The sequence below is a fragment of the Christensenella hongkongensis genome, from assembly GCF_000981035.1.
Classification (GTDB): domain Bacteria; phylum Bacillota; class Clostridia; order Christensenellales; family Christensenellaceae; genus Christensenella; species Christensenella hongkongensis.
In genome coordinates this window covers 57,672-173,014 of the sequence record NZ_LAYJ01000112.1, presented here as the reverse complement: position 1 = coordinate 173,014, position 115,343 = coordinate 57,672, and the positions used below count along the sequence as shown (strand labels likewise).

The following is a 115,343-nucleotide window of genomic DNA, read 5'->3' as shown; positions in this document are numbered from 1 at the left end:
AGTTGGGATCACTCCCGCAACGACGGCCTCCGCTCCCGCCGAGCAAACGCCCGCCACAAGCGCGCTTTCCAGCATGTCCCCTGAAATCCGCGTATCCCTGCCGATCAATATCTTTGCCTTATGCACCGCGTTTGTAAGGCAGTATGCACCTGCCCTGCCCATTTGATACGCGAGGTCTGCATTCAATTTCCCGTTTGCGATGCCGCGCACGCCGTCCGTGCCAAATAACCTTGCCATATGCGCTCCCTATTTGCAGCGCGCGGTAATCTGGCGTATCAGGTTTTCTTTGTCATACGCACAGCCAGCGCGCTCCATGGCCCATGCTACCGCGCCCACTACCGGGGGATGCTCCAGCTTGATGAATGTAAAGCCGCCTTCCGCTTTCTCTCCGCACAGATTGCGGGTAAGGGACTCGATAATGCGTCCGTTTTTTCCTTTGGTGTAAAGGGAGCCGAGCATAACCACCGGAATCGGCCTGTCCTGCGGGAAATCGAGCTCGTCTACAATCGCGCAGATATCCTTTGCATTCTGCTTGCCGCAGTTTTCCAGGATTTCCAGCGCAACCTCGTCGTCCATACACGCCGCTTCAAATAATATCGGCGCAAAAGATTTTGGCTCCAGCGTATGCTCGCTCACGCCGCATATAATTTTCTCCATCAGCGCGTCGCGGTCCGATACGCCCATACATGCAAAAAGCAGCTGCGCCATGCACGTTTTTCTGCCGTTCCGGAACAGCATATCGTACACATAATGCACCACCTCCGAGCCAAGCACCTTCCCTCCCGCATAATCGCCTGTCAGTTCGAAAAGCGCGCCGCGGTTACATTGCCGTCCCTGCGGATCGATCCCGCACGCGCCGGTTCCCGAGCCGTTTAGCGTGCAGATTCCCCACTGTTCCGGCGAACCCGCCTTGATTCCCAGAAAGGAATCGTTGCATAAATGAAAATGCGTAAGTCCGCATTCCTCGATAAATCCCGCTATCTTTTGCTGCTGGGCCTTACAATCTACGCCCGCCATGCCAAACACAGCTTCCGTCTCTTCCCAGCTGATTCCGTTTTGAGTGCGTATCCGGTCCAATAACGTTTGGAGTTCCTGCCGAAGCTGCCCGTAGCCGCCCGGCATAAACTCGTGGCTCGTGGTTCCCCACTGCAAATATTCAATCAATGTCCCGTCCGCGCGGAACAGCGCACAGTCTGTCTTTGTACCGCCGCCGTCTATACCCAGTATGTATTTACGCATTTTGCACGTTTCCCCGTTTTCTCAAAGAATATATTTCGCCGCTTCCCGGTCCACGATTATCGTTACGTCCCTGTGCAGCCGCAGGAAGGACGCCGGAAATTCCGGATAGATCGTATTTTCCTCATACAGCTTGCGAATCCCGTTCGCTTTCTTTTCGCCGTTGGCGATCAATGCGATCTTCTTCGCTTTGAGGATCGTCGCCATACCAAGCGTAATCGCCTGTGTGGGCACATCGTCGATATGATCAAAAAACCGCGAATTCGCTTCAATCGTATCCGGATCAAGTTCCACAAGATGTGTCTTTTCATAATAATACGGAGCGGGCTCGTTGAAACCGATGTGACCGTCGTTGCCAATGCCCAGTAAAATAAAATCAAGGTTCCCCGCATCCTCGATCTTTTGTTCAAATTCCGCGCAGGCCGTATCGATATCCTTGGTTATATCCGGCACAAAGGTGTTGTCATAGTTGATATTTACCCTGCTGTAAAGATATTTGTTCAGGAAATAATAATATCCCTGCGGATTGTCCTTTGCGAGCGGAATATACTCGTCTATGTTAAAGGATTTCATCTTACTGAAATCGAGGTTTTCCTCCTGATGCTTTTGTGCAAACAGCTCCAGCGGGCGTTCAGGCGTTCCTCCCGTAGGCAGCGCCGCCACAAGCTTTGGGTTCTCCTTCAAAAGCTGCGCCATCATGTCCGCAGCTTCCCTGCTCATTTCCTCATAATTATCTTTGATGATAAACTTCACGTGTTACCTCCCCAGTACATATGCCCGGCGGACAAGCCATCCGCCGGGCATCTTTTTGTCACTCTATTACTTTTTTCCTTTTATTTTCCTAAAACAACCGTCTTTCCATTGTCGCTGGCTTCATAGCACGCCAAAACAATTTCCACGGCCTTTTTACCGTCCTGCGCGCCCGGATTGGTGGGCGTATCGTTTTTGATCGCATCCTGAAGCGCTTCGATTTCGGCTGCAAACAGGTTCTTTGGCTCATATTCGTATTCCTGTTCTCCGCCGATGTTGACCACACACTGCCCGTCCGGGTTGCGGAATACCGTACCTACGCCGTACGCAGAGCCCTTCGATCCGTATACCTCACACATATAACGGCAGTTTTCCGTAACAACCGTCGCGTCTACAACGGCCTGCGCTCCGTTTTCGAATTTCAATACTGCCGTGCAGATGTCTTCTACAGAATACTTATCGCTCAGCTCATTGCCAATGGTATCCGCAAACGCAATCACCTCTTTTACATCGCCTAGCCAGTACCGCATCAAATCCACGCAATGTATGCCCATATCGAGCATCGAGCCTCCGCCTGAAAGTTCCTTGCGCGCCAGCCAAAGCGGCTCGCCGTCCGGACCGTATTCGCCGCGGTAATAAGACATCTGCGAATGCGCCGTACCGATTTTTCCAAGATCGCCATTATCGATCAGCTCTTTGATGTGCTGATGCGCCTTATGGAAACGCAGCATATGCCCGATCTGGATTTTTACGCCGTTGGCTTTTACCGCTTCTTCTATTTTCTCGCATTCTTCCACGTTCATCGCCATCGGTTTTTCCAGCAAAATGTTCTTTTTCGCATTTGCCGCCTTTACCGCCAGCTCGCAGTGTGCAAACACCGGCGTTGCAATATAAACGATTTCAACCTCCGGATCGGCAAGCAATTCCTCAATCGTATCATAAGCCTTAGGAATGTTGTGCGTTTTTGCAAACTCCTGAGCCTTTTCCGGAAATTTATCCGCAACCGCGATCATTTCGCAATCCTCTGCCTGGCGAAAACCCGGCATAAACGCGCAATCCGCGATGTCGCCTGTTCCAATGATGCCCCATTTCATAGCTATATCCTCCTGATTTTTTACCGTTTTAAATCCACTGGTTTACGCCGCGTACCGAAAGGAAGTTCCCCGATACCTGATCGTTGTCGTTATCCGCAAAATACATAACCGCTTTTGCGATATCAATGGGTTTCTGCCATCCGGATTTATCCATGTTGTCTACATCCACGCCATCCGCACGAAGTGCATCCACATTGAGGGGCGTATCCAGATCGCCCGGCAGTACTGTGTTGACTCTCACGCCAAAAGGCTGGAAATCGAGCGCGTGCGCTTTTGTCAGCATGACAACCGCGCCCTTTGCCGCACAGTATGCAGCCAGATTCGGCTCTGCGTGGATCGAGCAGTCGGAGCCTGTATTTACAATATTACCCTTGCTCTGCTTCAGGTATTTTGCACAAGCCTTTGTCATATAGAACATGGAGTTTAAGCATACTGCGATCACCTTATCCCACTGCTCTGCGGACATGGTATCCACATTTCCGCGCGGCGCGATTCCCGCGTTGTTAAAGAGAATATCAATGTGACCGAAATCCGCCGCAATCTGCTCTACGGTCTTAACGACCATATCGTAGTTGGCAACGTCGCAGCCGTAGGCCTTTGCTTCCCTGCCCAGCGCGCGGATTTCCTCGCAGGCTTTTTCCGCAGCCTCTTTGTTGAGGTCTACAACCGCTACGTCAGCTCCGTTTTCTGCAAGCAACAACGCCGTTGCTTTTCCAATCCCCGATGCGCCGCCGGTTACAACCAGTAATTTCCCATCAAATTTCTTCATGTTTATTTCCTCCGTTGTTTAGATTTATTATACGTGATACCAAAACTTATTTCTGTTAAAATATGGCTACTTGATGATCTGCTCCTTGCGGGAACGGTCTGCCGTGAGGCATACCGCCGCAATAACGAGCGAACCGAATACCACCTGTTGCATCGTCATGTCTACGCCGACCATGTTCATGCCGTTGTTGATCACCACTACGATTGCGCAGCCAAGCAGTGCAAACAGGATATTTCCCTTGCCGCCCGCAAGCGCCGTTCCGCCGAGCGCGCACGCCGCGATTACCTGCAGCGTAACTGCGTCGCCTACGGTTGGAATACCGCTCTTGAGCTTCGCTGTAATCATAATTCCCGCGATCGCAGCGCAAAGGCCCGCAAATAGCATCGTCGTAATCTTCACCTTGTCCACATTCACCCCTGCAAGCCGTGCGGAGCGTTCGTTTGCCCCCACTGCAAAGGTGTACCTTCCAAACTTTGTGTATTTCTGGATCAGGTAAGCGACTACGAATACCGCAAGCGCGATCACAAACAGCAGCGGGATCACTCCCAGGTTGATCTTTGCAAAATCGATCATCCAGTAGTTATCCGGCTTGACCTGCAAAGGTACCGATCCGGAAACGAGCAGTGCAAAGCTCTGCCAGATATTCATCGTGCCAAGCGTCGTAATAAACGACGGAATCCGAAGCTTCGTGTACAGTATTCCATTGAGCGCGCCCGCGCCGATTCCAAACAGTATTGCCAATACGAACGAGAAGGCTCCCATACCGTCGCTCATCATCAGCGTAAGGAGTACCGAGCAGGACGCGTAAATCGCGCCGATCGAAAGGTCGATTGCCCCGGTGAGCAGTACAAACGTCATACCGCAGCCGAGCACCAAAAGCGTGCTCAGGCTTACCAGCATATCGGTAATATTCTGCGGGAGAAAAAACCTGTTATTGATAACCCCAATGACTACAATCAATATGACAAGCGCAGACAGGCCGATGAAATTTGCAACTGAAAACTTCTGGTTTGTTTTAATAGATGGTGCTTTCATTTTCTTCATCCCCTTTACATCATGTATTTGACAATTTCAACCTGATCCGGCTTATTGTCTTTGCCCGCTCCCACTTCGCCCGTCACAAAGCCATCCTTCATGATGATGACGCGGTTGGAAAGCCCGATACATTCGTCAAGCGTGTCGCCGAGCAGTACCACCGATATGCCGCGCTCCGTAACGTCGCGGATCAGGGAATAAATTTCCTCTTTTGCACCGATGTCCACACCTCTTGTCGGATGGTTCAAGACAAGGATATGCGAGCCGCTCAGGATAAGCCTTGCAAACAAAACCTTTTGCGCGTTGCCGCCGGAAAGGCTTTCCACCAGCTCTTCCCTGTCCCTGCACTTGATGTTAAGCCTCTTAATGAGGTCGTCAACTGCTTTATCCTGCAACTTCTTGGACAAAATTCCTTTTTGCTTTACAACATCGTAATTGGAAACGCATACGTTTTCACTGATGCTTAGGATACCGATGATCCCTTCGTCGCGGCGTTCCTTGGGGATTCCGAGTATCCCGTTTTTGAGCGCCTGGTTGGGGGCGGTGAACCTGCAAGGCTTCCCGCCTACTGTAATCGTACCTTCGGTCGGTTTGTCGTCGCCGACAATTACAGAACACAGGCTTTCCTTCCCGGAGCCTTCCACACCGCAAATTCCCAGGACCTCGCCCTTATGCAGGTCAAAGGACACGTCCTTAAATTCCCCGTACATCGAAAGACCTTTTACGCTCATCACCACGTTTTCGCCGGGAGTGGTCTGCCGAGCGATCCTATAGTATTCGCCCGATGTGGCGCGGCCCACCATCATTTCATACAGCTTATTTTCGTCCGCATCCTTTGTCTGCACCTCGCCGGTATTTTCACCGTCGCGGAAAACAACGATACGGTCTGTGATCCTCAGCACCTCGTCCAGCCTGTGGGATACGAATACGACTCCGTGCCCTTCCGCCTTGATATGCTCGATCAGGTCGAAAAGCTTGCCAACCTCTTCGTCGTTCAGGATCGAGGTCGGCTCGTCCAGAAGGATGATTGCCTTTTCGTCCTTGCTCCTGCCGCAGTTTTCGCCCATTGCCAGGTTGAAAACCTTTGCAATCTCAACCATCTGCCTGGTAGAGAACTGCAGGTCACCAACCTTTGTCTTTGGATTGATGTGGGAAAGGTCTACGATTTCCAGAGCCTTTTCCGCCTCCTGATACATATGCTTCCAGTTGATAAATCCATTTTTACGAAATCTTTTTTCCTGCCCGAAGAAAATATTCTGTCCAACCGTCAGGTTTGTAATCAGAGACTGTTCCTGAAAAACCATTCCGATTCCCGCACAGTGTGCGTCATCCGCATTTTTCGGCGTGAAGGCGGTTCCCCTCATTTTCATTTCGCCGGAGGTTTGCGGCTGCACACCGTTTATGATCTTGAACAGCGTGGATTTACCGGCGCCGTTCTCTCCTATGAGTCCCAATACTTCGCCTGAGCGTATTTCAAATGATATGTCGCGAAGCGCATAATGGGCACCAAATTTTTTTGATATTTTTTCTGCTTCAAATAGAATTTCATGTGTCATAATTGCTACCTGCCCTCTTCATATCACTTGTTGATGATCTTCTTTCCTCTTGCTACCGACGCTGCGACTGCAATCAGTATGATGACACCCTGCACGCCCACCAGCAAATACTGGTTAACGCCGAACATAATCAATCCGCTTCGCAGTACTGTCATAATCAGTGCGCCGATCAGCGTGTTCACAACGCCGCCTCGGCCGCCGCTCATTGCCGTACCGCCGACAACGACCGCAGTAAGCGCCGGGAACAGCTGCCCCTTGCCCATCGTCACGTCGCCGCGCCCTAAAAGCGCGAGCATCAGAACGCCTGCAATGCCGATGCAGATACCCGACCAGATGAACGCCTGTATCTTGACCTTATTTACGTTGATTCCAGCCATCTTCGGAACCTGTTCGTTATCGCCGATTGCATATACGTATCTGCCAAACGGCGTATATTTTTGCAATATGAGCGCAACCACAAACACTGCGATTGCGATATATGTGATGACCGGCGCCGGACCGACATTTACGAGGGCCAGATTCCGGAACGCTTCGTCCGTTACGCTTGCGGGCTCCAGATTATAGGTGATGACCGCAAGTCCCGCACCTACGTTTGTAAGACCAAACGTTACCATAAAGGATGGTATGCGCAGCTTCACATACAGGAAGCCTGCCAGAAAACCAAACGCTGCGCCCGTGGCGATTGCGATCACCACGCCCCATATCCCAAGATTCATCGTGTTTTTCGTGTTCGCGATCAGCACGCTCGCGACGCATCCGCAAAACGCCATCATACCGTCTACGGATAAGTCGATGCTGCCCATAATGATGACAAATGTCGCGCCGATCGACAGTACCAGCGGAATTGCCAGCTGAGTCAGGATTGCCGTCAGGTTGTCAGCCGTGAAAAAGCCGTTTGCCGATATTGAAAAAACCACTACCAGCGCTACCAGAATGAGAATCGGCGCATACTGTACGATCTTTCCTTTTTTCTGTTCCTTCTGGACTTTGGCTGCAAATTCCTGCGCAATCGTATTCGTGGTATTCATGTGATTTGTTTCCATTTGCGTTACCCCACTTGTGTGATGCACTGCGCGGGAGCGGATAGCCGCTCCCACACGCGCACCGGTTATATTATTCGCCTATTTCCATCGGGCGGGCAATAATATCATACATTTTGCTTCTGTCGAATTCTTCAGCTAATTTTTCCTTGGTGAAGTTCGCTTCGTATTCTTCTACATTGTCCGGCGTCAGCAGATATCCTTCTGTGTAGAACATTCTCTGTCCGGGATCCATCTCGCTCGGCTTGATTTCGCCGGTGTATGCCGCATACGGGAATGCGAGGCCATAGAAGCCCTGCAGCCAGCCGTTGCTCGCGTAGGAAGCGACCATATCGCCGTTTTTGATCGCGGATATCGCATCCGGGATCCCGTCTACGCCGCACGCAAGTACTTTACCGTTGAGTCCTTTTGCTTTGAGCGCTTCCACAGCCGCCAGGCATGTCGCGTCGTCCGCCGCCCACAGGCCGTTTGCTTCGTCGCCATATTTTGCTGTCCACGTCTGCGTTACGGACAATGCCTGGGACGCTACGTAGTTGCTGGATTGTTCGTCGAGGATTTCCACACCGGGTGTTTCCTCAACCGCCTTGTGCACGCCCTTCTGCCTTGCAAGCGGCGAGCTGTTTGCAAGCAGGCCGTTCAGAACCAGTACTTTTCCCTCGTTGGGCGTGGGGAAATGCTTAAACATTTCGATAGCGATGTCGTAACCTGCCTGTTCGTCGTCCGGCGTCTGGTGCATTACATAGTATTCGTAATCCGTGGGATATACGCCGTCAGCCATGCTCCATACGCTTGACCAGTATACGCCCGCTTCTTCGCACAGGTCCGCTACAACCGCAGCAACCGGCGCATTGTTCGGATCTACATAGAGAATCGTATTTTTGCCGCCTTTTGCAATCAGGCTCTTGATGTCGTTGACCTGCTTTTCATCCTGCCCCTGGCATTCCAGAATCTGCAGCTCCGCGTCCACGCCTTCTGCATTCAGCTTTTCTACGAAGATCTCTGCGCCTTCCTTAACCTGTACATAGTACTGGTCCTCGAGCCCGCGGATCGATACGCCTACCAAAAGCTTCTCACCGGTAGCTGCGCCGCCGTCTGCTGACTCCTCCGATGCCGGCGAAGCCTGTGCGCTGCTGCCGCTGTCCGCCGATGCTTCCGCTGACGGAGCTGTTTCCGCAGGCGCACAAGCCCCAAGCGTCAGTGCAAAAAGCACAAGTAAGACCATAGCCACAATCCTAAATTTTTTCATCCATATTTCCTCCCTTGGTTTTTTAATTAAAGTCATTACGACTAAAATTCAGTAAAAGTTACCATGCGCTTCGCTTAATATCACAAGCCTTACCCTTTAGTACTTGGAAAATTAAAACGAATCCTGTAGAATGATTTCATTACGTCCGTTTCCAAAACGCTTTTTATTTTGTTTTTACTTTTCTTCTTTGAAATAGTACTTCGATTTTTTCAGATTGGATTTTGATTTTTCACGGAGAGCTTAACGCCCTCTCTTTTGTTTTTTTCATCGTAACATATCGCACATAACTTGTCAATACTTAATGTTTTATTTTGTTCTTTCTTCTTTTTTCATGAAAATTATCCGATGAAAAAATAATTTTCCTGTTTGTTTTTGTTCATTACGATTCAATGACAGCAGGCAGCCCAAGCTCCTTCGCACGCTTTAGAATGTGCTGCATTGTTTCATCCGGACAGGGCAGCGTATCTGCAAGCCCATAGGGCATTCCAAGGCTTTTATATTTTCCTTCTCCAAGATTGTGATAATTCAGGATATCCACTTTTATGACGCTTTGTCCAAGCGCTTTGATAAACGAAAGCCTGTTTTCAATTTCCTCAGGCGAATCGTTGATCCCATTCACCACAATCATGCGGATAATCATATCCTTACCCATCTCTGCGATTTTTTTGGCATTCTCAAGGATCAACCCATTGGCAACGCCCGTATACCGCTCGTGGACCTGAGTATCGATCGCTTTGATGTCGTACAGAACCAAATCCACCGCCTGTACAACCGGCATAAGCTTTTCCCACGCAAGATGCCCGGCCGTATCAAGCGCAGTGGCAATCCCCCTGTCTCGCAGCAATTTTGACGTTTCAATAATAAACTCTCCCTGCAGGGCCGCTTCTCCGCCGGAAAACGTAACGCCTCCGCCGGAATGATCGTAAAAATCCTTGTCGCGTACGAGCTTTTCGCACAGTTCCTCCGGCGTAACCTGCGTGCCCAGCATCTCGTAGGCGTCATAAGGGCAAACCTCTACGCACGTACCGCAAACTACGCATTTTTCGCGGTCGATTACCGCAGCTTTCCCGCCCATCGTAATTGCGTGCTCCGGGCAGGCCCGGGTGCAGGCGCCGCAGCGCCTGCATTTGTTTTCGAAGCTCAAAATCTTTTTTTCACTGCTTAGCAGCTCAGGATTCGCGCACCATTTGCAAATAAGATTGCACCCCCTGAAAAACACCGTTGACCTGATTCCCGGGCCATCCTTTGTCGCATAACGCTGGATGACGGAAATTTCTCCAATTGCTTTACCCATTCTCCCATGTACCCCTTCTCAGTTATTTGCACCATATTCCGTACGCGCGATGATCGCATCCTGCGCCTCTGGCATGAGAGAGGTGAACAGCGCGCAATAGCCCGCAACCCTTACCATAAGGTTCCCATGCTCCTCCGGGCGTTCCTTTGCGGCCCGCAGCGTTTGTGAATCAATGATATTAAACTGGTTGTGGAAAATATTTTTTCCCTTTGTCGTCTCCAAAAACGCTACAAATTTATCCAGATTTTCCTCGCCCTCCAAAAGGCCCGGGCTAAACCTCATATTCAGCAGCTGGCCGCCCGCCATACGTTTATTGGGAAGCTTTGAAACAGAGTTGATGACCGAGGTCGGCCCGTTAAGGTCCGCGCCAAGACAGGGCGACGCGCCTTCGTTGAGCGGCGAACCCGCAAGTCTGCCATCCGGCGTCGCGCCTACGTCCATCCCGTTTGGCACATAGGATGAAATATTCGAGGTAGACATCGTATATCCGCAGCCAATCGGCCCTCTCCCCGCACGGTCTGTCTTATAATCCGGCAGCAGGTCGAGATAGGAATTGAACACATCAACCACCAGCTCATCTACGTAATCGTCGTCATTTCCAAATTTTGGAACATTCCTGCACAGCTTACGCAGCCGCAGGCCCGTTTCTCCCTGCCAGTTGCTGTCAAGCGCATTCCGCAGCTCCTGCATTGTAACGGTTTTCTCCTCAAATACCAGTTTTTTAATGACTGCAAGCGAATCGCCTACAACCGACATCCCAATGTTGGACTGGCTGACATAATCGTATTTTGCGCCGCCGTTTTTGAGCGTCTTGCCGCGCTCGAGGCAGCAATCTACAAGCGATGACGCAAAGGAGTCGGAATCGTAATATTTCAGCGACCTGTCGCACACAAGATCGCATTCCACCGCAAGGTCCGTATAAAATTTCAGCAGCTTTTTCCATGCGGCCCATACTTCGTCGTAACTCTTGTAGTCAATATCCCGGCCCTGTTTGCCTGTAATGCTTACGATTTGTACGCCGCTTTCCGGATCGTAGCCGTTGTTCATCACAAGCTCCATAATTTTTCCAAAGTTGATGTAGGTCATACCCGTCGCCCTGTGGCCCCACTTGCCGGGAATCGCCACCTCGACGCACCCCATGGAAGCGTAATCCCGCGCTGTTTCAAGGTCGATATCCAGCGTTTGCATCGCAGGGATTACGACGTCGTCCGCAAACATGGACGGCTGCCCAAAGCCCGTTCGGATGAGCTTTGCAGCGTCTACAATCAGGCTGCGCGGCGTACCGTCGTGATAGCGTACGCTGAGGTTCGGCTCCGGCAGGCGGTTCAGGTTCATTGCTTCAAGACACAAATACGACAAGTCGTTCGTGCCGTCTGTTCCGTCCGGCTTCAACCCGCCCAGTATCAGGTTAGAGTACAGCGGATATCCCGCTGAATACTGCGTGTGATCCCACGGGCGCACTTTATTGATGCTGTTCGTCTGGATGAAGAAGTGCGTAATGATCTCAAGCGCCCTGTCTTTATTGATTACGCCCGCCTTCATATCCTTTTCGTAATACGGATAAATATATTGGTCGAATCGTCCAAACGAGAAGGAATGTCCGTTGCTTTCGATCATCATCAGCAGATGCGTAAGGTAAATCGTCTCTACCGCCTCATAAAAGCTGCGCGCTCCGCCCTCCATAAGGTTTTTGCACATTTCTGAAATTTCAAGCAGTTCGCTTTTGCGTTTTTCATCGGTTTCCACCTGCGCCATTTCAGCGGCCAGCACGCTGTACCGTTTGATGTATTTGAGCACCGCTCCCAGTGAAATCACCGCAGCCTCGTAAAATTCCTTTTGTTCCTGCGTGAGTCCCTCTTTTTTGAGATTTTCCTCCGCAATTTTCTTCAGTCCGCCATAGCCTTTTTCGAGTAGCATCTCATGGTTTGGAATAATATGTCCGTCGCCCGACATACTGATACCGCCGCAGTGGATCACATTTTGCTTTTGCGCCTGTTTCACATCGTGCGGCAGGTTTTCCTGTACCTCGTCCGCATGAGTTTTTCCCTTCCAATAGGGCGCGATTGCTTTCAGGCGTTCCTTCGTTTCCTCTGTAATGTAAAACATATCGCCCGTACGTTTTTCAAATTCGTCAAGCTCTTCGATCACCCAGTCATAGGAATACTCCGGGAATACAGGCGCCGCGAAATTTTTGCTGGCCTGGTTTCCGACGATCAGCGTATCGTCGTCAATATAGATCGTCATTTTTTCCAGAATACGGTCAAGTGCCTTCGCGCGGCGCACAATCATCGGTTCGCCCTCTGTTTCACGGAAAACCTCCGTGATGATCTCCGCACGTTCCGGGCAAATACTTGCCTTGCGGTCAGTCATTTTCTTTTGCATTCTTTCAATTCGGCTGAAATCAACCGTTTTATCCTTTGGTTCATAGCTTAAAAAATTCATTGTAAACCCTCCTGTTCTTATAGCGAAGTCAATAAAGAAGGTGAATCGTTCGTATCGTTAGAACCTTTTATTGACAGAGCATGCAGCCTGCATGATTTTGGTATTTTTCATGGCCGGGCTGTAAAAGCGTTTTTGACGTATATGAAGGACAACATAGGATGTGCTCCTACATTTCTCACATTTTTTATACTGTTATCTCTTCGGTAACTTCATCCTACCACATCGATCATATTATGTCAACTATTTTTGTTCTTTTATGTTCTTTTAATTATAATAAGCTGTTTTCGGCACTTCAAACCTGTTCTTTTATGTTATTTCATGAAATATTTTCTGCCCATTTGTTAAAAGGGTACAAAAAAAGCGGGAATCGATGATTCCCGCTTTGGTTTTCTCTGTCAGTCAGCGATAATGACCTCTACGCCGCAGGCACGGGCACGCTCGACCTGCTGCGGATCAGTGCCGCTGTCTGTAATAATCTCGTCAAAATTCCTTACATCGGCATATTTGATCAGGTAATTATCTCCCCATTTTTCATTGTTGAGCAACAACACCCGTTTTTTGCCTGCTTCCAGAAGCGCGCTTTTTACACCCGCATCTTCAATATCCGGCACAGTCGCGCCCTTTTCCACATCAAAGCCCTGCGTGCCCATAAATACGGTGTCCACGTTAAACTTGTTATAAAAATCAATCGTCATATTGGAAAGCACGCCCGCAGACGTTTCGCTGTATTCGCCCGGGGCCAGAATCAGTTTGATCTTATTGTTTGACTGGAGGTAATTCACGATTGCCCATGAATTTGTAATTACCGTAATGCGTTTGTCCTGGATATAATTGGCAAGCTGCAGCGTTGTGGTTCCGCAGTCGATGATAATCGAATCCCCGTTTTTCACCATTTCCGCAGCCACACGCGCAACATTTTTTTTATTCTGCTGCATCTGCCCGGCCTTCAGCGAAAAGCTCGGCTCAATAGCCGTCCCCTGGTTGATATACGCTCCGCCGTAATTTGTTGTCACCAGCCCCTGCCGCTCGAAAAGCGCAAGATCGCGTCGAATCGTCATTGCAGACACGTCAAATTTTTTCGCAAGCTCGTTTACTTCCACCGTTTTTTCGGCCTGCATGATTTCAAAGATCTGCATCCGCCTTTGTGTTGACGTCATAGATAAGCCTCCTTCGCGATGAGAATATCCGTTTTTTCAACTATAACACCTGCAGCTTGATTTGTAAACGCACATCATTGAACTATTTTTGAAATACATTTTTGTTTGTTCTATTCTTTTTCACATTTTTATCAACACCATCGTGTGAATTCGTGCTTTTACGGCTGAACTCATATTTTTTCTTCTTTAAAATAAAGACATATCAACAAAACATATGATATGTAGATCAATCTCAAAAAAATGACAAAGGAGGAGAATTATGAAACTGACACTGGAGCAGCTGAAAACGGGGATCTCGGATTATCTCGAAGAGTTGCGTACAAAAGGTCTCGCTAAGTCGACATTTCATGTTTATGCGCGAAATCTTCTTTATATGACGGACTATTTCGAAAATGAAATGAAACGGCAGGAAATTTCGCAGTCAGACATTGCACGCTTTAAATTCCATGTGGAATCCAGATACAAAAATGCCACTGCTGTAAATATTATCGGCATCACAAACCGTTTGCTCCGTTTTATGCACTATGACAGCTTTTGTATCAAGAACATCAAAAAGGAGCATCCCGATCATCTCCCGGACGTACTGACGCGCGAGGAATACAAAAAATTACTCGCCGTTGCTTCCAGGGAAGACAGTAAACTTTACTATATCATCCGCACCATCGCGGGTACAGGAATCAATTACAGCGACCTTGAGTTTATCACCGTAGAGGCTGTTACAAAGGGTTATGCCCAGGCATGCCGCAACGATAAAACGTGGGATATCGTTATCTCGCGCAATCTTCAGGAGGTGTTGCTGGGTTACTGCGCCGAAAACGGTATGAGCAGCGGCATCATTTTCTACGGCAAGGGCAACAACAAAATCATAGACCGCGCCTACATCTGCCGCCAGCTTAAAATTCTGGGCAACATGGTGAAAATTTCCGACAATAAGCTCACAATGAGGGCATTGCGCCTGTTCTTCTCATACATTTACCTGCAGAGCGAAAACAATATTTTTGAACTGAACGAATTGCTGGGAAACAAAATGTATGCCGATAAACAAATACTTCCGTCAAGGAGCATCGCGGAAAAAAGCCGTGTGCTGGCAAGCCTGAAGCTGTAACAAAAAACGGGGATACATACCCCCGTTTTTTTATTTCTGAATTTATTGTATCCGGTTGTCGCCCGCATATTGCGGAAAGGCCGGCGCTGCAAGAATAAACGCATGTTATTCGTGTGCTGATTTCCCGCGCATTTCCAAAGCTGCGGCGACCATATTGGCCAGGCTGGCCTTTACTTCCTTTTCTGCACGCGTCTTCAATCCGCAATCAGGATTTACCCAAACCTTGTACGGTGACGCGTTTTCCAATATCCGTTTCAATACGGATACTATTTCCGCTATCTCAGGCACCCGCGGCGAATGGATATCATAAACGCCGGGGCCGACATCTGTCCTAAAACCATTTGCGGCAAGGGCGTCAAGTATCGTCAGATCCGAGCGCGACGCCTCAAATGTAATCACGTCCGCATCCATTGCGTCTATCTGCTTAATAATATCATTAAATTCACTGTAGCACATATGTGTATGTATCTGTGTCTCCGGCTTTACGCCACTATGCACAAGCCGGAATGCCGGGATCGCCCAGTCAAGATATCGGCTGTCCCAATCTGTTTTACGCAAAGGCAGCTTCTCGCGCAGCGCAGCTTCGTCTATCTGTATGATCCTGATTCCGTTCCGCTCCAAATCAAGCACTTCTTCGCGGATGGCCAGCGCAATTTGCAGAGTCGACTCCCTTAAAGAGATATCCTCACGCGGGAAGGACCAGTTGAGGATCGTAACAGGCCCGGTCAGCATTCCTTTTACCGGTTTTTGTGTCAAGCTCTGGGCATAAACGGATTCACGAACCGTCATCGCTCCCCGGAACGACACATCTGCCCATATGATCGGCGGCTTTACACACCGCGTGCCATACGATTGCACCCATCCCTTTTGCGTGAATAGAAAACCATCCAGCTTCTCGCCAAAATATTCTACCATATCGTTCCGTTCAAATTCGCCATGTACCAGAACGTCGAGGCCAATTTCTTCCTGCAGCGCGATACACTCCGCGATCTTTTTCTGGATAAATGCGTGGTACTGCTCATCCGTCACAGCGCCGCTTTTCCATCCGGCACGGTTTGCACGCACTTCTGCCGTCTGCGGAAAAGAACCGATTGTAGTTGTTGGCAGCAACGGCAGCCCAAAAACCTCTTTTTGCAGTTTTTTTCGCTCGTCAAAATCCGGCAGTCTTACAAAATCCGCATCGCGCAAAGCTTTTATCTTTTCACGAACCGCGTCGTTCCCGCATTCCCTTGGCTTATCAAACAAACGAATATTTTCCTGAAACGCAGCATTCCCTTCCGTGTGTGCCGCAGACAAAATATCCTTGAGCTCTTCAAGTTCCGCCAGCTTTTCCTGCGCGAACGCCAGATATCGTTTTTGATGGCCTGAAAGCATTTCTTCGCTATCCAGCGTATATGGAACATGCAGAAGCGAGCACGAGGTTCCAATCACAGTTTCCGGGCATACGGCCTGCAAACTCCGAACCAGCTCAACCGTTTTATTGTAATTATTTCTCCAGATATTTTTTCCGTTGACTACCCCGGCAAACAATAATTTGCCGGATGGAAATCCCTGTTTTAAAACCAGTTCAAGGCTTTTTTCGCCTTCTACAAAATCCAGTCCTATGCCGTCAAACGCAAGCTCCATCACCTGTGTATAGCAATCCCTGATATCTCCAAAATAGGTTTGCAGAAGACATTTCGCGGCCTTTTTGGACGCCAGTATCTGTTTGTATAATTTTTGGAATAGAGAAATATCCTTTGCTGTCATGTCCATTACAAGGGCAGGTTCGTCAAATTGTATCCACTCCACGCCATTTTCTTCAAGCGAAGCCACCAGTTCTCCATATACGGCGGCTACCGCTTCAGCGACCTCTTCTGCGGTCCTGTTCCCAGTAAAACGCGCCAGCTTCAGAAAGGTAAACGCACCGGGAATAACAGGCTTTGTCATAATTCCAAGCCCTTTCGCTTCCAAAAACTCGCGCAAAACCTTATTATTCGTCAAACGGATTTCCGTTTCATCGTCGATTTCCGGAACCATATAATGATAATTCGTATTGAACCACTTTTTCATGGCCAGCGCCTTAACGTCGCCATGATTTCCCTGATATCCGCGCGCCATGGCAAAATAAGTTTCAAGCCTGTTGAGTCCAAGCGCCTGATATCTCTGTGGAACAATCCCAAGCATGTTCGCCGTATCTAAAATCGTATCATAGAAAGAAAAATCATTGGACGGTATCAAATCAACCCCGTGCATTTTCTGGGTTTCCCAATGCAGCCTGCGCAGCTCGCGCGCCTGCATTTCCAATTTTTTCTCTGAAATCTCCTGACGAAAATATTTCTCTGAAGCAAACTTCAATTCGCGGTTCGCGCCAATACGCGGGTACCCGATTACCGATGTTTTCATGGCAACAAAAAACCTCCTGTTTCATTAATGATATTTTTAATTATTATCAATATATCACAGAAGATTTGGTATTGAGTAATTCTTATAATTTCTAATTGGTTATAGTTTTTTTCTATAGCCGGTTATTTTGATATTCCTTAATGTAATGCCGCAGCTTTTCAACATACGCTGTCGCCATCGCACTCATTCCTGTGCCCTTGCGGATTATATAACCGACGTGCATCTTTTCGCCGCTACCAAGTGGAACCGAAACGATATTCGGGCCATTGAGGTCTTCGCTGAGAATCCCGGTGGAAATCGTATATCCGTCAAGCCCAATGAGCAGGTTGAAGAGCGTCGCCCTGTCGCTGACCTTAATCGTTTTGGGATGGTAAACCGTACTGAGGATTTCCTCCGCATAATAGAAGGAATTATATACCCCCTGTTCAAAAGAGAGGCAGGGATATGGCTTCAAATCGTCCAGCGTAACCTCATCAAGGTTTGCAAGCGGATTGCTCTTGCTGATAAAGATATGTGGCTGCGCTTCGAACAGCAGTTGAAACGCAAGGGAGTTTTCCCTGAAAATTTTCATCATCACTTTTTCATTGAAATCACTTAAATAAAGAACGCCGAGTTCACTGCGTAAATTTTTCACATCCTCGATGATGTCGTTTGTCCTGGTTTCGCGCAATGTAAAATCGTATTCATCATGACTGTAATCCTTGATCAGGTTGACAAAAGCATTGACGGAAAACGCATAATGCTGGGTGGAAACGGCAAATACCCTGCGGATGGGCCGCGAATGTTTATACCTTTGCTCCAAAAGCTCCAGCTGTTCTGTTACCTGGCGCGCATATCCCAAAAACTCCGCGCCTTCAGCAGATAACGCAATTCCACGATTGGAGCGTACAAACAGCTCAATCCCCAGTTCTTTTTCCAGTTCGCGAACCGCGCTCGAAAGACTCGGCTGTGTAATAAAAAGCTTTTCCGCTGCTGCGTTCATCGAACCGGAATTGACAATTTCAATCATATATTTCAGTTGTTGCAACGTCATTTTATGCTCTCCTGTTTCGCATCCAATAATAATTAACGATTCAATCGTCCCGGCCGCGAATACGGATTAACCAGCTTTAAACTGTTCCGCCCGCTTTTTTGTACTTACCGTACACCTTCCAGCTATCTTTTTGCATTCTGGAAAATCACTTTTTTGAAATTTGTATGCTCATACTGCTCCCTGATTTCAGGTTCTATCATGGGTTTTATTGCGTGTTCTTTATTATAACACTTCGCAGGCGTGTGTCCTTCCCAGCATTTTTCCCACGCAAGCGTTCCCTTCCTGGCAAACGTCACAATGTCTTTTTGTATTTCCTGTGAAACGCTTCTGGCCCTCTTTTTGGACGGAGTCAACAGCATAATCAGCCTCGCCATGCTCGCATCAAAATTACCGAATACAAACGGCAGGTCGCTCGAATGGAACGCGTGCAATCCGCTTGCTTTCATCGCCGCAGTTTCATAATCAAACCGGTACATCCACGTATCAGCATACCGTCCGTATTGCTCCGCATACCAAACGGTACCTATACGGAACGCCATATCCGTATACATCATAGATTTCCAAAGACGGTTGTTTTGATACACCTGCTGGTAAACCTTCGGCGTCCGGTCTTTGGTTTCTTTGCTTTCCATACTAACACCTGCGCTCATGATGCCCTCCACATCAAGAGCCTTTGCCACCGGTTTGATGAGGACAAAAGCCATTTCCTCCTTTGTGGTGCCAATCAGCATCGGTATTTTCCCCGCGCTGCCGTCCCTAACCGCAGGGATCGGAAACTCAGGGACAAACCCGCCGTCAATCTCGATGCGAAAGGTCCCTACGCCAAGCCCGCACCTCCGGGAAAATTCTTTTTCCCGCGCGACAAGCGCGCTGGCCGGTGTTTCCATCAGCTTCTTTGCGCTATGAAGCCCGGTGCATTCCAAAAAGCTGCGCGAGGTATTCACGCATTCTTCTTTATCCTGCAGAAGCGCCGGACATCCGCTCATAACGATACATTTTGATACCAGCTCCTTCGCCGCCGGCAAAGTTGGAAGCGTCGCGGTAATCGTCCCTCCTGCCGACTGGCCGAAAACCGTGATATTGTCAGGATCTCCCCCAAATTGCGCGATGTTTTCTTTGGTCCATTTCAAGGCCTGCACAACGTCATATAATCCACAATTAGGATGAAAATCTTCGTCCAGAAATGAAAAATCCAGAAAACCAAGTAGCCCAACGCGGTAATTGATCGTCACTACAACAACATCGCCAAACCGCGAAAGCTTTGCGCCGTGATACATCCGCTCGCTCCCTGCGCCGCTGGAAAACGATCCGCCATGAATAAACAACAGCACAGCACGCTTTTGGCCGTCAGCAGCGGGAGACCATATATTAAGGTACAGGCAATCCTCCGACGACCTGCCCCGCACCCTGCTTTGCTGCGGGCAAATCGGCCCGAATTCCACAGCGTCACGAATCCCGCTCCATGCCTCGGCCTGTTGTGTGGGTGCAAATCGCAAAGCGCCAACCGGGGGCTTTGCATAAGGAATCCCCCGCCATACAAAAACGCCCTCGTCATCCGTTCCCTTCACTTTTCCAATGCTTGTTTCCACCACGTACTTGCGCACTATCATCCACTCCATTGTTTTCAAACCGCATAACGGTTTCATCTTGCCATTATTTACGCTATATCCATTATACTACACCAAAACAGGATTTGTGTAACGCCTATTTTTATAAATCATACCTGCGTAAAAAGGTCGTTTTTTAACGTAAAAGCCCCAAAGTAAAAATACAGATGTGCTATAATATGATAGGGAGGTATGTATGATTCAATTTGGAATTTGTGATGATAATAAAATAGACCTTACCTATATCCATGAACTGATTCAAAGATTTTCCAATACCTACCATGACGAATTCGATTACTGCGTCGCCAGGTTCTATGACGCGTCAAGTCTTCTTGAAAGCGTCAACGCCGGGCACTCCTTTGATATTCTTTTTTTGGATGTGCTCCTGCCCGGCTGCGACGGAATAGAACTGGCAAAAAAGATACGCCTGCGCGATGAAAGTTGTATGATTATTTTTTTAAGCGTATCTCCTGAATTTGCGATTTCTTCTTATGAAGTCGGCGCATTTTATTATCTGCTCAAGCCGGTGGAACAGGATAAATTTTATGTGGTCATGAAAAAAGCGCTCGAGGCGCTGCATACCCGCACAGAAAACAGTCTTGTTATCAAGACAAGCTCCGGCATAGAACGGATTCGTTATTGCGATATTGCCTATATTGAAAGCATGGACCATAAGCAGATCCTGCACAAAAAAGAGGGCAGTACGCTCGTTTTTTACGCGCGTATTTCCGATATTTTTAAAACGCTGTCCTGCGACAGCCGCTTCGTAATGCCCCACCGCTCTTACATTGTTAACCTGAACTGCGCCAGCGCAATTTCTTCCAAAGACCTTACGCTGATAGGAAATCTCAGGGTTCCCGTCTCGAAAAAAAACTACCCGCAGATCAAAAGGCGTTACCTTGATTTTTTGTTTATGACGTCCGGGGAGGACTGCTCCTGTGAATGAATTGTTCACCCCATCCGGCTCTTTGCCGGAAACCGCCGCCCTGCAATTTCTGTGTAATTTTTCAACGATTATCATGTTTTTTATCTTTACGCGGGCCATTACAGAGCTGCGTTTCAAAAAACGCATTACGATTATCATTTCGGCCTTATATTATGTCGTTATTTTTATGCTTTCCATCTTTTTCCTGCCATCCGGGGACCAAGGCTTGTCGCTTTGGAGCATACTCTTTACCGCTTTCCTGCCGACAATTATTTTGCTGCATATCACATCGCGCGGATCGTTTTTCCAGATCGTTACCATGTGGAGCATTGGCATTATCTTTTTCTATGTGATCACACTTTCCGGGCTATACGTACGTCTTGCAAATCATTCCGTGATCGCAGACCTCCTCGTGCGTATTATTATATTTGTGCCAATTCTTATCCTTGTTTTTCGGTTCATAAGAAAGCCCGCTCTGGAATTTACACACAGCATCCATAAATACTGGTCGTTTATCTGGCTGCTTCCGTTTTCTATTGCAGTTCTGCTTACCTACCTGATTTATTCCCCCATCAATATCCTGATATATCCGGGCAATATCCCGCCCGCAGTCGCCTTACTTGCGATTTCGATTTTTTCGATTGCAGTCCTCTACCTTATTTTTCGCGAAACGGGAAATTCGATCCGTCACCAAAGGGACGGAGAACTTATGAAAACACAGCTTGAGGCGCAAAAAAAACAATTTGTGCTGCAGGAGGAAAATATACGGCTTACAAAGATGTATCGTCATGATATGCGTCACCATATTGCGGTCATTTCCGACTTCCTGCAAAAGGGTGAAACACAAAAGGCCCTTTTATATCTGCATAAAACCCAATCTTCACTGGAGAACATGACGCTTGAAGCTTTTTGCAGTCACAGCGCCGCAAACGCCGTCTTGTCTTCTTATCATACCGCGGCCCTTCAAAAAGGAATCGATATGTGTATCCATGCTGAGATTCCGGATAAACTTTCAATCGATGAAACCGAGCTATGCGCAGTGCTTGCCAACTGCGTTGAAAATGCTGTTTGTGCCTGCGCCAATCTGCCTGCTCAAAAACAGATCGATATTTTGGTCAAATATACGCCGGGCGTTCTGGCCATGCAGATAAAAAATCCATACACCGGAACCATTGATTTTGACAATGAGGGCCTTCCCCTTTCCACGCATCCGGAAGGCGGGATCGGAATACGAAGTGTTTTGATGATTGTACAAAAATACTCAGGTGTTTTGACCATTACTGCGGATGATGGAATTTATACAATACGCGTGGTACTGAATGAAATAAAAAAGTGAAATATTCTGCCCCGGAAACATGAAAAAATATTGCTTTTACCGGGTGCGTGTGATATTATATTGCAAGACAATTCGATTTGAATTGTCTTTTCAGTGAAATGGCGGCGTAGCTCAGTTGGCTAGAGTACTCGGTTCATACCCGATTGGTCGGTGGTTCGAATCCACTCGCCGCTACCACATTTTAAGGCTCTACAATGCAGATTGTAAAGCCTTTTTTATTTGTCTATAGTTAGCAGTGAATAGTAGTAATTATAGTTAATTATCAGTGAATTTTGTCGTACAAGTGTCGTACAAATTTAGAACTAAAAGCTGCTCTATTATAAGAATGCCTCTACTTGCTCAACATTAAAATCCCATAATATTCGTCATTTTAACCGCCGATGTTCCATCCCCCATATATAATGAGTAATACATTCATTGATAAACAGTAGGGGGTATATCAAATGGAGCGTATTATTTTGCATTCCGATTTAAACAATTTCTATGCGTCGGTAGAATGTATGATCGATCCGGGCCTGAAAAATGTCCCGCTCGCCGTCTGTGGTTCAAAGGAAGAACGGCATGGTATTGTGCTTGCCAAAAACCAGATAGTCAAACGCCTTGGCATCAAGACCGGTGAAGTCATCTGGCAGGCAAAACAGAAATACCCGGGCCTCGTAACGGTCCCGCCGCACATGGAGGATTATATTTTTGCGTCAAAGAAGGTACACGCAATATATAACCGCTTTACTTCCTTCATCGAGCCATACGGCATAGACGAGGTGTGGCTTGACGTAACCGGCAGTACCCATTTATTTGGTAACAGTGAAAAGGTTGCGCATCAAATAAAGGAAATGATAAAAGACGAGCTGGGGCTTACCGTTTCGGTTGGCGTATCCTTTACTAAAACCTTCGTTTTTGAATATACTCAATATGACTTGATAAAGTGCTATAATTAAAGTAATATTAGGAAAAATATGGGGGATTAAAATATGCCAGAACTTTTTAATCGAGAGAGAGTGTCAGATTGGTTGCGAAGTTGGAGTGAAAGTATCAGTTCTGATATTAATGAAATTACAAATGTAGAAATTTTAAACACGGACATTGATGAGTGGGCAAATTATTTAAGTACTTCCGTATTAATTTGTATTATTCTAACGCAGCGTGGATATTTGTTTATCCGCCCGATTATAAAAATATTGAGTGCCTGCAACAACGCATCTCCGCATTCTATCGAGATGGATTTAGTATTATCCCCAAAGTCTTAGCAGATTTAGGTTGGTTCGTGGGGATTAATATCTTACTTAAAAAATGAGAGACGTTATCATTGCATCTATTTTACTTTATATCTGAAACTGCATTGCCCCATCCATTATTTGGTGGGATATGTGAATTATATTTATGGAGGAAGATATGAAAATCAATGATTTTATTTTTAGATTTAGAACAAATTCACTTATTTGTTCCACTGGAATATGTCGAATACGTACTTTTATAAATAGACAAAACAATATATATATATATATATATATATATACTGTTAAGTGATTTGGATGAGAATCCATCTGCATCCGTGACTAATGCGATTGAAATTATAGTTGAGCAACTACAAAAACAGCAAAAAATACCACTTCAAGCTAAAATTATCGAGCATTATCCTGCGTGTAGTTCCTTCCCTGAAACATTTGATCTTATTAGTTTTTCTTCCGAGGGTTATCCCCGTTGGAATCCCATATCCTATCTGACAGCTCTAGAATGTCTCGAATGCTCCGATAAGGAGTTTGATAATTACAGAGACGATAAACGTGTCCTAACTGAAATTCAAAATGCTTTGCTGGGAATTCCTCAAATTAAACAATTCAAATATATTGAACCACCGGACATTACTGAACGCAGGCTAGAAATTGAGAATGGAATGCAAAGCCTGAAGGAAGTGAAAAAGTTTCTGGATTCATATCCGTCAGAGATTGAGTTGGCAGACTTTTTAAAACGAGACATGTCATTATTTGCGGAACTTTACGCATATCCCAAGGATGAATATGTTTGTTTCGCAGAATTCCCGGTTGGGGATGGACGGGTTGATTTTGCTTTGTTCACTGGGCGCTCCCGAATGGACGTGTACCTTATTGAAATAAAGGGAGCCCAAAAAGACTTGCGCAGAAAAAATCATTATGGAGAATTTCGGGCTAATGTGCAGGAGGGCCGGGGGCAGTTAATTGAAAGGAAGAACTGGTGTGAACATCATTACGGAGAATTTCGAAAATCTGTTTATCGTATTTTAAACACCGTAAATTCTGACAACAAACGCCCTTATCACGCATTTCCAGGGCCAAAATCTCGACTTAGTGTCGATTCCCAAAAAGATATTAAAATGCACTATATATTGATTGCAGGTAGAACGAGCGATGATCTTTGTGACAGCCAAAAACGTCATAAAGAAGACTACGCGATAAGTTATGATATACAGACCGAGACTTGGGATAGCTGGATAAACAAGCTAATCCGTAAATAACATTGGAATACAGCTTAATACCCTTTTTAATCGTGTGTGTTTGCTTATTTTAGTTAAACGCTGCTATCAACCGCTCAAAAACCTTTATTTCACAACGTTTTTTGAGTGGTTTCTTTAGAAACGGATCTCCACTTATGATATAATTAAATATACGACTATAATATTCTAATGAAAGGCTATCTCATGATACAAAGATTTGTTGCTTATTTAGATATATTGGGTTTTAAAAATCTAGTACAGCAAAAGGATGGCAAAGAAGTGTTAGAAATAATGGAGGTTTTTAGAGAAGCTGTTAATTTTGCAAATAGTATTCCCGTGCCAGATACGACATTATCATTGACAACCTCTCTTATACATTTGGCGATGTTTTCTGATTCTGTAATCCTCTATACAGATGGGATAGAGTCGCATGATTTTTTTAGGATTGTACATGTGACCAAGTCATTAATAGCCTCATCCCTAATATGTAAGGCTCCTTTGAGAGGCTCTATTGCACACGGAGAGTTCTATGCAGACGAGAAGAATGAAATTTTTTTTGGAAAAGCTTTGCTGGAGGCTTATAAAAATGAAGGGAAACAGCAATGGGCGGGTGCATACATCTGTGAAAACACAATGAACTTCGTTTTATCACAATTTCCCGACACATTGAGTATATTGAAAAAATTTGCTTATTTGGTTGAATACCCCATTCCGTTCAAGTGTGTTGGTCAGAAAGCTAATGCAGAACAAAGCTCGAAAAATTCTCCTTCCAAGCATAATCTTGTGCTGAATTGGGCAAATATGGCACCAGAATTGAAGCCCCTGTTGGCAAGAAACATATCAACAGGGTATCCTTTTTTATCGATAATCTTTGATGCAATTGTGGATAAAGCAAATGACGATTCTTCAATTAGTGAAGAAGATAAAAAAAACATGGTGTTTCGATTAGATAGAACCAAGATAGAACAAGACATCTTAGATAAGTGGGATAATACACGGTCATTTTTTAATTACGCAAAAGATAAAGGGACTTCGCCCTTACGCTTTAGTCAAAAACCAAATTCTAAAAATAGTTAAACGCTACTATCAACCGCTTAAAAACCTTTATTTCATAACGTTTTTAGAGTGGTTCCTTTAGGAACACCCTTACCATTCAAAACTCATCTTAGGATGTGTTTTTTGCTTTTATTAAACTTTTTATATTTGTATAGAATAAAGGTTGGTGACAACATTTGCAAAAAAAGATTTTCCCTTCATATTAGTGTACATCATCTTAAATTGTAGTATATTATTACCTTGATTTTTTTCGCTAATTGGTGATATATATTTATATATGAACTATTTATGATAAATATTGTCGAATAAAGGAGTTATAAATGTTCAAAACGGAGAATTATTTTGTTGCATATATTGATATTCTAGGAGTAACAAGAATAATAGAAAACGATAAAGACAATTATTACTTGAACAAAATGTACAATTGTATAAACGAGGCTGTGGAACAAACAAAAGTAGCTATGAATATATCCGGTATAGATAATATCAAAGTGAAAGCTTTTTCAGATAATATGATTTTTGCAATACCGAGTGATTTTTATATGAAAGATGACCATCAGCTTATAATATCCTTAAATAGGATAAGTGCAATTGTACAATTTTTACAAAGACAATTTCTTAAAGTTGGCTTTTTAATAAGGGGTGGTGTTACACATGACAAGTTGTACATTGATGATACATTGGTGTGGGGTAAGGCTTTATTGGACTCATATTATTTAGAAGACAAAATTGCATTTTATCCTAGAGTGGTTATAGATTCAAAAGTTCAGAAAATTGCAAGCCAGTTAATTCCTAATAATAAGTCACTTGATATTTTAGCAATAAACAATATAAAAATGGATTTTGATGGGATGTATTTCTTTGACTATTTAAATTACCCTAGCGATGAAGAAATAAAAAATATCGTTGACTCCTCGTTAATAAAGATAGATCTGAAAATAAAAGAAGAAAAAAATTCAAGAGTGCTTCAAATATATGGATGGCATAAAAAATATCTCTTATCATGCCAAAAGCAATGCTCAAAGAAGATAGAAATAAAATAACTGTTCAGTAAATCGCTACTATCGACCACTAAAAAACCTTATTCTAATCACGTTCCTACAGGCGCAAGCCTTTAGACACAGTGCGCGCTATCTGCATGCAAACTTGTTGAAAAAATTTTCGACGGTCACTATGCTTGGGCATATTCTGCTTCAATATAATACCGGAAGCATTTGGTGTGTATGGTATAATTTAGTTCAAGAACATCAAAAGGGGAAAACCATGTGTGATATTTTGAAATTTTCTGATAGCAGGACATTCCGTGCGTGGCTGGAAAAAAACAATGCAAGCAGCGATGGAGTATGGCTGCTTTTTGGCAAAAAAGGCGGGCCGGAAACGCTCTCGGCAGACGCCGCTCTAAAGGAAGCCCTTTGTTTTGGTTGGATCGATGGAAAAATGCAGAGTATCGATAATAAAACCTATAAAAAATATTTTGCCTGCCGCCGCCCAAACAGCAAGTGGTCGGACAAAAACAAACGTTTAGCCAAGCATCTTGAACAACAGGGAAGGATGACCGATTCCGGGCGGGTTAAAATTGAAGAAGCTCGAAAAAATGGCCAGTGGGATGTCCCGAAGCCTCCGCAAATAACAGAAAAGCAAATTACATTTTTGTCTGAATTGCTGAAGCAGTATGAGCCTGCTTATACAAACTTTGCTGCAATGCCCCCATCCGTAAAAAAGACATATATGCGAGCATATCTCGATGCAAAAACAGATGCCGGGCGGGAAAAGCGACTGGCATGGATGGTGGAACGCCTGAATCAAAACCTAAAACCGATGTAACCCCTGATGTCAGATTCGTGATTTCGGGATTATAGATAGAGCGATCAACTGGAAGCTTATGCAAAGAACCTGGCAACGATGTTTGCCAGGTTCTTTTTACGTCTTTTCAGCCGTTCCCCATAGATTTATCGTCAGATACTCCGTCCAAGTTCTTCTGCTTTTTCCAGAATTCCTGACTTCTCTATGGCGCCTTCATCGTCCATGCCGCCTGTCCGCAATATTCCACGGTCTTTCCAGCCCAAAAAATCAGCTGATAATTGATACATTGTTTCAATAGGCTTGTATTCTTCTTCACCAGTATCCCCGCCGCACACAAACAAATAACATTCCTTAATTGCCAGCTTGCGCAGCCCTCCTGCGCCGCCATAAGCATACAGCTTATCAATCGCGCCTTTAATTTGGGCAGGAAAGGACAGCCAGTAAAGCGGCGTGGAGATTAAAACAACCTCGCAGCTTTCCAGCAATGGTTCCAGTTCATTGAAATCATCTTTGACAGAACAGGCTGTACCTGTGCTCCAGCAAGTATTACAGGCCCTGCATCCGCCAATATTTTTAAAGGCAGTTTCAAACTTTGTAACGCAATGCCCTGCTTGCTCCGCTCCTTTTATAAATGCGTTCGCCATTTTATCCGTATTACCGTTTTTCCTTGGACTCGCCGTTAATACCAAAACTTTTTTGCTCATAATCTCCCCCTCCTTAAAATGGTTGGCTAACCATGATACATTCATTATACTGTGCCACTAAAAATAATCAAGTATACCATCGGATTGTATATTGTCCATTTCCGGAACCGCAATATCACCAGTGTTCGGCTTCATTTTGCGTATAGCATTGCCTTTTATCGCAAATTTGACCGGATCGACGATATTTTAAAACGGGCGGGCAAGCGAATGTATGCCAATAAAAAACAAAGGAAATCAAAATAATCGTAGGAAATCTGTTTCGGATGTGATATCGTTAAACGAAGCAATATTTTTATATCTGTTGTATATTAAAAAATTTATATAGTTTGGAGAATCATTTAATGGCTTGTACAAAATGCGGCGCTACACTCCCTACGGGCGCACTTTATTGCCCAAAATGCGGTTTGCAGCAACAAGTACCGCTTCCCAGAGAACCACTGCCCGAAACTCCGGAGGAACGATGGCTTCGTAAGGGGCTTTATTTTCTCGACAACTATTTAGCGTTTGTAGCCGTAGGCGTACTTGCTGTAATAACCGTGATTCTATTTGCCGTTGGATCGCAGGGCTTTACGTCGTGGAGCGCAACAAACGTGGCGCAGCAGTTTTGTCTTGTGGGCGCCCTTGCCCTGGCTGCGCTTGTTTCCACCCGGACGGGCGGGCTCGATATTTCCATTGGCGGAATGATGGCTTTATCTGCGATGATATTCGCAATGTATACATCAGCAGACAATCCTGTCGCCGGTTTCCTGATGGCTTTGGTTATTTGTGTCGCACTGGGTTTTTTAAATGGACTTTTTATTATGGTGCTGCGTATCCCTTCCCTTCTGGTTACGGTGGCAAGCGCCATGCTGATCCGCGGGATCTCCATGTGGGCCAGCAACGGCATGAGCATTGATCTGCCGCAGGAATGGAAAAGCATGAGTATTGCGGCTCCCGTCCTGGCCCTGTGCATTTCAGTAGGTATCGTAATCTTCCTGTTATGGCGGACAGGCGGTTTTTCCAGAGATAAAAAAAGCATTTATGGCAAAGTAAAATTTTTCTGGATTTATGGCCTGATTGCAGTAATCGGCGTGCTTGCCGGGTGGGCCGCGGCTATTTGCTTTGGTTCGGCAAACGCGGGCATTGGCTCCGGTTCCAGCAACGAAATGATTCTCTTGTTCATTTTCGCAGTTATCTCCGCAAGCGGCCTGCTGAAAAGTAACTGGATCGCCCTTGCGTGGGTGCTGCTCATGGCAATCCTGTGGACAATACACGACCAGGCAATGATCCTCTTGCAGCTAAACCCTTTTTCTATGATGGTAAGCAACGCTTCATGGGTATTTATCCTGATGGCTGTTATGTCCATTGCGAAACACAGCTGGAAAAAACCAATGTGGGAAACGCTGAATCCTTAAACCTGCCATTCTATTGGTTTTTTGTCTGCCAGTCCTATTTTTCTCTATCTTTTGGGCTGTATTTGTGCTATATTTAGAATGATATTTTTAACAGCATTTTAATAAATCGCAGCGCATATTGTGCGCATAAAGATGTTTGCTGTGTAACAGTTTTTTGCAGATGCTGCCTGTGCAACACTGCAAGAGTAAAAATCAGAGGTTTTAATCATTATGATAGTAACGGATGAACAAAGACAGCGTATACAGGACGCTGAAAAAATGCTTAACGAGGCGACTGCGTCGCTCGACCTCCCTTCCTTAAGGGAACAGCTTGCGGATTTGAACGCACAAATGGAGGCGCCGGATTTCTGGAACGATGTAGAAAACGCCAATAAAATTACCAAACAGGAAAAACCCCTCAAGGGAAAAATCACTTTATGTGAAAGGCTCACTTCCTCCCTTGACGACCTGAAAGTACTGGTTGATATGGTCGATGAGGAACAGGATGACGAGCTTCTTGCAGAACTCAACAGTGAACTCGACCAGTTTGAAAAGGATGTAACGGAATTTCACCTTCAAACCCTGCTTTCCGGAACCTACGACAGCAACAACGCGATCATTTCGCTGCATGCCGGGGCCGGCGGCACCGAGGCGCAGGATTGGGCCCAGATGCTGATGCGCATGTATACGCGCTGGGCGGAGCGCCATGGCTATGACGTCAAAATCCTCGATTACCTGGACGGAGACGATGCTGGCATCAAGAGTGTAACCATGCTTATTTCAGGTGATAATGCTTACGGCTATATGCGGAACGAAAAAGGCGTTCACCGCCTCGTGCGGATTTCGCCATTTGACTCCAACGCACGCAGGCATACCTCTTTTGCGTCACTGGACGTTATGCCGGAAATTGACGATGCAGATAACGACATCGAAGTCAATGCAGACGACATCCGTGTGGATACCTACCGCTCTTCAGGCGCGGGCGGGCAGCATGTTAATAAAACGTCCTCTGCAATCCGTATCACCCATTTTCCAACGGGTATCGTCGTGCAATGCCAGAATGAACGTTCCCAGCTGCAAAACCGCGAAACCGCGATGCGTATGCTAAAATCCAAGCTTGCGGAAAAACGCGAGGAAGAACGTATGGCGGAGCTTGCAAAAATCAAAGGTGACCAAAAGAAAATTGAATGGGGAAGCCAGATTCGTTCCTATGTATTCTGCCCTTACACAATGGTAAAGGATCATCGCACCAACGTGGAGACCGGAAACATCAATGCGGTAATGGACGGCGATATTGACGAGTTTATCAAGGGCTGTCTTATCCAGGGCTTCTGATTACAAGGCGTATATCAAAAGAAGGATATGGAAATCCATATCCTTCTTTTTTTCATCATAAAGCTATCGCTATTTTTTCCTGACCGGGAAATAAATTTCCGTCACAAGCTTATCCTCCGGCACCTCGTAGGGAGAATTCAGGTACTTATCATATGGCGCGTCTGCAATTTCGTAGCCGTTCTCTTCAATCCATTTCGCAATCGCAGCGTAGGTTTCCCCCAAACTTGAGTATGCCCCCAAGTGTACGCCCATAGCGCATATCCGCCCCGGGAAAGTCCTTGTTACACCGCTCTTTTCCGAAACGATTGCGCCAATTTCAACGTCCGAGCTTTCCGGATTAAATTCCTCACAGTAATAAATCGCCATAAGCCCGCCCGTGCATTCCAGTTTGTTTGCCTTCAGCTTGTCCATAACCTTGCCAAACATCTTCCCAAAATCTTTCATGGATATCACATCGCGTTCGCTTACAATTTCTACCGGCTTTGTTTCCACAAGTTTAATTTCTGTTTTCATCGTACTCATAATATCGATTCCTTTCTCCAACTGTTCCATATCCTCGCGCATTTTGCGCATGAGCTCTTGGTGCCGCGTCAGGATCGTTCCCTGCTCCGTATATTTCGCCGCAAAGCGCGCGGCGACTACGTGCGCCTCCGCGTGTAACAGGCTGCTGATTTCATCCAGCGTAAATCCGTAATCTTTGCATTTCAGGATAAAAAACATGTCGCGGAACTGCGAAGCCTCATAATACCTGTAGCCTGTTTCGCCGCTGATGTGCGCGGGCCTCAAAAGCCCGATATTATCATAATGCCTCAGCGTCTTTGTGGTTACCATACACAGATTCGAAAATTCTCCTATCGTATACATCAGTTGCTCCTTTACTTTTTTCGGAACCGGTTCCTTATGTGTTTAGTATAAGGCTTGACGTTGGGGAAAGGTCAACTACTTTTTACCAATATTTTCTTGGAAGAAAAATGTCGTTTTAAGGGTTTGAAGGCACGTCCCCCACTGAACCTGCAAAATCTAAACCTGTATATAAAAATGGGAACGCCTTTTTGGCATTCCCATTTGGTCAGGTTGATTATGATTGGTGTCCCGCATCATCCCGCTCCCAGAATCACCCGCAGCGCTTCGCACGCCCTCGTATAATCTGCGTCGCGTACATATAAATGACGCATCTCCCCGCATTTTCCTGTGTGGCAACGATAATCGATACTGTAATCACACAAAATCTGCTTACTTGCCAGAAAATTTTTCACCTCTGAAAACTTCTGGACGGAAGGCGTTTTCAAAATCTCCTGCCTTCTACACGGAATCATAACAATCTTCCCTCCTGTTTTATCCGCCGGATTCGGCGTTCCGGCGAATTGATCCTGTCATCCGCAAAACCCTTCGCGGAATCTGTAATGCTATTGTACCCCAGCCAAATAATTTTTCAACAGGAATTCCACAACATTAATGCGATCTTAACGCCAGAGGAAAGAACTTAATATCCTCTTTATCCAATCAGCTTTCTCAGAACCTTCCACGCCTTGTCGCTATCGTATTTATGCACATAGACATAATATAGCTGATCCCGTTCCGGACTCCCCGGCATGGCGCTCACGGCAGCAAACCCTGTTCCCCGGTGCGCGCCAAGCCTTCCCACGCGCCCGGCTGAAGACTTGATATCGTAAGCATATTCTATCTGGCTGTGCGCAAGGGCATTTTTGATTTCAGAAAATTTTTGTGCATTTGCACCCATCCATACTTCTTTTCGGTTCCACGGCATCATATGCCTTGTTCCTCCTTATATCAAAACAACGATTATGTATCCTTTAAGGTACGTGCAAACTATATCATCTTTAGGTTTGTGATACAACCCATAAATCAGGCATTTTCAGCGGATAAAAAACGATAAAACAGCTCAGAACAAATTGGGATTACATTCCCTCCTGTTCTGGGCTGTTTTCGTCGTGATTGAGCCAGTTTTAATCCTGCGGCGTCAGGAATTTTTGCCGCAGCAGTTTTTATATTTTTTACCGCTTCCGCAAGGGCAGGGTTCGTTCCTGCCAACCTTTTTTTCCACGTGCACAGGCGTCTGCGCTTCGCCCGCGCTTGCATTTGTATTCATACGTCTTTGCGCCGGGGCATTTGTCGCAACAGGGTTTCCGTTTTCGTCAACATTTGCGTGCACATTCTGCACCTCGCGCTGCTCTACCTTGCTCTCCACCTTGATATGATAGAGCATATAGATCGCTTCCTCGCGGATCGCGTTTACCATTGCGTCGAACATCTCAAAGCCTTCAACGCGGTATTCGTTGATCGGATCGCGCTGTCCAAGCGCACGAAGGCCAATCCCGCGCCGGAACTGGTCCATTGCGTCGATATGATCCATCCACTTGGAGTCAACCACGCGCAGCAGCACCATCCGCTCCACATCACGCATATTAAAGCCCGCGCCGGACATCTCTTCTTCCTTTACGGCATAATAGCTGCGAATCGCATCCATCAGCTCTTCACGAAGCTTCTTTGACTCCGCCTGCTCGCGCTGCTCGTCGGTATACTGTTCCATGCGGACCGCAAAAATGCGTTCGATATATGCGTAAAGATCGTCCCAGTCCCATTCTTCCGGATATTTCCCCTTGGGACAGTAAACTGCAAGCGCATCATCCACAAGCGATTCGATCATGCTCTGGATATTCTCTGATAAATCGTCTCCTACCAGCACCTGCTTGCGCTGTCCGTAGATTACTTCGCGCTGCTTGTTCATAACATCGTCGTAATCGAGCACCTGTTTCCTCAGGTTAAAGTTATTGCCCTCGATACGCTTCTGTGCATTTTCAATCTGCTTGGTCATCATGCCAAATTCAAGCGGAATATCGTCGTCACCGCCGGAAAGCCTGTCCATGATGCCCTTGACGCGTTCACCGCCAAACAGACGCATCAGGTCGTCCTCCAGCGCAATAAAGAACTTGGAGGAGCCCGGATCTCCCTGACGTCCGCTACGGCCGCGCAGCTGGTTATCGATACGGCGCGACTCATGCCGTTCCGTACCAATGATCGCAAGGCCGCCCAGCCCGACTACCTCATCGTGCTCCGCGTCCGTCACTTTTTTGTGTTTCTCAACAAGCTCCGCATACTTTTTACGCGCGGCAATAATTTCCGGATCGTCCGTCGCGGCATGGCTTACCGCATTTTCAATCATTTCATCCTCCATGCCGTCCGCGCGCATCTCGTTTCTTGCAAGGTAATCCGCGTTTCCGCCAAGGATGATATCCGTACCACGTCCCGCCATATTCGTTGCAATGGTGACCGCGTTTTTCTTACCTGCCTGCGCGATAATCTGCGCCTCGCGCAAATGGTTCTTCGCATTCAGCACCTCGTGCTTGATGCCCCTGCGCACCAGCAGCGAGGATAAATATTCACTGTCCGAAACCGAAACCGTACCCACAAGGATCGGCCTGCCCGTCTCGTGTATGGCGGCAATCTCGTCTACAACCGCGTTGAATTTGCCTTTTTTCGAGCCGTAGATCACGTCGTTCTGGTCCTTACGCACCATTGGCCTGTGCGTGGGAACCTCCACAACCTGCAGGTTGTATATACTCTGGAACTCCGCTTCCTCCGTCTTCGCCGTACCCGTCATACCGGAAAGCTTGCTGTACATACGGAAAAAGTTCTGGAAGGTAATTGTGGCAAGCGTCTTGGATTCACGCTCCACCTTCACGCCTTCTTTTGCCTCGATTGCCTGGTGCAGCCCGTCGGAATAACGCCGGCCGATCATAAGGCGGCCCGTAAATTCATCGACAATCACAACTTCCTTATCCTCTGTCACCACATATTCGCGATCCCGGATAAAGAGCCTGTGCGCTTTCAAAGCCTGGTTAATGTGATGAACGATCTCAGTATTTTCGATGTCAGTCAGATTTTCGAGTTTAAAGAACTGCTCCGCTTTTTTAACGCCTTCCTCAGTGAGGTTAATCGCCTTCATTTTTTCATCGACTTCGTAGTCTTCCTCCTCCTTGAGGCGGCGTACGAACTTATCCGCCTGCTGATAGAGGTCTGTTCCCTTATCGCCCTGACCTGAAATGATAAGCGGCGTACGCGCTTCATCCACCAGGATACTATCCACCTCGTCGACGATTGCAAAATTCAATTCGCGCTGCACACGGTCTTCCCTGCGCACCACCATGTTGTCTCTTAAGTAATCAAACCCAAGCTCGTTATTCGTGGAGTAAACGATGTCGCAGCCATAGGATTTCTGTTTTTGCGCTTTATCCATTTCACGCGTGATAATGCCCACCGAATATCCAAGGTAACGAAACACCTTTCCCATCCACTCGCTGTCGCGCTTTGCGAGGTATTCGTTAACCGTCACAACATGCACGCCTTTGCCGGATATTGCGTTTAAAACCGCGGGCAGCGTCGCAACAAGCGTTTTACCTTCACCGGTTTTCATCTCAGCGATGTTTCCCTGGTGCAGGACGATCCCGCCCATAATCTGCTCATAAAAATGCTTCATTCCGAGCACGCGCAGGCTTGCCTCGCGCACCTGGGCAAACACCTCCGGCAAGAGCGCGTCGAGCGATTCCCCGTCTTCCTGATGGCGTTTTTTAAATTCCTCCGTTTTGGCGACCAGCTCTTTGTCGCTCATTTTTTCGTAGACGGAGGAAAGTGCTTCCACCTTGTCAGCAAGCTTTTTCACCGGACGCAATGCCGAATTTGAAAATAATCCCATATTGTATTTAAAACCTTCTCCCTTACATACTATCTAAAAAATCCAATTCTCTTTATTTTATCAAAGTTGTGAAATGAAGTAAATCATATCCGCTTAAAATCTACAAATTGTTAATAAATTATTGTCATTTGGTGCTTTGGGACGTATAATCATTCTTAAATCCGCTGAAACTTTGCGTCTGTGGTTGAAAGCCGACGCCAGTCGCAGGCAAAACGGCCCACGTAAGCAGCGCCTTTGGCGCGGTGAGCATAGTGCGGCTAGACGTAAGCCCGTCCTTCCGAAAAAGGAAGAGAGGAGTAAGAGTGGCGTAATGCCGCGGGGCTCCCAGGCGGCGAATGTGGGGGAAAAGACCAGGTCAGGCAAATCTTTTCAGCGGATTTATTTGAATTTAAAGGATTCCGTCACCTGTGTGAAGAATTTATACAATAGGGAATATGCCTATGTTCCCCGGGTGTGGAAAACCAGACGATACAATCGGAAAAGCCACTTTTGTCTATGCCGCAGCGCGCGGATGTTTCCATCCATGCCTGCCGCCCAAACGGAAGGCCGGTGTTTGAACTCATTGCTATCAGGTTAATGTAATAGTAAGTACGATTTCAATTTTGATTGGTTTGATTTTTCGTACCTGATTTTATCATAATACGGAAGGGGCGAACTATATGAAAATTAATATCTCCGGAAAGAACATTGCGGTTTCTGATTATCTGCGCCGCGTCGTCAACAAAAAAGCGGGGAAACTGGAACGTTATTTTAAGCCCGAAACCGAAATGCAGGTAACTCTCTCTATCGAGAAGTCGCGGCACATCGCTGAAATTACGATCGTATGCGATGGCTTGGTACTGCGTGCGGAGGAATCGACCGGCGATATGTATTCTTCCATCGACGTTGCGCTCAAAAAGCTGGAACGCCAGATGCGCAAGCATCGCACCAAGCTCGAAAAGCGCCTGCATGAGGAATCCTTCCCGGAGGAAACGGTTTACGACTATTACGACGAAAATTTCGCCGAGGACGAGCCTCAGATCGTGCGGAACAAAAAATTTGCTTTACGCCCGATGAACGAGGAGGACGCTGCCATGCAGCTGGAGCTTCTGGGCCACAACTTTTATGTATTCCGTAATGCGCACAATAACGAGGTTAACGTAATCTATAAACGCGCCGACGGAAACTACGGCCTGATCGAGCCGATGTGACCTGACAAAAACACAGGGCTGCGGAAATTCCGCAGCCTTTTTGATTGGAAAAACGTCACTTTTTCTTTTCCGGCTTTAAAAATTCCCTGGAATATGTATAGGCCGTTACATTCGCTCCCGCATCTGCAAGTATCCTGACACACTCGCCAACCGTCGCACCTGTAGTATAGATATCATCGATGAGCAAAAGGTTTCTTCCCTCTACATTCGCGTCCTCACGCAGAGAAAACGCGCCGCGTATATTTTTTTGCCGTTCACACGCGCCCAGCTTATACTGCGGCCTCGTATCCCGTACACGCAACAGGAAGTCCCCACATGGAACGCCAAGCAATGTGCTCAGATGGTTTGCGATCAGTTCTGTCTGGTCGTACCCGCGCATCTTCAGCCTGTTTTTATGGATCGGCACATAGGTAACGCCGTCTGCGTTTACCTCGTAATCCGCAAGGAACTCAGCCATACGCTGCGCAATAAACATAGAATAACGCGGCATATCGTTGTATTTGAACTGGTGGATCAGCGTACGCACAATGTCCTCATAACGGTACGCGTACAAAATCCCCCCTGCAAAACCGTCTTTGTTTCGCAGCGCCTCTTCCTTTCCGGCGCATTCCTCGCAAAAAAGGTCTTCATAAGGTATTTCCCGGCCGCAATATACACATTTTTTGCCGCCAAGCAGCAGCTCCTGTAAAAATTTATTCCATTTGCCCATCTTGTGTCAACCTGTCAAGGTATTGAAGCTCACGTTTTAATATCGTATTGCGGCGGCCTTGCCATACGTTTGAGATCATATGGCGGAAGGTCTGCATACTGCCTGCAATCAGTACTTTTTTCTTTGCGCGCGTCACTCCGGTATAAAGCAGGTTCCGTGTCAAAAAGGGCTGCGCTCCATACATCATTGGCATCAGGATCACATCAAACTCGCTGCCCTGGGACTTATGGATCGTATAAGCGTATGCCCCGTCAAGCTCTGCAAGCTCCGGCAGCTGGTAGCTGCTGCGCTTCATATCCTCAAACAGAACGTCGACATTGCCTCCCATAATTTCCGTAATGGTTCCAATGTCGCCATTGAACACGCCTTCCCCTGTCGCGAAGTTGACATCGTCGCGCCATTCGCGCGCATAATTGTTTTTGACCTGCATCACCCTGTCGCCGGCGCGAAACACCCTGTCGCCAAAGACGATCTCCTGCTTCGCGCTTTTTTTCGGATTCACACGCTCCCGGATGGCTGAGTTAAGGGCCACGGTTCCAAGCTCCGTACGCTTGATTGGCGCAATCAGCTGTACATCCGCTCCCTTCTTTGCATAGTGCTCATATTGTCCGCACAACAACTCCCGCACCTCGTCCATATCCGCGCATTCACGAAATTCAAAGGTATCATCGTATGCCTCAGGCACATTGCCGTTCAAAATCTCATAAGCCGCGTCCGCAATCGCGCCCGCGTTACGAAACCGGTGCGTCAGCTTCACGCACGGTACCACGCCGGATTCAATGATGTCGCGCATGACATTACCCGGCCCGACCGATGGCAGCTGGTCTGCGTCTCCCACTAAAATCAGGCGCGCTCCTTCCTTGAGCGCTCTTAGCAGATTGTGGAACAAAAACACGTCCAGCATGGAGACCTCATCCACAATAACCGCGTCCGCCTCCAGAGGATTTTCCTCGTTCCTGCGGAAATAACAGTTGAAGGCGTCCTCATCGTAGCAATATTCAAGTAAGCGGTGCAGCGTACCCGCGGCTGTCCCGGTCGCCTCCTGCATCCTTTTTGCCGCGCGGCCTGTGGGCGCAGTCAGGCTGCAGGTGATCCCCGCCCCGCCAAGGATACTCAGCACTGCTTTCAGAATTGTCGTTTTCCCCGTACCCGGCCCGCCGGTGATAATGCAGATGCGGTTTTCCGCCGCCTGGCGGACCGCCTCCTCCTGCTCCTGCGTCAGCGAATATGCCTTCACCTGCTTTTTAAGCAGGCTTCTCAGGTTTTTGATTTCAAACGGCGCACATGTTTTTGCAAGCGTGCACAGCTTTGCCGCACATCTGGATTCCGCCCGGTATGCGGATTTCAGGAACACCACCTGCTGATCCGGATAATATTTTTTCAGAATAATATCCTTGGAAAGGACAAGCGCCAGCAGCGCCTTATTGACGCTTGCTTCCGGCACGTTCAGGTTCTTTGCAACGTGCGGGATGAGCTGCTTGCGGTACACGTATGTGCTGCCCTGGGCAAGCACCTTACTCAGCACATTCAAAATCGCGTTTTTGACGCGAAAGGGAGATCCCTCCTCAATGCCGATCTTCAGAGCGATTTTATCCGCCGTCAGAAAATCGATCCCGCGCACATGCTTAATCAGGATATATGGATTTTCGCGCACCAGCCTCGCCGCGTCCTCGCCAAGCGCAGACGTTGCGGCAGTTGCCTGTCGCGAGGTAAGCCCCATTCCCATAAGGTCTGTAAAAATATACTTCTTTTGGGCGTACTCTTTCATTGCGGCATGCACGCTGTCCGCAAGGCGGCGGGATACTCCCTTAACGCGCACAAGCTCCCTGTGATCGTTCTCTATCACGTCAAACGTATCCTCGCCGAACGTTTCTACAATGCGCTGTGCCAGCACCTCGCCAAGGCCTTTGATAAATCCGCCGGACAGGAACAATACCACGTCGTTCAAATCGCGCGGTAACGTGCTCTCATATGACTGCACTGCAAACTGCGTGCCGTATTTCGCGTGGGTTTTATAAGCACCAAAAAAGCGCGTACGCTCACCGGGTTTCAAATCGGGCATATTGCCCACCACGATGGCGGGCTCATCTGCCTCGATTTCTGCCACGGTATAACCATCCGCGCTTTCATAGATAATGCTTAAAACCGTTCCAACCAGTTCTTCGCTCAAATTTCTTTCTTGATGGCCTCCACCATATCAAGCTTCTCCCACGGCAGGTCCAGGTCTTCTCTTCCAAAATGACCATAGGCCGCGGTCTGCCTGTAAATCGGCTTTCTCAGCTGTAATCTTTCAATGATTGCCGTCGGGCGAAGGTCAAACAGCTTTGTGATAATGTCCGCAATTTCCGTGCTGTGCTTTTTGCCTGTGCCAAACGTTTCAACAAAAACAGACACCGGACGCGCAACGCCAATCGCATATGCAAGCTGGATTTCGCAGCGGTCGGCAAGCCCCGCGGCAACAACATTCTTGGCAACGTAACGCGCCGCATAAGCCGCGCTTCTGTCTACCTTCGACGGATCCTTGCCTGAGAACGCCCCGCCGCCGTGACGGCCCATTCCACCATAAGTATCTACAATGATTTTGCGGCCCGTAAGTCCGCTGTCGCCCTTTGGTCCGCCGATTACAAAGCGTCCCGTCGGGTTCACATAGATTTTTGTATCGTCATCCATCATGTCGGCCGGAATCATCGGATTGATCACCTGCTCGATCATGTCTCTGCGGATCTGCGCCTGCGTAGCTTCCGGATCGTGCTGGGTGGAAATAACCACTGCGTCCACACGCATCGGCTTCCAGTTTTCATCATATTCGATGGTAACCTGCGATTTTCCGTCCGGGCGAAGATACTCCAGCGTACCGTTTTTCCTTACCTCTGCAAGCCGCCTTGAAAGCCTGTGCGCCAGATAGATCGGCATCGGCATATATTCAGGCGTTTCGTTGCAGGCATAACCAAACATCATACCCTGGTCGCCCGCGCCGTTTTCCGCGTCGTCGTCGTTGTCTTCCCTTACCTCGAGCGCTTTGTCCACGCCCATTGCAATATCAGGCGACTGCTCGTCAATGCTGGTGATTACGCCGCAGGTTTCGCCGTCGAAGCCATAATCCGCTTTATCAAAACCAATCTGCTTCACTGTCTCACGCGCAATTTTAGCAATATCTACATAAGCATTCGTTGTGATTTCTCCCATAACGAGTACAAGGCCTGTATTAACAGCCGTTTCGCACGCAACACGCGCATTCGGGTCCTGTTCGAGGATCGCGTCAAGCACGGAATCTGAAATCTGGTCACATACTTTATCAGGATGTCCCTCAGTCACTGATTCCGAAGTAAATAATCTTCTCATAGTTTTTCCTCCATTATCATTGATACATAAAAATGTATTATTTCACTAATAATTTATTATATCAAAGCTTTGGCTTCTTTTCAATCAAAAAAACAGATACATTGCCGTATCTGCGCGGATTTTCATCTTTTTTCAGGCCGCTTATTTGAACGCGTTTACTGATAGTCAATAAACATCCTGCCATTATGACCGAACACCTCTGCGCTTACTCCATAGAGTTGATTGATGAGTTTTTCGCAAATAACATCGCCGGGTTTTCCTTCGCACAGTATTTCCCCCGCGAGCATCACATAAATTCGGTCACAGTACTTCGACGCGACGCTGAGGTCGTGAAGAGCGGCCAGAATTGTTTTCCCTGAATCTTTCATCATGTTAAGCGTTTTTATCTGGCTGCCCATATCCAGATGGTTTGTCGGCTCGTCAAGCACTACGAGGTCCGTATCCTGCACGAGCGCACGCGCAATCAGTACCCGTTGCTTCTCCCCTCCGGAGAGATTCAAAAAGCTGCTTTTGAGAAACGCTTTCATGCCCACCTGCTCTATCATTGCGCAAACGGCTTCCCTGTCGTCATTCCCCAAAGGCTCCATCATCTTTTTGTGCGGGTAACGGCCCATGGAAACCACCTCTTCCACCGAAAAATCAAAGCTGGTATTGTTTTCCTGCGCAACCACGGCAATCTCCCGCGCCATCTGCCTGTTTGTCATGTGCGCGAGGTTATGCCCCTTTACAAAAATATCCCCGCCTGTTGGCGTCAAAACCTTATAAATGTTCTTCAGGAGTGTGGATTTTCCACTACCGTTCGGGCCGATGATGCCCACAAACTCCCCAGGCTCCACGGTGATCGATACCTGCTTCAATATTTCAAATTCGCGAACCGCATAACGGATCCGCTTTACGTCTAATATTGGTTTACTGCTCATGCCTTTTCACCAAACGAATATCTGCGTGCCTTGATCATCCACAGGAAGAGCGGCGCGCCAATCATAGAGGTCAGGATTCCAATCGGTATCTCCTTGGGCGCGTCAAACATGCGTGCGCCAACATCAACCCAAATCAGGAAGATTGCGCCAAGAAGAACAGACAGCGGTATCACCTTTTTGTGATCCGCGCCGACGATAGACCGTACAATATGCGGTACCACAAGTCCCACAAAACCGATGCAGCCCGCCACAGCTACCGTAACGCCTGTGAGGATCGCCGTGATAACGATCAGCACATTGCGCACCGTATTCAGGTTCACGCCAAGGGTTACCGCGGTACTGTCGCCCATCATCATTGCATTGAGTGGAGACGAAAGACAAAACATCGCAATAATACCCGGCCCAGTCACAATCGCAATGGGTATCAGCTCTGTCCACTGTACTCCGGCAATTCCGCCAAGGAGCCAAAAACTGGTTTCCCTTATTTTGGTATCGTCAGGCGCATTGTACACAATGAAATTCGCAAACGCGCTGAACATAGCAGCCACCGCCATTCCCACCAAAATCAGTGTGATGGGAGTAACCGAGCGTCCGCTTTTTGAAAAGGCATATACGACTGAAATTGCGATAATCGCCCCCAAAAATGCCCCTACCTGCACCTTAAACAGTCCAAAAATTGCAAAGCCGCCGAGTATGATTGCGATCACCGCGCCAAAATATGCGCCGGAAGAAATTCCAAGCACATATGGATCGGCAAGCGGATTTTTGGTCAACGCCTGCATTGCGACGCCCGCCAGAGAAAGCCCTGCTCCAACCATCAGGCCGAGCAACACGCGCGGAGTACGTAAATGCCATACAATATTCTGGGTATTTTCAGCGACAGAAGAAATATCCATCCCAAACAGCTTGCCAAACATCACGTTCCAGACGGTATCAAAAGAAATCGAAACCGGACCGATCCCAATACACAGTATCACGGACAGCACGAGTATTATGCCAAGCGCGATACAGCAAGCAAGGGTATTATTTTTGATGTAAACGGATAATTTTTTCATCGTTATTCCACAAATAATTCCGGATGGAAAGCCTGTGCAAATTTTTCAATCGTATCCGCTGCGCGCGAGCTTGCAAATACCTCCGGCAGGGTAATGACAAGGAAGTTTTCTTCCTGCACTGCCTTAAGGCCCGACAGCGCTGGATTTTCCTTTAACTGCCGTATTTTTTCATCCAGCGTAGTGCCGCTGTAGTCGTTGATCACAATGATATCAGGATTGGCCTCCACAACCGCTTCCCAACTGACCGTGCCCCATGTTTCTTCAAGGTCTCCAAATACGTTAACTCCGCCGGCGTGCCGAATCAGGCTGGAGGTGAAGTTGTTTCCCGCCGTGTATGCGCCGCCCTCTTCTTCAGAATCAAAATTAAACACCTTAACCGGCTGCGCGTCCGCTACTTTTTCTTCCACAGCCGCAATTCGTGATTTCATATCGTCGACGATCTCGTTTGCTTTGTCCTCCACCTGGAAAATCCTGCCAAGGTTATAGAAATCCTGGTAAACATCCTCCACATCGGCTCCCATCTTGTAGCTCTCGATCGAGGATAAGGACATAATTCCATTTTCTGTCAGGGTATCGTGAGACGCGATCCCTTTCTGGTCAAAAGCCGCGCTGCGCCCATATACAAAATCCGGATCGAGTCCGAGAACAGCCTCAAGTGCCGGATACCCGCTATCCGTAAGGCTTTGTTTGGCTTCATATTCCGCACGATATTCCTCGGCAACCTGCGCATAATTATAGCTCGTCGCTATGATCTTATCGCCCAGGCCAAGCGCCATCAGTTCTTCACCCGCATCCGGATTTGCAGCCAACACACGCTCCGGAACATAATCGAACGTTACTACCGCGCCGTCAAATGTCGTAAGCTCAAACGGGAATCCTGCGCCGCTGCTTTTTGCAGACGCTGCATCAGAGCCCGTTGCGCTGGCGGAAGGCTCTTGCGAAACCGTTTCAGACGCACCTGCAGCCGGCGCCTGCGATTCCTGCACCGGCGCGCTGCATGCCATCAGTCCTGCCATCATTATGGCAATGATTGCCACACATACAATTCTTCTTACATGTTTCATTTTTTCTCCCCGTGTCAGACGGTAAATTCCAATGCACAAGCTAACGGAAAAACCGGAACAAATTCAAGGACAATACGGCCGTCCAAGCTGCCACATTGTCCTTGATTACTGTCATAAATTCTTTTATTCAGCTTCCGTGAATAAATCAGGATGGAAGCCTTTTGCAAACTTTTCGATGGTATCTGCAATTCTCGAGCTTGCAAACACTTCCGGCAGAGTGATGACAAGGAAGTTTTCTTCCTGCACTGCTTTCAGCCCTGAGAGGGCCGGATTGGTTTTGAGCTGCTCGATTTTTTCATCCAGCGGCGTTCCGCTGTAGTCGTTGATCACAATAATATCAGGATCCGCTTCCACGACCGCTTCCCAGCTAACCGTGTTCCATGTTTCTTCCAAATCCTCAAAAACGTTGACGCCGCCCGCATGGCGGATCAGTTTGGAGGTAAAGTTATTACCCGGCGTGTATGCGCCGCCATCCATTTCCATATCGAAGTTGAATACCTTAACCGGCTCCACTCCGGCTACCTTTTCTTCTACTGCGGCAATACGTTGCTTCATGCCGTCGACAACCTCGTTTGCCTTATCCTCCACCTGGAAAATCTTGCCGAGGTTGTAGAAATCCTGGTAAACGTCTTCCACATCGGCGCCTTTTTTATAGCCTTCGATGGACGAAAGGGACATGATTCCGTTTTGTGTCAGCGTATCATGGGATGCAATTCCCTTTTTGCCGAACGCCGAGCTCCTGCCATAAATAAAATCCGGGTTGAGGTCAAGCACCACTTCAAGGGACGGCTGTCCTTCCTCCGTAAGGCTTGGTTTGGATTCATATTCCGCGCGGTATTCTTCAGCGACCTGCGCGTTGTTGTAGCTCGTCGCGATGATCTTGTCGCCAAGGCCAAGCGCCATCAGCTCTTCACCCGCATTCGGGTTTGCGGCAATTACGCGCTCTGGCACATGGTCAAACGTCACCACTGCGTCTTCATATGTTGTCAGCTCAAACGGGAAAACAGAATCCCCGGACGCTGCCGCAGACGCCTGCCCGCTCGCGCTTGCCACCGGCGTTTCAGACGCAGCTTCGGATGCGGACGGCGCCTGCGATTCCTGCGCCGGAGCGCTGCACGCCATCAGTCCTGCTACCATTATGGCAATGATTGCCACACAAACAATTCTTTTCATACTTTTCATTTTTCTCTCCTTCGTTTTGCCTGGAAGTGAAAACGTATTTTTGTAAAACCCTTGGGGAGGGAAACGGGCAAACACAGGTTTTTACGCCTGCATTTGCCCGTTTTTTTAAATGCAAAATAAAAATACGTATCCGTAACTCGCAGATCCAGTATTATGTCGTTTCATAGGCCTGTCTTCTGACTTTTACATCGACGCATCCGGCCCGCCTTCCCGGAAAACTCCAGTGGCTTTATTGGACCGATACTCCGTAATTACAGCGGCGGTACCGTACAGGACTTGCACCTGTTTCCCAGACCGGCAATGCCGGCCACCTATAAAAAGCAAATATTAATGAACAGTTTGTATTATACAGCGTGAACTTAAAAAGCACAAGGCACTTTTCTCTTTTGTTTTGCAATATTGTGATTATTGCAGGTTGCTTGCAGGAAGGGAAAATGTCTCATAAAAAAACAGGCAGCTTTTAAAGGCTGCCTGCATACTGATTTACCGTCAGGCTGACCATGGCGCCATGCCCGGGAAAAAGATGCTCGATAGCATAAGCATAATAAACCCTGCAACCACGTTCCCAAGGATTACCAGCGGGATTGCCTTTGCGGGCTTCAGGCCCAGCACGCTTGCAATCAGCGAGCCTGTCCACACGCCGGTTCCAGGCAATGGAATCGCCACAAAGATAAACACGCCGAGATATCCGTATTTTTCAATACCTCCCTTGTGCTTTTCCACCTTTCCCATCAGCCAGTTTGCAAATTTGTTGAAAAGCTTTACTTTGCTGCCCTGCATCCAGCGTATAATCCGTTCGATGAAAATAACAATAAACGGCGCAGGGAGGCATGAGCCCAGCAAAGCGAGAAAATAAGTCGTCCAGAACGGTACCCCCAGCCCAAGGCCCAGCGGGATCGCTCCCTTCAATTCTATAATTGGCAGGATGGATGTCCCAAACACCGTCCAAAGGCTTGCCGCACTTACCATAGATATCATTACCCCTTTTTTAAAATCAAACAATACAATGATACTGTATCTGTGATATAATTTCAATAAAATAGCGATTATTTTAGAAAGTGTTAAGGATTTAAAATTAAGCGTATGAGAAAAATTTTAGGCGGTGTCCGCCGTGCGGACGAGCGGTTTTCCATGATTTCCCCGGGTGATAAAATCGCAGTGGGGCTATCCGGCGGCAAGGATTCCATGCTGCTGCTCTATGCCCTTACACTATACCAAAAATATGCCAAAACAGATTACGAGCTCCTTGCCGTCACCGTGGATCTCGGCTTTGGAAATTATGCAACAGACGTAATGCAGCAATATACAGACGGTCTTGGGGTGCCGCTCACAATTATCAAGACACAAATTTCAGATATTGTTTTCAATATTCGCAAAGAGAAAAATCCATGCGCCCTGTGCGCCAAGATGCGTAAAGGCGCTCTTTATGAAACTGCGGAAAAGCTTGGCTGCAACAAGGCAGCTTTTGCACACCACGGCGACGACGTGGTACAGACGCTGCTCATGAGCCTCATGTACGAGGGGCGTATGAACACCTTTTCTCCCAAGTCCTATCTTTCAAGGCGGGATATTACTCTGATACGGCCGTTTGTATTCCTGCGGGAAACCGATATTATTTCCGCCGTCCGCCGCCTTGATATCCCAATCGCCAAAAATCCATGTCCGATTGATTTTTCCACCAAACGCGAGCAGGCCAAAGAGATTATCCGGTATTTGGGAACGCTCAACCCACAGGCTGCGGATAATATGCTCGGCGCAATCAGGAATACGCAGACCTATAACCTGTGGGATAAGGATTTTGACAACCTGACCTGACAGATAAAAAAGCAATGGCCGCGGCCATTGCTTTTTTGATTCCCTTATTCCTGGGGCGAGTAGTAAAGCGTTAGCATTTTATCCAGCAACTCCTGGTCGTCCATAACGAAATAATCGAGCTTGGAGGGCGTCGTTACAATCGGATCCGGGAATTTCTGCCAGCTCTCGTCCGTTTCAGTGAAGGTATCCATCGTGATATCGTCTATCGATGAAACCTTATCGAGCACGCCCGCCATTGCAACGATCTGGTCCAGATTCAGGTTTGTCTGGATCACCTTGTTATTAAGCTGCGTAAAAAGCTTGGAGGCGGACTGCACTGCGCCCATCTGTTTGATTTTCTTTGCAAGCGCCTTCATAAAATCCTGCTCGTGGCGCTGGCGGGACATCTCGCCGTCGTCCTGGTCTTTCCTGTTTTGCAGGTAAAGGCGCACGGTGTCCCCTTGCAACGTCACCGTTTCCCCCTCGCTTCCCACGTAAGGCACGTCCTGGTCGAGCGTTACCTCAACGCCTCCAAATGCGTCCGCAAGATCGGATAAGTGCTCCAGGTCAATCGAAATATACTGTTGCACAGGAATGGAAAGCTGCCCGTCGCATTCTATGAGGTCTTCTGTAGCCCGCATCGCGTTTTGCGGTCCGTACAGGTTCGGATCGTTTCCCCCGCCAAGGATGTATGCGTGATTGATCTTGGTCATATATTCTTTTTCTTCCACCTTACCTGTTTTTTGATCCACCTTGTGAACCACAGTCCGCGTGTCGCGCGGAATGGACAGGAAGGAAATATCATTCGTCTCGGTATCGATCGTGCACAGCATCAGCATATCGCTGCGCGCGCCGGTCGCATCCTTTTGCTCCGTGCCGTCCCAGTCAATGCCGAGCATCAGGATGCTGATCACACCATTTTTCTTTTGATATGTCTGCCCGTCGATTTGTACCGTTTCCACATGTGCGTTTGCATCATAGTTTACGTCGTCTGACGCGAGCGCTCCCTGGCTCGTATTTGTAAACGCGCTCATAGGATTCGCTTTCAGGGCAAAATAAGTCCCAAACAATGAATAGGCCACCACACCCGCTATTACTCCCAGCGCAATCAGCGCGATCAGCAGGCCCTTGATTGCTTTTTGATGATTCAACCGTTCGTCCTCCCGGCTTCATTTATTGAATATGCTTATATATAGCATATCTGTTTTAATCCTAAACTTAATAGTACCTTAAAAATTTTATTTTTTCCCTTCAATTTCCTATTATTTACAAAAAATTAATAATGCAAAAAGGCGGTGGACTGCTATTCCACCGCCTTTGCTCCGATTTTAAACGATCATTCAGTCATCAGATGAATTCAATTTTGAGCCCTTTGACGCAGCAGACGCTTTCGCTGACGCACTTGCGTCCGCGTCGTCCTGCCCCGCAGCACGCGCAGAGCCGCCATCCACAGGCGTATAATACATTTCGAGCATCATATCCATCAGCTCATCCTCGTCCATCACAAAGAAGTCCAGATCCTGTCCCATGAGCTCGTCGTTCATCATCTTGTAGTTTTCCGTAAAGCTGTTCCGCTTGATCTCGTCAAGGGAAACCTTATCCAGCACGCCCGCCATGCCGACGATCTGGTCGAGGTTCAAATCCATCTTCACAACATCCTGCAACTGTGTAAACAGCCTTGAAGCCGATTCTACTGCGCCCAGCTTTTTGATTTTTTTCGCAATCGCCATCATGAAATCCTGCTCATGCTTCTGGCGGGACATCTCCCCGTCGTCCATCTGCTTCCTGTTTTGCAGGTAAAGCCGCACGTTGTTGCCTTCGAGAGTAATGGTATCACCCTTGCTGCCAATATCCGGATAGTCCTGGTCAAGCGTTACCTCTACACCGCCAAGCGCATCCGCAAGGTCTGAAAGGTGCTCGAGGTCAATCGAAACAAAATAGGATACCGGAATAGAAAGCTGTCCATCGCACTCAATGAGATCCTCTGTGGCGCGCATTGCGTTTTCCGCACCGTATTTATCCTGGCCGCCGCCACGGTTATAGGCATGGTTGAGCTTTGTTACCCAGGTTTTATCTTTGATTTTACCCGTCTTTGTATCCACATCATGCACAGTTGTACGCGTATCGCGCGGAAGGGATGTAAGCTCAATCGTATTTGCATCCATATCGACTGTACACAGCATCATCATGTCGCTGCGCTCGCCCTGCGCGTTTTTGGCTGCGCTGCCGTCCGAATCGATGCCGAGCATCAGCACCGTAACGACATTTTGCTTCTTCTGGTAAGTCTTTCCGTCAATCGTTACTGTTTCAACATTCGCGTTGTTGTCAAATTTCAGGTCGTCCGACGCAACCGCCGAAGCCTGCGGCGTAGCGAACGCCGCCATTGGATTGTCTTTGATCGCTTTGTAGGTTCCATAGAGCGTATAGAGGACTACCCCCGCCGCAACAATCAAAACGATCAAAAGGACCGTCAGGCCCTTGATTGCCTTATGATGATTCAAACCACTATCCTCCGGTTCACAGACAGTACTGCTGTCATACTCTCAAATTTTGCCCCTGCATGAAAAATAAAAATCCAAAAATTGCTTTACACAGCCATTCTTCACACATGGAAATAATCTATTTTTACATAATAACAGAGCTGCCCCTTTCAATGAGGGAACAACTCTGCTTTTTCATTCTTATCAGTATCCCTGATTATAATAGTCACCGCGGCGATAATCGTAAACCGCTCCGGCGCTATATACGTCGATGCTTTCAAGCGCCTTGCCCGTACCGATTGCAACGCACGACACCGCGTCCTCCGCTACATAGCACGGAATCTTGGTCCGCTCCGTAAGAAGCCTGTCAAGGCCGTACAGAAGCGATCCTCCGCCCGTCATGCAAATCCCGTTCTCCGCGATGTCCGCTGTGAGCTCCGGCGGCGTACGCTCAAGTACGCTGTGCATGGTCTCCATGATACGGTTAAGCGGCTCCTGCATCGCCTCAATCGTCTCGTTCGAACTGATGGTAATCGTTTTGGGCAGCCCTGAAATCAGGTTGCGGCCCGTGACCTCCATATATGCTTCCTCTTTACGCGGGAACGCGCTGCCGATGTTGATTTTGATTTCCTCAGCCGTACGTTCACCAATCAGCATATTGTATTTTTTCTTGATATACCTGGAAATATACTCGTCAAACGTATCGCCCGCGATTTTGATGGAATCGCTGATTACCGCCCCGCCAAGGGAGATAACAGCCATGTCCGCCGTACCGCCGCCGATATCAAGAACCATATTTCCCTGCGGCTCGCCAATGTCGATTCCCGCGCCGATTGCAGCGGCGATCGGTTCCTCGATCAGGCAGGTGTGGCGCGCGCCCGCTTCCTCCGTCGCCTCGATTACGGAACGCTTTTCCACTTCCGTAACGCCCGAGGGTACGCAGACCACCACGCGCGGTTTAAAGAACAATCTTCTTCCGATTACTTTGCGCAGGAAATAACGCAGCATCCTTTCCGTATCGTGAAAGTTCGAAATAACGCCTTCACGAAGAGGACGTACCGCCACAATATTCCCCGGCGTACGCCCAAGCATGATGCGCGCTTCTTCACCAATCGCAAGCATCCTGCCGGATAATCTATCCACGGCCACAACCGAAGGTTCCCTCAGCACAATTCCCTTGCCCCTGACGTATACCAGCACGGTTGCAGTACCGAGGTCTATTCCTATATCGTTAAAATTTCCGAATAAGCCCATTCATCGAAGCCTCTCTTCTAAATTTCTGGATAAGCAAAATTCTGCCTATATACCATATATGATAATACAACCCTCCTGATTTTTCAACTCTTTTATTACGAAAACGTCATATTTCATGATTGCCATGCGGTTCCTGCTGTAACCTTTATGTTTCTTTTCTCCCGCCTGTTGTACGCTTGCCCCGCTATTGCACATGCTTTTTGATGAATCGCCGTAAAATTTTCACAACTCATCCGCGAAGGCACATATCATTTATAATGTTTGCGTTTGCGTACTTGAACCCGGACAAAATTCCAGTTACAATAAACACAAGAAATATTTTTCAAATTCTAATTAGAAAGCGTGGTATTTGATATGGATTACAGCAAACTGCAAAATGGCAGCGATATACGCGGCATTGCTCTTGGCGACGATGCAAACCTGACGCCTCAGGCGGCGCTTGACCTTGCAAAGGCTTTTGTATTGTGGCTTGGGAAACCAAACCCCAAAATTGCGATCGGCATGGATTCGCGCGTCACCGGGCCGGCTCTTAAGGATGCGTGCATGGAGGGCTTTACCAGCATGGGCGCAGATGCGCTCGATTGCGGCATGGCCTCAACGCCCGCAATGTTCATGACAACCGTAACCGACGGATTTCTTTGCGACGGGGCGGTCATGGTAACGGCAAGCCATTTACCGATGAACCGTAACGGACTGAAATTTTTTACCAACAAGGGCGGCCTCGAAAAAGCTGACATCGCGGAGCTCATCAAAATTGTGGCGGCTCTTCCCGCGGCCTCCGGAAAAAAGGGCAGTGTAACAAGCGCAGATTTCATGAGCGTTTACGCAGGCATCCTCACCGACAAAATCCGCAAAGCGACCGGCGAAGAAAAGCCGTTCAGCGGCTTCAAAATTATTGTGGACGCAGGCAACGGCGCAGGTGGTTTTTATGTGGATAAGGTTCTTGCACCCCTTGGCGCAGATACGCAGGGCAGCCAGTTCCTCGAGCCGGACGGCACCTTCCCCAACCACATCCCCAATCCCGAAAACAAAGAGGCCATGCAGAGTATCGTTGACGCCGTCATTGATACCAACGCAGATTTTGGCATCATTTTTGACACGGACGTAGACCGTGCGGGCGCAGTGGATAAGGGCGGCAGCGTGCTCAATAAAAACCGTCTGATCGCTGCGATCTCCGCAATTTTACTGAAGGAATTCCCCGGCACAACAATCGTCACGGACTCCATTACGTCAAGCGGCCTCGCAGATTTTATCAAGGCGCACGGCGGTACGCATCACCGCTTTAAACGCGGATATAAAAACGTAATCAACGAGTCGATCCGCCTCAATGAAGGCGGGACGGATTCGCAGCTTGCGATTGAAACCTCTGGTCACGCCGCTCTCAAGGAGAATTATTTCCTGGACGACGGCGCTTACCTCGTGACGCGCCTGCTGATTGAAATGGCAAAGCTCAAAAAACAGGGGCACACGATTTCCGACCTGATCTCCGACCTCAAAGAACCCGTTGAGAGCGAGGAATTCCGTCTTGGAATCGGCGAGGACGATTTTAAGGCATATGGTGAAAGCATGATCGCAGACCTGACCGCATACGCACAAAAGCAGGACGATTTCCACGTCGCGCCGGATAACCATGAGGGCATCCGCGTTTCCTTTGATAAGGAGCACGGGAACGGCTGGTTCCTTGTGCGGCTTTCCCTGCACGATCCGCTTATCCCCGTCAATGTGGAAAGTGACGAAAAAGGCGGTGCAAAAAAGATCACACAGACGCTGTATTCCTTCCTCAAGGGGTATGGCAGCCTTGATCTCTCGCCAATCGAAGCTTATTTAAAATAACCGATTCCAATAAAAAACATAGGCTTTTGGCCTATGCTTTTTTTGTTGCATTTAAATTATGTGCTATTGCTCGCGGACTCGAAGGCAATGAGCCAATGCGGCCTGAAATGAAGCGATGCAATCATAAGTATCCGGAGCGAGGCCACATTTTTCCGATTCCGCCTTATGGAGTATATTCCCTGTAAGGTTCCCCGCTGTCAATATCTTTCCACAAAAACACGCCATCCTCCAGCGTCATATAGCTGTGGACGCTGTCTTCCTTTGGAATGGAAACCGAACCAGGGTTCAGATAAAGGTAACCGCCGTGTGCCCTGCATGCCGGGATATGCGTGTGCCCATTCAGCAAAATATCCCCGCTTTTCAATGGCGGAAGATTCTGTTCGTTAAAAACGTGTCCGTGGGTTGCAAAAACCATGTGATTGCCAAGGTACAGGATACAGTATTCCGCCATCACCGGAAAATCAAGCACCATCTGGTCTACCTCGCTGTCGCAATTCCCACGCACACATAAAATCTCATTTGCAATGGGATTGAGCATTGCGATTACCTTCTTGGGATTATATTCCGCAGGAAGATCGTTTCGCGGGCCGTGGTATAAAACATCTCCCAATAAAAGGAGCCTGTCTGCTTTTTCCCTTTCGTACGCCCGAAGCAGCTTATCGCAATATAGCGCCGAGCCATGTATGTCTGAAGCGATCAAAAGTTTCATTGTATTCCTCCCTGTCCATCAGTATCACCTGTCCCATTTATCCGCAAGGCTGTTGATCTGGTCCGCAAATTTTGCAAGACTCTTATTCACGCCTCCGCGATTGCGTTCGATCACCTGTATAAGCCGCCTTCCTGCAGCAACAAGCCTGTCGTATACCGTCCTGGCCTTGGAAGGTTCTTTGACTTTCGCTTTTTCTTTGATCCCTTCTTTGACGAGCGCGGTCGCCGCAAGGTCGTATTGCTCCATCTCATAGGGCGCGGTCGCTTCGACCTCAAGCTTTTCGCGAAGCTCGTTTGCGAAGAAATCGCATACGCGTCCCTGTCCATGCGTGACAAACAGATGTTCCGGCTTCCGCTCGAAGCTGGAAGCCCATCGCAGAAGGCCCGCATTGTCCGCATGGCTGCTGATGCCCTCAAGCGTACGGATTTCCGCTGCAACAGCGACCTCCTCGCCAAACAGCTTCACGTGCTCAGCACCCTCGAGGATTGATCTTCCAAGCGTTCCCTCCGCCTGGTATCCAACAAACAATACCGTACATTCGCGCCGCCACAGGTTGTGCTTCAGGTGATGCTTAATCCTGCCCGCCTCACACATGCCGCTTGCCGAAATGATCACCTTGCACGTTTTATCTGCGTTTACAAGCTTTGATTCCTCGCTTGTGACCGTCGTTTTCAGTCCGTCAAAGGAGATCGGATTGATCCCCCGCCCGATCAGCGCAATCGCTTCATCGTCATAGTATTCCATGCTGTTTTGCCCAAATATCGTCGTGGCCTCGATTGCAAGAGGACTATCGACATATACTGGAAAATTCCCGTGGCCCTTCACAAGCCCGTCCGTTTTGATTTGACGGATAAAATACAAAAGCTCTTGCGTACGGCCTACCGCAAAGGATGGAATCACCACATTCCCGCCGCGGTCAAACGTTTTTTGTATGATACGCGCAAGCTCCCCAATATAATCAGGGCGCGGCCCATGGCTGCGGTCGCCATAGGTGGACTCCATAACAACGTAATCCGCCTGATGCAAATATTCCGGATCACGAAGCAGGGGCTGGTTCTCATTCCCAATATCTCCGGAAAAAACAATGCGCTTGCTGATCCCGTCTTCGTCCAGGGTAAGTGTGATGCTGGATGAGCCCAAAAGATGCCCCGCATCCGTAAAGCGCGCCGACACCCCCTCGCATATGAAAACAGGTTCGCCGTATTTGCATGGAACAAGGCAGCTGATCGCCCCCTGAGCGTCCTCCATTTCATACAACGGAATATATTCTTCACGCCCTGCGCGTTTTCCTTTCCGGTTGCGCCATTCCGCTTCAAACATCTGGATATGCGCACTGTCCCGGAGCATAATATCCGCCAGGTCGCATGTTGCGCCCGTTGCATAAATCTTTCCACGGTAACCTTCTTTGTAAAGCAGCGGCAACAGCCCGGAATGATCGATATGCGCGTGTGTCAGAAGAACACAATCAATAGATTGTGCGTCAAATGAAAACGCCTGCGATTTGTACTCGTCCGGCCCCTGTCTCATTCCGCAGTCCACGAGCAGCTTCTTTCCCCCAATCTCCAAAAGATAACAGCTGCCCGTCACCTCGTGTGCGGCCCCCAAAAAATTCAATAACATAAGCGTTTACTCCTAACCAAATCCCCATGCGGCCAGGGACTTCTCTTACTTCTATTTTAGCGGCTCGCTTCTTTTTGTGCAAGGATAGATGGCCTCCAGCCCTTTGGGGACAACAAAAAAGGAACGGCTTTCGCCGCTCCTTCTTTTGTTTTTTACATCCTGGACCTGTCGCCCATTTTATTCGCTCCACCCGTTTGTTTGGGGCGGGGCGCCTCCGCGGAAGGTTCGTCTTCTTTTTCCAGCTCGAACTCACGTTCCCGTCCGCGCGGCTCGTCGGCGCTCTTTTGTGCGGCACGTTTCTTTTTCCGGTTATGGCGCACCACCACCAGAATCACAATCACAACCACAATAATCACTATAAACATGATAATGCCCAGCGTCAGCGAATCGATCCCGCCCGGCACCTTATCCAAAACCTCTTTGAGCACATAGCCGTTTCCGCTTTGCTCAAACTTCATGTACAGCTCTTTCGTGGTTCCGGGAGTCTGCACCACATACGAGCTTCCATCCGAGGATACGATCTTTGTCGTCGCTCCCTGCTGGATTTCCGTATCAACTGAAATCGCCTGATCCTCGGACATATTTGCCGGGAGAATTCCCCACAGGAAGTTCCCCAGTCCGCCTTGATTAAGCACAAATCTGCCTTTACTGTCCACCATTCCCATTACAGGCGTCCCACCGTCCTGCGAAACGCCAATCCCGAGTCCTGTCACCGGTTTTCCCGCAGAGTCCACAAAGTCCGCCGTAATCTTCATCGCTCCCACAGGGCTTGTGGAGGCTGTGGCAGTTGCCACAGGCGCAGGCGTTTTGGATTCTCCTACCGAAGTGATCTCAATCGCTTCGTCCGCCACAAACACAACCGATGCGTAAAGGTTGTGCGCGCCGTTCGCCACCGAAATTTCATATTTGCCACCCATTGCAACATTTTGTATCTCCGTGCTGTTGCCGCGTGAAAGGTACATCATTCCAACGCTTTGCTTTCCTTCCGGGTTGGTGATTGTAATCTTATGATCTTCCACCGTCACGTCAGGATAAGAAACCATGCCCTCTTTATTGGTCTTTTGCGATACGGTGTCCAGCTTTACCGTATAGCCGGATGCCGCCGCGCCTCCCGAATACACATACAGTGTAACATTAACCGTCTCATTTCCGGAGTCTTCGGATGGTGCTTGCGTAGGCGTCTGCGTCGGTTCCTGCGTAGGCTCCTGAGTAGGCGTCTGTGTCGGTTTTTGCGTCGGCGTGGGGGTTGCCGTCGGTTTTTGCGTTGGCGTGGGAGTCGGCGTCGGCTCCTGCGTAGGCTCGTCCGTCGGTTGCGTGGTCTCAGTCGGTTCCTGCGTCGGTTCGTCCGTCGCCGCAAAGGCAGCCGGTGCAAACATTGTCATCACCAGCATCACCGTTATTACAATTCCTAAAATTCTTTTTATCTTCATATTACTCCACCTCATGCGCATCATACCATATATTCTGTCATGCGCCTTCCTCTATGAGTTATTTCATGACTCCAGGCAAAACGCCGATACTTTGGTAAATCACCCGCCGCCTGTATAAAAAATTTCCCTGTCTTAGAATAATAAGGCAGGGAATACTCCTCTGGTTGTTGGTTTTTATTTACGGCAGGCTTCCCTGAGATCATCTTTGAGTTTTTCAGGCACTGTCGAAAACAGTGTGCTCACAGACTCTCTTTCATGGATCCTGTAAACCGCTTCGGCAAAGAGTGGAGCCACCGAAACAGTCAGGAACTTTTTCTGTCCGATAATAAACGGATTTTCCACGCTGTCTGTTGAAATCAGGTACTCAATCGGGCTTTCGTTGATCGCCTTAACACCCTTTTCACGAAGCATAATGTGCCCCAGGCAGGCTACAATCCGTTTTGCGCCGCGCGCCTTGAGCATATTCGCAACATCGATGAGCGTTCCTCCGCTGATTGAAAAATCATCCACGATCAGGCAATTTTTGCCTTCCACATCGCCAATCACTTCAAGGATCTGTGCGTTTTCATCGTGACCTGTACGGGTTTTATCGCCGATCGCTACCGGAAGCTTCAGGTAGTCGGCATATTTTCTCGCTGTTTTCGCAAATCCCGCGTCCGGCGAAACCACCACGAGATTTTCCATAATATCCATTCCCTTAATGTATTCGCAAAGGATGGGCAGGGAAAGCAAATGGTCAACCGGAATCTTGAAAAAGCCCTGAACCTGCGCGCTGTGCAGGTCCATTGTAATCATCCTGTCAGCACCGGAAACTTCAAGACAGTCCGCACATACCCTCGCGCGGATCGAAACCCTTGGCTCGTCCTTTTTGTCTCCTTTTGCATATCCAAAGTAAGGTACGATTGCCGTTACCGACGCTGCGCTTGCACGTTTAAAAGAATCCATCCAAAATAAAAGCTCCACTAATTCGTTGTTTGGATCCAAACCGATTGGGAGCACTACATAAACGTCTTTGTCACGTACTGTTTCTTTGATACGAATAAAAATATTTCCGTCCGAAAAATGGATTACCTCGGATGAGCCAAGCTCCGCTCCAAGATAGGTACACATCTTCTTGGCAAAGGAAACGCCTGACGAACCAGCAAATATTTTTATATCCGGATTTCCGCTAAGCATAAAAAACCACACCATCCTTGTTTATTGTCATTCTAGAATTTATTATAGCACCGAACCCGGTGTCTTTCAATCATATTGCATATTTTTCGGTTAAAATTTCAAGCGATTCCTCAAGGTACGGTCCTGTTCTTTTCTCACAGGCAAGCGCAGCATAAGGGCGCATCGCGCCATGGTAATCGCTGCCCGCCGTAACCATAAGCCCATGCCTTTTTGCAATGCCCACAAACTTCTCCACATCCGCCTCCGAATGCGCGGGGTAATAAGCCTCTACGCCCATAAGCCCCATATCTTTCAGCTCAACGATCAGCTGCTCGATATCGTTTGTTTTCACAAACTTTGGATGCGCGAGAACCGGAACTCCTCCCGTTTTGCGTATCATGTCCACAGCCTGCTGCGGATTGAGCTTCCTGCGCTGCACATAACAGCTGCCTTCCTCATTCAGGTAGCGCGTAAACGCATCCTGCAGGTCGCTTGCGTATCCCTTCTCTATCAAAGCCAGCGCGACGTGCGGCCTGCCAAGCGTATTTCCTTTTGCAAAACGTTCCACGTCCTCAAAGGATATATTCATGCCGTGCGCCTGCACCGCTTTTATAATCTCAGTTACACGGCCCACACGGGACGCACGAAGCTCTTCCATCATAGCCACAAGCTCCTTGTCCGCGGAATCGATCCCGTAGCCGAGGATATGCAGCTCTCCCGTATGGCGTACAGAAAACTCCACTCCCGTAAGATATTTCAACTTTTTCTGTTTTGCGCAGCGGATTGCCTCCGGCTGTGCGTCTACCGTATCATGATCTGTAATCGCTGTCAGCTTCAGCCCCAGCTTACTGCATTTTGTGATGATTGTTTCCGGCGTATCTGTGCCGTCTGAAGCTGTTGAATGTATATGTAGGTCTATCATTGCTCTTCCTCTTCCGTCCCTTGGAACGACGAAAAATCAGCGGCGCTTCTGCCGCTGATTTTGTCGTTTTCCAACCATTTATTCCCCTTCCGGCGTGGGCGGCTCCACGATGATTGTTTCCACCGCTTCCGCGTCCGTCGGCTCTGCCGGCGGCGTAATCCACTCCGGTTCTTTTTCCTCGTCCTTCTTTTTCTCTTCGATCTCCCATGAGTCAGGATCGTCAACCTGTACCGCATCCTCAAAGAGCTGCTGGAATTCCTCGCCAGACAGCTTTTCCTTGCGCATCAGCACTTCGCCGATGTTGACGAGTTTACGCAGGTTTTTGCTCAGGATTTCCGTCGCATTTGCATATGCGCTTTCCATGATATTGGTAACTTCCGCGTCAATGCGTGCCGACGTACTTTCCGAATACTCCGGAGACTGTCCGAAATCCTTGCCAAGGAACACCTCGTGCCCGGAGGCCAGGAACACCGGCCCGATCTCTTCGCTCATGCCGTATTTGGTCACCATGTCCTTCGCCGTTTCCGTCGCACGCTGCAGGTCGTTGATCGCGCCTGTGGAAATATCCTTTAATGTCAGCGCCTCCGCAACCCGTCCGCCAAGCATCATCGTGATTTCATCCATGAGCTTGCTCTTGAACACGTGCTGCTTGTCTTCCTCCGGCAATGTCATCGTATAGCCAGCCGCCATTCCGCGCGGAATGATCGAAACCTCATGAACCGGATCGCATTTTGGAAGCACATGTGCGAGAATCGCATGGCCTACCTCATGGTATGCCGTGCAGCGCCTGTCGTCCTCCGTCATAACCCTGCTCTTTTTCTCCGGGCCTGCAATCACGCGCGTGATTGCTTCTTCAATCTCGCTCATGCCGATTTTCTTTTTCCTGCGGCGCGCCGCCAAAATCGCGGCTTCGTTGAGCACATTTTCAAGATCTGCGCCGATAAAGCCCGGGGTGCGTCTCGCAATCACCTTAAAATCAACCTCAGGTTCAAAGGGCTTGCCCTTTGCGTGCACCTTCAGAATTTCCTCCCTGCCCTTTACGTCAGGGTAGTTAACCGTGATCTGCCTGTCAAACCGTCCCGCACGCAGCAACGCCGGATCGAGGATGTCGCGCCTGTTGGTCGCCGCCATCACGATAATCCCTTCGTTAACCTCGAAACCATCCATCTCGACAAGCAGCTGGTTGAGCGTCTGCTCGCGTTCGTCGTGACCGCCGCCCAGTCCCGCGCCCCTCTGGCGTCCGACTGCGTCGATCTCATCGATAAATACAATACACGGCGCGTTCTTCTTCGCGCTTTCAAACAGGTCGCGCACGCGCGAAGCGCCCACGCCTACAAACATTTCCACAAAATCGGAACCGCTGATCGAGAAGAACGGTACCTTCGCCTCGCCAGCAACCGCCTTTGCAAGCAAAGTTTTACCACCGCCCGGAGGGCCCACCAAAAGGACTCCCTTTGGAATACGCGCCCCAAGCTCTTTAAACCTCGCCGGGTTCTTCAAAAATTGTACGATCTCGACGAGCTCTTCCTTTTCTTCGTCCGCGCCCGCAACGTCCGCAAACGTCTTGTTCGTCTCGCCACCGTCCGTCATCCTTGCTTTGCTCTTGCCAAACGCCATCGCGCCGCCCGTGCCTGCCGCGCCGCCCTGCGCGCGCTTCATAATAATCACCCACAGCACCAGCAGCAGTACGATCGGTATCAGGTATGGCAGCAACTGCATAAAGAAGTTTGGCTCCGCTGTCGGAATATAGTTCAGTACAAAGCCATACTGCTCAGGGTTGTTGGTCCCTGTAATCGCCGCGATATCTTTATTGAACTGGTCAATGGTCGGCATCGTGGCGCTGAAGTCATATTGCTGTGGAAATACCTCGTCCGGTATCTCCGAGCTTGCGTAACGCCCTACGATATTCCTGTCCTGTATCGCTATATCCTTAATATCCTCGTCCTGCACCTTCTGCAGGAATTCAGTATATTTCAGTTCGTCAATCGTTGTTGTCCCCGGGTTCCCCAGGAACTGCGCCGCTAATATAATAACTACGATGATGATAATATAAATCAGCGGTCCTCTGAAAAATTTGCCCAAATTACTATCCTCCTCTTATAAGGCTATGTCCTTATATTTTTACCATTTTTCCCGTTCCTTCAAACATAAACGGTTTTTATTCGTATATTTCGCGTTTCAGGACTCCCACGCAATCGTAATTCCTGTATTTCGACGCGTAATCGAGCCCGTACCCTACCACAAATTCGTCTGGAATATCAAATCCGATGTATTTCACAGGCACTTCTACCTTCCGGCGGTCCGGCTTATTGAGCAAACAGCACATCTCGATGCTTTCAGGCGTTCTTCCTTTGAGCATTTCCTTCAGGTTTGAAAGCGTAACGCCCGAATCGATAATATCCTCCACAATCAAAAGATGCTTGCCGCTGATGTCCTCCTGCATATCGAATTTGATATGCGCGCTGCCGGATGTTTCGCTGCCCGAGCCATAGCTTGAAACTGCCATGAAGTCGATCGCCATCGGAATGGAAATATGCCGCATCAGGTCTGAGAAAAAAATAACGCTCCCCCGAAGGATCGCCACCGCGATAAGGTCTTTCCCTTCGTAATCTTTGGAGATTTGCTCTCCCATTTCCGCCACTCTTTTTTCGATCTGCTCCTTCGAAAGCAATATCTTCTCGATATCTTTTTCTACGTAGTGCTGCATGATTCTTCCCCCTGTTTTTTATAATACTTGATCTGCCATATTTTTTCTGTCCGCTCCGTCACCTTTACGTCGTCGCTGATCGTGAGGCCCACCGCCCATAAAATGCGGTTCCCGTCAGCAAGCAACGGCGTTTTTTCCCGTGCTTCGCGCGGCAGCTTTTTATCGATAAAATAATCCTTAAGCTTTTTGGTGCCGCCGCTTCCGAGCGGATGGATCATATCCCCCGCATACCGCGTGCGTACCGTGATGCGCCCGGGCAGCCTGTCCGCGTCCAGATAAGCGGTAAACTCGTCTTCGTTTTCAAAATCGCAGTGGTCTACGATCCGGCACACCATCTCGCTGCCGTCCGGCAGCTCGTTTTTGGCAAACAGGTCAAACTCCTGACGAAATTCGTAATTAACCCTGCGCGCCGAAAACCGTATTACCAGCAGTCCGTACTCCACCTCCGCGCACAAATCGTTCGAAAGATTGACGCGCGTGCCCGTCCTGCCGCTTTTGGCAAGCCGCATCACAGAGCGGATGTGGACGTTCTCGATGTCCTGCGTAATGTGCAGCCCCGCGCACGCAAGCTTCAAAATACGATATTCCACTGCGGGCGCAAGCCCCAGAAAGGTTTCAAGGTCTATAATCACCTTGTCGTCCTTTTTGGATGCGCATGATTTATAAGCCTCCTTTGCCTGTGCAAAGATGAAATCCGAATCATCCTCCGCGATCTGGCTCAGGCGGTTGAGCGCCCCCGCCGCATCCGGGTTGATCCGTTCCCTGATCTGCGGAAGCAACACATTCCGCACATAATTGCGCGTATGCTCGGTGTCCCGGTTGGTCCTGTCCTCCACAAAGCTGATGTCATGCTTTAAAAGATACTCCAGTATCTCTTCGTGCGTAACGCACAAAAGCGGCCTGACCAAAAAATCCCTTTTGGCATGGATGCCTTTCAGGCCATCCGTCCCGCTGCCGCGCAAAATGTGCATCAGCACGCTTTCCGCGTTGTCGTCCATATGGTGGCCGGTTGCGATCACGTCCACTTCCCCGTTCTCTACGAGACTCAGGAAAAACGCTTCGCGCGCGCGTTTGGCCGCCGTCTCCTTACTTACGCCCCATTCCTGCGCAAGCGCCGGTACGTCCGCCGCACCCATGTAGAAAGGAATATTGTGCTGTCCGCACCACTTTTCCACAAAATCTGCATCGTCGAGCGATTCCTGCCCCCGTATGCCATGCTCAAAGTGCACGCAGGCCACAGAACAAGAAAAAAGCGGCGCAAGAGAACATAAGCAGTGCAGCAGCGCCATAGAGTCCGGTCCGCCGGAAACGGCGGCGCCTATTGTCTGCTCTGGCATTAATAACTCGTTTTCTGTTACAAATTCCCTTACTCGCTTCTCCATATGGACTTTTCCCTACTATATATAATATACTCAAATCCACCACTTTACAACTGTATTTCGCAGGGAATCCGCATGACTTTTTTCGTTCTCATGCCTTTCTTCATTTGAACAGTCACGATTATTTTACTACTTTATTCTAATCTGTCAAAATGAACACAACATGAATAAAAGAAAGCATATGATAAAAAAGGCGGTATCAATTCTGATACCGCCTTTTCTGTTACTGTCTGCCGGTTTTAAAGAGGTCTCTTCGCGCAGATGAATCCATTCTGGAACCATGAGCCAAAGTCTCTTTCCACCATCGCGTTCTGGCTGCTGGAGGCGTCAAGCACGCGTCCGCCGCCAAGATAAATCGCCACGTGACCATTCATGCAGATAATGTCGCCCCTCTGCAGGTCGCTTTGGTCTGTGATTGTCGGGTAGTCGGCGTTTCTCCAGCCACCGGACGTCATATATCCGATGTTGTTGCCGCTTTCCCTCAGCGCATAGTAGATCAGCCCTGAGCAGTCAAACGAATTCGGGCCTTTGCCGCCAAGCACATACGGCTTGCCAAGCTGTGCCTCTGCAACTGCGATGAACGCCTCTACAGAACCTGCATCCTGCTCATACGAGGTGCCTGAGCCGCCGGAGCTTTCCTCTTTGGAGCTCTCGCTGCCGGAGGAGCTGCCGCCGCTGTTGCTGCTGCTTGAAGAAGAACTGCTGCTTTCCTCTTTTTTATCGGAGGAGCTGCTGCTTTCAGATTCTTTCTTATCGTCTTCAGCCTTCTTCTGCTCTTCTGCCGCCTTTTGTTCTTCCGCGGCCTTCTTTTCCTGCTCTGCCTTTAATTGTTCTTCATATTCCAAAGATTTTTCAGCCGAGCTGGAATAAATCAGCTCTTCGGTCATATGGCCAACGCTGCCGTCCTCAGTAAGGCCGCTCATTCTCTGGAAATATTTTACCGCTTTTTCCGTATCCGTTCCGAAGTAACCCGTTACGTCTACCGAATAACCAAGCTCCTGCAGTCTTTCCTGCAAATTCCAAACGTCAGCGCCGTCAGCGCCAAGCGCCATGGTGTATTCCTTCGCCTGGTCGGAGAACAGCAATGCCTGCGTTTCCGGTCCTGCTGCGCCATCCACGGTGAGGCCGTGCTTGCGCTGGAAATACCTGATTGCCTGCGAGGTCTGCGGTCCGAAATAATCGGTTGTCTCATCCACTCCCATATAGTAGAGGTCCATCAGTCTCTGCTGAAGGGCCGGAACGGATGCGTCCGTCATTCCCTCTGTAAGCGTCGTATAAACGGGTGCCGTTTCAACAGGCGCCGCTTCGGCGGACGGTGCGGGAGCCTGCTCCGGCGCACCTGCCGTTTCACCTACCGCCGTAACGGAGGATGTGTCCTGTGAAGGCTGCGCCGCTTGTGTTTTCTCGGTGAAGGCCGGCTTTTCTGTCGGCTCCGGCGAAGGGCTCGCTTCCGCCTGCTGTACCTGCGCTGCAGGCTCGGCCGGCGTTACGCCCATATTTCCGTTTGCTGCTGATGCAATCATGATCGGCACCATCACCGACGCCACTACAATCGTTATAACTGTGAACAGACGTTTCTTCTGTCTGGTGCGGTAACGCACGACCGCACGTGAAGTCTTTTGTGTATTTGAGGAAACGTCGTTGTTACGTCTGGCTCTCACAGACGTTTTGTGTTTCCCAAAAGGCTTAATCATGGTCTCTTTTATCTCCTTTTCTTTTCGCTTCCGCGAATTTAAATTGATTATACAACAATTTCTTTAATATGTCCATAATTTTCTTAACTATTTCTTAATACTTTCGTAATATATACCCGTTTTTCCCAGTCTAAACACAAATTTTTTTCCTGGAATCCATTAATTTTAATCTTCTTAGCCCGGAATTTTCTCATTTCGATTCAAATGATTACAAATGTTTTCCGTTACTTTGTTTATGTTATAATAATATGTTATAATAATAAGGTATCATTAAAATCACATCTGTCTTTTATGAGGTATTTTCTATGGATAAAATCGAAACGATCCTTTCCACGCTTTCACTGGAGCAAAAAGCGGATCTCTGCTCGGGCCTGGACGCCTGGAATACGTTCCCCATCCGGGAATACGGTATTCCGCAAATCCTGATGACCGACGGCCCGCACGGTCTGCGTAAGCAATACGACGAAAGCACAGCTATGCTGGAAACCTCGGTACCCGCGACATGCTTTCCTGCCGCCGCGACGACAGCCTGTTCCTGGGATAAAGGCCTTTTATACCGTCTGGGCGCGGCACTGGGCAGCGAGGCGCGCAAGGAAAACATTTCCATGGTTTTGGGCCCCGGCATCAATATCAAGCGTTCCCCGCTGTGCGGAAGGAATTTCGAATATTTTTCAGAGGATCCTGTGCTTTCAGGAGAGCTTGGCGCCGCTATGATCGAAGGCATCCAGAGCACCGGTACGGGCGCTTGCGTCAAGCATTTTGCCGCAAACAACCGCGAATACTTCCGCATGGTTTCCAATTCCATCGTGGATGAGCGCGCCTTGCGGGAAATTTATCTTTCCGGCTTTGAACGGGCCGTTAAAAAGGCGCATCCTTATGCCGTGATGAGTTCCTATAATATGCTCAATGGCAGCTACTGCGGCGAAACAAAAGAATTGATCGACGGCATTTTACGCAAAGAATGGGGCTACGACGGCATTGTCGTTTCCGACTGGGGCGCATGCTATAACCGCGAAAACGGTATCGCAGCCGGCATGGACCTTGAAATGCCTTACTCCGGCGAAGAAAACACAGAGCGCATCATACGCAATGTGCAAAACGGCAACTTAAGCGAGGATGCCCTCGATGCCTGCGTACGGCGCATTCTTTCCTTTGTTTTCCGCTGCGAAGAAAACAGCAGCCTTCCATTTGAATGTAATATGGAAAAAAACCACGACCTTGCGCGCGAGGCAGCGGCGCAAAGCGCAGTCCTTCTGAAAAACGAGTGTGGCGTCCTGCCTCTTAAAGCCGGAACCAAAGTAGCGCTCATTGGAGAGTTTGCAGAAAATCCACGTTATCAGGGCGCAGGCAGTTCTATGATCAACCCTGCGCGCCTTGAAACTGCTCTGGAGGAATTTCCCAAATACGGAATCGATTTCACCTATGCAAAAGGCTTCCCGCTGGATACGGATGAAATCGATGAAACGCTTGCGCTCGCCGCGGAAGAAACCGTTTCCGGTGCGGATGTGGCAATAATCCTCGCGGGACTTCCTTCGCGTTATGAAATGGAAGGGATCGACCGCACGCATATGCACATCCCGCAAAACCAGATCGACCTCATTGAACGCATTTCAAAGATAAAGCCGGTCGTAGTCGTCCTGCATGGCGGCGCCCCTGTCGAGATGCCATGGCTTTCCGCTGTGAGCGCGCTCCTGCACTGCTATCTTGGCGGTGAAGCAGGCGCATCCGCAACCGCAATGCTCCTCACTGGCGCAGCAAATCCATGTGGTAAGCTAGCCGAAAGCTATCCGCTTCTGGTTTCCGATAACCCGTCCTACCGTTTCTTTTCAGACGACCGCCATAATGTAGAATACCGCGAAAGTATTTATGTCGGATACCGTTACTACGATGCGGCGGAAAAGGAAGTATTGTTTCCGTTTGGTTTTGGCCTTTCCTATACCACCTTTTCCTACTCCGGCCTGCAGGTTTCATCCGGCACATTCACAGCCGGGCAAACATTGACAGTAAGCGTGCAGGTTCAAAACACCGGCAGCGCTCCGGGCGCGGAAATCGTACAATGCTATTGCAAGGAAGATTCCTCCCCGGTAAAACGGTTGTGCGGCTTCGAGAAAGTGTGGTTACAGCCGGGCGAAAGCAAGCAAGTGTCTTTTACGCTTACAGATAAAGATTTTTCCTTTTACAGCAACGGCGGCTGGAAACTACAGGAAGACGCCCATATCCTGATCGGCGCCTCCTCTCAGGATTTACGGCTGGGGGCAATGGTCAGCATCGACGGCGGACAGGCTGCGCCGTCATATCCCGTAAGCACGGACGGCCACTGGGACGCGGTAAAATTTTACGCATTGTTTGACAAAATACCGCAGGTCACATTCAAAAAGCGGCCCTTCACCATTAACGCTACCCTCTCCGACTTTGATTCTGTGGCAATCGGCAGGGCGATCCACCGTTTTATACGCAGCTTTGTCCTCAAGCATCTGGAGCCGGGCAATTACAACAGTTACCAGATTATGCTCCAGCTATTGGAGGAAAACCCAATGCGAACACTGGTGTCCATGTCAGGCGGTTTTTTTACCTATGGTATGGCCCGCGGCGTGCTTATGGTGGTAAACGGGCAGCTTTTTATGGGCGCGTTTGCCTTCTTCTCCGCATACCGCAAACGAAAAAAAAGAAAAATAAAATCAAATTAATGAAAATAATGTTTTACGTTGATTTTTGCAGGTTATATATATGCTGTCGCGGACGCCAACGGTGTCAGGCGGCGCCAAAACAATACATACCCCCAATCAGCAAAATACCGGCATTTATGCCGGTATTTTGTTTCGGGTTTTTTATGTGTCGTGTGTTATACTGTTATGGATAGACCTTGAAAGGGGATTTTTATGTTACAGGAACAAATAGTAACTGAACTCACGGAAGCAGGCGCCATGTTTTGCGCGCCGGTCAAAGTTCCCGGAATTAATTTTTATCCTGAGCTCCGCCCGCTGTGCGAGATGAACAACTGCGGATGCTTTGCCACCAACTGGGGCTGCCCGCCGGGCTGCGGCAGTGTGGATACGCTGTCCGCAAAGGTGCGCGCATACCCGCTGGGGCTTGTGTACCAATACGTCGGCAAACTGGCGGATTCCTTTGACGTGGAAGGGATGATGGAAACAAACCGCGTGTTTAACGGAATTACGCTTGCCATCAAAGATTACCTGTCAAAAAATTGCTCAGACTTTCTGGTACTCGGCGCAGGCAAATGCAATATTTGCGAAACCTGCACCTATCCGGACGCCCCCTGCCGCTTTCCCGACCTCACCAACGTCTCCGTTGAAGCGTGCGGCATCAATGTATCAGAGCTTTGCTCCCAGTGCGGGCTTGACTACATCCACGGCCCTAATACGGTCACAAATACCGGGCTTATTTTATATCATGACACAAGCCTGTAAAGAAAGACCGTTTGGTCGGGCGGCCTGTGTTCTTATTTTTTTACGATTCTTTATAATCCGGTATCAGCTCGAGCGCCTCCTGTTCGCTTGCTCCTGCGTTTACCAGAAAAAATGCGCTCACGCATACGCCAATGGCATAAAATACTTTTTTCATTGTTCTACTCCTTCTGTCAAAATGCCCATGCTATTTGATGGTTGCCGCGAGGGCCTCCTTCATAATGGGGCTTGCGTCTTCCGGTTTGTCGTGCTTTTTTCTCCTGCCCACGGAAAGCCTGGTAACAGCCGTGTAGCAGAGCGTGATCAATACGGTCATTACAATAATGAACCAAAATATAATTCTCTTCATGTTCGATTACCTCTTTCCTGTTTCATTTGATGCTTTTATCATACCGTATGCAAGGGTTTCTTACTATTTGACTTGCTTACAACAGGATTACATTTTCGTAAGGTAAATTTTTTATTGCAACCAAAAAACGCGATCGTTTCCAGACTGCGTTTTTTTGATGATATTCGATTTTAGAATATTTATTACAATTAAGAAACTATTACAACATAATATTATATAAAATAAGATTGAATTGGAGGGAAGATTGTAAGTAAAAAATTTGAAAGGAGAAATCTATGTCAAATCAAAAAATACTGGATTATCTGGAGCAAAATGTAGAGGGTGTGGCCGAACTTGCTTACTTCATGCAATACGGCGACGAGCTGACATCCGGTGCGATTATGGTGGATATTGAGGTCGATCATTTCAGCGGCTACGAATATTGCTTGGCGATTATGCTGCTCGCAGCCAACGATATCGTAATTGACCGCACAAGGAAAAGGCTGTTCCTGCAATGGTTCCGGGATGAGCTGGCAAATACGGACGAAGAGCAGACCATAAACAGAATCGCGAACATTTTAGAAGAAGAGCATTTTCGTTTTGAAGCAAGGCAAACGCGCCTGGAAGAATTAGGCAGACAAAAAGGCTTATAAAAAACAGGTCTCCCTATTGCTTGGGAGGCCTGTTCCATGTCCTTAATTTACGCCCGGTTTGCCGTTCCAAACAGGTCGATCTTTTTGGTTGCTTCCGCGCTTACCGCATTTACAACATCGACGCACTGCAGGAGGTATACATTTTCCTTTGTGTTTTTGAGTGCGTTCATGGCCGCAATCGTCAGGTCTGTAAAAATATTCGTTTTTGTGATGCCGCGCGCCACTGCGTTCCTGAAATCGTCGTCCGTAAGTCCGGAGCCGCCGTGCATGACGAGCGGCACATCCAGCGCCTCGTTCAGCTCTTCGAGCCGTTTGAGGTTCAGCTTCGGCTCGCTCTTGTAAACGCCGTGCACCGTGCCGATCGAGACCGCAAGCGCATTGATGCCCGTCTGCTTCACAAATTCCTTTGCTTCTTCCACTTCTGTATACACAAAATCGTCCCCATAGCCTTCCGGATATCCTTCCAGTCCGCCTACATGCCCAAGCTCCGCCTCTACAGACATTCCTTTGGGCTTGCACAAGGCGACAACTTCATTCGTCATCTTTACATTTTCCTCAAACGGCAGTGCGGATGCGTCCAGCATTGCGGAAGTAAAGCCGCTGTCAATCGCCCGTTTGATATACTCGATATTGTTTGCATGGTCAAGATGCAGGGCCACCGGGATATCCACGCGTTTTGCCGCGCTGATTGCCATCGGCGCGAATTCCTCGATTGCAATAAGAGGCTCAAACGCCTCCGCAAAAGCAATGATCACAGGAGCGTTTTTCTGCACGGACGCTTTCAGTACGCCTTTGAGCATTTCTTCGTTAATCACATTGAAGTGCCCAACCGCATATTTCCCTTTTTTTGCGTCCAGAAGCATTTGCGTCATGTTCACAAGAGCCATAATAATACCATCCTTTATATTTTATAAATTTTTACACTCATAGTTTATCACGTTCCTTCCCTGTGCACAATATAAATAGAGAAAAAATGTATGAAAATGTCATATTTTTTTTGTTATTGTGCAAATACGAAAAAAACCGTCTCTGCCTGTACGCAGAAACGGTTTTTGATTGATCGCGTTTTTATTTCTTTGCCGACGACACGAGTCCCCAGCTGACAAGGCTCAAAATACCATAAATTGTCAGGCAAACACCCAGCATAATTCCCAAAACGTTGGACTGCGCGATAATACCCGCAATGATAATAATACCGACCACCAGCTCCGCAAGTCCGCTGATCAGCACCACTTTCCACGACGACGAATTGTAGTCCTTGATCTGCGATGACTCCATCAGGCTCATAATACCTGTGATAATCGCCCACACGCCGATGATAAACGGCAGGATAATGTTTGCGATACCATCGCGGAAAATAATCAGCAGTATGCCGACAATAATTGCGATGATGGGCACGACATAGCTTGCGTTTGCATCCCCGCGGTTGCGCCTTGAGATATTTGTAAACAACTGAATAACCCCATACGCCAACACGACAACTCCAATAATAACAACGATGACCGCCATTGCGGTATTCGGCGCCATCAATAAAATAATACCGATTGCAAGGAGTACGATGCTTAATATAAGGCGTATCATTTCCTTTGATTTCCAAGATCCAGAATTCATAATACTTTCCTCCTGTAAAAATTGTGAGGCGGAAAAGCCCCCGTCCTTTCTAGTTAAACTATCATTTTAATAATACCCTCTCCAAACTTGCTCAAACACCCTTCGCTTACATTTTATCATATTCCTTTGGAATCAGCGCCACCGTCAGCACAGTAGCTGCAAGCATAAGCGCGAAGACTACCCAGAACGCCGTATCCATCGTCGAAACCTCCATGACGTTTCCTACGATCACCGGCCCCAAAAAGATTCCAATGGCGTAAATGGACTGGAACGCCCCCATTGCAGTGGAACGCAGCTTTGGGGTGACGCTTTTGATCACAAAGCCCGCAAGCGCGCCGAGGATAATACCGTAGCCAATTCCTGATACCGCCTGCATCACATAAATCACCGCGAGATTCATATGGTAGAACGCCGGTATGCAGGTCAGCGCTCCTGTAAGGAAGCAAAGTGCGAGGCATTTGATCCCCCCGAGCTTTTTATACGCTTTTGTGCCCACAAACAGCGAGGAAACGGCGCTGAACAAAAAGTATACCACCATCAGCATACCAAGCTGTGAGGAATCCGCACCCAAAAGCTTTGCCGCTTCTGACGTAAAATAACTGGGAAACGCAAAGCTTAGTATTTGTCCAAAGATAGCGAGGATTGAAAAGACCATCATATCTTTGTTTTTCAGCAATGACAGCAGCTCTTTTCCGCTTGGCGGAACAATTTTCTTCGATTCCCTGGGCGTTTGAAACAGCAGGATACAGCCAAGGCCGACAAGCGCGGCAATCAATGCGAAATAAAACGGTGCGTGCAGGCCAAACGCCTGTGCCAGCAGGCCGCCGGCAAGCGCGGCAACCACCTTTCCCCCATTGGAGGAAGCGTTCAGCATTCCCTGCGCCTTCACCTGATTTTCTTCGGCGTTGAATTTTGCATAAGAAGAACAGATCACAACCCACCATGCTGCCGCGGCTCCGCTTACGCCGCGTGCGATCATCACCCAAAACACATCGTGCACCACAATAAACAACACTGCCGCAAATACAAGTATCACAAACCCAATCAGCAAAATCAGCCTGTCCCTGCCTATTTTATCCGACAGGATGCCAAGAGGCACCCGCAGGGCTATCTGCATAATTCCATATGCACCGCCAATCGCCCCGATCATCGCGGCCGTTGCCCCGAGGGACGTGGCATACGAGGTAAGGGTGGGCACATAGGTATACATCGACATCCACAGGAAGATCGCCGCCAGATTCAGTACCAGAATATTTCTTTTCATGAAAGCCTCCACAAAAATTATATACCCTTTGCCCCTTTGCCGCCAATAGCTATCTTTGCTTTTCTGTTCAAAAGCATACAAAAAAGACCGGAGTTTCTCCGGTCTTTTTCCATAAATAATTAAAATGATTGCTGAAACGCCTGTGTCGCCATGTGTTTTGCTCCCGTTTTCTCCTCCAGATAAACCACCACGTCGCGCACTGTGTCAAATAACCGCAGGTCCCTGTCCGGGATTTCAATCCCAAATTCGTCCTCGAACGCCATCACCATCTCCATAAGTCCAAACGAATCAAGCTCCAAGTCCCTTACCAAATGCTTTTCCATTGTGATCTCTTCAATATCCACCGGGCAGGCTGTTGCAAGCAACTGACGAACCTTTTCAAATTCTACCACAATCGCACACCTCCTTTTCTGTTCCTGCTCAAATCGTAAAACGTTTGATTGATTTTTTGGTTGTTTTCTCAAATTCCTGTTCGCGCACATGAAAATGCTGCACGTGCTTATATGTCGGAAGCGTTTTATTCACTTCTGAGATATCATTTTCGAGATTTTTGGCGATCTCCTCCCCGCTGTGCGCGGCGGTATACTCCTCAGCCACAAAAATTTCGGCATTCAGTTCCACCTCGTTCAGCCCGTCCACAATGGGTGCGGAAACAACCACTTCCTTAATATACGGTATCCGCATCAGGTATTCCTCTATTTCCTCCGGGTAAATGTTTTTTCCGTTGGACAGCACGATCAGGTTTTTCTTTCTTCCGGTAATGGATAAAAACCCGTCTTCATCGATATGCCCGATGTCGCCGGTGTTAAACCAGCCGTCCTGCATCACCTCTTTTGTGCCCTCGTCGTTTTTGTAATAACCGAGCATTACGTTATCGCCCTTCACCCATATTTCGCCTTCGCCGCTGCCGTCCGCCTCCCTTACCTGCACCTCGCAGCAGGCAATCGGCAGGCCAACCGTCCCGTCCCTGTAATAACGGTTCCGGTTCACCGAAACAAGGGGCGCGCACTCCGTAATGCCGTAGCCGTTAAGCAGGAGCATTCCAAATTCACGGAATTCACGCATCAGCCTCGCTGAAAGCGGCGCGCCGCCGCAAATGATCAGCTTCAGCTTTCCGCCAAACGCATCCTGTATACTTTTAAAGTATACGTCCCTGTTGTCTGCGCCCTGTGCCAGCTCCCGGTTGCTTTTTTCAATCAGCGCCCGCAGCGCTTCCTCCTGCCCCCCGTCCTTTGCGTTCTGCCATATTTTGCGGTGCATCATCTCCACAAAGAGCGGCACAAGAAAGATCGTATCCGGCTGGAACAGCTGCAGGTTTTGGAGGAAATGGCGCAGGCTGTCATTCAAGCAGATCGTCGTGCCATTCTCAATCATCATTGTGATACCGTGCGTGCTTTCAAACGAATGATGAACCGGCAAAACAGACATACAAACCTTTCCAAGGTCCAAAAGGCTGATCCCGCCCTCCGCAGCCGAAATAATATTTTTCTGCGAAAGCATTACGCCCTTGCTTTTCCCCGTCGTCCCGGACGTATAGAGCAGGATTGTCATTGCATTTTCATCAATTTTACGCTGCGAAAAACCAAGATCGGTTGCCTTGCCCTCCGCGACCAGCGCGCCAAAGCTTTTTATTTCAGGCGTATCCGCAGGCGCGTTCATGTCGATATAATACCTCACCTTCGGCAAGCCTGAACGGATTTTTTCCACCGTGTCCGCATATTCTCCGGAAAAAATCAGGCAGGATGCGCCGCTGTCCGCAAGGATATTGGCAATCTCATCGTCCGGGAGCTCTTTATCGATCGGTACGACTACGCCTGTCCCGCACGTAATTGCATAATAGGATAGCAGCCATTCATAGCTTGTCGGCCCAATGACGGCAATGTGCGCGTCCGCAAGCCCCAGCGACAAAAGGCCGTTCCCCAGCGCGTACATGTCCTTCATAAACCGCCCGTGGCTGATTCCTTTCACCGAGCCTTCTTTGGTGCGCAGCCGCAGCATATCCCGTCCGTCAAAAGCCTTCGCGGCTCCCTCCAGCATCGTCCTGAAATTTTTCTCATGCTTTATTTCATAGTTTGGATAATTTTCCATCTCGACCACTCCCAATAATTTAAAAAATATTATATCATATTTTTCCTGAGAATACCCTTCTGGTATTGTTTCGTAATTTGCCAAGGCCGGTCGTAAGCCGCGATTATAAAACTGTTTCCCATGCCGGTCTCAGGCTTTTTCCTGTTTCTTTGCATAAAGAACAGCAAAATGATAATACTTGTAAATACAGTCCACATCCGAAAAGCCCGCTTTTTCAAGCCAAGCAAGCTGGTCTGTGAGCGTGGATGGATTATCGAGCGCAAGCCGCTCGTATGCCTTTTCCAGCTCTTCCGGGGAAAGTCCGCTTTCGTTCACCATCGCTTTCCACAGCTTTTCCTGCATCCGTTCAATTTCCTGTGAAGGACTCAGCGCCTGATCCGCATTTACAAATACCCCGCCCGGCTTTAAAAGGTCATAACACTTTTGGTAAAGCGCTTCCTTTTGCGCGCCGCTCAGGTGATGGATGGAAAGCGCGGAAATAATCATATCAAAATCCCCGCCAAACTCGTATTCCGTATAATCCGCCGTTATATATTCCACATCCCCGTGTCCGGCAAACCGCTGCCGTGCCTGCCCAAGCATCTGCTCTGAAAGGTCCGCCAGCACCAGCTTTGCGCCAGGATATTTTTCAAGCAAAAATGCTGCAAACAGGCCCGTTCCCGATCCAAGGTCCAGAATACGCGGCGCTTTCTCCCCCGTTTCAGCCATTGCCGTTGCAATCCCGTAAAAATCATCGAAGCAGGGGATCAGCTGCCTGCGCTGCCCGTCGTATTTTTCAGACACCGCGCTGAATTTTTCTTTGATATCCATACATCCTCCCTTGGCGGACTTTGCGCCCGCATCTGCGTATATAAGAAGGGAGCCGGCATAATAAGCGGCTCCCCTCCTGCTACCTGTCGGTTTTACATCACCCGCGCGCCCACTGAGCGCAGCGCGTCTTCATACTTTTTGACGCAATCCGCAAGATCGAAGGATTCCATCACGTCCCCGCGCGCCAGAGAGCCCATGTGCTCACGCGCCGCTTTGTCGCGCAGCTCCATCATGCACTCGCAGCAACGGTCTGTATTATTCACTTTTACGAGATATCCTGTTACGCCATTGAGAATGTATTCGCTTGCGCCGACCGTATCCGACGCAACCACCGGCACCTCGCACGCCATAGACTCGATTGCGCACACGCCAAACGCTTCCGCCGCGTTCATTTGCACAGTCGCATCCATCGTGCCTATCACATCCGGAAGATCGTCGTTTTTCACACGCCCCAAAAACTCCACCTTACCTTCAATACCCATGCTCTGGACTTTCTGCTTGAGATTGCTTTCCATCGTTCCGGTTCCCACAATTTTAAGCGTTGCGGCTCCCGTGGTCTTTTCAAGGTATTTTCCAAACGCCTCGATCACCATATCTACTCCATTTCCAAACTCCAGCATTTTGAGCGATCCAAAGCACATCGAATCTTCAGGCTTTTGTATGTCTTTTTTCACAAACTTCTTCATGTCAACGCCAAACGGCGCAACAAAGAAGGGCTTTTCCTTTTTGAAGAGAGACTTGACGCGTGTGATGACGTTGGGCGCAGCCGCGAGGATTGCGTCCGCGTGCTTAATGCTCTTCATCACAAGCCCCTTTTGCCCGCGGTCAACGCTTTCATATACGTCCGGGCCAAGCACGGTAAGCAAAACGTGGGGAGCCTTCGCCTTTGCCGCAAGCACCCCGTAGGACGTAGCGTCAAACGCGTTTACCACGCCGAAATTCCCCTCTGCAAGATAGCTTTTTACCTGTGTGGCATTCTTTTTCGCACCGTTCTGCGCCGAGGTAAACGGCAAATATACTACGGTTACCTTGTCGCTGATTTCACCGGCCTCGTCCTTTTGCTCGGGCATGGAAAACACCGTGACCTCGTTGCTTTCGCTGAGCGCGTTAGCCCATTTGATTGTATGCGGCGAATTTGCCGCTGCCAAAAACGCAATTTTCATGTTTGATTTCCTTTCTGGTTGGTCCTATTTCAGGTTCGCAAGACGCGAGATTGCCTTTTCCGTGTTCTCCTTCGTATTAAAGGCCGTCAGGCGGAAATACCCTTCGCCTGCGCTGCCAAATCCGCTTCCCGGCGTACCGACTACATTCGCTTCCTTCAATAACTTATCAAAGAAATCCCAGCTTGCCATGCCGTCGGGCGTTTTGAGCCATACATATGGGGAGTTCACCCCGCCATAAGCCGTAATGCCGATTTCCCTCAGCCCGTCAAGGATCATCCTTGCGTTTGCAAGATATGCCTCGATGTTCTGTTCCACCTGCTTCTTTCCTTCCGCCGTATAAATCGCCGCAGCGCCCCGCTGCACGATATAGGATACGCCGTTAAATTTGGTGGTATGCCTCCTGAGCCAAAGCGCGTTCATGCTGACTTTGTTGCCTTTTGAATCCTGCCCCATAAGCTCCTTGGGAACAACCGTATACGCGCAGCGCGTACCCGTGAAGCCCGCCGTCTTGGAAAAGCTGCGGAATTCAATCGCGCACGTTTTCGCGCCTTCAATCTCATAAATGCTGTGGGGAACATCCCCGTCTGTAATAAACCGCTCGTACGCACCGTCAAACAAAATAAGCGCGCCTGTTTCATTGGCCCAGTCCACCCAGACCTTAAGCTGGTCCTTTGTCATCGCCGTCCCTGTTGGATTGTTGGGCGAGCAAAGGTACATCACATCCACCCTGCGCTGTGGGAGGGCGGGCACAAAATCGTTTTCCGCCGTGGTGGGGATGTAGGTAATTTCCGAAAACTGCCCTGTCTGCGCGTCAAACTCCCCTGAGCGCCCCGCCATAACGTTTGTATCGACATATACGGGGTACACCGGGTTTGTCACGCCGATTTTGCAGTCCGGGGACAGCAGCTCCTGAATGTTGCCCGTATCGCACTTGCTGCCGTCGGATACAAATATCTCGTCAAGGCCGATATCTACGCCGCGCGCGGCATAGTCGCCTTCCCTGATCGCCGCGCGAAGGAATTCATAGCCCTGCTCCGGCCCGTAGCCCATAAAGGTCTTTTCATCCGCCATCTCCTGCGTCGCTTTATCGATCGCCTGCAACACAGCAGGGGCAAGCGGACGCGTTACGTCGCCAATGCCAAGACGTATGATCTCCCTGTCCGGATTTTCCCCGGTGTATTCGTTCACCCGGCGGGCGATCTCTGAGAAGAGGTAGCTCCCCTGCAAACGCCCGAAATGATCATTTACCTGAAACATAAATCTTATCTCCTGTCAAAAAATTAATATACAATCTTATCATATCTATTTATGCGCCAAAACTCAATAGTTTCGTGAAAATATCAAAGCGGTATCTCGTCAAAATTATCCCCGCTCAAAACAAGCGTATCGCCCGTTAGCAATACCGTGGAACCGTTTGGAGTGATATTCTTCCTGCCGCGCTTCACCATCACCACAAGCACGCCCTCAGGAATATCGATTTCCGTAAGCGTACGGCCATTCCATGGATTTTTAAGGTCTATCGTCACTTCGATAAGGTGCATCTCCGCCTCATCCTGATAGTCCGTAAAGGTTTTGAATACGGAATTGTCCTTCTCCACCAGCCCCAGCTTTTTGGCAAACAGGGGCGTGAGCGTGCCCTGCACGGCAACTGAGAAAAGCGCCACAAAGAATACGATATGGAATACGTCATTTTTGAGCGCCGAGGCCTGCGTGATCGCCATGATCGCAAAAACGATTGCCGCTGCGCCGCGCAGCCCCACCCATGAAACAAACAGCTTTTCCTTAAACGGTATTTTGAAAAAGCTCAGGATGCCGAACACCGCCGCCGGACGGGCCACAAACATCATAAAAAGGGCAATGAGCACCGCAGGGCCGATGATTGCAGGAATATGCGACGGGTAGGCGAGAAGGCCCAGCACAAAGAAAAGCACCATTTGCATAATCCATGAGATTCCGTCAAAAAAGTGTACCAGCGTTCTTTTGTGCTTGAGCTTGGTGTTCCCCAATATAATACCGATCACGTAAACGCACAGGTAACCGTTGCCTCCCACAAGCTGGCTTAAAGCATAGCCCAGCACCACAATCGCAACGACATAAATCGTATACAGCCCCTCGATCTCAAAGTTGATCCGTTTTAAAATAGCCGTCGAAATAAGCGCAAGCGCAAAACCGATACCAAGGCCGAATACAATTTGCATGATAATCATTGCAGCGATGTTGACCTGTCCGCTTACCGACATCATCGAAAGAATCGTGATTGTAAGCATGTAGGCGATTGGATCGTTAGAGCCGCTTTCCACTTCCAGCATGGACGCAAGGCCGCCCTTCAGGTTCAGTTTCCTCGAGCGGAGGATGGAAAATACCGAAGCGGCGTCCGTAGAGGCAATCACCGCGCCCACCAGAAGCCCTTCAAGAAGCGTCGTTTTCAGGATAAAATAGCAAAACCAGCCGGTCAGCAGCGCTGTGATAATCACGCCCGCGGTTGCAAGCCAGATGGATGGAGCGAGCACCGGCTTTGCCGCTTTCCAGCTCGTTCCGAAGCCGCCGTAAAACATGATGAATATCAGTCCAAAGGAACCAATCTGCTCGGCAAGCTCAAAATTGTCAAAATAAATACCGCCAAAGCCGTCCGATCCAAACAGCATTCCCAGAATAAGGAAAATCAGCAGGGCAGGGATTCCAAAGCGGTACAACAGCTTGCTCGAAAACACGCACAAAAGAAGGACGACGGCAATAAATATCAATATTGGTATCACTGCGTTTACCCTCCTTGCTTTTGTTTTAAAAATCTTTTCTTATTTAATAATAACAAATTTTTGGAATGATGAAAAACAAAAAATGAAATTGCCGGATTGTTTTTCATCCACAAACAGCATAGCAAAGCCATTTTTGACATTTGAAAAAAATTCAGCTTGCATATGGGCATTGCCTGTTGTATGTTAAAAGCATATCGAAATCAAAGCCCGAAAGCGGGCGTATTATCAGGAGGAATTCGGCATGAAATATGCAACCGTCGGCACAGCATGGATTACGCAGGCATTTATCGACAGCGCAGACACGGTAAAAGGAATGGACCTTGCGGGCGTTTACTCCCGCGACATTACACACGCGAGGGAATTTGCCGCGCAAAACAACTGTGATTTTGCATTTGACGATTTGAATACAATGGCAAAAAGCGATATTGACGCTGTTTACATCGCAAGTCCCAATTCCCTGCATTATGAACAATGCAGGCTTTTCCTTGAAAACGGCAAACACGTGATCTGCGAAAAGCCCGCCGTGGTCTATCCGCAGCAGGCGCGTGAGCTTTACAGGCTTGCGGAAGAACGGGAACTCGTCTTTTTGGAGGCAATCATTATGTTGCACCAGCCGCCGCTCGCTGCCGTCAAATCGGCTTTCGCTAAAATCGGGCCTGTCCTCAGCGCCCGTCTTGACTATTCGCAGTATTCCGCCCGTTACCAAAAATACCTTGACGGGGAAAACCCCAATATTTTCAATCCAAAATTTGCGGCGGGCTGCATGATGGATCTGGGCGTATATGTGGTGTACGCAGCCCTTGGACTTTTCGGCAGGCCTCAGAAAATCGATACAAAGGCGCAGCTTCTGGAAAATGGTGCGGATATCAGCTTCAGCAGCATTTTCCGCTATCCGGATAAGCTCGTGACGCTCACCGGAAGCAAAGCGGGTGAAAGCTATCTCGGCTCGGAGGTCATGGGTACAAAAGGCACCATTACCTTTGGGCTCGTTTCCAATTTTACGGATATCACAGTCCATTTTAACAACGGCGCAACGCAGACCATTGCGGGCGATATCCCCCGCCTTACGCTCATGGCAAACGAAGCAAAGGATTTCAAACGCTATATCGAGCAGCCGGAGCAATCAAAGCAGGAATACGCATACGCGCGCGAGCTGTGCATCGCCGTATCGGAGGTCATGTCTGAAATGCGCGATCAGGCGGGAATCGTATTCCCGGATTGACTGGCGACGCCATAGGTTGATATGCTGTAAAGCGAGGTGAAAACCATGAACCGTTCCATCCGTTTAGCGACAGCAGCGGATTGCGCTGGCCTTCTGGAGTCTGTTTTCAGAGAATAAATTGCGATAGCGCATTGCAAACATAAGCGAACAGAAAAAGGGCTGTGCATTTCATATTGCACAGCCTTTTTCCTTATTGAAAAAATGCAAGATAACTAATTTGGGATACGCCTGTTCTGCGCTTTTAAATCAAACGTAGAAAAATTCGTCCGGGGATTCCCCTGTCCGTACAAACGTATTAAGGCCGCTGATCGCTTTTACCTCATCGTCCGTAAGAGTAAAGTCAAAAATATCCGCGTTCTCGATCATGCGTTCCTTGTGCGTCGTCTTGGGAATCGTACGGATTCCCTTCTGGTAATGCCAGCGCATTGTAACCTGTACGAGCGTCTTGTTGTACTTCTCAGCCGCTTTGATAATCGGCTCTTTATCGAGTTTACCCCGTACAATCGGCCTCCACGCTTCAACCTGTATGCCGTTTTCCTGACAAAAATTGATCGCATTGTTCGGCTGGAACAGCGGATGAACCTCTACCTGATTGACCATCGGCTTGATCGCGCAATGGTCAATCAGGTGTTGCAACAGAGGTTTGGTGAAATTAGAAACCCCAATCACACGGATCAGGCCATCCTGATAGAGCTTTTCAAATGCCTTCCATGTTGGTAAATAGCTCTCGTCAAAGCCCGGCCAGTGAATGAGGTATTCGTCAATATAAGTAAGGCCCAGCCGTTTCAGCGAGCCTGAAAAAGCCTCCAGCGTCTTCTCATAGCCATGATCGTCGTTCCACAGCTTGGTTGTGATATAAAGCTGCTCACGCGGGATGCCGCATTCCTTTATGCCCTTCCCGATGCTTTCCTCATTGTGGTAAAACATCGCGGTATCGATGCTCCGGTATCCGGCCTCCACCGCGTCTTTGATACAACGCGCTGTTTGCTCATCGTCCTTCATCAGCCACGTTCCCAACCCAATCGCAGGAACCTCAACGCCATTTTCCAGCTTAAAATTTGGTATCATACTGTTTTCCTCCTCGTTTTCTGTTCTTTGACCTCAAAAGCCACAGAGCTATGCTACTGAGGCTTTTGGGCCGGGCTTACGCCCCTCATATATAAGAATCTTTAGGTAGGAACTATGATGTCGTTCCGGCCCATTTACCATATTATCTTCATTATCTCTGAAATGAAGAGTTATGGCAACCGCCGGTTTGGATCATTTATCTTCAATTTTGCCCTTTAAAAACGCTCCGACCGAACCATGGTTATGATTCAGGTAAAACGCTTCGTCACTAAACTGCGGACACTTTGTAAGCTCGTCCGCAATCGCATCAAAGATGGCGATAATCGCGATAATGCTTGCCGTAGGCAGCATATGCTTATGATCGGATTCTTCCACCTTGAGGTTCAGCACAACGTCCGCCGCCTGCGCGAGCCGGGACTGCGGATTTTGGGTGACCGTGATGAGTTTTAACTTCTTGCCCTTTATGGACTCGATCAGGTTCACAAGCTCCTCTGTGTTCCCGCCCTTGGAAAGCACGATTACTACGTCGCCCTCCTGCACCGCGCCAAAAGCGCCGTGCGCCGCATCGCCTGCGGATACAAAAAAGGATGGAACATTTGCCACGCACAGCATATGCGCGATCTTTCGCGCCGCCACAGAAGACGTTCCCATGCCAAGCGTAGCGATACGGCCCCTGCAATTCCTGATCAGGTCAAAAATCGCCGCGTATTCTTCCGGATTGATGTCGTTTATCAGCCGGCTTAAAGCGTCCGCGTCGTTTTTCCACACTGCGCACGCGTTTTCAAACAATTCTTTTTTATCCATAACTTTTGTCCTAACTTTCGCCTGTTGCGGCTTCCGGCACGCCTTCGCCTGCGCGAAGACGTATCAGAAGGCACTCTATTTACTCGTTCTTGTTCCCTTTTATCAGTCGTAAAGCTTTTTGTGAAGCAATTTTTCACCGACCGCGCCACCCGGATGGATCACGCCAAACTGCTCCTCCGTAAACCCCGTGCGCTCCATAACAGCCACCGCAATCGCATCAAACACCGCGATCACGCCAAGTGTGCTGGACGTTGCAAGCAGGCCAAACCGGTCCGCCTCACGCTCCACCATAATTTTGAGATACAGGTCGCTTTCGCGTGCAAGCTGGGATTCCTCTTTTTCGCACACGCCGATCACAAAAGCTCCCTTGGTTTTCGCCGGCCCTATGAGGTTGTTAATTTCCGCCGTCGTACCGCCCTTGGAAAACAGAATCAGCACGTCGCCCTTGCTAAGTACGCCCATGCCGCCGTGCACAGCGTCGGATGGAGTCAAAAACAGCGCCGGCCTGTTCACACAGTTTAAGGTATGCGCGATTTTTTTACCTGCCGCGCCCGACGTGCCGCAGCCAGAGGTCGCAACCTTTCCCTTGCAGGAGGCAATCACGTCCACCGCCTGCTCTACCGCCTGCGGATCGATCACCGAAAGCGCGTCCAAAATCGCTTTGCTCTCAATTTCAAGCGTATTTTTGATTGATTCATAAACTTCGCTCATGCCTTACCTCCATAGAATGCCGGTTATTTCTGTCCGTAATACGCGTCCTTGCCGAATTTCCTGTTATAATGCTTATTGAGCAGGTTCGGATTCAATTTCGCCGGATCGCCGCCCGCAAGCACCGCGTTATGCCATGCCATTTTAGCGACCTGCTCCAAAACCATCGCATTGGTGACTGCCGAATCCGCGTTGTCTCCCCATACGAAAGGCGCGTGGCCCTTCACCAGCACTCCCCTGATCTCAAGCGGATTGATATCCTTGAACCGCTCCACGATTACATGGCCCGTATTTTCCTCATAAGCGGAATCAATCTCCTCTTTGGTCATCTCACGCGTGCAGGGCACGTCGCCCATAAAGTAATCCGCGTGTGTCGTCCCAAGGATCGGAATGTCCTTTCCGGCCTGCGCCCAAATGGTGGCATAGGTGGAATGCGTATGTACGATTGCTTTTACGCCCTTAAATTCGCGGTACAGGCATATATGCGTCGCGCAGTCCGTAGACGGGCGGTAATCCCCTTCCACGACATTGCCGTCAAGGTCCACGATCACCATATGTTCCGGCTTCATGGAGTCGTAGCTCACGCCGCTTGCCTTAATCGCCACAAGCCCTGTCTTTTCATCGTATTCCGATACATTTCCCCATGTGGAAATTACGAGATGATCCGATTTCAGCCTTTTGTTGGCTTCCATGACTCTCTGTTTCAATTCTTCTAACATCGCAAAACCCTCCTATTTGTTTTCGCGCGTCTCGCTGATCCTCGCCTTCAAATCCTTCAGGCGTTTCATCACGTCGTTTTCGCCGCGTCCAAAATAATCGTGCAGCAATTCATATTCGTGGAACAGCTCGTCGTATATCTTACTGTTTTCAAGGTTTGGATGGTACTGCACATCCTTTACCTTGCTCATTGCCGCGACCGCGTCGTCGAGTTTATCATATCCGCCCGCCGCGCTGCCCGCGACATACGCTCCGTAAATCGCAGCCGACAGCGCAGGCGTTTGCGGAGATCCGGCAATCTTGATGCTCTTTCTCGTGATGTCGGAATATACCTGCATCATAAACGGATTCTTTTCCGCGATGCCACCCGCCACAAAAAGCTCCGTTACAGGCACGCCGCTCTCCTCAAACGTTTTGATGATCATGCGCGTACCGTATGCCGTAGCCTCAATGAGCGCACGGTAAATTTCTTCCGGCCTGGTGTTCAGCGTCATGCCCACCATCATGCCCGAAAGCTTTCCGTCCACCAGCACGCTGCGGTTTCCGTTCCACCAGTCAAGCGCCACAAGGCCGCTCTCCCCAGGCAGGAGCTCCTGCGCTTTTTGCGTCAGGTACTGGTGGATGTTCATATTATTTTCTTTCGCCGCCTGCTCATATTCGCAGGGAACGCAGTTTTCCACAAACCACTGGAAGTGGTCTCCTACGCAGCTCTGTCCCGCCTCATAACCGACATAACCCGGAAGGATGCCATCCTGGACTGCGCCGCACATGCCCGGTACCATTTTTTCCTGGTCTCCGATCAGCATATGGCAGGTGGATGTTCCAACCACTGCAAGCATCTGCCCGGGCGAGGTAATTCCCACGCCTACGCATGCAACGTGCGCGTCTAAATTTGCAACAGCCACTGCCGTTCCCTCCTTTAGCCCAGTCAGCTTTGCGGCCTCGGGCGTGATCTCGCCCGCCTTGCTGCCAATGGGCATCAGCGGATTGTACATCTTCTCTTCAATCAGGTTTTCCAGCCGCGGATCGAGCGCCTTAAAGAAATCCTTTGAAGGATATCCGTCTTTTGCGTTCCAGATCGCCTTATACCCTGCCGAACAGGTGTTGCGTACCATATTTCCCGTAAGCAGGAAGATCACCCAGTCGCACGCCTCGATGTAGCAATCCGTTGCATCGTAAACCTGCGGCGCTTCGTCCAGTACCTGCCAGATTTTCGGCACTTCCCATTCGGATGAAATCTTCCCGCCATAACGTGCCAGCCATTTTTCACCTCGGCGGCGCGCAGTCTCGTTGAGTTTATCCGCTTCGTCCTGCGCGGCGTGGTGTTTCCACAGCTTCACATATGCGTGCGGCTCATTCTTGTATTCGTCAAGGAAACAAAGCGGCGTTCCGTCTTTTTTGATGGGGATCAATGTGCACGCCGTAAAGTCTATACCCACGCCGATAATCTGTTCCGCCGTCACATTTGCTTTTTTCATGACGTCCGGAACAGTTTCCTTCAGCACGTCAATATAGTCCTGCGGGTGCTGAAGCGCCCAGTCGGGCGGAAGCGGCGTTCCATCCGGGATCGATTCACTCATCACAGCATGCGGGTAATCAAGGACGGAGTATGCAACCTCTTCTCCCGTCTCAACGTCAACAATAACGCTCCTGCCGGACAGGGAACCATAATCTATTCCAAGTGTATATTTTTTCATATTGTCTGCTCCTGTCTTTTTGCTTACGTTTACGTTCAGATCGCCTGCATAATCAGCTTCAGGTAATCGCACGAAGCCTTTAATTCCGCTGTCAGCTCATCCGGGTCAAGAACGCCCGCAAATATCTCGTCGAGCGTCAGCTGGTGCGGGAGCGGCTCGAAGGAAAGCGCCTCGTCATAATCGATGTCGTCCAAAGCCGCGAGGATATCCCTCCAGTTCATAACGCCCCGTCCCGGGACTTCCCTTGTGTTGTCGCCAAGGTGCAGGTGCAAAAGCCAGTCCTTTCCTGCGTGTCTGATTGCCGACGGGATTCCCTGCTCTTCCGCGAGCTGCATGTGGAACGTATCACCGATCACCCTTACGTTGTCCATCCCGGTGTCTTTTGCCATGTCGATGCCGTCCTGCAGCGTGCGCACAAGGCTCACTTCATATTTATTCACGCATTCCAGTATGATGGTGACGCCTTTTGTTTTTGCATATTCCGCAACCTGGCGAATCGAATCCACCGAGTGTTTCCAGTCCTGTTCGCGCGAAATATAATAGTCCTGCTTATTGACCTGGCTGGGAACGATAAGTACCTTGTCCGTGCCCGCATCCACCGCCATATCAACGCATTTTTTACCATATTCCACGGCACTCGCACGCATCTGCGGATCCTTATGGCACATGATCCTGTTTTCCTCTGTAAAGTTGCCGTTGATGTCAAATACCTTAAGGCCATACTTGTCAAGCGTCGCTTTGACCGCCTTTGCGTCTATCGTGTCCGGCTCGCCGCTTACGTCAATGCCGTCCACGCCAATCTCCTTTGCACGTCTGGCAATCTCCTCGATGGACAAATTGCCAAAAATCCAGGAATTGATCGAAAATTTCATTCTTTTCATAACCCACTTATTCTCCTAATCTATCACTATTATGAAGCCGATTTTTGCGTATCGGCTTTCGCCGTCTTAATTTTATGCACACGCATATGTGCAAGCGACTGTAGCACCACGACCACAAGCAGGATGATGCCGATAATTGCATTCTGCCATACTGGATCGATGAATTTCTGCAGGCTGAAAATATTCGTAAAGCTACCCATAATAAGCGCGCCGAACAGCGTTCCGCTCATCTTGCCGATGCCGCCTTCAAGCGACGCGCCGCCAATGACGACCGCGGCAATCGCATACATTTCATAGCCTGTTCCCGCAAGGGGCGTTGCAGAGCCTACGCGCGAAGCGAATACGATGCCGGCTACGCCTGCCATAAGGCCGCAGATCGTATGCGCCGCAAACATCGTGCCGTGCACGCTCACGCCCATCATCTTTGCCGCTTCTGCGTTGCCGCCTACAATATACATCGCGCGCCCGAGCGAACGCTTTTTCAGAATCCACGACGTAAGGATAATAAGCGCGATGAAGAGAATGAGCGGAAAGGAGATCGCGTTTAGAAAATCTCCACTGCCAAGGGAGCCGCGCCCGATAAACTGGAGCGCTTCCGGCATATTCTGGCCTTTTACCGTTACTTCCTTGGTGAGCATCAGCACAAGGCCGCGTACAAACAGCATAGAAGCAAGGGTGCCGACAAACGCCGGAATGGACATTTTTGTTACGAGAAGACCATTTAAAAGGCCTACCGCCGCGCCCACGGCAATCGGTACGAGGATTGCAAGGATTGGCGAGACCGGCGCAAGCACGATAAAGAAATATCCTGAAAGCGCGAATACCGAGCTTACGGAAAGGTCAATGGAGCCGCACAGGATAACGAACGTCATACCAATGGATACGATACCCATGATACTTGCCGAGCGAAGGACGTTACCAATATTTTCCGCCGTGTAAAACGTTGAGGAAAGTATGCACCCAATGATGAATACTGCGATAAACCCAAGCAGCGCAACATTATCCGATAAAAAACTACCAACTTTTTTCATTCTGTTACCTTCCTTTCTTATTTCTTGCGAAAACCATGGAAGAACAATGCAAATACGATAATCGCTGCCTTGATCATCAGGGTAATAGAGTACGCTACGTTGTTCATGTTGCACATCATGGTAATGAGCTGCAGCGAAAATGCGCCGCATACCGTGCCGATAATGTTCGGATAACCGCCCGTGATCGGCGTGCCGCCGATTACCGTCGCTGCGATTACGTCGATTTCCATGTCCACGCCCAGCTTGGACGGATCCGCGCTCGAAACCATGATCATGTCGATCATGCCGCTGCCCCACGAGAATATCGCAATCGCCACATAGCACAGGATTACGATCTTAACCGTATTGATTCCGCATATTTTGGCCGCCGTTGGGTTGTTGCCGTATGCTTCCACCTGCGAACCAAACTTCATACGGTTTACAAGGAAATACATAAAGACCGCAGCCGCTACCAGAATAAAGAAATGCAGCGGGAAAATTCCGCCGACCGGCGTAATGAACGCCTGCGTCAGCTCCGGCGCGCTGTAGGAAACGGTTCCAACGCCGGATACGCCCTGCGCCATACCGCGCATGATGTAGCGCAGCGCCAGCGTCGCGATCATCGGAATGATTGCAAATTTGGAAACGAGCGTTCCTGCCAGAAGTCCGAAGCCGGCAACGATTGCGATTGAAATAAGAACGCCCCAGTAATCTCCCTGCGCAAAGAAAATCGCAGAAATCGTCGCGCCCACCGCCATCGCCGAGCCGACTGAGATATCGATGCCGCCCGTCGCGATGACAAGCGTCATTCCAAGGCCTATGAGCGCGATCTTGGAAGCCTGCATAAACAGGTTCGAGAACGTCACCCAGCTCATAAAGTTTTTGGTAAAAATGCAGTTGAATACAACCAGAACAATCAGAAGGATGATTGCTATGTTCTTTTTCAGAAATGACAAGTCAAATCTTTTTTGGCCCATGAGGGCCGAAGATGCACCGGACATAAATATAAACCCCCTTGCAATTTATGAGTGAATGGATTTTTTGTTTGCGATCATCCACATGATGTTGTCTTCCGAAATATCCTCGTCCGTCAGCTCGCCCACGATTTTTCCGTCGCGCAGGACGATGATGCGGTCGCAGTTTCTGACAAGCTCTGACATTTCAGAGGAAATGAAGAGCACGCTGATGCCTTTGTCCGCAAATTCGCCGATCAGCTTTTCGATCTCCGCCTTTGCACCCACGTCGATTCCGCGGGTAGGCTCGTCAAGGATGATAAGCTTGGGATTCGTCGCCAGCCACCTTGCAAGGATCACCTTTTGCTGGTTTCCGCCCGACAGGTTTTTAATCAGCTGCTCACACGAGGGCGTTTTGATCGCCAGCTTTTCGATGTAATCCTCAGAAAGCTTTTTGCGTTCCTTTAACTGGATAAATCCACCCTTTGATAACTGCGAAAGGGAACAGATCGCCGTATTTTTCTGTACGGACACATCCGGGAACAATCCTTCCTCGCGGCGGTTTTCCGTGCAGAAAGCCATGCCCGCTTCCACAGCGTCCTTAGGGATACGTATGTTGAGCTTTTTGCCGTCCATAATGACCTCTCCCGCTTCGGGCGTATCACAGCCAAAGAGTATCCTTGCGGTCTCTGTGCGCCCTGCGCCAAGGAGCCCCGCAAATCCGACGATTTCGCCTTTTTTGACCTTAAAGCTTACGTCGTTTACGTAAGGCGTGCGTACAAGGTGCTTTGCCTCCAAAATGACGGGCGCGTCCGAAAAATCGCGATGCTCCCTGCGCTTGTCCATCTGCAGCTCCTTGTTGCCGATCATTTTGTTTAAAAGCTCAAGCTGGGAAAGCTCGTTTACGCCGTATGTTCCAACGTAAACGCCGTCCTTCAATACGGAAATGCTGTCGCATTTTGCATATACTTCATCCAAACGGTGCGAAATAAAGATTACGGCAATGTTGTCCGCCCTGAGTTTATCAATAATTCCGAATAATATTTCAACTTCGTTCGTATCAAGCGAAGATGTAGGCTCGTCCATTACAATCAGCTTACTGTCAAGGCTGATTGCACGTATAATCGATATAATCTGCTGCTTTGCAGTTCCGTATGTGTTCAGTAATTGTTTTACATCAATATCGACGCCAAGGTCGTCCACCAGCTTTTGCGCCTTTTCATTCATTGTTTTCCAGTCGATCCCGCCGTTTTTCATCGGGTATCTTCCAAGAAAAATATTCTCGCTCACCGTAAGGTATGGGATCATGTTCAGCTCCTGGTAAATCGTGCTGATCCCCGCGTGCTGCGCCGCAAGCGCATTGTGGAAATTCCGTGTTTCCCCATCAAAAACAATCTTGCCGGAATCCGCTTTATAAATTCCTGTCAGTATTTTGATGAGCGTAGACTTACCCGCGCCGTTTTCACCCATCAGCGCGTGTACTTCTCCTTCTTTTACGGATAAACTGACATTGTTGAGCGCCTTTACGCCTGCGAATGTTTTGGTAACGTTCTGGATGTTCAAAATATCCTTTTTCATCTATTTCTACCCCTTTGGTGTTAGAGACTAAGCGGGCTATGCAACATAACCCGCTTACCCCTCATACACTATCTAATCAATTATTGAGATATTTTTTGGTTTAGAAACCATATTCGTAATATTCGTCAACGTTTGTTTTGTCGATTACCTTATCCTCAACAGGGATAAATGTGTCGATCTGTTCGCCGTTCATTGCTTTTTCGATTGTGTCAAACAGGGTGGAAGCAAATCTCGGGTTGCAGGTAACCGTAGCGGAAAGCGTTCCGTTCTTGATCGCGTCAAGAGCTTCTTTCATGCCGTCCACACCTACAAGGAACACATCCTCGCCAACCTTTTTGCCTGCTGCCTGCAGTGCAAGGGATGCTCCAAGCGCCATTTCGTCGTTCTGGCAGTAAATCGCGTCGATGTCCCCGCCTGAGGACTGAAGAATGTTCTGTACAACTTCCTGAGCCTCAGGCCTTGAGAAGTTTGCGGACTGCTGTGCCACTACCTCGAAATTGCCTGCTGTTTCAGCAGCGTTCGCAAAGCCCTGTCCCCTGTCGCGAACGTCCGTGCCGCCGATGATACCCTGTATCTCAACAACCTTAACAGGATCGATGCCTTTTTCTTTGCAGGCATTTGCAATCCAGTTACCAGCCTGCTCGCCTTCCCAGACAAAGTCAGAAGCGATAAACGTTGCATAGTCTTCTCCCGGAGTTCCGTTGGAGCCTCTGGACTTCATGATAACCGGAACGCCTTTTTCCTTGCAGGCGTCGAGCGCCGGCTGGATCGCGTCAGCATCGATTGCCGTAATAACCATTACGTTGCAGCCCTGTGCCAGAAGGGATTCTACGTCGGAAATCTGTCTTTCCGTGTCTCCCTCAGCATTTGTGATTGCAATTTTATAGCCTCTTTCGTCAGCTACAGCCTGCATGTCGTCGCTCTCAACCGTACGCCATGTGGAAGCGAGGTCTGCCTGGGAATACCCTACAAACAGGTCTTCCTTGCTCGGCCATGTTACGTTTGAAGCAGTTGTGCCCGCCTCTTTGGACGGTTCAGCCGAAGCGGATGCGGACGCTTCCTGCGATGCCTCGGCAGACGCGGAAGGAGCCGTCGATTCGGTTGCTGCCGGTGTGCTGCAGGCAACAAACAGCGTCAACGCCATTACCACTACCAGCGCCAGGCAAGCGAGTGTTTTCATTTTCTTCATTACAATTTCCTCCTTTTTGTTACAGGTAACATCCTGTAATCCATATAGATGATATTCTCTGTGAGCTTCACAGATGATACTTCCCATTTTGGTGGAATGGGAAAATTTAAAGTTCGACTTTATCGTTACCCCATGCGCATAAGCACGCACTGTACTTTGCCGCAGGAAAATTATGTGCGTCGCCTTTATTCGCAGGCAAACGGACCGCCTTCCAGCCCTCGTTTATCCGAATTCTGAGTCCTATCGATTTATTTTATATCTATTGAATAAATTTACAGCATATCAACAAATGGCAGCGCATGCTTCGCGCATGAAAATGTTTGCTGTATAGCAGTTTCTTGCAAATGTTACTCGTACAACTATTTGAAGAACTGCCACAAAAAAATTATAATCTGTGCTTCATCGGCTGCCGGTCTTACTTAAGGGCTTTATGCCGGTTGGCCTTCCGCCTCATCCGTCCACGCTTTATTCAGCCGCATTTCCCTTAACCGCGTTTCTATGATAAGTCAGACACGAAATTAAAATCAAATTCCATGAAAGCCATTTATTTTAGATTATTCCCGTTTTTCGTCCATTTTCTTCATTTTAATGCCTCTGTTGTATAATTAATATAACGTTAAGCTTAACGTTGAGCTAATCGGTTAGCTGTACGTTCAGCTATTCGTTCAGCTAATCGATTAGCTTTTCGTTCAGCTTAACGATTTCTTTTAATATTGTTTTTTAAATTCAAGTATGCTAGAATGTAAAAAAGACCTTTTTTATTAAACATAAGGGACAAAAAAATGAAAGTATCTCTCAAAGATTTAGCGCAAATATGCGGCTGCTCTGTTACATCGGTTTCTCGTGCCCTGAAGGACAGCGATACCATTTCCAAAGAGCTGCGTGAAAAAGTCAAAAGCAAGGCCAAGGAGCTCGGTTATGTTCCCAATCTGCTTGCAGGCAGTATGCGGACCGGCTACACAAACACGCTGGCCGTCATCCTGCCCGATCTACGCAATCCTTACTTTTCACTGCTCGCCAAATATGCGGAGGAATACGCGACGTCGAAGGGCTACAGCGTTTTTTTCATGACGACCAACGAAATATCCGAGCACGAGCACGACGCCGTCATGAAAGCCATGCAAAAAAATGTGGACGGCATTTTGCTGCTTCCCAACCAGCTGGACACGCAAAGCATCGATATCATGAACAAAATGAATTTTCCTTATGTATTGTTCGGACGTATTTTTGACGATATCAAGGCCGATTCCGTTGTCGTAAACGACGAAATGGGCGGTTACCTCGCGACAAAGCACCTGATCGAAAAGGGGCACAGCAGGATTTTGTTCCTGAACTCCTTTATGCACATATTCAGTTCGCAGGCAAGGTTCCGCGGCTATAAAAAGGCTCTCAAAGAGGGCGGCATTCCCTTTAACGAGGAAGACGTTAAATATATTTCCACAAAAATCGGCGATTCCGAAAAAATTGTAGAAGAAATTTTCAGCAAAGAAAACGATTATACGGCAATTTTTTGTTACTGCGATGTCATTGCCTTCGAGGCAATTTTCCGCCTGAACAAAATGGGCTATGCCGTGCCGCAGGATATCGCCATTGCCTCTACCGACGATATTCACTCAGAGATCGTGTTGCCCATCCAGCTCACCTCCGTCGGCTTTGACCGTGCCGAATATGTAAAATGCGCGATCGATACGCTCATAAACAACATTAAGCACGCCGCTTCTCCTTCCAAAAAGGAGAAAGAATATGTGCAAAAAATGATAGATGTCAAACTTACAATAGGCCAAACGACCTGACTGATTTCTGATGTAACGGCGGACAGGCCTGCGCCTGCCCGTTTTTTTGTGCCTGTCGTTCCCGCAAAATCGAAACGATACATCTTTACAAAAAATACTTCTTTACTTTTCTCAGTATAAATGGTATTTTTATGATATATTAAAAATCTAAACGTTTCGATTTTGATCGTTTGGCTCTCATCGGGAATTTGGAGGCTATGTCTTATACTATCAAAGACGTTGCAAAGCTGGCGCACGTTTCTACTGCCACCGCTTCACTCGTTATCAACGGGAAACCCGGTGTAAGGCCGGAAACAAAGGCGCGTATTTTAGCAGCGGTCAAACAATTAAATTATACGCCGAACGCCAGCGCCCGTAATTTGATCCGCCAGCGCTCGGATATGCTTGGGCTTGTCGTGACAGAGCTTTCTAATCCTTTCTTTGGAATGCTTGCAAGTGAGATCAGTAAATTTGCCGCACAAAAAGGTTACCATCTTTCCATCGGCATCTCAAATAATAAGATCTCACAGGAGGCCGCATGCGTCGCACGGTTTACGCAGGAGCGCGCGGAAGGTGTGATCGTCACTCCTTCCTATATGACCGATTATGACCTGCAGCATTTGTACCAGTTGAAAAGCGCCGGAATCCCGCTCGTCTTTACATCGACGCGGTATGTGGGTATCAAGGCTGATTGCGTGATGTGCGATATTAAAAAAGGCGAGTACCTGCTTACAAAGCATTTGCTCTTGACCGGCCACAGGAGGATATACCTTATGGGCGGCCCAAAGACAGCAATGTTTGCTTATGAACGCTTTGCCGGATATCGTCAGGCTTATGAAGAAGCAGGGCTTTCCTATCATGAATCGTGGCTGATCGAAGCAGAGCCTGATTTCCAGGGCGGTTACGAAGCAACGCAGAAAATTCTTACAGACAGGCCGGATGCAATTACCGCGATCAACGACCTTACTGCAATGGGTATCTTAAAGTGCCTGAAAGACCATAACGTCAGGGTTCCGGACGATATTTCAGTTGCCGGTTACGACGACCTTGTGTATTCTTCCATGCTGGAAACCCCGCTCACCACCGTGCGCCAGCCGATTGCAGATATCGCGCAAAAAACGGTAGAGGTACTGTGCAGGCAGATAAACGGCCCGGGAACGGAAGAAAAAGATTACTATATCGATCCCCTGCTAAAGCTGCGGGACACAACAAAATAGCGCCCGCCCATAGGGCGCGCAAACGATTAACCGCAATACACAACATTCCCATACATAAAGAAAGAACGCCCTTGTTACTTCCGGCGTTCTTTCTTTTTATTTCGTTTCTTACCGCTGTTTCCCGTAAATTGCTTCCGCAAGCGTCTGGTAAAGCACTTCCGTATCGATCGGCTTTATAAGGTAATCGCTCATTCCGATTCTCCTGGCATGCTCAATCTCCTCCTGAAAGGCGTTCGCGGTCAGCGCAATAATCGGCACAGTACGCGCATCCGTTCTTTCCAGAGCGCGGATTTTCTGGGTTGCCTCTATTCCGTCCATCTCCGGCATCCTGATGTCCATCAAAATCGCCTGGTAATACCCGTCCGGCATACTTGAAAAACGTTCCACCGCTTCCAGGCCATTTCCGGCACTGTCCACAACGAGATCCTTCATCTCAAGCAGCGCAATCGCAATATCGCGGTTGATCTCGTTATCTTCAACGATCAAAACCCGTTCCCCATGGAACTCCATGCTCTGGTTTTCCGCTTTTCCCGGTTCGCAGTTATGAAATCCAGCAGAAAAAGTTTCGTTTGCTTCCTTTTGCTCTGTGCGGCCAAGCGGCAGATTCACCATAAATAAACTTCCCTTACCCCGTTCGCTCTGAACATAAATATGCCCGTTCATCAGGTGTACCAGATTTTCCGTAATCGACAGTCCAAGCCCCGTCCCTTCAAAAACACGCCCTCCGCTCTCGTCCTCCTGTTCAAATGGATGGTAGAGCCTTTCCAAAAACTCCTTTGACATTCCAATCCCATTGTCTTCCACCTCGAAACACAGCATCGAGGTTTCCTTATCCTCGGAAAGTACTTTTACACGCAATGCAATGCGGCCGCCGCGGTGCGTATATTTAAGGGCGTTGGAAAGCAGGTTCATCAGCACCTGATTCAGGCGCAGCTGATCGCCAATATATGTTTTTTCGACCTGTTCGTCCACCAATACCGTCAGCGTTTGGTTCCTCTGTATTGCCTGCGCTTCCATCACCGCGCAAATTCCATTGATCAAATCGCCAAACCTGAACCGTTTCCTGACGATTGCCATCTTGCCGCTTTCGATTTTCGACATGTCGAGGATATCGTTGATCAGGGATAACAAAAATTTTGCTGAAACGTCGATTTGCCCAAGGCATTCCTCTACCTTTGCCGTATCCGTCACATCCACTTTTGCAAGGTGCGTCATGCCAATAATCGCATTCATGGGCGTTCGGATATCGTGCGACATTCTGGAAAGGAAATCTGTTTTGGCATTGTTTGCCTCTTTTGCGATTGCAAGGGCGTCCATGAGCGCGTTGCGTTTGCTTTCCTCTTCTTTTTTAGCGTCGTCAAGGTCTTTTAAATAAAGCATCACACGGAAGCCTCCGGCATCGCGCATCACAAACTGCGCCTGCATGGAATACCAGCGGTAACTCCCGTCCTCCATCCTGCGGGGCGCTTCCAGATAAACCTCGTGCTGCCCGTTTTCAAACGCGCGCACAAGCGCCGCCGCACGAAACGCTTTCCTGTAATCCGCACGATAATCCGGATGAATTGTTTCCCACTCCATTTTTTCAAAATACTGGTCCAGGGTGAAGCTTGCGGGCACCTTTTTGAGTATGTCCCCATCGTTTTGCCAGATATACATCTTTCCCGTGGCAAGGTCTCCCTCAAAAATCACGTCGTAAAGGCTGCTGACAGCTACCGAAAAACGCCTGTTTGCTGTTTTTTGTTCTTCCTGCGCGATTTTCAGTGCATGGATATCGCGGTAAATGAGGATCGCCTTACCATCTTCGTTAATCGTATTTTGTACCGGAACCGCAATCATTTCCATCCAACGGTAACCTTCGCCGGTAAGAAACCGGAACTCGCGCCGTACTTTCCCGATTCCCTCCTTTAGCTGGACGCGGATTGCGTCGAGCGAAAACACCTGCCGAAACGCTCCCCTGTCCTCCGGGTGCACCTTTCCCTCGCAATAATCTTCAAAATCGCTTTCATAAACGCCCTGCTCGCTGAAATCGTCCCACGAATCCTGCAGCCTTCGCAATATATAAGTGCCCTTCGTGGCATTGACCGTCACAGACTCTTCAAACAGGGTTGCTACGCCGGCGGCAAATTCTTCACGCTCCTGCTCCATCAGCTTTCGCTCGTCGATCGTCGAAATAAGCAGCATCGCCATGATGTTTCCGTCCTCGCTGTCCTCCATTCTAACGACGTTTACCGCTGTCCAATGATATTCCCCGTCTTTTGCAATCCGGCGCGATTCCACATATACGGAACTTTCCCCTTTCGCAAACATCTCCAAAAGCGCATCCCTGCTTGTCTTCTCGAAAAGCTCCTGCCTGTCCGCAGGGTGGACTTTGGGCAGCACATCCGTTTCAAATTCCATCTCTTCCGGATTCTTTAAGTAGTCGTACGTACCCCGGCTCCTGATAAATTCAATCCTTTTCTGGCTGAGGTTCAGGTACATTACCTTGTCATAAATACGTTCAAGCGCCACTTCGAGCGTCTGGTTCGCGATCCGTTCCTTTAATTTTGTATCCTGAATCGCCTGGATATCCCGCGCCGCCGCCAGCAGCGTAGATGTGTCGCTGCCAAAATAGGAAAACGCCAGGCTCTTCCAGCGGACGCTGCCGTCATGCTCGATCACCCTGTAGTAAATACTATATTCCCGTTCTCCGGCGTCAAGATGCGCTAAAATATTCTCTAAGCGAAACGCTTCAAGCGCCATGGCCTTGTCTTCCTCATATACGCTGTTGCCGACGAACAAATCGCTCTCGTCCTGAAAATACCCGTCCCTTGGTGCGCGCGAATAAGGGCCGCCCTCCGGCAGAAAGGCGCAATGATAATGCCCGCTTTGAAGATCAATCGTCGCCAGAAGCTGGTAGTCCTTGTTGCATACAAAATTACATATTTCCTGCAAATAAGCGCGCCGGTCGTCGTTTTCTTTGCTCTGGCTGATGTCCCTGAGCGTTCCAATCACACGGACTATCCTGCCTTTTTCGCGGAGCGCGTCGCCCTGGAAAAAGAACCAGGCAAATTTATGGTCGTCTGACCTGCGCAACCTGATTTCCATACGGTGCGCGCCGCCGTGCATAATCCGGCGCACATTTTTCAAATCGTCCGGATAGATGATGTCCAGCTTATCGAGGTCCCTCAAATAATGCTCTATTACTCTCTTTTCAGTCCTCACGCTGCCATCCGGGTATTCGTTGCTTTCATATGAGTAAAACGTATCTGTTTCCGCAACATATTCAAAGAGCACGTCCGCCGAGGTTTCGATGGCAACGCGGTATTTAAGCTGCTCTTTTTCCAGTTCGAGCTGTGCGCGTTTTTGTTCGGTAATATTGATTACAACCGTAAGGTAAACCGGATACCTGCCTTTCCGGCCAATTCGTCTTCCTTCTACGTGAACCCATAAAATTTCGCCCGTTGCGTCTGGAATCCGGTATTCGACAAAAATTGATTTTTTCTTTTCCACCTGCTCGCGCACGGTGGCTTCCAGTTCTGCCCTGTCCTCCTCGTACACGTGGCATAAGTATCCGTCCTTAAAATCCTGTTCGCTCATGCCCAGCATTCTGTAAAATGTATTGTTTGCCTCTTCCAGCGTAAACTGGTCGTCAATTACAATTTTTGCGATTCCACCGGGCAGGCTGTTATACGTTGCTTCACGCTCAAGCTCCAGCTGCTTGCGCGCCGAAATATCCATAATCGTTCCAAAATATACAGGCCAGCCGTCCTGCTCTCCCACACACGACGCCTGCATCTGCAACCAAACGTCCCTGCCGTTTTTTTTGTACGGGAACTCAAAAAACACGGTTTCCCTTTTCTTTGCCGCATCGGAAAATCGGTGTAAATACCTTTTCGCCCATTTAGGAACCGCTTTTAAGATGCCGCCAGCATAGCCGGCAGATTTTTTACCAAAATAATCTACGTATTTCCGGCTCATCTCCAGCGTATATATCTCATGATCCGTCACAAGATATTTTCCGGTAATTCCTCCCGCACTTTCACACGCAAAATCAAGCGCATTCTGAAGTTGTTCCTCGATACGCTTTTGCGCGTCTATATTCTTATGCAGCGTAAGTTCCAGAATATCGTCGTCGTATGGGTTTTCTGTTTTAAGCACATGGGTGCACGTCCAATGGTAAACCCCGTCTGCTCCAAGCTGCTTATGCTCCATATAAATTTCGGTTTTGCCGGCATGGAAGGCTTCGATAATAGCTTTCCTGCGAAACCTTCTCCTGAACTCTTCCCTGAAATCAACATGAATGGTACGGATTGCATTTTCAACCAGCGCGTCAACGTCCTTAAGGTTTTCCCTGTTTGTTGCCGTGCCGTCCCTGTATTCTATGATATTATAAGTATTTTTTGTCAGGTTGATAGAAAGCACAACCGGATACATCTGTGCCGTTACGCCGACAAGCTGTTTACACGCAAGCTCCAGTTCCTGCTCTTTTTTCGTTTTCACCTGTGGAGTGACCGATATCACGTATGCGGGAATATCCTCCTCCCACATCATTTCTGTCGCCGTGATACTGACAACTTCTCCAAAAGGATCGTCAAAGCTGAGGGTGGTATTGCTCTGCTTTCCATCCATTGTCTTCAGCGGGCAATTCTCACAAGAGCCTTCCCAAACATCATGGCAAACCTGCCCCAGCGCGATATCCGGCGTGACGGTTTTCACACGGTCATTGAAATATAAAATACCGTGGCTGTCCTGCCGGATGACATAGACGGCTGTATCCAATAAATGATTTAATATCGTTTTCAATGAATCCTGCTTGTCCATTCCTTAGCCTCCCCCATAGGCCTTGCTCAGACGTTTTGATATGATTCAGGATATGTCAATATGTCTTTAGAAAAATTGTTTTCGTGATCATTCCCCAATTCACATACACCAATCTTCGTTACTTCGTATTAATATAATCACAATTCAGGTAAAAATATCCTTAATTTTTGAATTCCACACATTTTAGCAGTTTTTTTGATTTTTCTTAACGGTTTCCAAACCAGTCTCCTGTTAAAATTACATCATAAGCACTGCGCTTTTGCCCTCCAAAGGCAAATTTTTTTAGGAGGGCAGCAGACAAACAACACCGTTTTTACGTTACGATAATTTTTTTCATTTTTCTTCCGTAGTAAGGGCCTTCTGCAGAAGGCTCTTTCTCTTTCAGAAATGTTACCTGTTTTTTCCTTACAGGATTTTTTTCATTTTAATGTTAGGAATTCTTTTTTCGCGGTTATGATATTAGCACTCATATCCCCGCTGAATCATCCGCTATGCGGAGTGGAGAATCTATATGCACGTGTTTATGTGAAGATTCGGCCAGCCGGGATTATGCGTTTGAAAAGGCGGCATAGCCGCCTTTTTTGTGTCAGGATTTTTAAAAAACCGCTTAGCGTTTCCCATCGACGCCATCTTATTCCATCCAAAAAAGCAGCTTCCTGTTTTAGGAAAACTGCTTTTTGGATGCTTTTATGGGGCTTAACCCACATCACAAGAGGCCAATCCCGTTCAGACGACCAGCTGGTCGTCCTCCGTTCCGGTATATTTCGCCATAAATATGATAAGCACAATAGAGATGAGCAATACCACCGTGGATATCGCATAAATTTCCGGCGAAATGCCAAAGCGGATCGAGCTGTAAATAAACACCGGCAATGTCGATTCCGTACTTGTCAGGAAATACGTAATAATGATCTCGTCAAACGACATTGTAAACGCAAGCAGCGCTCCCCCTATGATCGCACGCTTGATCATAGGCAGCGTTACATAAAAGAACGCCTTCATGGGCGTCGCCCCAAGGTCTGTGGCCGCTTTTTCCAGGTTTGGCGAAAGCCTTTGCAGACGCGCGTACACCTGCATCAGCACCTGCGCCGTCGTAAAGGTCATGTGGCCAAAAAGCACAGTCCACAGGCTTAGCTTCATCCCCACGCTTGAAAACATCAGCAAAATCGAAATACCGACAATGATTCCCGGCAGGATAATCGGCAGGTTTGCCACGGTGCGAAACGCATTCTGCCCGCGGAACCTTACCCTGTTCAGGAATACCGCGCCCGCAGTGCCCACCACTACGGCAAAAGCGACAGCCACGCAGGATACGAACAACGAGTTTTGCAACGCGCTCAGTATCTTTTCATTCTGGAATACCTGGGTATACCAATCCAGCGTCATTTTGCTGAAATCGACGCTCGCCGTAGAACTGCTGAAGGAAAACAGCACCACCACCACGAGCGGCAGGTACAGGAACGCAAAAATCACAATGCTATAGATGGCGAGTCCAACCGGTTTTTTCTTTTTTTGTGCCGGAGCGGCAATGGCAAGTTCGTTTTTCATTCCAGATTCCCCTCCGATTTCGTCAGTTTTGTAGACAACGCCAGAATCACGATCGCCACCGTAAACAGGATAAACCCAAGCGCGCTGCCAAGCGGCCAGTTATACGCATTGCCAAACTGGTCCGCGATGAGGCTTCCCATCATGGTCATAGACGTACCTCCCAGCTGCTTTGGAATAATATAATCGCCAAGCGCGATGACAAACGCCATGGTGAAACCGTTGAGCACCCCGGGCAGCGACAGCGGGAAAATGACGTTTGTAAACGTCCGCCTGCTGTTTGCTCCAAGGTCAGACGCAGCGGAAAGCAGGTTTTTGGGAATTTTTTCCAGAGAATTGAAGATTGGAATAAACACAAACGGCAGCGTCAGGTGCACAAGCGTAATCACCACGGCGAACGGGCTGTAAATCAGCCACGAAACAGGCTCCTGAACAATTCCAAGCCCCATCAAAACCGAGTTGATAAGCCCCACCTTGCCAAGGATCGTGCGCCATGCAATGATCCGCACAAGATAGCTTACCCAGAGCGGCACAAGTACCATAAGATACGCCTGGTTTCGAAAACGCTTCATTTTACGCGATACAAAATAGGCAAGCGGGTATCCGAGTCCAAGGGCGATTCCCGCCACAAGCAGGGAGTACAGCAATGTTTTGATAAAAATCGGAATGTAGATCGGATTGGTAAAAAATTCAATATAATTGTCAGCGGAGAATGCAGACTGGTCGATCTGCCCGCCCACCTTGAGATAGAAGCTGTACCGCAGCGCTATAAAAAGCGGCAACAGCACAAAAAGAATCATCCATGCGGAAATCGGCACGCCCATTAAAAACCGCTTGAACCGGCCCGGATTGCCATTGTTTTCGAGAACCATCCTCTCAGGCTGTTTCGAGCTTTTCATGGCCTTCTCCTTTCTCTTCGCCGCTTGGGAAAATCACCGCGTCCTGCGGATAAAAGTAAAGCCTTATGCCTTCGCCTTCGGTTCTTGGCTTATAGTTGATGGTGCTCTCCGTATACCGTATCGTGTTTTCGCCGATTTTGACCGCGAGGTCAAAATCATTTCCGCGGAACACAATCCGTGAGATAACGCCGGAAAGAACGTTGGCATTGGCGCTGCGCTCCTCCCCGATAAAAAGGCGCTCCGGCCTGAACCCTACGCATACGCGGTCTCCCACGCAAAAACCTTGCCCTGCCGGCACGTATACCGAGGCCGCGCCTGTTGCAACCCGCGCCTGGCCTCCCGCCAGTTCTTCGACCGTTCCGTCCAGGAAGTTCATTTCCCCAATAAAATTTGCGACAAATTTGGTAGCCGGATGATTGTATATTTCCGTCGGCGTATCGATTTGATGAATCAGTCCGTTCTTCATAACGCAAATGCGGTCCGACATTGTAATTGCCTCTGTCTGGTCGTGCGTGACATAAACGAACGTGATATCAACATTTTTCTGGATATCCTTGAGCACCGTCTGCATCGCAAGCCTCAGCTTAAAGTCCAGCGCGCCGAGCGGTTCATCCAAAAGCAGGGCGCGCGGACGGTTTACAAGCGACCGGGCAAGCGCTATACGCTGGCGCTGCCCTCCGGAAAGCTGTTGGGGCAACCGCTCCGCAAAATCCTGCATCTCCACGAGCTCCAATATCTCGCGTATCATCGGATCTGCATCCGTTTGACGGATATTTCGCATCTTCAGTGGAAAATACACATTTTTGTAAATATTCATGTGCGGGAACAGCGCATAGTCCTGAAATACCGTATTCACATTACGCAGGTGGGACGGCACATTCGTAACATCCGCACCCGCAAGATATATTTTGCCCCTTGTGGGGTTCTCCAGCCCCGATATCATCCGAAGAGTTGTGGTTTTTCCACAGCCGGAAGGCCCAAGCAGCGAAAAAAATTCGCCATGCCTGATTCCAAACGAGCTGTCCTTCACCGCCGTAAAGTTTCCATAGGTTTTGTTGATATGGTCGAGCCTGATTTCATATTCGCCGTCCATTACAGCCTGGTTTGATTTTTGTTTTATCATTTTGCCTCTCCTGCCCCCTGTCCAAATTTTGGAGGGAGCCGCAAAAGGCTTTGCGCTCCCCCCTTATGCTATTGGTTTATTGGATTTCCGCCTTGATCTCGTTCCAAAGCTCCGTACGTTTTTCAAAGTCCTCCGGCGTCTTCAGGATAAATACCGGAACCTTTATGTTGTCAATATTATCGTACGAGCACATGGATACCACATCCGGATCGAGCGCGTCTTTGGCCGACGGCGTCACCGCCCCATAGCTGACCGCGCCCGCAAGCGCCTGCTGGTTTTCATCGGACAGCATCCAGTCCATCCATTTTTCTGCAAGGTCCGGGTGCGCCGCGTCCTTAAGCATTGCCCAGCCGTCGATCCATACGTAAATCCCTTCCTTGGGCATCATTCTTCCCACGTCCATCTGCGCTTCGTCGCGCAGCTTCAGGATCAGTCCGGAGTCATAGCTTGAAATAGAAGCGTTTGTTTCGCCTGTGGACAGGAGCTGGAATTCGTTGTCGATACCGTTTGTAAAGGTTCTGCAATTTTTTGCAATCTCCGTCAGCTTTTCCTTTACCTGAGCAAATTGTTCGTCCGTCAGGTTGAACGGATCCTCAAACCCAAGCGCCATCGATACGACTACAATATTGTTGTTGCCTTCATCCGTAATCGAAACCTGGCCTTTATACTGCGGATCCCAAAGTACGCTCCAGCTTTGGGGGAGCTCCGGCATTTCCGCTTTGTTGTATACGATGTTGTTCGAGCCCCAGCACATCGGTATGTGGTACATTTTTCCATCGATCATTTTGTAATCGGCGTCCTTGAAAAATTGGCTCAGCTTATCATAATTTGCGATCTTGTTCTGGTCGATCTCCTGAATAAGCCCCTGGTCGTAATACCGTTGCAGGCTGCCGCAGTCAATCGAGATCAGGTCGTATTCCGCTCCGCCCGCCATTGCTTTGGTGAACATTTCTTCCACTGTGCCGGCATAGGTGGCGTTTACCTTGCAGCCGTATTTCTCTTCAAACGGCTTTAGCCAGCCATCTTCGGCATATCCCTGGAAGCAAAGAATATTAAGCTCGTCCTCCCCGCCCGCAGCGGTTGTTTTATCGCCCGGCGCATCTGCGCCGGTGGCTGTCCCCGCAGGAGCCCCGCACGAAACCAGCAGCAGTCCTGCAATCACCAGAGTTACAACAAACATCATACTTTTTTTCATCTTTTTCATCCCCTTACATTTTTGGTATATTATTGCCCTTTTATTTTTCTGCCCGGAATTTCACCGGGCAGCCGTAATCCTGTTTTTCGTCATTCTCCAGTGTACAGCGGCGCGTTATCCCTTTTTCCAGCGAACCAGGGTGATTGTATTGCGGCCCTCGCCCGTCTCTGATTCCACCGCATATTCCCCAAAATCCGCGGGGATCACCGCCGCCTGGAAGAGATTGATCGTGGTGCAGCGCTCCGGATTTTTCCTGGAATAAATTTTTGCATTTTTCCCTACCGTAAGCGTAACGATATGGCAGAATTTCCCCTGCGTGTCATATTCGCCTTTTTTGCTGTAGTGGATGCGCTCGATTTCAAACGGCATCTCCGGCACGGAGGAATAGCGTTCAATAAAATAGTCCTTTGTCCATTTCACCACCGACGGCCTGGCGCGCAGCTTCTCATCCACGTAATCCTCCCTGCGGAATTTGGATACGTTAAACGAATGGTCCATGTGCATTTTGAGCGGTTTGCCTGTCATGGTTTTGGTATTGTCGTCCCACGAATTACGCGCAAAATCGTAAGAAAAGAAGGAGTATTCCGTGCCCGCAATCGACGGGCATGTATCCAGCTCGAGTACCATCTGGTTTCCGCCGTGGCCGTGGTCGGTTCCCGGCGGTATCAGGTACAGGTCTCCCTCGCGCGATTCCCAGTTGCACACATAGTCCTTCCAGTCCCCGATCTCCTTCAGGTTGTTTGATTCGCGGCACTTCTTCTCCCACTGTTCAAGGTCCGCATCGTTATAAAATCCCATCCATGTGTTTGCGCCCTCATATGCTTCCGCAATATAGTAGGTCTCATACCGGCCAAGCGGTTCGTTAAAATGTGTTTTCACATATTCCGTACCCGGATGGGTGTGAATCGGCATGGAAATGCGTTCTGCCGGCGTTTTCTCCGGAAAATACCCGTCGTCCAGCCACGCGTCCAGCGGGAACAGGTGCGGATATTTTTCATGTACATAGCTTCCCACAAGGCGCTGCGGATACTGCATCAGGTTGACAAACGGAAGGTTGATCATCTGCTCCGCTCCAATATCGATCAAAATGCTGAGCTCCGGCCCCGCTACCTCGTTCCATGCGTTGCATTCCAAGCCTTCGATTTCCCAAAAATCCTTGTAACGGTATGCGCCCCACGGGCCCGGCTGGTAGATTTCAACTTCCTTGACAGGATAGTCGAGCATTGTTTTGATGATTTCGTCGTACGCGTTGCGTGGTATGACCTTCAAATCTTCAGTCTTAACCGCTTCCACATAATAATCCATTTTGTCGATCAGGAAATGCTTCTGGAAATGCAGCAAATAGTAATCGCAGTAATAGTATTCCTTCCAGTCATACTCTTTCCTCGGCGCATCGCAGGCAAAGGGCACAAGCTTTCCGTCCCACATCTGCCACAAAAGCGGCTGGCGCGTTTTATCCAGATAATAAGTGATGTCGTAATCCGAAAAAAGCTCCGGAACCGCCGCGCCGTAGCCATATACCACAACGCCGCTTTTCAGCCGTTTCCTTAGCGCCTCGAGCTTTTGTGCGTCCATCAGGTCCGATATCCTTCCGTCAAGGTTACAATATCCAAAACCCGGATCGTCCGTAATAAACTCCTGTTTGTAGTCCATGATCTCGTCCACAGGCAGGAAAACATCGTTAATATTTACAAACTCCGCGTCCGCCCCCGCCTTTTTGATTCCTTCCACCACGGCGTCAAAATCCACGCCGTACCAGCCGTCAAGCGCAACCGCGCCGCTTGCCGTGCCAATGGCCTGCGCCATCTGCGCGAAAACTCCCTCCGGCCCGAATACGATTGCATTTTTCGTATCCTCCGACACTTTGATATGATTTTCTACATTCTGCCTTCCTTCGTATAATGGCATTTCACAAATCCTCCCTTGCCCTTTGATTGCGTTACGCTATCCCGCTCGATGCGCATAGACAGCGAATGCTATGTATGACAAGCCCATTGCAGCCAAATGGATACAATACGCCCGTTCATATTTTTTATTTTTGTAATTTGCAGTTTCGAAAAAGCCTTGTCGTTTTAGTTTAGTTTATAAACCGTTTTAGTTTTGTTGAGAATCCAATGAAGTTTTGCGCGATTTGTTCTGGATGCGCCCGTCCTGTGCTATTCTTTGTTTTTCATGATTTTATGTAAAATTTATCTTTGATTATCTGTATGGTAGCAAAAAAATCCATATGCGTCAATACTTTTTTTTCAAAAATACTAATTCGGTTTAGTTTTTTCTTTTCTCCGATGCGATTTTAGTTGTATCCTGCACGGCATATGATATAATGGATATAATAAATTCAGACTGCATAGGAGCCTTGGTATGAAAGCAAAGATGACCGTCAAGGAGATTGCAAAAATGGCAGGCGTATCGCCTACCGCAGTATCCTTTGTCCTCAATAACAAGGAAGGCGTCAGCGAAAAGACACGTCAGCGGGTGGAGAACATCATAAAGGCCACCAATTACACTCCTGATAAAAACGCGAGGAGGCTTTATTTTAAGAAGAGCTTTAATATCTGCCTTGCAATCACCAAAAAATCGTCGCCGTTTGCCGACCTTTTTTACCTTGACGTACTAAAAGGCGTGCTGCAGCGCGGTATGGAGCATGGGTATAATGTTATGATTTCTGAATTTCCGGAGCAATTTCCGGAGGGCCGGAACTTTTCCTCCAGTATCGCGGGCGGCGATACGGACGGCGTGATCTTCTTCCAGGATACGCCTGAGCAGCTATTGCGCTATTTCGACGAGCAGGAAATCCCCTATGTGCTTGTGGATACGCATTCCCAGGCCGGCAGGCATATCACTGTCGATACGGACTGCGAGCTGAGCACCTTTGTCGCAACGGAAAAGCTGATTGAAAACGGCCACCGGAAAATAGCGCTGCTCTGCTCCAGCTTTTTGCCGGAATTTTACCTGCAGGTCTCTTCCGGCTTTATGCGCGCCGTGGCGGGCCACGGTCTGTCCGTCTCGCCATCCTACCTGATACGCGACGCCTATAACGAAAAATCCGCCTACGAGCTTATGAAAAAATTTTTGGAGGAAAACAGGGACGACCTTCCCACGGCATTTTTCTGCGCGGGCGACATCTATGCAATCGCCGCCATGAACGCCGCCATGGAAATGGGTTACCGTGTTCCGGACGATTTTTCCTTCATTGCGATGGACGATATCATCATTTCCCAGTACGTCCGGCCACAGCTTACAACCATAACCTATGATAAATGCGCGATGGGCGCGCAGGCAATCGACCTGCTCGTAGACCTGATCAATCACAAGCCCGCGCAAAGCGTGGTCATCAAGTCCGACCGCATTATCGAGCGCGAGTCCATTAGGCGGCTCGTATAAATTCGCATACCAAAACCAGATAAAAAACGGGCCTGCAATGGGAAATTTTCCCGCAGGCCCGTTTTTCTCCCGGGCGGGTAAACCAGCCGCTTACCTCTTCATGGCAATCCAGACAGCCTACATGCCTTAATAGGTGTAAAATCCCGCGCCGGATTTTTTACCAAGCAGGCCGCCGCGCACCATTTTTTTGAGCAGCGGATGCGGCCTGTATTTGTCTTCCCCCGTTTCCTCCTGCAATACCTGCATGATGGCCAGCACCACGTCAAGGCCAATCATGTCTCCCAGCGCAAGTGGTCCAAGCGGGTGGTTTGCCCCAAGCTTCATCGCCGTATCAATATCCTGCGCCTGTGCAACGCCTTCCGCATAAACGCCTATCGCTTCATTAATCATGGGAATCAGTATGCGGTTCACCACAAATCCGGCGCTTTCCTTTACATATACGGGCGTTTTCCCGATCTCTTCGGCAATCTGTATGATGCAGCTGACCACCTCCATATCCGTATGCGCGCCGCCCACAACCTCGACCAGCTTCATCCTGTGCGCCGGATTAAAAAAGTGCATTCCCGCAAACCGTTCCCTGTGCTTTAATACGCTGCCAATTTGCGTAACGGAAATAGACGACGTATTTGTCGCAAGGATCGCGTCCTTGTCGACGATTTGTTCCAACTGTTTGAAAATCTCCTGCTTGGCGAGGACGTCCTCATAAACCGCTTCCACCACAAGTCCGCTTTGGGCGCATTCGCAAAGCCTGTCCGTAATCTCGATCCTGTTCAATATCGCGTCCCTTTGCTCCTGCGTTATTTTTTCTTTGTTCGCCAAATACTGCAAAGACGAGGAAATCATATTTTTTCCTTTTCGTACCTGCTCAAGACCTGTGTCCGCCAATACGACACGGTATCCTGCCGTCGCAAATACCTGCGCAATCGATGCCCCCATCGTTCCCGCGCCAATCACCGATATTTTTTCCATTGCTTATTCTCCCCAAAAATGCTTTGTCTTTTGCTTTTTCACAAAGTATTCCATGCCGGTTTTCTGATCCTTTGTCAAAAACAACCGGGCAAAATATAGTGTTTCCAGTTCGTCCCCTTTTGTTTTTTTCATCGCTTTTTTTGCATTCCTGACGCCATATGGCGCATTCGCGCACACCTCCTGCGCAAGCTGCACCGTATTTTTCCAAAATGTTTCCGTTTCCCAGACCGCGTTGAGCAATCCAAGCTCGCGTGCTTTACATGCTTCAACCTGCTTGCCTGTAAAAATAAGCTCCGCTGCGTTTGCGTAACCAATCAGCTCCTTAAGCCTTCCCGCGCCTCCAAAGCCGGGCATAATGCCAAGCGTCGTCTCCGGCAACCCCAGCATAGCTGTCGTACAGGCCACGCGCAGGTCGCAGGCAAGCGCAAGCTCCAGCCCTCCGCCGAGCGCATATCCGTTTATGGCCGCAATCACCGGCTGTTCCAGCTCTTCCAGCATCCGGAACGTTTCACATCCAAGCCGCGCGAAATCCTCTGCCTCCCGGAAGGTCATTTGCTGCATCTCAGAAATATCGGCGCCTGCGGCAAACGCCTTTCCCTCACTGCTGCCGGTAACAATAGCGCACCTCATGTCTTTCTTTTCCCGCAGGATAGAAACCGCCTCCCGAAGCTCCACGAGCATCCGTCGGTTGAGTGCGTTGCGCTGCCCCGGGCGGTTGAGCTTTATCACCACAATATCCTCTTTTTGCTCTATCCGAATCGTTTCCATCTTCTTCACCTGCAAAAACCGTCCCGTTCAAAAATCGTCGCTTCTCCCATGCCTCCGCCGATGCAAAGGGTTGCGAGTCCGTACCTGCCGTCCCTCTTTTGCAGCTCGTGAAGGAGCGTCACGGCGATGCGTGCCCCGGACGCGCCGATCGGGTGTCCAAGAGCGATTGCGCCCCCGTTTACATTGACGCGCTCCTCTTTTGCCCCGATCCCCTGCATAACGGCGATCGCCTGTGACGCAAACGCCTCGTTCGCTTCCACAAGGTCCATCTCCTCAATCGTCAGCCCTGCATCTCCAAGCGCCTTTTTCACCGACGGAATCGGCCCTGTTCCCATAACTGCCGGATCCACGCCGCACGATGCGGCGCCCAGCCATTTTGCCTGCGCTCTGAATCCATGCTTTTTCAAAAAGCGCCCGGACGCCACCAGCATGGCTGCCGCGCCGTCGTTAATGCCAGAAGAATTTCCCGCCGTTACGGTTCCCCCGTCAAGGAAGGCAGGCCGCAGCCCCATAAGCGCCTGCATCGACGTGTCGCGAATGTGCTCGTCCTCGGCAAAGTGCAATACGCCGCCTTTTTTCTGCGGCACCTCTACGATGGCAATTTCATCCCGAAACCGTCCCTCCTTCCTTGCGCGCAGTGCTTTTCCCTGTGATTGCAAAGCAAAAGCATCCTGCATTTCCCGCGTGACTCCATACTGCGCCGCAACATTTTCCGCCGTAATTCCCATGTGGTAATCGTAAAACGCATCCCACAATCCCTCGTGTATCATGGAATCCGCCGCCTGTACGTTTCCCATTTTCTGTCCCCACCGCAGCTCCAGCGTGTGGGGCGCCCGCGACATGTTTTCCATCCCGCCCGCCGCTACACATTCCGCCTGCCCGGACCGGATCAATGCCGCCGCGAGGTTCACCGCGTTAAGTCCCGATCCGCATACCTTATTGATCGTCATTGCGGGAGTCTCCTTTGGGATTCCCGCAATGAGAGCCGCCTGGCGCGCCGGGTTCTGCCCAAGCCCTGCTTGCAGGACATTGCCCATCAATACATAATCCACGAGCCTCGCGTCCACGCCCGCCCGTTTACACGCCTCACCCAATACAACTGAGCCAAGCGTCACCGCGCCGACGTCTTTCAGCGTCCCTCCAAATGTTCCTACAGCAGTACGTACGCAGCCTAAAATATAAACATCCTGCATTTGTTTGTTTCCTTTCTTTCCACGTCAATATCAATAAAAACCCGCTCATCGGTATGCGGTAAGCGGGTTTTGAGGTATATGCCCGTCCCTTTACAGACGGATGCACCAATACCCTGGAGGCTTTTTCATTTCCAAAATATTGATATCGCCTTGCATCTCATTCCATCTGGCTTTCGGCCTTCCGGTTATGTTTTCCCGTCATTTTACTGAACAGCTTCTTGAATCCTTTTACAATCGGCTGCATCACGCCGTTTGGAAGTACGAATACGATCAGCAATACGAGGATGCCAAACACCAGCTGCCTGTAGAGCTCCGCGGTACGAAGCAGCTCCGGCAGGAACGTTACCACCACAGAACCGACAATCGGTCCGATCACCGTTCCGCAGCCTCCGATCATCACTGCTAAAATCGCATTCATTCCAATTCCCGCTGCAAAGGTGGTCGGATTCACAAAATTCATATAGTGTGCGTAAAGCACCCCGCCCACGCAGCCCAGCACAGCGCTCAGCTCAAACGCCAGAAGCTTTGTTCCCGTTGCATTGATGCCCACAGCTTTTGCGAGGTCTTCATTTTCACGCAGCGTAACAATCGCGCGGCCCGTTTTTGATTTAAACAACCGGTACACAAAAAGCAAAGTCAGCACCGCCGCTATCAGAACAATGTAGAAATACCCTTCCCTCGAGGAAAGCGGCAGTCCAAAAAAATCACCTTTGAGCGGAGGGATAGAAAATCCCTGTATTCCCCCGGTTACCTCGTGCCAGCCTTTCATGATCGTAAATACCAGCATTGTAAATGCCAGTGTAACGATTGAAAAATAATGCCCCTTCGTCCGCAGGGACGGAATCCCGATCACCGCTCCCACAACGAGTCCGATTGCAACAGCCATCAAAAGGCCCACGGGCATAGACAGCCCCAGCTTGGACATCAGCAGTCCGGATACATACGCGCCGATTCCATAGAAAGCCACCTGGCACATGGATACATACCCCGCATACCCCTGGATGATATTAAGGCCGGACGTCATAACAATCCAGATCAGCGTTACGATGATCAGATGAAGATAATAGGATGTTGTGACAATCTGCGGCAAAAAGATCATGACCAGCAATACGGCGGCTGCAACAGCGCCCATGATCATCGATCTTTTTTTCGATTTTTTCAACATAGAAACTTCTCCTTCCTTATGATACATTGCGGCGCAGCATTGCAAAGGCCGCACGATTTCCTTGCTCAATAAAGCCGTATGGGATTATAAATATCCTTGCCGCCGCTTTTGCAGAAAAGCAGCTATGCCAAAGCGCCGGTTATTCGCTGATTCGAAAGCCGTCGCCCCATTCTTTTGCGCGGCGCGCATATTCTGCAGCCGCCTCCGGCGCGGTCTACCATCCCCTGCCGCCAAAAGATTGTCAAATCACAGAAAACAATACGCCGGTATGGAATATCGTATGGCGGTACGTTGAATTTAAAATGGTGGGGGCCATCCGGAAGCGGCGTCCAGATAGAATCCTCGAACGTCCTCGTTCCATATATATCGTCTTCCCGCAGCGTATACTTGCCTACGGTACGGTGGCCGTCGCATAGCAATGGCGTTTCTTTTTCCGCTTCCCGAATTATGTTCACGGCTTCACCGCCCCCGTATTGGTCTAAAGCAGTTTTTATCCAGCCTGCTTTTTGCGGGGGCCCGTAAGCCCCCGCAGGCAAGCGCCATTTTACTTATTTTCCCGGAAACTCGATCCCTTCCTGCTCGCAATACTCTTTGAGGTAATTATGCAGGAAATCCGGTCCGATATCCTTGCCGATGGTGTCTTCATAAGCCCAATTCTGTTCATCCATGCTCCACTTGGAAACCGTGTACGGATGATACGCCTGTCCAAGGTCGTCAAACAGCAATCCGCCGTCAAGTGGCGTATATTCGATGATCACCCGCGGATCAAGATCCTCCACCTTCAGTTCCTTAATTGCGTTGTTTACAGACTCCCACTCCGTTGTGCCCGCTTTTTGCAGCGCTGCCATCAGAATCCAGAAATTGTCGTAGCCGTTCGTCGCCGTCTGGCTTGGGTTTTCGCCAAACATTTCCTCATATTTTTTGATAAACGCATCAGACTGCTCGCCGTTTTCACCGCCTTCTTCCGCAACCTGCGGGCGGATCGCGTAGCTGCCGTCCATCTGGTCGTTCGTGCAGGTCTCAAGCCACTGCGGGCCTGTGCCGCTGGAATAGGTAATCATTGGGATTGTGGAACCGAGCTCGCGCAGCTGGCGCAACGCCATTGCGGATTCCTCGATATTGCCCGCCATATAAAGGCCGTCCGCTCCAGAATTTGCAATGTTCGTCATCTGGCTCAAAAGGTCAAGGTCCCCGGCGTTCATCGTTTCCTGCGCCACAACCTCTACTCCGATCTTTTCGAACGCGTCGATTACATTATTTGCATGTACGCTGTAGCCTGTGTCGTTAAAGAACGCCAGAACAGCCACCTTACTCACTCCCAGATTGTCTTTGATATACTGGCAGTCGGATACCGGATCATAGCAGTTCGCTGTCGCGCTGCGGAAGGTATTCCCGGGCGAATACAGCAGTATCTGCGGGGAACGTGCATTGCCGACCAGCATCGTGATCTCTTTGCCGGGTATCTGCTGTGCTGCGGAAATCGTTGAAGTGCTGGAGCTCCAGCCAAGTACGTAATTTACGTTATCCACATCCATCAGCTTCTGGATCGTCGAAACGCCTTCCGTCGCGTCGCTCTTGTTGTCGTACGTTATCACTTCAATGTCATATGTTTCGTCGCCGATCTTGATGCCGCCCTCAGCGTTCACCTCAGATGCTCCCAGCTTTACGGCGTTTGCCGCAGGCAGGCCATATGGCGCGCCCGTACCCGTGAGCGAATCGTCCACTCCGATTTTGAGCACCTTATTCCCGCTTGCACCTGCTTTTGCGCCGCCCTCCGAAGCTGCAGCGCCGCTTCCGTCGCCTGCCGCCGCTCCTCCCGGCGTTGCCGCGCCGCCGTCAGCCGCAGGCGCACCGCAACCGAAAGCTGCAACCGCAAAGAGCGCAATCACTATCACCAGGCATAGTACTTTTAAATTCTTGCTTTTCATTTTTTCATTCCTCCTTTTAACCTCTTTTATTCTTTTCTTTTCAGAAACCTGTCTTTTCCGGCGGAACCGTCTTTGCCGTTCCGTAAGATTTCCCAATTTATTTGGTTGCCCTGCTTCTTTTGCCAAACAGGCCGTTCGGCTTGAAGATAAGCACCAGGATGATGATGATAAAACCAAACGCATCTTTGTACGCAGCCGACACAAAGCTTGCCCCGAGGCTTTCCACGATACCCATAATAAGGCCGCCGATAATCACGCCCGGTATGCTTCCAAGCCCACCAAGTATCATAACCGCAAAGCCTTTCATAACGATGTCCCCGCCGTAGGAGGGAAACATCTGCAGCAGGCTTGTCACAAAAATACCGCACAGCCCTGCAAGCGCGCTTCCGATTGCAAATACCGCGCCGCTGGTCTTATTGACATTGACGCCCACCATTGTCGCCGCCTCGCGGTTTTGCGCCATTGCGCGGATAGAGCGTCCAAGCTTGGTTTGCTTCATCATAAATGCAAGTACGCCCATAAGCGCCAAATTGATAATAATTACGTATAAGCGGAACGATGTAATCGCAATCGGCCCGATATGCAGCGTCGTATTTCCTACCGCCTGGATCGAAACCGGATCAGCACCCCAAATCATCTGGCAAAGGTTTTCAAAGATAAACAGCAGCCCCAATGCCATGATAAAAATATTGATGGGCGGCCCTTTTATGATTACCCTGTAACAGTACCGTTCCAGAAACATGCCAAGCAGCGCGCATCCCACGATTGCAATCAGCGCCGCGGCAATCCACGGTACGCCCAGCATTCTCGCAAACGTATAACCGATGTACCCTCCAACCATCACAACCGAGCCGTGTGCAAAGTGCGAAATCCCAAGGACTCCGTAGATCTGTGATAATCCCATGCCGATCAGGGCGTAAATACTTCCAGTGACGATACCGTTTACGATCTGCTGAAGAAGTATAGCATTATCCATAATTTCCCTCCAAAATAATGTTTTTTCTCTCCCCACAGGGAAATGGCGTCAAATTCCCAGGTAGGTTTCCTGAATCTGTTTATCTCTGGATAATTCCTCCGCCGTGCCCTCGATCACAATATTTCCCGTCTCAAGCACATAAACATAATCAGCCAGATCAAGCGCCATCTGTGTGTTTTGCTCTACGAGCAATACCGTCTTTCCGCGGCTGTTTATATTTTTAATGATTTCTCCAACCTCTTCTACGAGGATGGGCGCCAGTCCCCACGACGGCTCGTCGAGCATCAAAAGCTCCGGCCTTGCCATCAGAGCGCGCGCGATTGCAAGCATTTCCTGCTCTCCTCCCGAAAGCGTTCCCGCCTGCTGCGCCGTCCTGTCTTTCAGGCGTGGAAACCATCCAAACACTTCCTCGATCGAATCCGCGATCTCTTTTTTGTCCGTGCGTGTATATGCGCCCATAATCAGGTTTTCATATACCGTCATCTCGGGGAAAAGCTGCCGTCCCTCCGGGCACAGCGATACGCCGCTCTTTGTGACGTCGTGCGATTTCATTTTGTTGATCTGGGTTCCGTTCCATTCGATGCTTCCGCTTTTCGCGCGCATCATGCCCATAATCGTTTTCATGGTCGTTGTTTTCCCCGCGCCGTTTGTACCGATCAAAACCGTTATTTTGCCGGTATCCGCATGGAAGTTCAAACCATGCAGCACCTCAATACTGCCATAGCAGGTCACGAGATTTTCCACTTTAAGCATGATTTCCACTCCTTCCCAGATACGCCTCGATCACGGCTTCATTTTTCTGTATTTCCTCCGGCCTTCCTTCCGCGATTTTCTGCCCAAGGTTGAGCACGACTACATGGTGGCATACCTCCATAATCATCTTCATATGATGCTCCACCAAAAGAACCGGCACGCCTCCGTCGCAGACCTTGCGTATCAGCTGCACAAGGTCTGCGCGTTCGTCCTCTATCATACCCGCGCACGGTTCGTCCAGCATCAACAGCTTTGGTTCCGTAGCCATTGCAATCGCAATCATCAGTCTGCGCTGGTCCGCGCTTGTAAGCGAACCCGCCCTGGTGTCCATCTTTTCTTCCAGCCCGACAAATCCAAGCAGCTCCCGGCTGTGCTCCAGCACGCGTTTTTCTTCTTTGAGCGTGCCGCAGATGCCAAACAGCCCAGTGACAAAATTTGATTTCATCCGGCAATGATGCGCTGTCACGACGTTTTCAACGGCAGACAAATCCGGGAAAACGCTGCTGATCTGGAATGTCCGCGCGACTCCCATCCTCGCGATTTTATGCGAGGGCAGCCCGCTGATTTCCTTGTCTTCAAACAGGATACTTCCGCTGGTCGGCTTGTGCACGCCTGTAATCAGGTTAAAGCAGGTCGTTTTTCCTGAACCGTTCGGCCCGATGAGTCCCAGTATCTGGTTTGACTCCAGGTTAAAAGAGACATCCTTCACCGCAGCCAATCCGCCGAAATATTTTGTTACATTCTCAAAACGGAGAATCATCAATACATTCCTCCAAATCTATTAGTTTCCGTTCCCTTCATGGCGGGAATTTCCAGCGTATATTACAGCTTCAGCCCCCTGTTCCACGTTTTTGTCCTCAGCTTGTATTCTTCAACCACTTCAGGCGAAAGCTGCTTGTTGGTCGTTATCATGCCCTGCTCGTGAAGCGCGTCCTGCACCAGCTTCACGTCAATATCCTTCACGGTAGTCCCCAGCTTTTTCGCAAGCGCCGCTGCGGTTCCCGCCGCCTGTCCGGTGCAGATGCTCGGCGTGCAATACCGCAGGGCAGCCCACGTAACGAGATCCATAGACGCCGATCCGCCGGCGGCAAGGAGATTATCAAAATCCTTTGACACCATGGAGCGGTATGGGATATCATACGGCGTTATATTGTAAATGAACCGGTGGCTGGCGTTTGGAAAAAACGGATCCTGCGGCATATTACAGCAGGCGATCGCATCGTCAAATGTCTTAGCGCTCTTCATATCCTCGTCCGTAATCGTGTACTCGCCTACGATCCTGTGTCCATCACGCAGCAGCAGCCGGATAGGCGTTTGTTCGATCTTGGAGTGCTCAAAGCCCGGGACATTATTCCGGAAAGCTTCCCAGATAGACCACGCCTGTTTCCTCATATCAACCTCCGCATCGCTCAGGTCTTTTTCCATCCACGGATGGCTGCCTTTTTCAATGGGTTGGTACGCGCCGATAAACCAGCATCTTCCGTTCGCGTATTCGATCATCAGGGTGCTGTTCCGCGGCGTATACAGCCTTCCCGCTTCTTTTTCCTGCAGGAACAGTTTTCTTCCCTTAACCCAGTAGTCCCACTCGTCGACATTCTGTTCCGCGAACTCTCTGAACTTTTTATAATCGACGCCGCACATCCAAAAGCCGTAGCCAAATCCCATGTGCATTCCCTTGAATGGCCCAAACCGGTCGTCGGGATATCCTTCTTCGCCCGTCACCGCGGCTCCGGACTGCCATGCGATATGCGCGATACCCGTGCAATCGATCACCGTTTCCGCAAGGATCGCCTGACGGCCCTCGTGCGTTTCAATGAAAATTCCCTT

Annotated in this window: 95 protein-coding genes, 1 tRNA gene, 1 pseudogene and 1 riboswitch (2 of these 98 cut by a window edge); of the genes and pseudogenes, 21 read left to right on the top strand and 76 right to left on the bottom strand. The window is 49.0% G+C overall.

The window, feature by feature from the left end:
* The 12 genes from glmM to CHK_RS10775 form a co-directional block, all read right to left on the bottom strand.
* Positions 1–237: the 5' end (the start) of a phosphoglucosamine mutase gene (gene glmM, locus CHK_RS10830; RefSeq protein ID WP_046444064.1), read on the bottom strand. 1,110 nt of this gene lie to the left of the window's left edge; the window shows 237 of its 1,347 coding nt (coding positions 1–237); the start codon lies at positions 235–237; its stop codon lies beyond the left edge, outside the window.
* Positions 238–246: 9 nt separating this feature from the next.
* On the bottom strand, positions 247–1,239 hold the full coding sequence (locus CHK_RS10825) for an N-acetylglucosamine kinase (RefSeq protein ID WP_046444063.1): 993 nt from the start codon (positions 1,237–1,239) through the stop codon (positions 247–249).
* Between the two features lie 21 nt (positions 1,240–1,260).
* Complete coding sequence (locus CHK_RS10820; protein WP_046444062.1) at positions 1,261–1,989, bottom strand: glucosamine-6-phosphate deaminase; 729 nt, start codon at positions 1,987–1,989, stop codon at positions 1,261–1,263.
* A gap of 80 nt (positions 1,990–2,069) precedes the next feature.
* Positions 2,070–3,080, bottom strand: coding sequence for a Gfo/Idh/MocA family protein (locus tag CHK_RS10815; RefSeq protein ID WP_046444061.1), 1,011 nt, complete (start codon positions 3,078–3,080; stop codon positions 2,070–2,072).
* 28 nt (positions 3,081–3,108) lie between these two features.
* Positions 3,109–3,849 (bottom strand): SDR family NAD(P)-dependent oxidoreductase, encoded by a 741-nt coding sequence (locus tag CHK_RS10810; protein WP_046444060.1) that lies wholly within the window; start codon positions 3,847–3,849, stop codon positions 3,109–3,111.
* Between the two features lie 66 nt (positions 3,850–3,915).
* Complete coding sequence (locus CHK_RS10805) at positions 3,916–4,884, bottom strand: ABC transporter permease (protein WP_046444059.1); 969 nt, start codon at positions 4,882–4,884, stop codon at positions 3,916–3,918.
* A gap of 14 nt (positions 4,885–4,898) precedes the next feature.
* Entirely contained in the window at positions 4,899–6,440 is a 1,542-nt protein-coding gene (locus CHK_RS10800; protein ID WP_046444058.1) for a sugar ABC transporter ATP-binding protein, read from the bottom strand.
* Between the two features lie 23 nt (positions 6,441–6,463).
* On the bottom strand, positions 6,464–7,483 hold the full coding sequence (locus tag CHK_RS10795) for an ABC transporter permease (protein ID WP_082103522.1): 1,020 nt from the start codon (positions 7,481–7,483) through the stop codon (positions 6,464–6,466).
* 70 nt (positions 7,484–7,553) lie between these two features.
* Positions 7,554–8,726: a sugar ABC transporter substrate-binding protein gene (locus tag CHK_RS10790; protein WP_046444056.1), complete on the bottom strand. Its 1,173-nt coding sequence runs from the start codon at positions 8,724–8,726 to the stop codon at positions 7,554–7,556.
* A 379-nt stretch (positions 8,727–9,105) separates the two neighbouring features.
* Positions 9,106–10,020, bottom strand: a complete 915-nt coding sequence (locus CHK_RS10785; RefSeq protein WP_046444055.1) for a glycyl-radical enzyme activating protein — start codon at positions 10,018–10,020, stop codon at positions 9,106–9,108.
* 18 nt (positions 10,021–10,038) lie between these two features.
* On the bottom strand, positions 10,039–12,462 hold the full coding sequence (locus CHK_RS10780) for a glycyl radical protein (protein ID WP_046444054.1): 2,424 nt from the start codon (positions 12,460–12,462) through the stop codon (positions 10,039–10,041).
* Positions 12,463–12,857: 395 nt separating this feature from the next.
* Positions 12,858–13,619, bottom strand: a complete 762-nt coding sequence (locus CHK_RS10775; RefSeq protein ID WP_052740532.1) for a DeoR/GlpR family DNA-binding transcription regulator — start codon at positions 13,617–13,619, stop codon at positions 12,858–12,860.
* 259 nt (positions 13,620–13,878) lie between these two features.
* On the opposite strand from CHK_RS10775, the gene CHK_RS10770 reads away from it, so the two are divergent.
* The gene (locus CHK_RS10770) at positions 13,879–14,724 is read left to right on the top strand and encodes a site-specific integrase (RefSeq protein ID WP_046444053.1); all 846 of its coding nucleotides are present in this window, start codon (positions 13,879–13,881) and stop codon (positions 14,722–14,724) included.
* Between the two features lie 105 nt (positions 14,725–14,829).
* Here the strand turns inward: CHK_RS10770 and metE are convergent, their stop codons facing one another.
* The 3 genes from metE to CHK_RS10755 all read right to left on the bottom strand — a co-directional run bounded on the left by metE (position 14,830) and on the right by CHK_RS10755 (position 19,761).
* On the bottom strand, positions 14,830–17,109 hold the full coding sequence (gene metE / locus CHK_RS10765; protein ID WP_046444052.1) for a 5-methyltetrahydropteroyltriglutamate--homocysteine S-methyltransferase: 2,280 nt from the start codon (positions 17,107–17,109) through the stop codon (positions 14,830–14,832).
* 112 nt (positions 17,110–17,221) lie between these two features.
* Positions 17,222–18,142, bottom strand: coding sequence for a LysR family transcriptional regulator (locus CHK_RS10760; protein WP_046444051.1), 921 nt, complete (start codon positions 18,140–18,142; stop codon positions 17,222–17,224).
* 122 nt (positions 18,143–18,264) lie between these two features.
* Positions 18,265–19,761: a carboxylesterase/lipase family protein gene (locus CHK_RS10755; protein ID WP_160295639.1), complete on the bottom strand. Its 1,497-nt coding sequence runs from the start codon at positions 19,759–19,761 to the stop codon at positions 18,265–18,267.
* A gap of 184 nt (positions 19,762–19,945) precedes the next feature.
* Here CHK_RS10755 and CHK_RS10750 point away from each other — a divergent pair, with 184 nt between their 5' ends.
* The 8 genes and pseudogenes from CHK_RS10750 to CHK_RS10715 all read left to right on the top strand — a co-directional run bounded on the left by CHK_RS10750 (position 19,946) and on the right by CHK_RS10715 (position 27,360).
* Positions 19,946–20,695 carry a LytR/AlgR family response regulator transcription factor gene (locus CHK_RS10750; protein ID WP_046444050.1) on the top strand — a complete coding sequence of 250 codons (750 nt, stop codon included), beginning with the start codon at positions 19,946–19,948 and terminating at the stop codon, positions 20,693–20,695.
* Positions 20,688–22,010, top strand: a complete 1,323-nt coding sequence (locus CHK_RS10745; RefSeq protein WP_046444049.1) for a sensor histidine kinase — start codon at positions 20,688–20,690, stop codon at positions 22,008–22,010. Before CHK_RS10750 ends, CHK_RS10745 begins: the two co-directional genes overlap by 8 nt.
* Before the next feature lie 100 nt (positions 22,011–22,110).
* Positions 22,111–22,187 (top strand) — tRNA-Met (locus CHK_RS10740).
* A 266-nt stretch (positions 22,188–22,453) separates the two neighbouring features.
* Positions 22,454–22,903: pseudogene (locus CHK_RS10735) on the top strand (DNA polymerase Y family protein); the annotation flags it as partial.
* Positions 22,904–23,562: 659 nt separating this feature from the next.
* Positions 23,563–24,501: a Shedu anti-phage system protein SduA domain-containing protein gene (locus CHK_RS10730; protein ID WP_046444048.1), complete on the top strand. Its 939-nt coding sequence runs from the start codon at positions 23,563–23,565 to the stop codon at positions 24,499–24,501.
* A gap of 168 nt (positions 24,502–24,669) precedes the next feature.
* Entirely contained in the window at positions 24,670–25,557 is an 888-nt protein-coding gene (locus CHK_RS10725; protein WP_160295637.1) for a hypothetical protein, read from the top strand.
* A gap of 299 nt (positions 25,558–25,856) precedes the next feature.
* Positions 25,857–26,579: a hypothetical protein gene (locus tag CHK_RS10720; protein ID WP_046444046.1), complete on the top strand. Its 723-nt coding sequence runs from the start codon at positions 25,857–25,859 to the stop codon at positions 26,577–26,579.
* A gap of 220 nt (positions 26,580–26,799) precedes the next feature.
* Positions 26,800–27,360, top strand: a complete 561-nt coding sequence (locus CHK_RS10715; RefSeq protein ID WP_046444045.1) for a YdeI/OmpD-associated family protein — start codon at positions 26,800–26,802, stop codon at positions 27,358–27,360.
* Between the two features lie 131 nt (positions 27,361–27,491).
* Here CHK_RS10715 and CHK_RS10710 read toward each other — a convergent pair whose 3' ends face one another.
* Positions 27,492–28,043, bottom strand: coding sequence for a flavodoxin family protein (locus tag CHK_RS10710; protein WP_046444044.1), 552 nt, complete (start codon positions 28,041–28,043; stop codon positions 27,492–27,494).
* 341 nt (positions 28,044–28,384) lie between these two features.
* Here CHK_RS10710 and CHK_RS10705 point away from each other — a divergent pair, with 341 nt between their 5' ends.
* Together CHK_RS10705 and prfB are read left to right on the top strand one after the other, a co-directional pair.
* Positions 28,385–29,437, top strand: a complete 1,053-nt coding sequence (locus CHK_RS10705) for a zinc-ribbon domain-containing protein (RefSeq protein WP_046444043.1) — start codon at positions 28,385–28,387, stop codon at positions 29,435–29,437.
* A gap of 210 nt (positions 29,438–29,647) precedes the next feature.
* On the top strand, positions 29,648–30,751 hold the full coding sequence (gene prfB, locus CHK_RS10700; RefSeq protein ID WP_046444042.1) for a peptide chain release factor 2: 1,104 nt from the start codon (positions 29,648–29,650) through the stop codon (positions 30,749–30,751).
* Between the two features lie 69 nt (positions 30,752–30,820).
* Here prfB and CHK_RS10695 read toward each other — a convergent pair whose 3' ends face one another.
* From CHK_RS10695 to secA, 4 genes are all read right to left on the bottom strand, one after another.
* A complete protein-coding gene (locus tag CHK_RS10695; RefSeq protein WP_046444041.1) occupies positions 30,821–31,615 on the bottom strand; it encodes a MerR family transcriptional regulator in 795 nt (264 codons plus the stop codon).
* Positions 31,616–31,848: 233 nt separating this feature from the next.
* Positions 31,849–32,067, bottom strand: a complete 219-nt coding sequence (locus tag CHK_RS10690; RefSeq protein WP_046444040.1) for a hypothetical protein — start codon at positions 32,065–32,067, stop codon at positions 31,849–31,851.
* Positions 32,068–32,246: 179 nt separating this feature from the next.
* Positions 32,247–32,522 carry a hypothetical protein gene (locus CHK_RS10685; protein ID WP_046444039.1) on the bottom strand — a complete coding sequence of 92 codons (276 nt, stop codon included), beginning with the start codon at positions 32,520–32,522 and terminating at the stop codon, positions 32,247–32,249.
* A 210-nt stretch (positions 32,523–32,732) separates the two neighbouring features.
* Positions 32,733–35,465: a preprotein translocase subunit SecA gene (gene secA, locus CHK_RS10680; protein ID WP_046444038.1), complete on the bottom strand. Its 2,733-nt coding sequence runs from the start codon at positions 35,463–35,465 to the stop codon at positions 32,733–32,735.
* A 659-nt stretch (positions 35,466–36,124) separates the two neighbouring features.
* On the opposite strand from secA, the gene hpf reads away from it, so the two are divergent.
* Positions 36,125–36,655 (top strand): ribosome hibernation-promoting factor, HPF/YfiA family, encoded by a 531-nt coding sequence (hpf, locus tag CHK_RS10675; protein WP_046444037.1) that lies wholly within the window; start codon positions 36,125–36,127, stop codon positions 36,653–36,655.
* 55 nt (positions 36,656–36,710) lie between these two features.
* Here the strand turns inward: hpf and CHK_RS10670 are convergent, their stop codons facing one another.
* The 8 genes from CHK_RS10670 to CHK_RS10635 all read right to left on the bottom strand — a co-directional run bounded on the left by CHK_RS10670 (position 36,711) and on the right by CHK_RS10635 (position 45,896).
* Entirely contained in the window at positions 36,711–37,364 is a 654-nt protein-coding gene (locus CHK_RS10670) for a ComF family protein (RefSeq protein ID WP_052740529.1), read from the bottom strand.
* On the bottom strand, positions 37,348–39,534 hold the full coding sequence (gene recD2, locus CHK_RS10665; protein WP_046444036.1) for an SF1B family DNA helicase RecD2: 2,187 nt from the start codon (positions 39,532–39,534) through the stop codon (positions 37,348–37,350). The genes CHK_RS10670 and recD2 overlap by 17 nt, the downstream gene beginning before the upstream one ends.
* A complete protein-coding gene (metK, locus tag CHK_RS10660) occupies positions 39,531–40,706 on the bottom strand; it encodes a methionine adenosyltransferase (RefSeq protein ID WP_046444035.1) in 1,176 nt (391 codons plus the stop codon). Before metK ends, recD2 begins: the two co-directional genes overlap by 4 nt.
* A gap of 155 nt (positions 40,707–40,861) precedes the next feature.
* Positions 40,862–41,626 (bottom strand): ABC transporter ATP-binding protein, encoded by a 765-nt coding sequence (locus CHK_RS10655; protein WP_046444034.1) that lies wholly within the window; start codon positions 41,624–41,626, stop codon positions 40,862–40,864.
* Positions 41,623–42,681: a FecCD family ABC transporter permease gene (locus CHK_RS10650; RefSeq protein ID WP_046444033.1), complete on the bottom strand. Its 1,059-nt coding sequence runs from the start codon at positions 42,679–42,681 to the stop codon at positions 41,623–41,625. Before CHK_RS10650 ends, CHK_RS10655 begins: the two co-directional genes overlap by 4 nt.
* Before the next feature lie 2 nt (positions 42,682–42,683).
* Positions 42,684–43,745, bottom strand: coding sequence for an ABC transporter substrate-binding protein (locus CHK_RS10645; RefSeq protein WP_046444032.1), 1,062 nt, complete (start codon positions 43,743–43,745; stop codon positions 42,684–42,686).
* A gap of 123 nt (positions 43,746–43,868) precedes the next feature.
* Complete coding sequence (locus CHK_RS10640; protein WP_131924684.1) at positions 43,869–44,918, bottom strand: ABC transporter substrate-binding protein; 1,050 nt, start codon at positions 44,916–44,918, stop codon at positions 43,869–43,871.
* A 158-nt stretch (positions 44,919–45,076) separates the two neighbouring features.
* Positions 45,077–45,257, bottom strand: a riboswitch (cobalamin riboswitch).
* A gap of 159 nt (positions 45,258–45,416) precedes the next feature.
* Positions 45,417–45,896, bottom strand: a complete 480-nt coding sequence (locus tag CHK_RS10635; RefSeq protein WP_052740528.1) for a COG2426 family protein — start codon at positions 45,894–45,896, stop codon at positions 45,417–45,419.
* A 114-nt stretch (positions 45,897–46,010) separates the two neighbouring features.
* Here CHK_RS10635 and CHK_RS10630 point away from each other — a divergent pair, with 114 nt between their 5' ends.
* Positions 46,011–46,742: a tRNA 2-thiocytidine biosynthesis TtcA family protein gene (locus CHK_RS10630; protein WP_046444029.1), complete on the top strand. Its 732-nt coding sequence runs from the start codon at positions 46,011–46,013 to the stop codon at positions 46,740–46,742.
* 44 nt (positions 46,743–46,786) lie between these two features.
* Here the strand turns inward: CHK_RS10630 and CHK_RS10625 are convergent, their stop codons facing one another.
* The 3 genes from CHK_RS10625 to mreB all read right to left on the bottom strand — a co-directional run bounded on the left by CHK_RS10625 (position 46,787) and on the right by mreB (position 50,455).
* Entirely contained in the window at positions 46,787–47,872 is a 1,086-nt protein-coding gene (locus tag CHK_RS10625) for an LCP family protein (RefSeq protein WP_046444028.1), read from the bottom strand.
* Between the two features lie 189 nt (positions 47,873–48,061).
* Entirely contained in the window at positions 48,062–49,222 is a 1,161-nt protein-coding gene (locus tag CHK_RS10620) for an LCP family protein (protein ID WP_046444027.1), read from the bottom strand.
* Positions 49,223–49,405: 183 nt separating this feature from the next.
* Positions 49,406–50,455 carry a rod shape-determining protein gene (mreB, locus tag CHK_RS10615; protein ID WP_046444026.1) on the bottom strand — a complete coding sequence of 350 codons (1,050 nt, stop codon included), beginning with the start codon at positions 50,453–50,455 and terminating at the stop codon, positions 49,406–49,408.
* 354 nt (positions 50,456–50,809) lie between these two features.
* On the opposite strand from mreB, the gene CHK_RS10610 reads away from it, so the two are divergent.
* The gene (locus CHK_RS10610) at positions 50,810–52,288 is read left to right on the top strand and encodes a phosphohexomutase domain-containing protein (RefSeq protein ID WP_082103519.1); all 1,479 of its coding nucleotides are present in this window, start codon (positions 50,810–50,812) and stop codon (positions 52,286–52,288) included.
* 163 nt (positions 52,289–52,451) lie between these two features.
* On the opposite strand, the gene yfcE is transcribed toward CHK_RS10610, so the two are convergent.
* The 9 genes from yfcE to CHK_RS10565 form a co-directional block, all read right to left on the bottom strand.
* Positions 52,452–52,997, bottom strand: a complete 546-nt coding sequence (yfcE, locus tag CHK_RS10605) for a phosphodiesterase (RefSeq protein WP_046444024.1) — start codon at positions 52,995–52,997, stop codon at positions 52,452–52,454.
* Between the two features lie 24 nt (positions 52,998–53,021).
* A complete protein-coding gene (locus CHK_RS10600; RefSeq protein WP_046444023.1) occupies positions 53,022–54,617 on the bottom strand; it encodes an MBL fold metallo-hydrolase in 1,596 nt (531 codons plus the stop codon).
* 152 nt (positions 54,618–54,769) lie between these two features.
* The gene (locus tag CHK_RS10595; protein ID WP_046444022.1) at positions 54,770–56,047 is read right to left on the bottom strand and encodes a hypothetical protein; all 1,278 of its coding nucleotides are present in this window, start codon (positions 56,045–56,047) and stop codon (positions 54,770–54,772) included.
* 174 nt (positions 56,048–56,221) lie between these two features.
* Positions 56,222–57,223, bottom strand: a complete 1,002-nt coding sequence (locus CHK_RS10590; protein WP_046444021.1) for a ribose-phosphate diphosphokinase — start codon at positions 57,221–57,223, stop codon at positions 56,222–56,224.
* A gap of 70 nt (positions 57,224–57,293) precedes the next feature.
* A complete protein-coding gene (locus CHK_RS10585) occupies positions 57,294–58,124 on the bottom strand; it encodes a PHP domain-containing protein (protein WP_046444020.1) in 831 nt (276 codons plus the stop codon).
* A gap of 78 nt (positions 58,125–58,202) precedes the next feature.
* Complete coding sequence (ftsH, locus tag CHK_RS10580) at positions 58,203–60,206, bottom strand: ATP-dependent zinc metalloprotease FtsH (protein WP_082103516.1); 2,004 nt, start codon at positions 60,204–60,206, stop codon at positions 58,203–58,205.
* Between the two features lie 76 nt (positions 60,207–60,282).
* Positions 60,283–60,831 (bottom strand): hypoxanthine phosphoribosyltransferase, encoded by a 549-nt coding sequence (hpt, locus tag CHK_RS10575; RefSeq protein ID WP_046444019.1) that lies wholly within the window; start codon positions 60,829–60,831, stop codon positions 60,283–60,285.
* A complete protein-coding gene (gene tilS, locus CHK_RS10570) occupies positions 60,816–62,213 on the bottom strand; it encodes a tRNA lysidine(34) synthetase TilS (protein ID WP_046444018.1) in 1,398 nt (465 codons plus the stop codon). Before tilS ends, hpt begins: the two co-directional genes overlap by 16 nt.
* 236 nt (positions 62,214–62,449) lie before the next feature.
* The gene (locus CHK_RS10565) at positions 62,450–63,904 is read right to left on the bottom strand and encodes a C40 family peptidase (protein ID WP_046444017.1); all 1,455 of its coding nucleotides are present in this window, start codon (positions 63,902–63,904) and stop codon (positions 62,450–62,452) included.
* Between the two features lie 305 nt (positions 63,905–64,209).
* Between CHK_RS10565 and CHK_RS10560 the strand changes: the two genes are divergently transcribed.
* Entirely contained in the window at positions 64,210–66,591 is a 2,382-nt protein-coding gene (locus CHK_RS10560; RefSeq protein ID WP_046444016.1) for a beta-glucosidase family protein, read from the top strand.
* 192 nt (positions 66,592–66,783) lie between these two features.
* Positions 66,784–67,332, top strand: coding sequence for a DUF2284 domain-containing protein (locus tag CHK_RS10555; RefSeq protein WP_052740527.1), 549 nt, complete (start codon positions 66,784–66,786; stop codon positions 67,330–67,332).
* 184 nt (positions 67,333–67,516) lie between these two features.
* Here the strand turns inward: CHK_RS10555 and CHK_RS16660 are convergent, their stop codons facing one another.
* Positions 67,517–67,678: a hypothetical protein gene (locus tag CHK_RS16660; protein ID WP_156415135.1), complete on the bottom strand. Its 162-nt coding sequence runs from the start codon at positions 67,676–67,678 to the stop codon at positions 67,517–67,519.
* Between the two features lie 275 nt (positions 67,679–67,953).
* Here CHK_RS16660 and CHK_RS10550 point away from each other — a divergent pair, with 275 nt between their 5' ends.
* Positions 67,954–68,310 (top strand): hypothetical protein, encoded by a 357-nt coding sequence (locus CHK_RS10550; protein WP_046444015.1) that lies wholly within the window; start codon positions 67,954–67,956, stop codon positions 68,308–68,310.
* A gap of 47 nt (positions 68,311–68,357) precedes the next feature.
* Here the strand turns inward: CHK_RS10550 and CHK_RS10545 are convergent, their stop codons facing one another.
* From CHK_RS10545 to CHK_RS10505, 9 genes are all read right to left on the bottom strand, one after another.
* Positions 68,358–69,197, bottom strand: coding sequence for a class II fructose-bisphosphate aldolase (locus CHK_RS10545; RefSeq protein WP_046444014.1), 840 nt, complete (start codon positions 69,195–69,197; stop codon positions 68,358–68,360).
* A 181-nt stretch (positions 69,198–69,378) separates the two neighbouring features.
* Positions 69,379–69,921 (bottom strand): HdeD family acid-resistance protein, encoded by a 543-nt coding sequence (locus CHK_RS10540; RefSeq protein ID WP_046444013.1) that lies wholly within the window; start codon positions 69,919–69,921, stop codon positions 69,379–69,381.
* A gap of 106 nt (positions 69,922–70,027) precedes the next feature.
* Positions 70,028–71,185 (bottom strand): MFS transporter, encoded by a 1,158-nt coding sequence (locus tag CHK_RS10535; protein ID WP_131924651.1) that lies wholly within the window; start codon positions 71,183–71,185, stop codon positions 70,028–70,030.
* Between the two features lie 119 nt (positions 71,186–71,304).
* Positions 71,305–71,577 carry an acyl carrier protein gene (locus CHK_RS10530; RefSeq protein ID WP_052740526.1) on the bottom strand — a complete coding sequence of 91 codons (273 nt, stop codon included), beginning with the start codon at positions 71,575–71,577 and terminating at the stop codon, positions 71,305–71,307.
* Between the two features lie 28 nt (positions 71,578–71,605).
* Positions 71,606–73,273, bottom strand: a complete 1,668-nt coding sequence (locus tag CHK_RS10525; protein ID WP_046444011.1) for an AMP-dependent synthetase/ligase — start codon at positions 73,271–73,273, stop codon at positions 71,606–71,608.
* Positions 73,274–73,402: 129 nt separating this feature from the next.
* A complete protein-coding gene (locus CHK_RS10520) occupies positions 73,403–74,083 on the bottom strand; it encodes a class I SAM-dependent methyltransferase (RefSeq protein WP_046444010.1) in 681 nt (226 codons plus the stop codon).
* Positions 74,084–74,175: 92 nt separating this feature from the next.
* Positions 74,176–75,246 (bottom strand): glycosyltransferase family 4 protein, encoded by a 1,071-nt coding sequence (locus CHK_RS10515; protein WP_046444009.1) that lies wholly within the window; start codon positions 75,244–75,246, stop codon positions 74,176–74,178.
* Positions 75,247–75,270: 24 nt separating this feature from the next.
* The gene (locus CHK_RS10510) at positions 75,271–76,503 is read right to left on the bottom strand and encodes an LL-diaminopimelate aminotransferase (protein WP_046444008.1); all 1,233 of its coding nucleotides are present in this window, start codon (positions 76,501–76,503) and stop codon (positions 75,271–75,273) included.
* Between the two features lie 83 nt (positions 76,504–76,586).
* Positions 76,587–78,002, bottom strand: a complete 1,416-nt coding sequence (locus tag CHK_RS10505; RefSeq protein WP_046444007.1) for a potassium/proton antiporter — start codon at positions 78,000–78,002, stop codon at positions 76,587–76,589.
* A 241-nt stretch (positions 78,003–78,243) separates the two neighbouring features.
* On the opposite strand from CHK_RS10505, the gene CHK_RS10500 reads away from it, so the two are divergent.
* Positions 78,244–79,224, top strand: coding sequence for a Gfo/Idh/MocA family protein (locus CHK_RS10500; RefSeq protein WP_046444006.1), 981 nt, complete (start codon positions 78,244–78,246; stop codon positions 79,222–79,224).
* Between the two features lie 246 nt (positions 79,225–79,470).
* Here CHK_RS10500 and CHK_RS10495 read toward each other — a convergent pair whose 3' ends face one another.
* From CHK_RS10495 to CHK_RS10450, 10 genes are all read right to left on the bottom strand, one after another.
* On the bottom strand, positions 79,471–80,292 hold the full coding sequence (locus CHK_RS10495; RefSeq protein ID WP_046444005.1) for an aldo/keto reductase: 822 nt from the start codon (positions 80,290–80,292) through the stop codon (positions 79,471–79,473).
* 192 nt (positions 80,293–80,484) lie between these two features.
* The gene (locus tag CHK_RS10490; protein WP_046444004.1) at positions 80,485–81,096 is read right to left on the bottom strand and encodes an SIS domain-containing protein; all 612 of its coding nucleotides are present in this window, start codon (positions 81,094–81,096) and stop codon (positions 80,485–80,487) included.
* Positions 81,097–81,198: 102 nt separating this feature from the next.
* Positions 81,199–81,807, bottom strand: a complete 609-nt coding sequence (locus CHK_RS10485; protein ID WP_046444003.1) for a KpsF/GutQ family sugar-phosphate isomerase — start codon at positions 81,805–81,807, stop codon at positions 81,199–81,201.
* 23 nt (positions 81,808–81,830) lie between these two features.
* On the bottom strand, positions 81,831–82,523 hold the full coding sequence (gene araD, locus CHK_RS10480; protein ID WP_046444002.1) for an L-ribulose-5-phosphate 4-epimerase AraD: 693 nt from the start codon (positions 82,521–82,523) through the stop codon (positions 81,831–81,833).
* 12 nt (positions 82,524–82,535) lie between these two features.
* Positions 82,536–84,218, bottom strand: a complete 1,683-nt coding sequence (araB, locus tag CHK_RS10475; RefSeq protein WP_046444001.1) for a ribulokinase — start codon at positions 84,216–84,218, stop codon at positions 82,536–82,538.
* Positions 84,219–84,253: 35 nt separating this feature from the next.
* Complete coding sequence (locus CHK_RS10470) at positions 84,254–85,099, bottom strand: sugar phosphate isomerase/epimerase family protein (protein WP_046444000.1); 846 nt, start codon at positions 85,097–85,099, stop codon at positions 84,254–84,256.
* A 29-nt stretch (positions 85,100–85,128) separates the two neighbouring features.
* Entirely contained in the window at positions 85,129–86,130 is a 1,002-nt protein-coding gene (locus tag CHK_RS10465; RefSeq protein ID WP_046443999.1) for an ABC transporter permease, read from the bottom strand.
* Positions 86,131–86,147: 17 nt separating this feature from the next.
* On the bottom strand, positions 86,148–87,110 hold the full coding sequence (locus CHK_RS10460) for an ABC transporter permease (protein WP_082103513.1): 963 nt from the start codon (positions 87,108–87,110) through the stop codon (positions 86,148–86,150).
* A 21-nt stretch (positions 87,111–87,131) separates the two neighbouring features.
* Positions 87,132–88,640, bottom strand: a complete 1,509-nt coding sequence (locus tag CHK_RS10455) for a sugar ABC transporter ATP-binding protein (RefSeq protein WP_046443998.1) — start codon at positions 88,638–88,640, stop codon at positions 87,132–87,134.
* A 100-nt stretch (positions 88,641–88,740) separates the two neighbouring features.
* Positions 88,741–89,829, bottom strand: a complete 1,089-nt coding sequence (locus tag CHK_RS10450) for an ABC transporter substrate-binding protein (RefSeq protein WP_046443997.1) — start codon at positions 89,827–89,829, stop codon at positions 88,741–88,743.
* Between the two features lie 782 nt (positions 89,830–90,611).
* Between CHK_RS10450 and CHK_RS10445 the strand changes: the two genes are divergently transcribed.
* Positions 90,612–91,622, top strand: coding sequence for a LacI family DNA-binding transcriptional regulator (locus CHK_RS10445; protein WP_052740525.1), 1,011 nt, complete (start codon positions 90,612–90,614; stop codon positions 91,620–91,622).
* Between the two features lie 197 nt (positions 91,623–91,819).
* Positions 91,820–92,818 (top strand): LacI family DNA-binding transcriptional regulator, encoded by a 999-nt coding sequence (locus CHK_RS10440; protein WP_046443995.1) that lies wholly within the window; start codon positions 91,820–91,822, stop codon positions 92,816–92,818.
* Between the two features lie 108 nt (positions 92,819–92,926).
* Here CHK_RS10440 and CHK_RS15795 read toward each other — a convergent pair whose 3' ends face one another.
* The 6 genes from CHK_RS15795 to CHK_RS10410 form a co-directional block, all read right to left on the bottom strand.
* Positions 92,927–97,618 carry a PAS domain-containing hybrid sensor histidine kinase/response regulator gene (locus tag CHK_RS15795; protein WP_052740524.1) on the bottom strand — a complete coding sequence of 1,564 codons (4,692 nt, stop codon included), beginning with the start codon at positions 97,616–97,618 and terminating at the stop codon, positions 92,927–92,929.
* A gap of 726 nt (positions 97,619–98,344) precedes the next feature.
* On the bottom strand, positions 98,345–99,166 hold the full coding sequence (locus tag CHK_RS10430) for an ABC transporter permease (protein ID WP_046443994.1): 822 nt from the start codon (positions 99,164–99,166) through the stop codon (positions 98,345–98,347).
* On the bottom strand, positions 99,163–100,062 hold the full coding sequence (locus tag CHK_RS10425; RefSeq protein WP_052740523.1) for an ABC transporter permease: 900 nt from the start codon (positions 100,060–100,062) through the stop codon (positions 99,163–99,165). Before CHK_RS10425 ends, CHK_RS10430 begins: the two co-directional genes overlap by 4 nt.
* A complete protein-coding gene (locus CHK_RS10420; protein ID WP_046443993.1) occupies positions 100,040–101,185 on the bottom strand; it encodes an ABC transporter ATP-binding protein in 1,146 nt (381 codons plus the stop codon). Before CHK_RS10420 ends, CHK_RS10425 begins: the two co-directional genes overlap by 23 nt.
* A 76-nt stretch (positions 101,186–101,261) precedes the next feature.
* A complete protein-coding gene (locus tag CHK_RS10415) occupies positions 101,262–102,380 on the bottom strand; it encodes an ABC transporter substrate-binding protein (RefSeq protein ID WP_046443992.1) in 1,119 nt (372 codons plus the stop codon).
* 114 nt (positions 102,381–102,494) lie between these two features.
* On the bottom strand, positions 102,495–104,288 hold the full coding sequence (locus CHK_RS10410) for a cupin domain-containing protein (RefSeq protein WP_046443991.1): 1,794 nt from the start codon (positions 104,286–104,288) through the stop codon (positions 102,495–102,497).
* A 453-nt stretch (positions 104,289–104,741) separates the two neighbouring features.
* Here CHK_RS10410 and CHK_RS10405 point away from each other — a divergent pair, with 453 nt between their 5' ends.
* A complete protein-coding gene (locus CHK_RS10405; protein WP_046443990.1) occupies positions 104,742–105,764 on the top strand; it encodes a LacI family DNA-binding transcriptional regulator in 1,023 nt (340 codons plus the stop codon).
* Between the two features lie 126 nt (positions 105,765–105,890).
* Here the strand turns inward: CHK_RS10405 and CHK_RS10400 are convergent, their stop codons facing one another.
* The 10 genes from CHK_RS10400 to CHK_RS10355 form a co-directional block, all read right to left on the bottom strand.
* Positions 105,891–106,733, bottom strand: coding sequence for a 3-hydroxyacyl-CoA dehydrogenase family protein (locus CHK_RS10400; RefSeq protein WP_046443989.1), 843 nt, complete (start codon positions 106,731–106,733; stop codon positions 105,891–105,893).
* Between the two features lie 3 nt (positions 106,734–106,736).
* Positions 106,737–107,501 carry an enoyl-CoA hydratase/isomerase family protein gene (locus CHK_RS10395; protein ID WP_046443988.1) on the bottom strand — a complete coding sequence of 255 codons (765 nt, stop codon included), beginning with the start codon at positions 107,499–107,501 and terminating at the stop codon, positions 106,737–106,739.
* A gap of 5 nt (positions 107,502–107,506) precedes the next feature.
* Positions 107,507–108,694, bottom strand: a complete 1,188-nt coding sequence (locus CHK_RS10390) for an acetyl-CoA C-acetyltransferase (protein ID WP_046443987.1) — start codon at positions 108,692–108,694, stop codon at positions 107,507–107,509.
* 157 nt (positions 108,695–108,851) lie between these two features.
* On the bottom strand, positions 108,852–109,859 hold the full coding sequence (locus tag CHK_RS10385; protein ID WP_052740522.1) for a branched-chain amino acid ABC transporter permease: 1,008 nt from the start codon (positions 109,857–109,859) through the stop codon (positions 108,852–108,854).
* 122 nt (positions 109,860–109,981) lie between these two features.
* Complete coding sequence (locus tag CHK_RS10380; protein WP_131924648.1) at positions 109,982–110,314, bottom strand: hypothetical protein; 333 nt, start codon at positions 110,312–110,314, stop codon at positions 109,982–109,984.
* Between the two features lie 93 nt (positions 110,315–110,407).
* Positions 110,408–111,787 carry an ABC transporter substrate-binding protein gene (locus CHK_RS10375; protein ID WP_046443985.1) on the bottom strand — a complete coding sequence of 460 codons (1,380 nt, stop codon included), beginning with the start codon at positions 111,785–111,787 and terminating at the stop codon, positions 110,408–110,410.
* A gap of 97 nt (positions 111,788–111,884) precedes the next feature.
* On the bottom strand, positions 111,885–112,763 hold the full coding sequence (locus tag CHK_RS10370; RefSeq protein ID WP_046443984.1) for a branched-chain amino acid ABC transporter permease: 879 nt from the start codon (positions 112,761–112,763) through the stop codon (positions 111,885–111,887).
* Between the two features lie 48 nt (positions 112,764–112,811).
* Positions 112,812–113,516 (bottom strand): ABC transporter ATP-binding protein, encoded by a 705-nt coding sequence (locus tag CHK_RS10365; RefSeq protein WP_046443983.1) that lies wholly within the window; start codon positions 113,514–113,516, stop codon positions 112,812–112,814.
* Positions 113,509–114,276, bottom strand: coding sequence for an ABC transporter ATP-binding protein (locus CHK_RS10360; RefSeq protein ID WP_046443982.1), 768 nt, complete (start codon positions 114,274–114,276; stop codon positions 113,509–113,511). The genes CHK_RS10365 and CHK_RS10360 overlap by 8 nt, the downstream gene beginning before the upstream one ends.
* A 62-nt stretch (positions 114,277–114,338) precedes the next feature.
* On the bottom strand, positions 114,339–115,343 hold the 3' portion of the coding sequence (locus tag CHK_RS10355; RefSeq protein ID WP_046443981.1) for an FAD-dependent oxidoreductase. The gene runs 435 nt beyond the window's last position; the window shows 1,005 of its 1,440 coding nt (coding positions 436–1,440); its start codon lies beyond the right edge, outside the window; it ends in the stop codon at positions 114,339–114,341.

Excerpts from the sequence above, each read along its gene's own strand:
- CHK_RS10825 (WP_046444063.1), bottom strand. The coding sequence starts at position 1,239 with ATGCGTAAATACATACTGGGTATAGACGGCGGCGGTACAAAGACAGAC.
- CHK_RS10815 (WP_046444061.1), bottom strand. The coding sequence starts at position 3,080 with ATGAAATGGGGCATCATTGGAACAGGCGACATCGCGGATTGCGCGTTT.
- CHK_RS10810 (WP_046444060.1), bottom strand. The coding sequence starts at position 3,849 with ATGAAGAAATTTGATGGGAAATTACTGGTTGTAACCGGCGGCGCATCG.
- CHK_RS10805 (WP_046444059.1), bottom strand. The coding sequence starts at position 4,884 with ATGAAAGCACCATCTATTAAAACAAACCAGAAGTTTTCAGTTGCAAAT.
- CHK_RS10800 (WP_046444058.1), bottom strand. The coding sequence starts at position 6,440 with ATGACACATGAAATTCTATTTGAAGCAGAAAAAATATCAAAAAAATTT.
- CHK_RS10795 (WP_082103522.1), bottom strand. The coding sequence starts at position 7,483 with ATGGAAACAAATCACATGAATACCACGAATACGATTGCGCAGGAATTT.
- CHK_RS10790 (WP_046444056.1), bottom strand. The coding sequence starts at position 8,726 with ATGAAAAAATTTAGGATTGTGGCTATGGTCTTACTTGTGCTTTTTGCA.
- CHK_RS10785 (WP_046444055.1), bottom strand. The coding sequence starts at position 10,020 with ATGGGTAAAGCAATTGGAGAAATTTCCGTCATCCAGCGTTATGCGACA.
- CHK_RS10780 (WP_046444054.1), bottom strand. The coding sequence starts at position 12,462 with ATGAATTTTTTAAGCTATGAACCAAAGGATAAAACGGTTGATTTCAGC.
- CHK_RS10775 (WP_052740532.1), bottom strand. The coding sequence starts at position 13,619 with ATGACGTCAACACAAAGGCGGATGCAGATCTTTGAAATCATGCAGGCC.
- CHK_RS10770 (WP_046444053.1), top strand. The coding sequence starts at position 13,879 with ATGAAACTGACACTGGAGCAGCTGAAAACGGGGATCTCGGATTATCTC.
- metE (WP_046444052.1), bottom strand. The coding sequence starts at position 17,109 with ATGAAAACATCGGTAATCGGGTACCCGCGTATTGGCGCGAACCGCGAA.
- CHK_RS10760 (WP_046444051.1), bottom strand. The coding sequence starts at position 18,142 with ATGACGTTGCAACAACTGAAATATATGATTGAAATTGTCAATTCCGGT.
- CHK_RS10755 (WP_160295639.1), bottom strand. The coding sequence starts at position 19,761 with ATGGAGTGGATGATAGTGCGCAAGTACGTGGTGGAAACAAGCATTGGA.
- CHK_RS10750 (WP_046444050.1), top strand. The coding sequence starts at position 19,946 with ATGATTCAATTTGGAATTTGTGATGATAATAAAATAGACCTTACCTAT.
- CHK_RS10725 (WP_160295637.1), top strand. The coding sequence starts at position 24,670 with ATGAAAGGCTATCTCATGATACAAAGATTTGTTGCTTATTTAGATATA.
- CHK_RS10720 (WP_046444046.1), top strand. The coding sequence starts at position 25,857 with ATGTTCAAAACGGAGAATTATTTTGTTGCATATATTGATATTCTAGGA.
- CHK_RS10715 (WP_046444045.1), top strand. The coding sequence starts at position 26,800 with ATGTGTGATATTTTGAAATTTTCTGATAGCAGGACATTCCGTGCGTGG.
- CHK_RS10710 (WP_046444044.1), bottom strand. The coding sequence starts at position 28,043 with ATGAGCAAAAAAGTTTTGGTATTAACGGCGAGTCCAAGGAAAAACGGT.
- CHK_RS10705 (WP_046444043.1), top strand. The coding sequence starts at position 28,385 with ATGGCTTGTACAAAATGCGGCGCTACACTCCCTACGGGCGCACTTTAT.
- prfB (WP_046444042.1), top strand. The coding sequence starts at position 29,648 with ATGATAGTAACGGATGAACAAAGACAGCGTATACAGGACGCTGAAAAA.
- CHK_RS10695 (WP_046444041.1), bottom strand. The coding sequence starts at position 31,615 with ATGTATACGATAGGAGAATTTTCGAATCTGTGTATGGTAACCACAAAG.
- CHK_RS10690 (WP_046444040.1), bottom strand. The coding sequence starts at position 32,067 with ATGATTCCGTGTAGAAGGCAGGAGATTTTGAAAACGCCTTCCGTCCAG.
- CHK_RS10685 (WP_046444039.1), bottom strand. The coding sequence starts at position 32,522 with ATGATGCCGTGGAACCGAAAAGAAGTATGGATGGGTGCAAATGCACAA.
- secA (WP_046444038.1), bottom strand. The coding sequence starts at position 35,465 with ATGGGATTATTTTCAAATTCGGCATTGCGTCCGGTGAAAAAGCTTGCT.
- hpf (WP_046444037.1), top strand. The coding sequence starts at position 36,125 with ATGAAAATTAATATCTCCGGAAAGAACATTGCGGTTTCTGATTATCTG.
- CHK_RS10670 (WP_052740529.1), bottom strand. The coding sequence starts at position 37,364 with ATGGGCAAATGGAATAAATTTTTACAGGAGCTGCTGCTTGGCGGCAAA.
- metK (WP_046444035.1), bottom strand. The coding sequence starts at position 40,706 with ATGAGAAGATTATTTACTTCGGAATCAGTGACTGAGGGACATCCTGAT.
- CHK_RS10655 (WP_046444034.1), bottom strand. The coding sequence starts at position 41,626 with ATGAGCAGTAAACCAATATTAGACGTAAAGCGGATCCGTTATGCGGTT.
- CHK_RS10650 (WP_046444033.1), bottom strand. The coding sequence starts at position 42,681 with ATGAAAAAATTATCCGTTTACATCAAAAATAATACCCTTGCTTGCTGT.
- CHK_RS10645 (WP_046444032.1), bottom strand. The coding sequence starts at position 43,745 with ATGAAACATGTAAGAAGAATTGTATGTGTGGCAATCATTGCCATAATG.
- CHK_RS10640 (WP_131924684.1), bottom strand. The coding sequence starts at position 44,918 with ATGAAAAGAATTGTTTGTGTGGCAATCATTGCCATAATGGTAGCAGGA.
- CHK_RS10635 (WP_052740528.1), bottom strand. The coding sequence starts at position 45,896 with ATGGTAAGTGCGGCAAGCCTTTGGACGGTGTTTGGGACATCCATCCTG.
- CHK_RS10630 (WP_046444029.1), top strand. The coding sequence starts at position 46,011 with ATGAGAAAAATTTTAGGCGGTGTCCGCCGTGCGGACGAGCGGTTTTCC.
- mreB (WP_046444026.1), bottom strand. The coding sequence starts at position 50,455 with ATGGGCTTATTCGGAAATTTTAACGATATAGGAATAGACCTCGGTACT.
- CHK_RS10610 (WP_082103519.1), top strand. The coding sequence starts at position 50,810 with ATGGATTACAGCAAACTGCAAAATGGCAGCGATATACGCGGCATTGCT.
- yfcE (WP_046444024.1), bottom strand. The coding sequence starts at position 52,997 with ATGAAACTTTTGATCGCTTCAGACATACATGGCTCGGCGCTATATTGC.
- CHK_RS10600 (WP_046444023.1), bottom strand. The coding sequence starts at position 54,617 with ATGTTATTGAATTTTTTGGGGGCCGCACACGAGGTGACGGGCAGCTGT.
- CHK_RS10595 (WP_046444022.1), bottom strand. The coding sequence starts at position 56,047 with ATGAAGATAAAAAGAATTTTAGGAATTGTAATAACGGTGATGCTGGTG.
- CHK_RS10590 (WP_046444021.1), bottom strand. The coding sequence starts at position 57,223 with ATGCTTAGCGGAAATCCGGATATAAAAATATTTGCTGGTTCGTCAGGC.
- CHK_RS10585 (WP_046444020.1), bottom strand. The coding sequence starts at position 58,124 with ATGATAGACCTACATATACATTCAACAGCTTCAGACGGCACAGATACG.
- hpt (WP_046444019.1), bottom strand. The coding sequence starts at position 60,831 with ATGCAGCACTACGTAGAAAAAGATATCGAGAAGATATTGCTTTCGAAG.
- tilS (WP_046444018.1), bottom strand. The coding sequence starts at position 62,213 with ATGGAGAAGCGAGTAAGGGAATTTGTAACAGAAAACGAGTTATTAATG.
- CHK_RS10565 (WP_046444017.1), bottom strand. The coding sequence starts at position 63,904 with ATGATTAAGCCTTTTGGGAAACACAAAACGTCTGTGAGAGCCAGACGT.
- CHK_RS10560 (WP_046444016.1), top strand. The coding sequence starts at position 64,210 with ATGGATAAAATCGAAACGATCCTTTCCACGCTTTCACTGGAGCAAAAA.
- CHK_RS10555 (WP_052740527.1), top strand. The coding sequence starts at position 66,784 with ATGTTACAGGAACAAATAGTAACTGAACTCACGGAAGCAGGCGCCATG.
- CHK_RS16660 (WP_156415135.1), bottom strand. The coding sequence starts at position 67,678 with ATGAAGAGAATTATATTTTGGTTCATTATTGTAATGACCGTATTGATC.
- CHK_RS10550 (WP_046444015.1), top strand. The coding sequence starts at position 67,954 with ATGTCAAATCAAAAAATACTGGATTATCTGGAGCAAAATGTAGAGGGT.
- CHK_RS10545 (WP_046444014.1), bottom strand. The coding sequence starts at position 69,197 with ATGGCTCTTGTGAACATGACGCAAATGCTTCTGGACGCAAAAAAAGGG.
- CHK_RS10540 (WP_046444013.1), bottom strand. The coding sequence starts at position 69,921 with ATGAATTCTGGATCTTGGAAATCAAAGGAAATGATACGCCTTATATTA.
- CHK_RS10535 (WP_131924651.1), bottom strand. The coding sequence starts at position 71,185 with ATGAAAAGAAATATTCTGGTACTGAATCTGGCGGCGATCTTCCTGTGG.
- CHK_RS10525 (WP_046444011.1), bottom strand. The coding sequence starts at position 73,273 with ATGGAAAATTATCCAAACTATGAAATAAAGCATGAGAAAAATTTCAGG.
- CHK_RS10520 (WP_046444010.1), bottom strand. The coding sequence starts at position 74,083 with ATGGATATCAAAGAAAAATTCAGCGCGGTGTCTGAAAAATACGACGGG.
- CHK_RS10515 (WP_046444009.1), bottom strand. The coding sequence starts at position 75,246 with ATGAAAATTGCGTTTTTGGCAGCGGCAAATTCGCCGCATACAATCAAA.
- CHK_RS10510 (WP_046444008.1), bottom strand. The coding sequence starts at position 76,503 with ATGTTTCAGGTAAATGATCATTTCGGGCGTTTGCAGGGGAGCTACCTC.
- CHK_RS10500 (WP_046444006.1), top strand. The coding sequence starts at position 78,244 with ATGAAATATGCAACCGTCGGCACAGCATGGATTACGCAGGCATTTATC.
- CHK_RS10495 (WP_046444005.1), bottom strand. The coding sequence starts at position 80,292 with ATGATACCAAATTTTAAGCTGGAAAATGGCGTTGAGGTTCCTGCGATT.
- CHK_RS10490 (WP_046444004.1), bottom strand. The coding sequence starts at position 81,096 with ATGGATAAAAAAGAATTGTTTGAAAACGCGTGCGCAGTGTGGAAAAAC.
- CHK_RS10485 (WP_046444003.1), bottom strand. The coding sequence starts at position 81,807 with ATGAGCGAAGTTTATGAATCAATCAAAAATACGCTTGAAATTGAGAGC.
- araD (WP_046444002.1), bottom strand. The coding sequence starts at position 82,523 with ATGTTAGAAGAATTGAAACAGAGAGTCATGGAAGCCAACAAAAGGCTG.
- araB (WP_046444001.1), bottom strand. The coding sequence starts at position 84,218 with ATGAAAAAATATACACTTGGAATAGATTATGGTTCCCTGTCCGGCAGG.
- CHK_RS10470 (WP_046444000.1), bottom strand. The coding sequence starts at position 85,099 with ATGAAAAGAATGAAATTTTCGATCAATTCCTGGATTTTTGGCAATTTG.
- CHK_RS10465 (WP_046443999.1), bottom strand. The coding sequence starts at position 86,130 with ATGAAAAAAGTTGGTAGTTTTTTATCGGATAATGTTGCGCTGCTTGGG.
- CHK_RS10460 (WP_082103513.1), bottom strand. The coding sequence starts at position 87,110 with ATGTCCGGTGCATCTTCGGCCCTCATGGGCCAAAAAAGATTTGACTTG.
- CHK_RS10455 (WP_046443998.1), bottom strand. The coding sequence starts at position 88,640 with ATGAAAAAGGATATTTTGAACATCCAGAACGTTACCAAAACATTCGCA.
- CHK_RS10450 (WP_046443997.1), bottom strand. The coding sequence starts at position 89,829 with ATGAAGAAAATGAAAACACTCGCTTGCCTGGCGCTGGTAGTGGTAATG.
- CHK_RS10445 (WP_052740525.1), top strand. The coding sequence starts at position 90,612 with ATGAAAGTATCTCTCAAAGATTTAGCGCAAATATGCGGCTGCTCTGTT.
- CHK_RS10440 (WP_046443995.1), top strand. The coding sequence starts at position 91,820 with ATGTCTTATACTATCAAAGACGTTGCAAAGCTGGCGCACGTTTCTACT.
- CHK_RS15795 (WP_052740524.1), bottom strand. The coding sequence starts at position 97,618 with ATGGACAAGCAGGATTCATTGAAAACGATATTAAATCATTTATTGGAT.
- CHK_RS10430 (WP_046443994.1), bottom strand. The coding sequence starts at position 99,166 with ATGAAAAACGAACTTGCCATTGCCGCTCCGGCACAAAAAAAGAAAAAA.
- CHK_RS10425 (WP_052740523.1), bottom strand. The coding sequence starts at position 100,062 with ATGAAAAGCTCGAAACAGCCTGAGAGGATGGTTCTCGAAAACAATGGC.
- CHK_RS10420 (WP_046443993.1), bottom strand. The coding sequence starts at position 101,185 with ATGATAAAACAAAAATCAAACCAGGCTGTAATGGACGGCGAATATGAA.
- CHK_RS10415 (WP_046443992.1), bottom strand. The coding sequence starts at position 102,380 with ATGAAAAAAAGTATGATGTTTGTTGTAACTCTGGTGATTGCAGGACTG.
- CHK_RS10410 (WP_046443991.1), bottom strand. The coding sequence starts at position 104,288 with ATGCCATTATACGAAGGAAGGCAGAATGTAGAAAATCATATCAAAGTG.
- CHK_RS10405 (WP_046443990.1), top strand. The coding sequence starts at position 104,742 with ATGAAAGCAAAGATGACCGTCAAGGAGATTGCAAAAATGGCAGGCGTA.
- CHK_RS10400 (WP_046443989.1), bottom strand. The coding sequence starts at position 106,733 with ATGGAAAAAATATCGGTGATTGGCGCGGGAACGATGGGGGCATCGATT.
- CHK_RS10395 (WP_046443988.1), bottom strand. The coding sequence starts at position 107,501 with ATGGAAACGATTCGGATAGAGCAAAAAGAGGATATTGTGGTGATAAAG.
- CHK_RS10390 (WP_046443987.1), bottom strand. The coding sequence starts at position 108,694 with ATGCAGGATGTTTATATTTTAGGCTGCGTACGTACTGCTGTAGGAACA.
- CHK_RS10385 (WP_052740522.1), bottom strand. The coding sequence starts at position 109,859 with ATGTTGAAAAAATCGAAAAAAAGATCGATGATCATGGGCGCTGTTGCA.
- CHK_RS10375 (WP_046443985.1), bottom strand. The coding sequence starts at position 111,787 with ATGAAAAGCAAGAATTTAAAAGTACTATGCCTGGTGATAGTGATTGCG.
- CHK_RS10370 (WP_046443984.1), bottom strand. The coding sequence starts at position 112,763 with ATGGATAATGCTATACTTCTTCAGCAGATCGTAAACGGTATCGTCACT.
- CHK_RS10365 (WP_046443983.1), bottom strand. The coding sequence starts at position 113,516 with ATGCTTAAAGTGGAAAATCTCGTGACCTGCTATGGCAGTATTGAGGTG.
- CHK_RS10360 (WP_046443982.1), bottom strand. The coding sequence starts at position 114,276 with ATGATTCTCCGTTTTGAGAATGTAACAAAATATTTCGGCGGATTGGCT.